This is a genomic window from Streptomyces sp. NPDC028419 (assembly GCF_055565515.1).
In genome coordinates this window covers 1-113,417 of the sequence record NZ_JBVHUE010000015.1, presented here as the reverse complement: position 1 = coordinate 113,417, position 113,417 = coordinate 1, and the positions used below count along the sequence as shown (strand labels likewise).

The 113,417-nt window shown below is 72.8% G+C and carries 97 protein-coding genes and 1 tRNA gene (1 of these 98 running past the window's edge); 55 read left to right on the top strand and 43 right to left on the bottom strand.

Annotation, left to right across the window (positions count from 1 at the left end; genetic code table 11):
* The 5 genes from topA to ACZ4UB_RS19155 all read left to right on the top strand — a co-directional run.
* Positions 1-2,479, top strand: partial view of a type I DNA topoisomerase gene (gene topA / locus ACZ4UB_RS19175; protein WP_468071547.1) — the 3' portion only. The gene continues 311 nt to the left of window position 1, outside the view; the window shows 2,479 of its 2,790 coding nt (coding positions 312-2,790); the start codon falls outside the window, past its left edge; its stop codon occupies positions 2,477-2,479.
* Between the two features lie 421 nt (positions 2,480-2,900).
* The gene (tmk, locus tag ACZ4UB_RS19170) at positions 2,901-6,194 is read left to right on the top strand and encodes a dTMP kinase (protein ID WP_468071545.1); all 3,294 of its coding nucleotides are present in this window, start codon (positions 2,901-2,903) and stop codon (positions 6,192-6,194) included.
* 91 nt (positions 6,195-6,285) lie between these two features.
* Positions 6,286-7,497: a DNA polymerase III subunit delta' gene (locus ACZ4UB_RS19165; RefSeq protein ID WP_468071543.1), complete on the top strand. Its 1,212-nt coding sequence runs from the start codon at positions 6,286-6,288 to the stop codon at positions 7,495-7,497.
* Between the two features lie 157 nt (positions 7,498-7,654).
* Positions 7,655-9,265 (top strand): alpha/beta hydrolase, encoded by a 1,611-nt coding sequence (locus tag ACZ4UB_RS19160; RefSeq protein WP_468071541.1) that lies wholly within the window; start codon positions 7,655-7,657, stop codon positions 9,263-9,265.
* Positions 9,266-9,382: 117 nt separating this feature from the next.
* A tRNA-Thr gene (locus ACZ4UB_RS19155) sits at positions 9,383-9,456 on the top strand.
* Between the two features lie 59 nt (positions 9,457-9,515).
* Here the strand turns inward: ACZ4UB_RS19155 and ACZ4UB_RS19150 are convergent.
* Positions 9,516-14,363, bottom strand: coding sequence for a P-loop NTPase (locus ACZ4UB_RS19150; protein WP_468071539.1), 4,848 nt, complete (start codon positions 14,361-14,363; stop codon positions 9,516-9,518).
* 155 nt (positions 14,364-14,518) lie between these two features.
* On the opposite strand from ACZ4UB_RS19150, the gene ACZ4UB_RS19145 reads away from it, so the two are divergent.
* On the top strand, positions 14,519-14,989 hold the full coding sequence (locus tag ACZ4UB_RS19145) for a GNAT family N-acetyltransferase (RefSeq protein WP_468071537.1): 471 nt from the start codon (positions 14,519-14,521) through the stop codon (positions 14,987-14,989).
* A 67-nt stretch (positions 14,990-15,056) separates the two neighbouring features.
* Here the strand turns inward: ACZ4UB_RS19145 and ACZ4UB_RS19140 are convergent, their stop codons facing one another.
* The 6 genes from ACZ4UB_RS19140 to ACZ4UB_RS19115 form a co-directional block, all read right to left on the bottom strand.
* The gene (locus tag ACZ4UB_RS19140; RefSeq protein ID WP_468071535.1) at positions 15,057-15,695 is read right to left on the bottom strand and encodes a hypothetical protein; all 639 of its coding nucleotides are present in this window, start codon (positions 15,693-15,695) and stop codon (positions 15,057-15,059) included.
* Positions 15,696-15,715: 20 nt separating this feature from the next.
* Complete coding sequence (locus ACZ4UB_RS19135; RefSeq protein ID WP_468071533.1) at positions 15,716-17,737, bottom strand: HesA/MoeB/ThiF family protein; 2,022 nt, start codon at positions 17,735-17,737, stop codon at positions 15,716-15,718.
* An 11-nt stretch (positions 17,738-17,748) separates the two neighbouring features.
* Positions 17,749-18,303, bottom strand: a complete 555-nt coding sequence (locus ACZ4UB_RS19130) for a hypothetical protein (protein ID WP_468071531.1) — start codon at positions 18,301-18,303, stop codon at positions 17,749-17,751.
* A 122-nt stretch (positions 18,304-18,425) separates the two neighbouring features.
* Positions 18,426-19,880, bottom strand: a complete 1,455-nt coding sequence (locus ACZ4UB_RS19125; RefSeq protein ID WP_354380631.1) for a serine/threonine-protein kinase — start codon at positions 19,878-19,880, stop codon at positions 18,426-18,428.
* A gap of 169 nt (positions 19,881-20,049) precedes the next feature.
* Positions 20,050-21,783 (bottom strand): bifunctional 3'-5' exonuclease/DNA polymerase, encoded by a 1,734-nt coding sequence (locus ACZ4UB_RS19120; RefSeq protein ID WP_468071529.1) that lies wholly within the window; start codon positions 21,781-21,783, stop codon positions 20,050-20,052.
* Between the two features lie 471 nt (positions 21,784-22,254).
* Entirely contained in the window at positions 22,255-23,049 is a 795-nt protein-coding gene (locus ACZ4UB_RS19115) for an NAD(P)H-binding protein (protein ID WP_468071527.1), read from the bottom strand.
* A gap of 61 nt (positions 23,050-23,110) precedes the next feature.
* On the opposite strand from ACZ4UB_RS19115, the gene ACZ4UB_RS19110 reads away from it, so the two are divergent.
* Complete coding sequence (locus tag ACZ4UB_RS19110) at positions 23,111-24,286, top strand: DUF2786 domain-containing protein (protein WP_468071525.1); 1,176 nt, start codon at positions 23,111-23,113, stop codon at positions 24,284-24,286.
* 23 nt (positions 24,287-24,309) lie between these two features.
* Here ACZ4UB_RS19110 and tatA read toward each other — a convergent pair whose 3' ends face one another.
* Positions 24,310-24,525 carry a Sec-independent protein translocase subunit TatA gene (gene tatA / locus ACZ4UB_RS19105; RefSeq protein ID WP_468071522.1) on the bottom strand — a complete coding sequence of 72 codons (216 nt, stop codon included), beginning with the start codon at positions 24,523-24,525 and terminating at the stop codon, positions 24,310-24,312.
* A 124-nt stretch (positions 24,526-24,649) separates the two neighbouring features.
* On the opposite strand from tatA, the gene ACZ4UB_RS19100 reads away from it, so the two are divergent.
* Both ACZ4UB_RS19100 and ACZ4UB_RS19095 read left to right on the top strand, forming a co-directional pair.
* Positions 24,650-26,713 carry an FUSC family protein gene (locus tag ACZ4UB_RS19100; protein ID WP_468071520.1) on the top strand — a complete coding sequence of 688 codons (2,064 nt, stop codon included), beginning with the start codon at positions 24,650-24,652 and terminating at the stop codon, positions 26,711-26,713.
* A gap of 101 nt (positions 26,714-26,814) precedes the next feature.
* On the top strand, positions 26,815-27,051 hold the full coding sequence (locus tag ACZ4UB_RS19095; protein WP_283461268.1) for a DUF397 domain-containing protein: 237 nt from the start codon (positions 26,815-26,817) through the stop codon (positions 27,049-27,051).
* A 166-nt stretch (positions 27,052-27,217) separates the two neighbouring features.
* Here ACZ4UB_RS19095 and ACZ4UB_RS19090 read toward each other — a convergent pair whose 3' ends face one another.
* Positions 27,218-27,736, bottom strand: a complete 519-nt coding sequence (locus ACZ4UB_RS19090) for an ATP-binding protein (RefSeq protein WP_468071518.1) — start codon at positions 27,734-27,736, stop codon at positions 27,218-27,220.
* Between the two features lie 361 nt (positions 27,737-28,097).
* On the opposite strand from ACZ4UB_RS19090, the gene ACZ4UB_RS19085 reads away from it, so the two are divergent.
* The 3 genes from ACZ4UB_RS19085 (at position 28,098) to ACZ4UB_RS19075 (ending at position 31,075) form a co-directional block, all read left to right on the top strand.
* Entirely contained in the window at positions 28,098-28,934 is an 837-nt protein-coding gene (locus tag ACZ4UB_RS19085; RefSeq protein ID WP_354380780.1) for a helix-turn-helix domain-containing protein, read from the top strand.
* A gap of 71 nt (positions 28,935-29,005) precedes the next feature.
* On the top strand, positions 29,006-30,463 hold the full coding sequence (locus ACZ4UB_RS19080) for an aldehyde dehydrogenase family protein (RefSeq protein ID WP_354380623.1): 1,458 nt from the start codon (positions 29,006-29,008) through the stop codon (positions 30,461-30,463).
* A 75-nt stretch (positions 30,464-30,538) separates the two neighbouring features.
* Positions 30,539-31,075 (top strand): DinB family protein, encoded by a 537-nt coding sequence (locus ACZ4UB_RS19075; RefSeq protein WP_468071516.1) that lies wholly within the window; start codon positions 30,539-30,541, stop codon positions 31,073-31,075.
* A gap of 21 nt (positions 31,076-31,096) precedes the next feature.
* On the opposite strand, the gene ACZ4UB_RS19070 is transcribed toward ACZ4UB_RS19075, so the two are convergent.
* Complete coding sequence (locus ACZ4UB_RS19070) at positions 31,097-32,287, bottom strand: MFS transporter (protein ID WP_468071514.1); 1,191 nt, start codon at positions 32,285-32,287, stop codon at positions 31,097-31,099.
* Between the two features lie 121 nt (positions 32,288-32,408).
* Between ACZ4UB_RS19070 and ACZ4UB_RS19065 the strand changes: the two genes are divergently transcribed.
* The 4 genes from ACZ4UB_RS19065 to ACZ4UB_RS19050 all read left to right on the top strand — a co-directional run bounded on the left by ACZ4UB_RS19065 (position 32,409) and on the right by ACZ4UB_RS19050 (position 35,899).
* Positions 32,409-33,416: an ArsR/SmtB family transcription factor gene (locus ACZ4UB_RS19065; protein ID WP_468071512.1), complete on the top strand. Its 1,008-nt coding sequence runs from the start codon at positions 32,409-32,411 to the stop codon at positions 33,414-33,416.
* Between the two features lie 55 nt (positions 33,417-33,471).
* A complete protein-coding gene (locus ACZ4UB_RS19060; RefSeq protein ID WP_468071510.1) occupies positions 33,472-34,194 on the top strand; it encodes a flavodoxin family protein in 723 nt (240 codons plus the stop codon).
* Between the two features lie 95 nt (positions 34,195-34,289).
* Positions 34,290-35,048, top strand: coding sequence for a MerR family transcriptional regulator (locus ACZ4UB_RS19055; protein WP_468071508.1), 759 nt, complete (start codon positions 34,290-34,292; stop codon positions 35,046-35,048).
* A gap of 149 nt (positions 35,049-35,197) precedes the next feature.
* Complete coding sequence (locus ACZ4UB_RS19050) at positions 35,198-35,899, top strand: DedA family protein (protein WP_468071656.1); 702 nt, start codon at positions 35,198-35,200, stop codon at positions 35,897-35,899.
* A gap of 64 nt (positions 35,900-35,963) precedes the next feature.
* Here the strand turns inward: ACZ4UB_RS19050 and ACZ4UB_RS19045 are convergent, their stop codons facing one another.
* Together ACZ4UB_RS19045 and ACZ4UB_RS19040 are read right to left on the bottom strand one after the other, a co-directional pair.
* On the bottom strand, positions 35,964-37,619 hold the full coding sequence (locus tag ACZ4UB_RS19045) for a threonine/serine exporter family protein (RefSeq protein ID WP_468071506.1): 1,656 nt from the start codon (positions 37,617-37,619) through the stop codon (positions 35,964-35,966).
* A 149-nt stretch (positions 37,620-37,768) separates the two neighbouring features.
* On the bottom strand, positions 37,769-38,263 hold the full coding sequence (locus ACZ4UB_RS19040) for an inorganic diphosphatase (RefSeq protein WP_112453683.1): 495 nt from the start codon (positions 38,261-38,263) through the stop codon (positions 37,769-37,771).
* Positions 38,264-38,420: 157 nt separating this feature from the next.
* On the opposite strand from ACZ4UB_RS19040, the gene dacB reads away from it, so the two are divergent.
* The 6 genes from dacB (at position 38,421) to folE (ending at position 45,957) form a co-directional block, all read left to right on the top strand.
* The gene (gene dacB / locus ACZ4UB_RS19035) at positions 38,421-39,845 is read left to right on the top strand and encodes a D-alanyl-D-alanine carboxypeptidase/D-alanyl-D-alanine endopeptidase (protein WP_468071504.1); all 1,425 of its coding nucleotides are present in this window, start codon (positions 38,421-38,423) and stop codon (positions 39,843-39,845) included.
* 49 nt (positions 39,846-39,894) lie between these two features.
* Positions 39,895-41,022, top strand: coding sequence for a zinc-dependent metalloprotease (locus tag ACZ4UB_RS19030; RefSeq protein WP_354380615.1), 1,128 nt, complete (start codon positions 39,895-39,897; stop codon positions 41,020-41,022).
* A 256-nt stretch (positions 41,023-41,278) separates the two neighbouring features.
* The gene (gene tilS / locus ACZ4UB_RS19025) at positions 41,279-42,364 is read left to right on the top strand and encodes a tRNA lysidine(34) synthetase TilS (RefSeq protein WP_468071502.1); all 1,086 of its coding nucleotides are present in this window, start codon (positions 41,279-41,281) and stop codon (positions 42,362-42,364) included.
* Between the two features lie 77 nt (positions 42,365-42,441).
* A complete protein-coding gene (gene hpt, locus ACZ4UB_RS19020; protein ID WP_468071500.1) occupies positions 42,442-43,002 on the top strand; it encodes a hypoxanthine phosphoribosyltransferase in 561 nt (186 codons plus the stop codon).
* Between the two features lie 196 nt (positions 43,003-43,198).
* Entirely contained in the window at positions 43,199-45,232 is a 2,034-nt protein-coding gene (gene ftsH, locus ACZ4UB_RS19015; RefSeq protein ID WP_467962351.1) for an ATP-dependent zinc metalloprotease FtsH, read from the top strand.
* Positions 45,233-45,348: 116 nt separating this feature from the next.
* Positions 45,349-45,957 carry a GTP cyclohydrolase I FolE gene (gene folE / locus ACZ4UB_RS19010; RefSeq protein ID WP_354380779.1) on the top strand — a complete coding sequence of 203 codons (609 nt, stop codon included), beginning with the start codon at positions 45,349-45,351 and terminating at the stop codon, positions 45,955-45,957.
* Between the two features lie 130 nt (positions 45,958-46,087).
* Here the strand turns inward: folE and ACZ4UB_RS19005 are convergent, their stop codons facing one another.
* The 6 genes from ACZ4UB_RS19005 to ACZ4UB_RS18980 form a co-directional block, all read right to left on the bottom strand.
* The gene (locus tag ACZ4UB_RS19005) at positions 46,088-46,567 is read right to left on the bottom strand and encodes a DUF3180 domain-containing protein (protein WP_354380612.1); all 480 of its coding nucleotides are present in this window, start codon (positions 46,565-46,567) and stop codon (positions 46,088-46,090) included.
* A gap of 48 nt (positions 46,568-46,615) precedes the next feature.
* Entirely contained in the window at positions 46,616-47,224 is a 609-nt protein-coding gene (gene folK / locus ACZ4UB_RS19000) for a 2-amino-4-hydroxy-6-hydroxymethyldihydropteridine diphosphokinase (RefSeq protein ID WP_399264957.1), read from the bottom strand.
* Positions 47,221-47,580, bottom strand: coding sequence for a dihydroneopterin aldolase (gene folB, locus ACZ4UB_RS18995; RefSeq protein WP_354380610.1), 360 nt, complete (start codon positions 47,578-47,580; stop codon positions 47,221-47,223). Before folB ends, folK begins: the two co-directional genes overlap by 4 nt.
* A gap of 128 nt (positions 47,581-47,708) precedes the next feature.
* Positions 47,709-48,152 (bottom strand): nuclear transport factor 2 family protein, encoded by a 444-nt coding sequence (locus ACZ4UB_RS18990; RefSeq protein WP_467962347.1) that lies wholly within the window; start codon positions 48,150-48,152, stop codon positions 47,709-47,711.
* Between the two features lie 58 nt (positions 48,153-48,210).
* On the bottom strand, positions 48,211-49,080 hold the full coding sequence (gene folP / locus ACZ4UB_RS18985; protein ID WP_468071498.1) for a dihydropteroate synthase: 870 nt from the start codon (positions 49,078-49,080) through the stop codon (positions 48,211-48,213).
* Positions 49,081-49,172: 92 nt separating this feature from the next.
* Positions 49,173-51,023 (bottom strand): phosphatidylglycerol lysyltransferase domain-containing protein, encoded by a 1,851-nt coding sequence (locus ACZ4UB_RS18980; protein WP_468071496.1) that lies wholly within the window; start codon positions 51,021-51,023, stop codon positions 49,173-49,175.
* A gap of 151 nt (positions 51,024-51,174) precedes the next feature.
* Between ACZ4UB_RS18980 and ACZ4UB_RS18975 the strand changes: the two genes are divergently transcribed.
* On the top strand, positions 51,175-52,284 hold the full coding sequence (locus tag ACZ4UB_RS18975) for an alpha/beta hydrolase (RefSeq protein WP_468071494.1): 1,110 nt from the start codon (positions 51,175-51,177) through the stop codon (positions 52,282-52,284).
* 125 nt (positions 52,285-52,409) lie between these two features.
* Here the strand turns inward: ACZ4UB_RS18975 and ACZ4UB_RS18970 are convergent, their stop codons facing one another.
* Entirely contained in the window at positions 52,410-53,375 is a 966-nt protein-coding gene (locus tag ACZ4UB_RS18970) for an ABC transporter ATP-binding protein (protein WP_468071492.1), read from the bottom strand.
* Positions 53,376-53,518: 143 nt separating this feature from the next.
* Between ACZ4UB_RS18970 and ACZ4UB_RS18965 the strand changes: the two genes are divergently transcribed.
* From ACZ4UB_RS18965 to ACZ4UB_RS18950, 4 genes are all read left to right on the top strand, one after another.
* Complete coding sequence (locus ACZ4UB_RS18965) at positions 53,519-54,196, top strand: ABC transporter permease (protein ID WP_467962337.1); 678 nt, start codon at positions 53,519-53,521, stop codon at positions 54,194-54,196.
* A gap of 4 nt (positions 54,197-54,200) precedes the next feature.
* The gene (locus tag ACZ4UB_RS18960) at positions 54,201-54,872 is read left to right on the top strand and encodes an ABC transporter permease (RefSeq protein WP_354380603.1); all 672 of its coding nucleotides are present in this window, start codon (positions 54,201-54,203) and stop codon (positions 54,870-54,872) included.
* 82 nt (positions 54,873-54,954) lie between these two features.
* Positions 54,955-55,944: an ABC transporter substrate-binding protein gene (locus tag ACZ4UB_RS18955; RefSeq protein WP_354380602.1), complete on the top strand. Its 990-nt coding sequence runs from the start codon at positions 54,955-54,957 to the stop codon at positions 55,942-55,944.
* 131 nt (positions 55,945-56,075) lie between these two features.
* Entirely contained in the window at positions 56,076-57,239 is a 1,164-nt protein-coding gene (locus ACZ4UB_RS18950) for a hypothetical protein (RefSeq protein WP_468071489.1), read from the top strand.
* A gap of 32 nt (positions 57,240-57,271) precedes the next feature.
* Here the strand turns inward: ACZ4UB_RS18950 and ACZ4UB_RS18945 are convergent, their stop codons facing one another.
* The 4 genes from ACZ4UB_RS18945 to ACZ4UB_RS18930 all read right to left on the bottom strand — a co-directional run bounded on the left by ACZ4UB_RS18945 (position 57,272) and on the right by ACZ4UB_RS18930 (position 60,974).
* Entirely contained in the window at positions 57,272-58,555 is a 1,284-nt protein-coding gene (locus tag ACZ4UB_RS18945; protein ID WP_468071487.1) for an alpha/beta hydrolase, read from the bottom strand.
* An 87-nt stretch (positions 58,556-58,642) separates the two neighbouring features.
* Positions 58,643-58,852, bottom strand: coding sequence for a hypothetical protein (locus ACZ4UB_RS18940; RefSeq protein WP_354380599.1), 210 nt, complete (start codon positions 58,850-58,852; stop codon positions 58,643-58,645).
* A gap of 47 nt (positions 58,853-58,899) precedes the next feature.
* A complete protein-coding gene (locus ACZ4UB_RS18935) occupies positions 58,900-59,754 on the bottom strand; it encodes an arylamine N-acetyltransferase family protein (protein ID WP_468071485.1) in 855 nt (284 codons plus the stop codon).
* A 77-nt stretch (positions 59,755-59,831) separates the two neighbouring features.
* The gene (locus ACZ4UB_RS18930; RefSeq protein WP_354380597.1) at positions 59,832-60,974 is read right to left on the bottom strand and encodes an NADH-quinone oxidoreductase subunit D; all 1,143 of its coding nucleotides are present in this window, start codon (positions 60,972-60,974) and stop codon (positions 59,832-59,834) included.
* Between the two features lie 31 nt (positions 60,975-61,005).
* On the opposite strand from ACZ4UB_RS18930, the gene ACZ4UB_RS18925 reads away from it, so the two are divergent.
* Together ACZ4UB_RS18925 and ACZ4UB_RS18920 are read left to right on the top strand one after the other, a co-directional pair.
* Positions 61,006-61,497 carry a PH domain-containing protein gene (locus ACZ4UB_RS18925; protein ID WP_354380596.1) on the top strand — a complete coding sequence of 164 codons (492 nt, stop codon included), beginning with the start codon at positions 61,006-61,008 and terminating at the stop codon, positions 61,495-61,497.
* Positions 61,494-62,810, top strand: coding sequence for a PH domain-containing protein (locus tag ACZ4UB_RS18920; protein WP_468071481.1), 1,317 nt, complete (start codon positions 61,494-61,496; stop codon positions 62,808-62,810). The genes ACZ4UB_RS18925 and ACZ4UB_RS18920 overlap by 4 nt, the downstream gene beginning before the upstream one ends.
* A 117-nt stretch (positions 62,811-62,927) precedes the next feature.
* Here the strand turns inward: ACZ4UB_RS18920 and ACZ4UB_RS18915 are convergent, their stop codons facing one another.
* Positions 62,928-63,623, bottom strand: coding sequence for a response regulator (locus tag ACZ4UB_RS18915; protein WP_468071479.1), 696 nt, complete (start codon positions 63,621-63,623; stop codon positions 62,928-62,930).
* 296 nt (positions 63,624-63,919) lie between these two features.
* The gene (locus tag ACZ4UB_RS18910; RefSeq protein ID WP_468071477.1) at positions 63,920-65,113 is read right to left on the bottom strand and encodes a sensor histidine kinase; all 1,194 of its coding nucleotides are present in this window, start codon (positions 65,111-65,113) and stop codon (positions 63,920-63,922) included.
* A 172-nt stretch (positions 65,114-65,285) separates the two neighbouring features.
* On the opposite strand from ACZ4UB_RS18910, the gene ACZ4UB_RS18905 reads away from it, so the two are divergent.
* Complete coding sequence (locus tag ACZ4UB_RS18905; RefSeq protein ID WP_468071653.1) at positions 65,286-66,224, top strand: SAM-dependent methyltransferase; 939 nt, start codon at positions 65,286-65,288, stop codon at positions 66,222-66,224.
* 272 nt (positions 66,225-66,496) lie between these two features.
* Here the strand turns inward: ACZ4UB_RS18905 and ACZ4UB_RS18900 are convergent, their stop codons facing one another.
* Positions 66,497-68,044, bottom strand: coding sequence for a M28 family metallopeptidase (locus ACZ4UB_RS18900; protein ID WP_468071475.1), 1,548 nt, complete (start codon positions 68,042-68,044; stop codon positions 66,497-66,499).
* A gap of 229 nt (positions 68,045-68,273) precedes the next feature.
* On the bottom strand, positions 68,274-69,398 hold the full coding sequence (locus ACZ4UB_RS18895) for a DUF5937 family protein (RefSeq protein ID WP_468071473.1): 1,125 nt from the start codon (positions 69,396-69,398) through the stop codon (positions 68,274-68,276).
* Positions 69,399-69,518: 120 nt separating this feature from the next.
* On the opposite strand from ACZ4UB_RS18895, the gene ACZ4UB_RS18890 reads away from it, so the two are divergent.
* The gene (locus tag ACZ4UB_RS18890) at positions 69,519-69,764 is read left to right on the top strand and encodes a hypothetical protein (RefSeq protein WP_468071471.1); all 246 of its coding nucleotides are present in this window, start codon (positions 69,519-69,521) and stop codon (positions 69,762-69,764) included.
* A 60-nt stretch (positions 69,765-69,824) separates the two neighbouring features.
* On the opposite strand, the gene ACZ4UB_RS18885 is transcribed toward ACZ4UB_RS18890, so the two are convergent.
* Complete coding sequence (locus tag ACZ4UB_RS18885; RefSeq protein ID WP_468071469.1) at positions 69,825-70,988, bottom strand: threonine aldolase family protein; 1,164 nt, start codon at positions 70,986-70,988, stop codon at positions 69,825-69,827.
* A 137-nt stretch (positions 70,989-71,125) separates the two neighbouring features.
* On the opposite strand from ACZ4UB_RS18885, the gene ACZ4UB_RS18880 reads away from it, so the two are divergent.
* From ACZ4UB_RS18880 to ACZ4UB_RS18860, 5 genes are read left to right on the top strand one after another with little or no spacing between them, the layout of a single operon-like run.
* The gene (locus tag ACZ4UB_RS18880) at positions 71,126-72,091 is read left to right on the top strand and encodes a Rossmann-like and DUF2520 domain-containing protein (protein ID WP_468071467.1); all 966 of its coding nucleotides are present in this window, start codon (positions 71,126-71,128) and stop codon (positions 72,089-72,091) included.
* Positions 72,088-73,089: a pantoate--beta-alanine ligase gene (panC, locus tag ACZ4UB_RS18875; RefSeq protein ID WP_468071465.1), complete on the top strand. Its 1,002-nt coding sequence runs from the start codon at positions 72,088-72,090 to the stop codon at positions 73,087-73,089. Before ACZ4UB_RS18880 ends, panC begins: the two co-directional genes overlap by 4 nt.
* On the top strand, positions 73,086-74,840 hold the full coding sequence (locus tag ACZ4UB_RS18870; protein WP_468071463.1) for an L-aspartate oxidase: 1,755 nt from the start codon (positions 73,086-73,088) through the stop codon (positions 74,838-74,840). Before panC ends, ACZ4UB_RS18870 begins: the two co-directional genes overlap by 4 nt.
* Positions 74,837-75,829, top strand: a complete 993-nt coding sequence (gene nadC / locus ACZ4UB_RS18865) for a carboxylating nicotinate-nucleotide diphosphorylase (RefSeq protein WP_354380582.1) — start codon at positions 74,837-74,839, stop codon at positions 75,827-75,829. The genes ACZ4UB_RS18870 and nadC overlap by 4 nt, the downstream gene beginning before the upstream one ends.
* Complete coding sequence (locus tag ACZ4UB_RS18860; RefSeq protein WP_354380581.1) at positions 75,830-76,639, top strand: type III pantothenate kinase; 810 nt, start codon at positions 75,830-75,832, stop codon at positions 76,637-76,639. It begins immediately after the preceding gene.
* Positions 76,640-76,691: 52 nt separating this feature from the next.
* On the opposite strand, the gene ACZ4UB_RS18855 is transcribed toward ACZ4UB_RS18860, so the two are convergent.
* Positions 76,692-76,991, bottom strand: coding sequence for a winged helix-turn-helix domain-containing protein (locus ACZ4UB_RS18855; RefSeq protein WP_468071461.1), 300 nt, complete (start codon positions 76,989-76,991; stop codon positions 76,692-76,694).
* Positions 76,988-77,407, bottom strand: coding sequence for a hypothetical protein (locus tag ACZ4UB_RS18850; protein WP_468071459.1), 420 nt, complete (start codon positions 77,405-77,407; stop codon positions 76,988-76,990). The genes ACZ4UB_RS18855 and ACZ4UB_RS18850 overlap by 4 nt, the downstream gene beginning before the upstream one ends.
* Before the next feature lie 216 nt (positions 77,408-77,623).
* On the opposite strand from ACZ4UB_RS18850, the gene ACZ4UB_RS18845 reads away from it, so the two are divergent.
* From ACZ4UB_RS18845 to ACZ4UB_RS18825, 5 genes are all read left to right on the top strand, one after another.
* Positions 77,624-78,190: a hypothetical protein gene (locus tag ACZ4UB_RS18845; RefSeq protein WP_468071651.1), complete on the top strand. Its 567-nt coding sequence runs from the start codon at positions 77,624-77,626 to the stop codon at positions 78,188-78,190.
* Positions 78,191-78,203: 13 nt separating this feature from the next.
* Positions 78,204-78,368, top strand: a complete 165-nt coding sequence (locus ACZ4UB_RS18840; RefSeq protein WP_354380578.1) for a hypothetical protein — start codon at positions 78,204-78,206, stop codon at positions 78,366-78,368.
* A 131-nt stretch (positions 78,369-78,499) separates the two neighbouring features.
* Positions 78,500-78,955 (top strand): BlaI/MecI/CopY family transcriptional regulator, encoded by a 456-nt coding sequence (locus ACZ4UB_RS18835; RefSeq protein WP_468071457.1) that lies wholly within the window; start codon positions 78,500-78,502, stop codon positions 78,953-78,955.
* Positions 78,956-78,973: 18 nt separating this feature from the next.
* A complete protein-coding gene (locus ACZ4UB_RS18830; protein ID WP_468071649.1) occupies positions 78,974-79,525 on the top strand; it encodes an amino-acid N-acetyltransferase in 552 nt (183 codons plus the stop codon).
* A 198-nt stretch (positions 79,526-79,723) separates the two neighbouring features.
* Positions 79,724-80,065 carry a histone-like nucleoid-structuring protein Lsr2 gene (locus tag ACZ4UB_RS18825; protein ID WP_354380576.1) on the top strand — a complete coding sequence of 114 codons (342 nt, stop codon included), beginning with the start codon at positions 79,724-79,726 and terminating at the stop codon, positions 80,063-80,065.
* Here the strand turns inward: ACZ4UB_RS18825 and ACZ4UB_RS18820 are convergent.
* Entirely contained in the window at positions 80,044-80,619 is a 576-nt protein-coding gene (locus tag ACZ4UB_RS18820; protein ID WP_467962293.1) for an SCO3374 family protein, read from the bottom strand. The genes ACZ4UB_RS18825 and ACZ4UB_RS18820 overlap by 22 nt on opposite strands.
* 473 nt (positions 80,620-81,092) lie before the next feature.
* On the opposite strand from ACZ4UB_RS18820, the gene ACZ4UB_RS18815 reads away from it, so the two are divergent.
* Positions 81,093-83,618, top strand: coding sequence for an ATP-dependent Clp protease ATP-binding subunit (locus tag ACZ4UB_RS18815; protein WP_354380574.1), 2,526 nt, complete (start codon positions 81,093-81,095; stop codon positions 83,616-83,618).
* 84 nt (positions 83,619-83,702) lie between these two features.
* Here ACZ4UB_RS18815 and ACZ4UB_RS18810 read toward each other — a convergent pair whose 3' ends face one another.
* On the bottom strand, positions 83,703-86,759 hold the full coding sequence (locus ACZ4UB_RS18810) for an NACHT domain-containing protein (RefSeq protein ID WP_468071454.1): 3,057 nt from the start codon (positions 86,757-86,759) through the stop codon (positions 83,703-83,705).
* A gap of 335 nt (positions 86,760-87,094) precedes the next feature.
* Here ACZ4UB_RS18810 and ACZ4UB_RS18805 point away from each other — a divergent pair, with 335 nt between their 5' ends.
* Positions 87,095-87,697 (top strand): M23 family metallopeptidase, encoded by a 603-nt coding sequence (locus ACZ4UB_RS18805; protein WP_468071452.1) that lies wholly within the window; start codon positions 87,095-87,097, stop codon positions 87,695-87,697.
* A 27-nt stretch (positions 87,698-87,724) separates the two neighbouring features.
* Here ACZ4UB_RS18805 and ACZ4UB_RS18800 read toward each other — a convergent pair whose 3' ends face one another.
* The 7 genes from ACZ4UB_RS18800 to ACZ4UB_RS18770 all read right to left on the bottom strand — a co-directional run bounded on the left by ACZ4UB_RS18800 (position 87,725) and on the right by ACZ4UB_RS18770 (position 93,944).
* Positions 87,725-88,888, bottom strand: coding sequence for a LamG domain-containing protein (locus tag ACZ4UB_RS18800; protein WP_468071450.1), 1,164 nt, complete (start codon positions 88,886-88,888; stop codon positions 87,725-87,727).
* Positions 88,889-88,936: 48 nt separating this feature from the next.
* On the bottom strand, positions 88,937-90,250 hold the full coding sequence (cseC, locus tag ACZ4UB_RS18795; protein ID WP_354380570.1) for a two-component system sensor histidine kinase CseC: 1,314 nt from the start codon (positions 90,248-90,250) through the stop codon (positions 88,937-88,939).
* Positions 90,247-90,954 carry a two-component system response regulator CseB gene (gene cseB / locus ACZ4UB_RS18790; protein ID WP_354380569.1) on the bottom strand — a complete coding sequence of 236 codons (708 nt, stop codon included), beginning with the start codon at positions 90,952-90,954 and terminating at the stop codon, positions 90,247-90,249. The genes cseC and cseB overlap by 4 nt, the downstream gene beginning before the upstream one ends.
* 11 nt (positions 90,955-90,965) lie before the next feature.
* Positions 90,966-91,583 (bottom strand): hypothetical protein, encoded by a 618-nt coding sequence (locus ACZ4UB_RS18785; protein WP_468071448.1) that lies wholly within the window; start codon positions 91,581-91,583, stop codon positions 90,966-90,968.
* A gap of 32 nt (positions 91,584-91,615) precedes the next feature.
* Positions 91,616-92,179, bottom strand: a complete 564-nt coding sequence (locus ACZ4UB_RS18780; protein WP_354380567.1) for a SigE family RNA polymerase sigma factor — start codon at positions 92,177-92,179, stop codon at positions 91,616-91,618.
* A 174-nt stretch (positions 92,180-92,353) separates the two neighbouring features.
* Positions 92,354-93,310, bottom strand: a complete 957-nt coding sequence (locus ACZ4UB_RS18775; RefSeq protein WP_467962280.1) for an HhH-GPD family protein — start codon at positions 93,308-93,310, stop codon at positions 92,354-92,356.
* Positions 93,311-93,332: 22 nt separating this feature from the next.
* Positions 93,333-93,944 (bottom strand): phosphatase PAP2 family protein, encoded by a 612-nt coding sequence (locus ACZ4UB_RS18770; protein ID WP_468071446.1) that lies wholly within the window; start codon positions 93,942-93,944, stop codon positions 93,333-93,335.
* Positions 93,945-94,036: 92 nt separating this feature from the next.
* Between ACZ4UB_RS18770 and ACZ4UB_RS18765 the strand changes: the two genes are divergently transcribed.
* Complete coding sequence (locus ACZ4UB_RS18765) at positions 94,037-94,933, top strand: hypothetical protein (RefSeq protein WP_468071444.1); 897 nt, start codon at positions 94,037-94,039, stop codon at positions 94,931-94,933.
* Positions 94,934-95,346: 413 nt separating this feature from the next.
* Here ACZ4UB_RS18765 and disA read toward each other — a convergent pair whose 3' ends face one another.
* Positions 95,347-96,471 (bottom strand): DNA integrity scanning diadenylate cyclase DisA, encoded by a 1,125-nt coding sequence (gene disA / locus ACZ4UB_RS18760; RefSeq protein WP_354384609.1) that lies wholly within the window; start codon positions 96,469-96,471, stop codon positions 95,347-95,349.
* Positions 96,472-96,648: 177 nt separating this feature from the next.
* On the bottom strand, positions 96,649-98,058 hold the full coding sequence (gene radA, locus ACZ4UB_RS18755; protein ID WP_468071442.1) for a DNA repair protein RadA: 1,410 nt from the start codon (positions 98,056-98,058) through the stop codon (positions 96,649-96,651).
* A 158-nt stretch (positions 98,059-98,216) separates the two neighbouring features.
* On the opposite strand from radA, the gene ACZ4UB_RS18750 reads away from it, so the two are divergent.
* Positions 98,217-99,977: an RNA polymerase sigma factor gene (locus ACZ4UB_RS18750; RefSeq protein WP_468071440.1), complete on the top strand. Its 1,761-nt coding sequence runs from the start codon at positions 98,217-98,219 to the stop codon at positions 99,975-99,977.
* On the opposite strand, the gene ACZ4UB_RS18745 is transcribed toward ACZ4UB_RS18750, so the two are convergent.
* Positions 99,964-100,785 (bottom strand): DUF3109 family protein, encoded by an 822-nt coding sequence (locus tag ACZ4UB_RS18745; RefSeq protein ID WP_354384606.1) that lies wholly within the window; start codon positions 100,783-100,785, stop codon positions 99,964-99,966. The genes ACZ4UB_RS18750 and ACZ4UB_RS18745 overlap by 14 nt on opposite strands.
* 62 nt (positions 100,786-100,847) lie before the next feature.
* On the opposite strand from ACZ4UB_RS18745, the gene ACZ4UB_RS18740 reads away from it, so the two are divergent.
* The 4 genes from ACZ4UB_RS18740 to ilvD all read left to right on the top strand — a co-directional run bounded on the left by ACZ4UB_RS18740 (position 100,848) and on the right by ilvD (position 105,518).
* Positions 100,848-101,777 carry a Ppx/GppA family phosphatase gene (locus ACZ4UB_RS18740; RefSeq protein WP_467962266.1) on the top strand — a complete coding sequence of 310 codons (930 nt, stop codon included), beginning with the start codon at positions 100,848-100,850 and terminating at the stop codon, positions 101,775-101,777.
* A 326-nt stretch (positions 101,778-102,103) separates the two neighbouring features.
* A complete protein-coding gene (locus ACZ4UB_RS18735; RefSeq protein ID WP_468071437.1) occupies positions 102,104-102,946 on the top strand; it encodes a sugar phosphate isomerase/epimerase family protein in 843 nt (280 codons plus the stop codon).
* The gene (locus ACZ4UB_RS18730) at positions 102,943-103,566 is read left to right on the top strand and encodes a TetR/AcrR family transcriptional regulator (protein ID WP_468071435.1); all 624 of its coding nucleotides are present in this window, start codon (positions 102,943-102,945) and stop codon (positions 103,564-103,566) included. Before ACZ4UB_RS18735 ends, ACZ4UB_RS18730 begins: the two co-directional genes overlap by 4 nt.
* A 101-nt stretch (positions 103,567-103,667) precedes the next feature.
* A complete protein-coding gene (ilvD, locus tag ACZ4UB_RS18725; RefSeq protein WP_468071433.1) occupies positions 103,668-105,518 on the top strand; it encodes a dihydroxy-acid dehydratase in 1,851 nt (616 codons plus the stop codon).
* 524 nt (positions 105,519-106,042) lie between these two features.
* On the opposite strand, the gene ACZ4UB_RS18720 is transcribed toward ilvD, so the two are convergent.
* The gene (locus tag ACZ4UB_RS18720) at positions 106,043-108,211 is read right to left on the bottom strand and encodes a protein kinase domain-containing protein (protein ID WP_468071431.1); all 2,169 of its coding nucleotides are present in this window, start codon (positions 108,209-108,211) and stop codon (positions 106,043-106,045) included.
* Positions 108,212-108,383: 172 nt separating this feature from the next.
* Between ACZ4UB_RS18720 and ACZ4UB_RS18715 the strand changes: the two genes are divergently transcribed.
* The 6 genes from ACZ4UB_RS18715 (at position 108,384) to proC (ending at position 113,022) form a co-directional block, all read left to right on the top strand.
* Complete coding sequence (locus ACZ4UB_RS18715; protein ID WP_468071647.1) at positions 108,384-108,650, top strand: peptidase; 267 nt, start codon at positions 108,384-108,386, stop codon at positions 108,648-108,650.
* A gap of 85 nt (positions 108,651-108,735) precedes the next feature.
* Positions 108,736-109,281 (top strand): hypothetical protein, encoded by a 546-nt coding sequence (locus ACZ4UB_RS18710; RefSeq protein WP_468071429.1) that lies wholly within the window; start codon positions 108,736-108,738, stop codon positions 109,279-109,281.
* A 5-nt stretch (positions 109,282-109,286) separates the two neighbouring features.
* The gene (locus ACZ4UB_RS18705) at positions 109,287-110,351 is read left to right on the top strand and encodes a CPBP family glutamic-type intramembrane protease (protein WP_468071427.1); all 1,065 of its coding nucleotides are present in this window, start codon (positions 109,287-109,289) and stop codon (positions 110,349-110,351) included.
* Positions 110,352-110,447: 96 nt separating this feature from the next.
* Positions 110,448-111,287 (top strand): ABC transporter ATP-binding protein, encoded by an 840-nt coding sequence (locus tag ACZ4UB_RS18700; protein WP_468071425.1) that lies wholly within the window; start codon positions 110,448-110,450, stop codon positions 111,285-111,287.
* Positions 111,284-112,021 carry an ABC transporter permease gene (locus tag ACZ4UB_RS18695; protein ID WP_468071423.1) on the top strand — a complete coding sequence of 246 codons (738 nt, stop codon included), beginning with the start codon at positions 111,284-111,286 and terminating at the stop codon, positions 112,019-112,021. Before ACZ4UB_RS18700 ends, ACZ4UB_RS18695 begins: the two co-directional genes overlap by 4 nt.
* A gap of 191 nt (positions 112,022-112,212) precedes the next feature.
* Complete coding sequence (proC, locus tag ACZ4UB_RS18690; protein ID WP_354384596.1) at positions 112,213-113,022, top strand: pyrroline-5-carboxylate reductase; 810 nt, start codon at positions 112,213-112,215, stop codon at positions 113,020-113,022.
* The last annotated feature ends 395 nt before the right edge of the window (positions 113,023-113,417 follow it).

The following is a 113,417-nucleotide window of genomic DNA, read 5'->3' as shown; positions in this document are numbered from 1 at the left end:
TGAGGACCGCGAGGGCGAAGCCATCGCGTGGCACCTGCAGGAAGTCCTCAAGCCCAAGGTCCCCGTCCACCGGATGGTCTTCCACGAGATCACCAAGGACGCGATCCGCGACGCCGTCGCCAACCCGCGCGAGCTCAACCAGCGCATGGTCGACGCCCAGGAGACCCGCCGCATCCTCGACCGCCTCTACGGCTACGAGGTCTCGCCGGTCCTGTGGAAGAAGGTCATGCCGAAGCTGTCGGCGGGCCGCGTCCAGTCGGTGGCCACCCGCATGGTCGTCGAGAAGGAGCGCGAGCGCATCGCCTTCCGCTCGGCCGAGTACTGGGACCTGACCGGCACCTTCGCCACCGGCCGCGCCGGTGACGCCTCCGACCCGTCCTCGCTGGTCGCCCGGCTGAACACGGTCGACGGAAAGCGCGTGGCCCAGGGTCGCGACTTCGGTTCCACCGGCCAGCTCAAGAGCGAGGTGCTGCACCTCGACGAGGCGAACGCGCGCTCGCTGGCCGCCGCCCTCGCCGAGACGGCCTTCGCGGTCCGCTCGGTCGAGTCGAAGCCCTACCGCCGTTCCCCGTACGCGCCCTTCCGCACGACCACGCTCCAGCAGGAGGCCTCGCGCAAGCTCGGCTTCGGTGCGAAGGCGACCATGCAGGTGGCGCAGAAGCTGTACGAGAACGGCTTCATCACCTACATGCGTACGGACTCCACGACACTGTCCGACACCGCCGTCACGGCGGCCCGGGCGCAGGTCACGCAGCTCTACGGGGCCGAGTACCTGCCGGAGAAGCCCCGCGTCTACGCGGGCAAGGTCAAGAACGCGCAGGAGGCGCACGAGGCGATCCGTCCCTCGGGTGATCGTTTCCGCACGCCCGCCGAGACGGGTCTGACCGGCGACCAGTTCCGCCTGTACGAGCTGATCTGGAAGCGGACCGTCGCCTCCCAGATGAAGGACGCGGTCGGCAACTCGGTCACCGTCAAGATCGGCGGCCGGGCGAGCGACGGCCGCGACGCCGAATTCTCCGCCTCCGGCAAGACGATCACCTTCCACGGCTTCATGAAGGCCTACGTCGAAGGCGCCGACGACCCGAACGCCGAGCTGGACGACCGCGAGAAGCGGCTGCCGCAGGTCGCCGAGGGCGACGCGCTGACCGGCGAGGACATCACGGCCGACGGTCACTCGACCAAGCCCCCGGCCCGTTACACCGAGGCCTCGCTGGTCAAGGAGCTGGAAGAGCGCGAGATCGGCCGTCCGTCGACCTACGCGTCGATCATCGGCACGATCCTCGACCGCGGCTACGTCTTCAAGAAGGGCACGGCCCTCGTGCCGTCCTTCCTGTCCTTCGCCGTGGTGAACCTGCTGGAGACGCACTTCGGGCGGCTCGTCGACTACGACTTCACCGCCAAGATGGAGGACGACCTCGACCGCATCGCGCGGGGCGAGGCCCAGTCCGTGCCGTGGCTCAAGCGGTTCTACTTCGGCTCCGAGGACGCCTCCGAGGTGGTCCCGGCCAACGGCGACCACCTGGGCGGCCTGAAGGAACTGGTCACGGACCTGGGCGCGATCGACGCCCGGGAGATCTCCTCCTTCCCGGTCGGCGAGGGCATCGTGCTGCGCGTGGGCCGCTACGGTCCCTACGTCGAGCGCGGCGAGAAGGACTCCGAGGGCCACCAGCGGGCCGACGTACCGGACGACATGGCTCCGGACGAGCTGACGATCGAGTACGCGGAGGAGCTCTTCGCGAAGCCGAGCGGCGAGTTCGCCCTGGGCAAGGACCCGATCAGCGGGAACGAGATCGTCGCGAAGGACGGCCGCTACGGGCCGTACGTGACGGAGATCCTTCCCGAGGGCACGCCGAAGACGGGCAAGAACGCGGTCAAGCCGCGGACGGCCTCGCTCTTCCAGTCGATGAGCCTCGACACGGTGACGCTGGAGGAAGCGCTCAAGCTGATGTCGCTGCCGCGCGTCGTCGGCGTGGACGCCGAAGGCGTCGAGATCACCGCGCAGAACGGCAGGTACGGCCCGTACCTGAAGAAGGGGACGGACTCGCGCTCCCTGGAGACCGAGGACCAGCTCTTCTCGATCACGCTGGAAGCGGCGCTGGCGATCTACGCCCAGCCGAAGCAGCGCGGCCGGGCCGCGGCCAAGCCGCCGCTGAAGGAGCTGGGCACCGACCCGGTCAGCGAGAAGCCGGTGGTGGTCAAGGACGGCCGCTTCGGTCCGTACGTGACGGACGGCGAGACGAACGCGACGCTGCGGCGGGACGACGACGTCGAGACGATCACGCCGGAGCGGGGCTACGAACTGCTCGCGGAGAAGCGCGCGAAGGGCCCGGCGAAGAAGACCGCCAAGAAGGCCCCGGCCAAGAAGGCGACCGCGGCGAAGAAGACGACGACGGCCAAGAAGACGGCCGCCAAGAAGACGACGGCGAAGAAGACGACGGCGAAGAAGACCGCCGCCGCCACCCCGTCGACGGACGAGTAACCCGCCCCCGACACCCGAAGGGCCCCGCACACCGCGGGGCCCTTCGGTCGTCCAGGCCCCGGGCCGGACGGGCCGCTGTCCCCCCACTCCCACGGACGGGACGAACTCCGACGGGGCCGGGGCGGGGCCGGGCAGGAGGGTCCCCGCAGGCCGAGCGAGCCACCCCCGCCGCACCCTCCGACCCCCCGAGCGCTCGCGAGCCGAGGAGACCCTCCTGCACGGCCCCGCCCCGAGGTGACACCCCCGCGGTCCCGGCCCGCCGGTGTCCCGCGCCGCGCGCGTCCCCCGCCCCGCGGTGCCGGCCCGGCCCCGCCCCGCGGAACTGGGTCCGGCCCCGCCCCGCGGAAGTGGGTCCGGGCTCACAGCCCGAGCCCGTCCACAGCCCTCCGCACCCGCCAAGCGCAGCGGATAGGCTGGGCGGATGACGCGAGCCGAGCAGCCGACGGTCGTCACGGCCCCCGAGACCTCCCCTTCCGCCCCCACCTACGACGAAGCCCTCGCGGCCGACTCCCGCGAACGCGCGGTGCGCGCCCTGCTGCGCACCCCCAGGCTCCGCCGCCTGTGGAGCGCCCAGCTGGTGAGCGGCATCGGCGACATGCTCGCGCTGCTGGTCCTGGTGCTACTGGCGCTCCAGGCCGCCGTGTCGGAGGGCTCCTTCGGCGGCGGCCCGCGCGGCCCCGCGCTCGCCGTCGCGGCCGTCCTCGGCGTGCGCGTCCTGGCCACCGTGCTGTGCGGCGCGGTGCTGCTCGGCCCGCTGACCAAGCTCACCGCGCCGGGCGGCAAGCTCGACCGCCGCTGGACCATGCTCGGCGCCGACGGCGTCCGCATCGCGCTGTTCGTCGTGGCCCCGCTCTGGCTCGACTGGATCCCGGAGCACGCGCTGACCGTGCTGCTCGCGACCGTCTTCGTCTCCGGCGCAGCCGAGCGCCTGTGGACGCTGGCCAAGGAGAGTGCCGCCCCGGCCCTGTTGCCCGGGCCGCCGCCGGAGGGCGCGACCGTGCGCCCGCTGCCGGACCACCTCGACACCCTGCGGCGCCTGACCCTGCGCACGGCGTTCGCCGCGCTGCCGCTCGCCGCCACCGCGCTGCTCGCGGCCACCCTGGTCGGCCGCGCGATCGGCCTCGGCGTGGACTGGTTCGCGCAGAACCAGGCCGCGCTCGGCTCGTACGTCGCCGCGGGGCTCTTCGCCGCCTCCGTGTCGCTCCTGTTCCCGCTGGTGCTCCCCGAGTCGAAGACCCCGCGTCCGCGCTCCCCGCTGGAGGGGCTGCGCGCCCCGAAGGCCGGTGACCGTCCGGAGCAGGGGCGCACGGGCGCCATCCGGCTGCTCGTGCTCGCCTGCGCCGCGGTCGCCGGAGCCGTGGCCTGCGCCGTCGGCGTGGCCGCTCTGCACGCGTACGACCTGGCCGGCGGCCCCGCCACCTTCGCGCTGCTGGTGCTCGCGCTGGCCGGTGGCACCGCGGCCGGGATCCGGCTCACCCAGGCGGGCAAGGTGCTGCCGGCGCTCTCGCGGCGCCGCCTGCTGGCCCTGGCGGTGGCCGTCACGGGCCTCGCGCTGCTGCTGACCGGCCTGGTCGCGGACACCGCGACCGTGCTCTTCCTGACCCTGCTCGCCGGGACCGCCGCGGGCGTCGCGGCCAACACCGGGCACACCCTGCTCGACCAGGAGACCGAGGAGTTCCGCCGGGTCCGGGTCACCGAGCACCTGCACGCGGCCGTCCGGGTCGCGGTCGGCCTCGGCGCCGTCGGCGCCCCGGCGCTGGCCGCCCTGATCGGTGCGCACCGGCTGGTGGCGGGCCGGGTCGTCTTCGAGCACGGCGGTGCGGCCTTCGTCCTCATGCTGGTCGGCGCGCTGCTGCTGCCGGTGGCCGTCGTCGTGCTGATCAAGGCGGACGACCGCCGGGGCGTTCCGCTCCGCCGTGACCTGCGCGAGGCGCTGCGCGGCGGCGAGCCGGTGCAGGCCGCTTCCGGCACCGGGTTCTTCATCGCCCTGGAGGGCGGCGACGGCGCCGGCAAGTCCACCCAGGTGCAGAAGCTCGCCGACTGGATACGGAGCAAGGGCCACGAGGTCGTCGTCACGCGCGAACCGGGGGCGACCCCGGTCGGCAAGCGACTGCGCTCGATCCTGCTGGACGTCTCCTCGGCCGGGCTCTCGAACCGCGCCGAGGCACTGCTGTACGCCGCCGACCGGGCGGAGCACGTGGACACGGTGGTCCGGCCGGCGCTGGAGCGCGGTGCGGTCGTGATCTCCGACCGGTACATCGACTCCTCCGTCGCCTACCAGGGGGCGGGCCGCGACCTGTCGCCGACCGAGATCGCCCGGATCTCGCGCTGGGCCACCGACGGGCTGGTCCCGAACCTGACGATCCTGCTGGACGTCTCCCCGGAGACGGCCCGGGAGCGCTTCACGGAGGCGCCGGACCGGCTGGAGTCGGAGCCCCAGGAGTTCCACCAGCGGGTGCGGTCCGGGTTCCTGACGCTGGCCGCGGCCGACCCCGGCCGCTACCTGGTGGTGGACGCGGGCCAGGACCCGGAGTCGGTGGCCACCGTCGTCCGGCACCGGATGGACCGGATGCTCCCGCTGTCCGAGGCCGAGGTGGCGGCGCAGATCGAGGCGCGCCGGCTGGCCCAGGAAGAGGCGCGGCGGGCCGCCGAGGCGGAGGCCGCGCGCAAGGCGGAAGAGGCCCGGCTGCGGGCCGAGGAAGAGGCGCGCAAGGCCCGTGAGGCGGAGGCGGCCCGGCTCGAAGCCGAGGCGGAGGCCGCCCGCAAGGCGCAGGAGGAGCGGCTGCGCGCCGAGGAGGAGGCCCGGGCCCGGGCCGAGGCCGAGCGGCTGCGCGCGGAGGCCGAGGAGAAGGCCCGCGCGCTGGAGCAGGAGCGGTTGCGGGCGCAGGCGCAGGAGGAGGCCCGGCTGCGGGCCGAGGCCGAGGAGCGGCGCCTGGAGAAGCAGCGGCGTGCCGAGGAGGCCCTGCTGAAGGCGGAGGAGGCGCGCCGGCTGGCCGAGGCCTCGGCCGCGGCCGTCGCCGCCGAAACCGCGAAGGCCGCGGCGGCCAAGGCCGCCGCGGATGCCGCTGCCAAGGCCTCGGCCGAAGCCGCCGCCAAGGCCTCGGCCGAAGCCGCCGCCAAGGCCGCGACCGAAGCCGCGGCCAAGGCCTCGGCCGAAGCCGCTGCGAAGAAGTCGGCCGAGGCGGTCACGGCGCCCGTGCCGCGGGTCGACATGGCCAAGGAGCCGCTGCCGGACCGGCCCTCGGCCGCCCATCCGGCGGAGGGCGCCCATCCGGCGGACGCGATCACGGTGGTCACGCCGGTCGTGAAGCCGGACGACATCACCCAGACGGTCCCGGTTCCGAAGTTCTCGCCGCCGCAGGCCTCCACGCCGCCGGCCTCCCCGAACGAGGAGACGGCCGTGCTGCCGCCGGTCCGCGCCTCCGACCCGACGGCCCGGGTGCCGCAGCGGATCTTCCGGGATTCAGCGGGCGGCCAGGGCGGCGGATCCGACCGCCCCGGCGACGACCACGCCGGCAACGGCAACGACGTCACCCGGGAGCTGCCGGTCCTCGACGAGTCGGGGCGCCCGCGCCACCGGCCCGCGTGGGCGCAGGAGACCCCGATGGACGACCAGCCGACCCTCGCGGACGAACTGCTCGGCCCGCGCGGGCGCTACGAGGACGGCGACGAGGGCGACGGCGACGGCGCCGGGGGCCGGCCGCGCCGCCGCTGACGGCGGCCGGCCGGGATTGTCAGTGCACCCCGCCACACTGGGGGCACGTAGGGACACGTAGAGACACGTAGCGAGAGAGGTGGTGGGCGGCATGCCCGTATGGGACGACCTGGTGGGCCAGGAGCGCGTTCAGGCACAGCTGGCCGCCGCCGCCCGCGACGCCGACGCGCTGGTCACGGCCGATGCCGAGGGCATCGAATCGGCGACCGCGTCGAAGATGACCCACGCCTGGCTCTTCACGGGCCCGCCCGGATCCGGCCGGTCCACCGCGGCCCGCGCCTTCGCCGCGGCCCTGCAGTGCACGAGCCCGGACCGGGCGCTCGGCGGTGAACCGGGCTGCGGGTTCTGCGACGGCTGCCACACGACCGTGGTCGGCACCCACGCCGACGTCGAGATCGTCCGCACAGACCTGCTGTCCATCGGCGTGAAGGACACCCGGGACCTGGTCCGCCGGGCCCAGCTCTCCCCGGCCGTGGGCCGCTGGCAGGTCATCGTCCTGGAGGACGCCGACCGGCTCACCGAGGGCGCGGGGAACGTCCTGCTGAAGGCCGTCGAGGAGCCCGCCCCGCGCACGGTGTGGCTGCTGTGCGCGCCCTCGCTGGAGGACGTGCTGCCCACCATCCGCTCCCGCTGCCGCCACCTGACGCTGCGCACCCCGTCGGTCGCCGCCGTCGCCGACGTACTGGTCCGGCGGGACGGCATCGAGCCGGGGGCCGCCGCCGCGGCCGCCCGGGCCACCCAGGGACACATCGGCCGGGCCCGCCGGCTGGCCACGGACGAGCGGGCCCGTAGCCGCCGGGCCGCCGTGCTGAAGCTGCCGCTGCGGGTGGACGACGTGGGGGCGTGCCTGAAGGCCGCCCAGGAGCTGGTGGACGCCGCCGCCGAGGACGCCAAGCAGGTGGCCGAGGAGGTGGACGTCAAGGAGACCGAGGAGCTGCGCGCCGCGATGGGCGCCGGCGCGGGCACCGGCGGCCGGATGCCCCGCGGTACCGCCGGGGTGATGAAGGACCTGGAGGACCGGCAGAAGCGCCGCCGCACCAGGACCCAGCGCGACACCCTCGACCTGGCGCTCACCGACCTGATCGGCTTCTACCGGGACGTGCTCGCGCTCCAGCTCGGCTCCGGACTGGCCATCGCCAATGAGGAAGTGCGTCCGGACCTCGACCGGGTCGCCCGCGCCTCGGGCCCGGAGCGGACCCTGCGCCGCATCGAGGGCATCATCGCCTGCCGGGAGGCGCTGGACCGCAACGTGTCCCCGCTCCTCGCGGTGGAGGCGATGACGATGGCCCTGCGCGCCGGCTGAGGGGCGCGGCGGGACGCCGGTTGACCGGCTCACCCGTACGGGCAGGGCGCGGCCCGGCCGCGGCGGGCCCCGGTGCGCCGCGCGTCCCCCGGTGTCACCCCGCGGACCGGGCGCGGCCTCCACCTCGGGGGCGCCGGGCAGGCCGTACGCTCCGGAGATGGACACGAGTCGCCTGCTGCGCACCACCGGAACCGTGATCGCCGCCGCCGGGCTCCTGCTCTCCGGATGCACGTCGGGCAGCTCGGCCCCCCGAGCGGCCGCGTCACCCTCCGGAGCGGCCTCCCCGGCCGGGACCGGGGCGAGCGCCGGGGCGAGCCGGGGCGCGAGCGTGCAGGCACCCGAGCCCACGGCGATCCCGGCCGCCCTGGCCCCGTACTACGCCCAGAAGCTGAAGTGGCGCGACTGCGGCGCGCCCGGCTTCCAGTGCTCGACCATGAAGGCCCCGCTGGACTACGCGCACCCCGGCAACGGCCAGGACATCGACATCGCCGTCTCCCGCAAGGTGGCCACCGGTCCCGGCAAGCGGCTCGGTTCGCTGCTGGTCAATCCGGGCGGCCCGGGCGGCTCCGGCATCGGGTACCTCCAGGCGTACGCGGGCATCGGCTACCCGGCGCCCGTGCGCGCCCAGTACGACATGGTGTCCTTCGACCCGCGCGGCGTGGCCCGCAGCGCCCCGGTGGACTGTTTGAGCGGCCCCCGGATGGACGCCTTCACCCAGGTGGACCAGACCCCGGACGACCCGGCCGAGCGGGCCAAGCTGGTCACGGCCTTCAAGGAGTTCGCCGCGGGCTGCGCCGAGAAGTCCAGCCGGATGCTGCCGCACGTCTCCACGGTCGAGGCGGCCCGGGACATGGACGTGCTGCGCGCGGTCCTCGGGGACGCGAAGCTGACGTACGTCGGGGCCTCGTACGGGACCTTCCTCGGGGCGACGTACGCGGACCTCTTCCCGAGCCGGGTGGGCCGGCTGGTCCTGGACGGCGCGATGGACCCCGCGCGCCCGGCGCTGGAGCTGAACCGGGATCAGACGGAGGGCTTCGAGACGGCGTTCCGTTCCTTCGCCCAGGACTGCGCGAAGCAGCCCGACTGCCCGCTCGGCCAGGGCGGTCCGCAGGAGGTGGCGGCGCAGCTGAAGGAGTTCTTCCGCAAGGTCGACGCCCAGCCGGTGCCCAGCGGGGACGCGGCGCGCCCGCTGGGCGAGTCGCTCGCGACGACCGGGGTGATCGCGGCGCTGTACGACCAGGCGGCCTGGCCCCAGCTGCGCGAGGCGATCAAGGACGCCAAGAACGGCGAGGGACAGGGGCTGCTCGGGCTCGCGGACAGCTATTACGAGCGGGACGCCAAGGGCACGTACGCCAATCTGATGTTCGCCAACGCCGCGGTGAACTGCCTGGACCAGCCCGCCGCCTTCACCACCCCGGAGGACGTCGACAAGGCCCTGCCGTCCTTCGAGAAGGCCTCCCCGGTCTTCGGCGCGGGCCTCGCCTGGGCCTCGCTGAACTGCGCGTACTGGCCGGTCAAGGCTTCCGGCACGGCGCACCGCGCGGAGGCGAAGGGCGCGGCCCCGATCGTCGTCGTCGGCACCGTCCGGGACCCGGCGACCCCGTACAAGTGGGCCCAGGCCCTCGCGGAGCAGCTCGACTCCGGCGTCCTGCTCACCTACGACGGCGACGGCCACACGGCCTACGGCCGCGGCAGCGACTGCATCGACACGGCGATCAACCAGTACCTCCTGGAGGGCACCCCTCCGCAGGCCGGCAAGAAGTGCTGACCCCCCTCCCGACAGCCCCCCGCCGACCTGGTGCGGGGCACCCGGTTTAACCCTGTAGACTTGGCGCCGCTGCTGATGAGAGCCTCCCTCCAGGGAAATTCTCGTCATCCCAGCGGTGCCGCCTTAGCTCAGTTGGCCAGAGCAACGCACTCGTAATGCGTAGGTCTCGGGTTCGAATCCCGAAGGCGGCTCTGTAGAACCCCCAGGACTCACTCGCCGTGACCTGGGGGTTTTGCTGTTTTTCAGGGCGTTACGGCAGGTCGATGTCGAAGCCCTGGGGGGTCGGGGTGGTTTTGAAGCCCAGGGACTCCACGGCCGGGCGGAGTTTGCCCTGGCCGTGGTTCTTGCGGAACGTGCGGTAGGGCTCCATGCCGAACAGCTTCTGGAGGGCGCCGCCGAGTTCCAGGGAGGTCAGTTGTCGGTCGGCGGCGCGGGCCTGTTGGAGCAGGGTGAGGACGGCTTGGGTGAAGGCCTCCGGGCCGTCGGGGTGGGGCGGGGTGCCGGGAGCGGTGCGCGGGGCGGTGGCCCGTAGGCGGGCGGAGAGGGCTTGGATCACCGCCGGTTCGACCCGGTAGGGCTGCGGGGCCGCGGGGACCGGGACGGCTGCCTCCGGTTCCGGCTCCGGCGTCGGCTCCGGTGCGGGGTCGGGGGGCTGCGGGGCCGTCCGGGGGGTCGGGAAGGGCGTCGGGAGGGCGACCGGCTGGAGCGGTTCCGCGTAGGCCAGGGCGTCGGGGGTCTCGCCCGGGTACGTGGGCTCCCAGGCGCGCAGGCCCTCGTAGCTGAAGCCGAGGTAGAACTCGACGGAGGCGTTGACGTCGCGGGTCTGCCAGAACTGGTTGCGCGGGGTGAAGAAGGCCGGCATCTGGCCGTTCGTGATCCGCAGGCGGCCCGACTGGGGGCTCTTGATCTCCTCGATGATCCCGCTCACGCGCTTGAGCTGTTGCGGCCGGCTCCAGAAGCCGGCCGGGCCGTAGCGCTGCCGCCCCATCTCGCTGAAGTGCACCAGGGGGTGCGGGCGCGGCCCGTGGCCCAGCCACTCGAAGCTCCACTGCCGCCGGTGCTGACGGCTCAGGCGCCGCGTCTCCTCCAGGTAGTAGCGGGTGCGGTCCTGGTCGCGGGCGTCCCCCCGGTACCAGATCAGGAAGTGCAGGATGTAGAGGTAGTAGTTCGCGTCCAGGCTGCTCTTCTCCGAGGCGAACCAGGCCAGTCGCTCCAGGGCGTTGGTCTCGGTGTACTCGGGGAGCCTGCGGTAGGACTGGAACCACAGGCGCAGGTCGGCGTCGGTGGCCCGGCCGCTGTTGACCGATCCCTCGGCCATCTCGGCTATGAGGCGCGCGTTGTCCTCGGACAGGCTCGACCAGTCCCGCCCGGCCTTGGCGTACAGGGTGCGGGCGATCGCGAGGTTCACCTCCGGGTTGTCGTTGCCGCGGCGCCGCAGTTCCTGCCACTGCTCGACCAGCCGCTCGACGTCGCCGTACAGGCCGGTGAGCCGGTTGTTGAGCTTCTGGTAGTACGTGCCCTCGGCGTTGAGGTTGCGGAGGTTGTCCAGGAGTTCCTCGGCGCGGCCGATCTGCTCGGTCACCCACATCGCGGACGGGTCGTTGCCCTCCATGAACTCGACGAGGCTGCCGACCCCGGAGGCCTTCCACAGGCGTTCCACCACGGTCGCGATGAGTTGGATCGGGGTGGACCAGGTGTAGTCGGTGTTGGTGTACTTCCCGGCGTTGGTGAACGCCTCCATCGCGCCGTCGAACAGTTCCTGGATCGCGGCGAGGAGTTGTTCAGGGGTGTGTTCCTCGCCGCCCCGGGTCAGGCTGGCCAGCTCGTTCTCGATCCAGAAGCGACGGACCAGGCCGAGGGTGTGCAGGTGCGTCGCGTCGTGGCCGTGGGACTTCTCCACGGCCTTGAGCACGAAGGACTCGGCCTGGCGGAAGTCCGCCTTGACCTTGTAGATGTCGTAGCGGCCGCGGTGGTTCCAGAAATGCGCGTTGTCCGGGCAGCGGACGGTGAGTTGCTCGAAGACGCGGGCGCCGGCCTCGACCGACATGCTCTCGATGAGTTCCGCGAAGTTGTCCGGCTTCTGCCCGTTCGGGGACCAGCTGGTGCGCCGGATGAACAGCTCGTTGAGGAGGCGGGCGGTGGTGCTGTTCTCGGGGCCGAGGTACTCGGTGGTCTTCTTGATGAACTCGACCGAGATCTGGGCGAGTCCGTACTGCTCGCCGTCGGCCTCGCCCTTCAGGACGTGTTCCGCGATCAGCGGGTGCAGCAGCCGCAGCGCGCCCCGCTCGGCCACCACCAGGTGGCGCAGGTCCGGGCCGAGCAGCTCACTGAGGTCGCTGTCGCTCAGGGCGCTGGCGCGGGTGCGCTCGCGGCCCATCCAGGACTCGACCATGTTGACCGGGAGGCCCAGTTCCTGGCCGTAGCGGGTGATGAGGGCGAGGTGGCGGGCCAGTTCCTTCTGGCTGCGGCTCAGCCCGGCGAGGTGGTTGCGCACGTAGGAGGCGACCCCCTCGAACTGCTCCTCGTAGACGCACAGGCCGAAGAAGAAGGGGGAGAGCTTCTGCGCGGCCACCACGTCGGTGACGCCCTCGGCCAGCGCGTCGAGGAGCCGGTGGGCGCGGGGGGTCCGCGCGCGGTTGCGGTACTCCCGCAGGAACAGGTCGCGCTCGTCGCCCTGGAGCGGGTCGACCAGCTTGTGCTTGATCCGGGGGCGTTTGACGTTGGTGCGGTTCACCCACAGCAGGACGGCCCGGGTGTTGCGCTGGGCGAGGGAGTGGATCAGTTCGTCGCGGTCGTACTCCGGCAGGATCGCGGATTCGCAGATGACCAGGGCGGGGTGGCCGGTCTGCTGGTAGATCTCGTCGATGCGGTCGGCCGTCTTGTCCGAGAAGTGGCGCAGGAGCACCGTCGGATAGCTGCGGTGCATGTTCCAGGCGACGCGGCGGGCGAGCGTGGTGCCCCCGGCGCCCGGCGAGTGGTCGAGGCGGACCATGTCGAGCTTGTGGTCGCCGAGGCGCTGTTGGACCTCCTTCATCAGCTCCGGGCAGGCGTCGCGTTGTACGTCGACCCACGCCTCCAGCTCCTGCCAGGTGGGCGGGCGGCCGCGCCAGAAGGCGTCCGTCGTCGGCTGGGGCGCGGCCTGGCCGTGGGAGAGGATCTCGGAGTGCAGCACCTCCAGGTCGACCGAGAGCCGGTGCAGGTCGGCCCGCTTGAGCTCCCAGGGGCGGCCGCCCAGGCCGGGCAGTGCGGGCGCGGCCTTGCTGCCCGCCGGGGGCAGCGACTCGGCCACCACGGTGAGGAAGGCGTCGATGTCTATGCCGTCGACGGCCGGGGCCTGGGCGAGGTCGAGGCTCTCGGTGATCCCGTCGTACTTCTCGTCGATGTAGTCGATGACGTCGTCGATCTCGCGGCCGCGCCGTCCGGAGCGCAGGCACAGCACCGCCGCCGCCTGGTGCGGGGTGCCCTCGTGCGTCTCGTCGATCAGTTGTCGCACCCGCTGGAGGTAGCCCCGCCGGCGCCATTCGGCGGCGGCCGCGGCCGACGGTTCGTCGTGGGTGCTCCAGCCGTTCGCCATCAGCCAGCTCGTCGCACCGGTGGGCGGGACCGGCGTGCGGATTCCGCCGAAGACGCTCACGTGCCGGTGCTCTTCGAGCTCGGGGACGACGACGCTGGACAGCCCGTTCTGGTCGCTCGCGGGGTCGAGGTCGATGACGGTCGCCCAGCCGCAGTGCGCGAGCGCGGCCAACTCGGGCCGTGCGCGGACCTCGTCGGCGACGAGGAACAGGTCCATCCCGCCGCCCACCCGCTGGAAGGGCTGCCAGCGGCGCAGCGCCTCCTGCGCCGTGACCGGGGTGGCGCTCGTGCTCGTGGCGATGCCGGTCGTGCCGATCCGGTCCTGCGCCGCGACGTCGACCCAGACCTTCGGGTGGTGTTCGCGCAGCAGCAGCCGGGCCGCCCAGCCCGCGCTGACCAGGGCCGCGCGGCGCAGGGAGAGGTCGTCGAGCGGCTTCGCGGCCCAGTTGAGGCCGGCGGCGATCCGGGCGAAGAGCAGCTGGCGCTGCCAGACGTCGACGCGGTTGGACTCGGCGTCCATGAGGACGTCCCGCACCTCTTTGCGGATGCCGCGGAGCAGGTTGACGAGCCCGGCGTCATTGATGTCCAACTCGACGGGGACCGTCAGCTTCTCGTCGTCGAGCCGGGCGAGCAGGGGCAGCACCCGGCCGCTCGTGGAATTGCCGAGGCCGAAGAGGAGCGCCGAGAGTTCCAGGTAGGCGTGGTCGTACAGCAGGGGGCGGGACACTCCCCAGTTGACGTCGATCAGCCAGTACGCGAGGTCCCGGGTGGGCAGCGAGCCGCGCACCAGGACGTTGCGCAGGTGCAGGTCGCCGTGGGTGGGGCCGCGGAAGTGGGACAGCTCCCCGTCGACCAGGCCGAGTTCGTGGTCGAGCAGGACGAGCGGGTCCGGGAGCAACTCGCCCTCGTGGCGCAACGCGCGCCCGCTGCCGGTGCCGCGCAGCTGGGCCGTCACCTCGCGCACGCGGGCCCCGCGCTGGTCCTGCGGGAAGCCCGGCCCCAGCCAGGAGCGGATCACGGATCCCACCGTGCCCCGGTAGTCCGGTGGCCCCGCGGCGGCGAGCTGCGCGGCGAGCAGGTCCCGGGAGGCGCGCGCCAGGACCTCCTGGCGGTCCTCGGCGTCGACGTGTTCGGCCGAGCGGACCCGGTCGAGGCTGGATCCGGCGATGTCGTAGAGGTCGACGCTGGTGCCCGCGTCCTGTGACGCGTGCAGCAGCCGCGGGACGTGGCCCGTGCCGAAGTGCGGGAGGCCCTCGATGAAGGCGTTGTGGGCGGCGGACTGCGGGCGTCCGCTGGCGATGCCGGCCTTCAGCACGTACTGGCCGTTCAGGGAGCCGTCCGCGGGGTGGCCGGGGGTCCGGCCGATGTCGCACAGGACGACGCGGGCGTCCGTATAACCGCCCGCGAGCGACTTCACGTACTGGACGCTACTGGCGCGCGGCAGCTGGCTGCGCAGCAGGTTCAAGCCGGATTCCAACAGGTCACGGCCGGGTTCACCGTCGCTCTTCGTCGAGTCGCGGGTCATCCCAGCAGGCTACCGATCGGGGCGCCCGCGCTGGCCGGAAGTGCGGAGATTGGCGGCCGAATCCGTGGGGTTCTTCCCGCCGACGGCGAAGCGTTGTGACGTGGGGGGAACGCGATAATGGGAGTGGCACGAGGGGCGGACGAGAAGGAGTGCACATGGACCAGCAGGTAGTGGTGCGGGAGGCCGGCGACGGCGACGTCGAGGTGGCCGCCGGGCTGTTCCGGGGGTACCTCGACTTCTACCGGGTGGAGGTCGAGGACCCGGGGGCGCCGCGGGAGTTCCTCGCGGAGCGGATCCGCAAGGGGGAGTCGCTCGTGCTGCTCGCGGACGTCGACGCGGACGCCGGCGGGGCGGTGACCGTGGGGCTCGCGCAGGTGTACCGGACCTTCTCGTCGCTGGCACTGCGCCCCGCCTGGGTGCTGAGCGACCTCTACGTCGCCCCGGACGGGCGGCGGACCGGGGCGGGCCGGGCCCTGCTGCGGGAGGTCCTGCGGAGGGCGCGGGAGGCGGGGGTGTCCGGGGTGCAGCTGGAGACGGCGTACGACAACCACGTCGCCCAGGGGCTGTACGAGGCCGAGGGCTTCGTGCGCGACGAGTTCCACGTCTACGTCCACGACCTGGGCTGACCCGGAGCGGCGCGCGCCAGCGGGTCGGCCCGGGTCCCGGTCGGGACCCGGTGGGGTCCCGAAGGGCTCACTCCCTGACGTAGAGGCGGTACATCACGGCCCAGGCGGCGGCCGCGAGGACCAGGCCGAGGGGCCACTGGCCGAGCAGGGGCGGGGCGCTCGCGAGGAGGGCCGCCAGGCCGTAGGCACTGACCAGCGTGCCCAGCGTGGCCTGGAGGCCCTCCGGCAGGCGGCCCACCCGGACCAGCAGGTAGAGGACCACCGCGCAGGCCGGGAAGAGCCACGGGTACTCCCGCCCCGGCCCCTGGAAGAGCACCAGCTCGCGCAGGTCGGGGTACCAGCTGGCGCCGATCTCCTTCAGCGCCAGCTGGTGCGGTTCGGTCCAGCGCGGGGCGTACCGCGCCGACAGCGTCAGCGGCGCCGTCCAGTCGCTGAGGAGCAGCAGCCGCCACATGAGCAGGACGAGCGCCGCTCCCTGGCCGAAGGCCGCGAGCCCGCCCAGACCCGCGACCGGGCGCTGCGGCACGGCCACCGGCCGGGGCCGCGGCGTGGGCGTGGGTGTCGGCCTCGGTGTCGGTGCCGGGGTCGGGGTGGGCTTCGGGGCGGGTTTCGGGGTCGGCGGCGGGGTCGGCGCCGCCGTGCCCTCGGCGAACTTACGACGGGCCTCGTGGGCTTCGCGCATCCGCTTGGTGGTCTCGTCCACCATGGATCTCCCTCCCTCCTCTTTCAGTGCCGGTGGTGCTGCTGGCGTCTGCGTTCCTGGTAGGCACGCTTTTGGACGCGGGTGAGTTCGGCGTCGTCCTTCGACCGGCCGGTGTACTCGCCGGGGTCGCTGCGCAGCGACAGCTCGCCGCAGACCGGGCAGTCGGGCCGCCGCCCGGTGCGCAGCCAGATGCTCTGGAACGCGTGCTGGCCCGGTGCCTCGCCGAGCACGCGCGGGAAGAACCAGTGGTCGGGCTCCATCGCGAACAGGGCCATGGACAGGTCCTTGCGGAGCGGTGTGGTCAGGAACCCGCCGACCCGGTCCGGTCCGTCGCTCGGGTGCAGCAGGGCCAGGACGACCTTCGCGGCGGCCGAGGTCAGGTAGTGGATGTCCGTGAGCAGCCCGGGTACGGCGAACAGGCGGCCGGTGCCGTAGTCGGTGCGCGGCTGGTGGCCCAGCTCGCCCAGGGACTCGCGGACCCCGCCGGTCGCGCACGACCAGCAGGGCGAGCCGGGGGTGGTGAAGACGATCTCGCCGCCCGCGGCGCCGTCGTAGAGGCCGATGAAGACGGCCGGGCGGCGCAGGTAGTAGGCGAGGTGGTTGAGGCGTTGCTGCGCGTGGTTGTCGTCGGTGGCGGCGACGACGAGCTGGGCGTCGGAGATCCGCTGGTACCACTGGTGGTAGTCGAGGGCGGAGACGTCGCGCTTGAGCACGGTGACCTTGAGCCGCGGGTTCACCTTGCGCAGCCGCCGGGCGGTGGCCTTGGCCTTGTTGCGGCCGATGTCGCGCACCCCGAACAAGGAGCGGCCCAGGTTGGCGGGTTCGACCCGGTCGGGGTCGACCAGGGTGAGGTGGCCGACCCCGGAGCGGACCAGCACCTCGGCGAGGTAGCTGCCGACCGAGCCGACCCCGACCAGCAGGACGTGGGCGTCCTTGAGGGCGGGGGAGAGCAAACCCTGGGTCCGGGCGAAGAGACCGGCGCGCGCGGCCCGCCGCCTGCCGATCCCGACCCGGTAGACGAGCCGCCGCAGCCTGCCCGGCGGCGGTGCGGAGGGGGTCGGGGGTGCGTCCGGGGCGGGCGGGGCGAGCGGCCCGGGTGCGGGGGAGTCCGCGGTCCGGGTGTCTTGGATCCGGGTGTCCCCGGGCCGGGTGTCGGGCGTTAGGTAGCTCGGGGCGCGGGTGTCCGGCACGGGGAGTTCCCGGGTGGCGGACAGTGGTTCCGGACCGGGCGCGGGCGTGTGTCGTACGGGCTGCCCCGCGCCGCCCTTGCCGCGGGGTCCGGGCGCGGACGTACGGGCCTCCAGGGCCTCGCGCAGTCGGTCCAGCTCCGGGATCCGCGGGTCCCAGCCCAGCTCCCGCACGATCAGCTCGGGGTGCGGCCCGTCCGCCCCGGCCTCCTCCAGCAGCAGCGGTGGCGCCACCGGGAAGTCGGCGGTGGCGAAGAGGTAGCGCCGGGCGCCGGAGCGGCCCGGGGACAGGGGGACCCGTACCCCGGGCACCGAGCCCACCCGGGTGGTGAGCGGGAAGGAGTCGGACCAGGGCAGCCCGGCGTGGCGGAGCGCGGCGGCCAGCGGCACGACCACCGGACGCATCGCCTCCAGCCGGACCCCGCGCTCGGTCCACATCGCACCGAAGAACGAGATCCGGGCGGCGTCGGTGAACAGCTCGTGGCGCTCGCCCGGGGTGGTGACGTCGTGCGTGACGATCGGCGCGATGTAGCGCCCGAGGTCGGGCACGGCCTCCAGGGCGCGCCCGTACTCCCGGTGGTCCTGCTGGGAGGGTCGGGGCATGCGCGCCGGGTGCGAGTGGACGATGCCCTTGAACCGGATCGGGCCGGCCTCCTCCATCCGGCCTATCTCGGCCAGCAGCCACGGGGTGTTGTTGTACTCCACCCGGGTCACCTGGGCGCGCGCGTCGTGCACGAAGGCGGTGAGCACGTCGCGTCCGTGCAGCCCGAGCAGGGCGCCGCCCTGCTCGGGCCGGGTGCGCCCGATGTCCCGCCCCACCTGGTCGATCACATAGTCGAAGACATGTACGGGCAGCACGGCATCGGTCCCTACTGCTTGCGGTTGAACGGGAACGGGCGTCCCATGCGGACGAAGTCGACGCCGAGCGCCCAGGTCGCCGAGCGGGCGTACGCCTCCTCCAGGGTGGGCTGGCCCGAGCCGGAGCGCTCGGACAGGCAGATCAGTCCGCTGTGGTAGAGGTGGAAGCCGTGCTGGTCGTGGCTGGGCAGCGACTCCAACTCCGGTTCGATCAGGCGGACCTGGTACTCGACCCCGTCGAAGCGCGCGCACATCACGTAGCGGTGCTCGAACATCGTGCTGATCTCGTAGACCCAGCCCTCGGCGCCGGGGGCGTCCTCGTAGTAGGTGTTGGCGGGCATCTTGGCCGCCGCCACGCGGCGTTCGCGCTCCAGGCGGGCCGCGTCGACGCCCGCGGCGAAGGTGCTCTGCGGGACTCTGGAGAGCGGCGCGTCGTCCTGGCCGCCGGTGCCGAGGCGGACCTTGCCCTCGCGGTCGACGTACACCTCCGACTGGGCCGTGCCCTTCTTGGACTGGCTGGCGAAGAAGCTGTCGCGGATCGCGTTCAGGTCGTACATGTCTGCCATGGTCCCCATCCCCTCCCTGATGATTCGGTCGTGCGTCGTGCGTCGTGCGTCGTGCGTCGTGCGTGATGTGGTGTGCGGCGTGCGTCGTGCCGCGCGAGGACCCGCGCGGCACGGCCCACGGGTCAGGCCCGGGTGCGGGCTATCAGCTCGCGCAGCCGGACGGTCTGCGGGTGGTCCGGGCCGTACGCCGTCCAGTGGTCGGCGTACAGGGCCTCGAACTCGGCCGCCGCGCGCCGGGTCTCGCCGGCGGCGGCCAGCCAGTGGGCCTGGTCGTAGCGGATCTCCGAGAGCTTGGGGTCGGTGGCGGACAGGACCCCGGAGACGGCGGCGCGCAGTTCGAGCAGGTGTTGGGCGGCCGGGCGCGGATGGCCGGACTCGCCGATGTAGCGGGCGAGGTTGAGCGCGCACACGACGGCCAACTGGTCGTCGGCGCCCAGCACCTGGCGGGCCCGGGCGGCCACCGGCGCGAGCAGCTCGGCGGCGGCCGCGGGGCGCCCGGCCCGGGCCGTGGCCTGGGCGAGGTGCAGGACGACCAGCCAGCTGCCCCGGTGGTCGGCGGGGAGCGTGGCGTGCGCGAAGTCCAGTACGTCGCGCAGCAGCCGCACCCGCTCGCCCACCGCGCCCTCCGGATCCCGCTCGGTGGCCTCCAGCACGGCGTTGCAGCGGGCCTCGACCTCCCGGGCGGGGTCGGCCGGGGGTCCGGGCGGCGGGCCGGGCGGCGGCGGGGTGGGCGGGGTGACGACGAGGGTGGGGCGCGGTACGACCGCGAGGGCGAGCCCGCGCAGCAGCCCGGCGACCTCGCGGGCGTCGGCGGGGCGCTCGCCGGGGTTCTTGGTGAGCAGCCGGGTGACCAGGTGGTCCACGGCGGGCGGCACCTCCGGGCGCAGGGAGCGGACGGAGGGGATCGGGGCCCGGCAGTGGAGGTTGACCAGTGCGCCGTAGTCGTCGGGGGCGGAGTAGGGCTGGCGGCCGGTGAGCATCTCGAAGAGGACGCAGCCGACGGCGTAGAGGTCGGTGGCCGGTCCGATGGGGTCCTGGAAGAAGCACTCGGGGGCCATGTACTCCGGCGTGCCCACGAGTTGGGCGTCGCCGGTGACCCCGGCCGCGAAACCGAGGGCGCCGTAGGCCGTGTAGGTGCGGGCGATGCCGAAGTCCAGCAGGACCAGGCTGCCCGAGGCGTCCGGATCGGCCGTCCGGGCCCCGCGGACCATGACGTTGGTCGGCTTGATGTCCCGGTGGACCAGGTCCCGCGCGTGCACCGGGACGAGCGCCTCGCACAGTTCGGCCGCCCAGCGCAGGGCGTGGTCCACCGCGAGCCGGCGGCCCTTGGGGAGGACGACGCGCAGGGTCTGGCCGTCGATGTACTGGGTGATCAGGTAGAGGTGCCAGAAACCGTCGATCCGGGCCTCGTCCACGTCGTGCACCCGGACGATCCGGGGGTCGTCGATGGCCGCGAGGATCTTCGCCTCGCGCAGGAAGCGGAGGGCCGGATGGGTGCCCCGGTCATTGACCCGGAGGAATTTGGCCACGACCGTTCGGTCGAGCCGCTGGTCGTGCGCTTTCCAGACTTCCGCCATGCCTCCTTGGAAACGCTCAAGCAGTGCGTACCGGTCCAGCACAAGGCGCCGCACGGGCGATGGGCCCGCCCCCCGAATACCCGACATGGGACAAGGGTGGCACTCACCCGGTCATCGGTTCAGCGTATTTCTGAAACATCTCTGAACCTCGTATGGCTCTTTTGCGTCGCTACTTTGCATCGGCATAACACTCCACCACGGCTGTGGTGAAGGGGAAGCGAACCGGAGTCTCGCCGAAGGCGATCCGGCCGGCCCGGTCGCCCGCCGCGCGGATCGCCTCGGCCACGGTCTCGGCCTCCTCGGCCGGGCAGTGCACGATCACCTCGTCGTGCTGGAAGAACACCAGCTCGGCGCGGAGGTGGGCGGTGGCCTGGCGCAGCGCGGCCAACATCAGCAGGGCCCAGTCGGCGGCGCTGCCCTGGACCACGAAGTTGCGCGTGAAGCGGCCGCGGGCCCGGGAGTTGGACGAGGCGTAGCCGGGGGTGAAGCCGTACGTGCCGCCGGCGCCGGTGTCGGGATCCGGGGCGCCGTCGTCGGAGTGCGCGGGCGCGCCGTCCTCCTGGGGGAGGCCCGCCTCCTCCTGGGCGCCGGATCCCGCCGCGGGCGGGCAGGTGCGGCCCAGCCAGGTGCGGACCAGACGGCCCTCCTCACCGGCGCGGGCGGCGTCGTCGACGTACGCCACGGCGCGGGGGAAGCGGCGGCGCAGTGCGGCGAGGTTCTTCAGGCCGTCGCCGGAGGTCTGACCGTATACGGCTCCCAGGACGGCGATCTTGGCCATGTCGCGGTCGCCGGAGAAGCCCTGGCGGGAGATCGAGGTGTAGAGGTCCTCGGGGCGGCCGGCCACCTCCATCAGGCCCGGGTCGCGGGAGATCGCGGCCAGCACGCGGGGTTCCATCTGGTCGGCGTCCGCCACGACGAGCCGCCAGCCGGGGTCGGCGACGACCGCCCGGCGGATCACCTTGGGGATCTGCAGGGCGCCGCCGCCGTTGGTGACCCAGCGGCCGGTGACGGTGCCGCCGGGGACGTACTCGGGGCGGAAGCGGCCGTCGTGCACCCAGTCCTGGAGCCAGCCCCAGCCGTGGGCGGTGTAGATGCGGTACAGCTTCTTGTACTCCAGCAGCGGGGCGATGGCGGGGTGGTCGATCTCCTGGATCTCCCAGCGGCGGGTGGACTTCAGCTTGATCCCGGCGCGGGCGAAGGCCCTGATGACCTCGGCGGGCAGGTCGGGGCGGACCGGGTGGCCGAAGGCGGCGGAGATCTGCTCGGCCAGCTCGGCGAGGCGGCGCGGGGCCCCGCCGCCGGCGTAGCGCTCGCCGAGGAGGTCGGTGAGGAGCGCGCGGTGCACGTCCGCCCGCCAGGGCAGGCCCGCCCGGTTCATCTCGGCGGCGACGAGGAACCCGGCGGACTCGGCGGTGGTGAGCAGGTGCATGCGGTCGGGGTGGGCGGTGGCGCCGTGGCGGCGCATCTGGTCGGCGTAGACCGCGAGCAGGGCGTCGAGGGGGAGCGGGGCCGGGCGGGGGTCGAAGAGGGACGACTGGGTGCCGGGTTCGGCGGCGCGCTGCGGGGGGTCGGGCGGGACGGGGGCGTTCGTGAGGCGGGCCCATGCGGCGGCGGCGGAGCGGGGTTCGCCGAGGCGGCCCTCGTGGCCGAGGAGCAGCAGTTCGGCGTCCTCGACGTCGTAGCAGCGCTCCACGGTGACGCCCTCGGCGAGGAGGCGGGGGTAGACGGCCTGGGTGGAGCGCCAGATCCAGCGGGTGCCGGGTGGGGCGGAGCGGATCGCTTCCGCGGGGGTGGGGGTGGTGGTGCGGGGGCCTTGGCCTTGGCCGTGGCCGTCGGCCGGGGTGGCCTGCCAGTGGCCGTCCGGGGTTTCGGTCAACGCCCACCGGGCGGGGTGGTCGCTCATCGTTCGAGTGTTCCACCGGGGTCTGACATCGGGGTGCGGCGGCGCGTGGTGTCGGCGGGTCGGGGTGGGTCAGGGCGGCGGCGCGGCGCCGGGGTGGGTCAGGGCGGCGGCGCGGCGCCGGGGTGGGTCAGGGCGGCGGCGCGGCGCCGGGGTGGGGTGTCTCCTCGGCTCGCGGGCTCGGCCCGGTCGGAGTCCGTGCCCGGTGGTGACCGCTCGTCCTTGCGGGGACACCCCACCCCGTCGCCACGCCACCGCCCTGACGCGGAACCACCGTGCGGGGACACCCCGCCCTGACGCGGGACCACCGTGCGGGTCGCGGCCGGGACGGGGGCGCGCAGGAGTGTCCCCGCAAGGACGAGCGGTCACCACCGGGCGCAGTGTCCGACGGGGCCGCTGCCGCGAGCCGAGGAGACACTCGTGCGGGTCACCGGCCCGGCCGCGGCCCGCCCGCGCCGACCGGTTCCGCTCGGGTCAGGTGGTGGCCGCGTAGGTCTTCAAGGCGTCGCGGGGTGGGGTGGGGAGGAGGGTGTGGAGGGGGCCCTGGTCGGGGGTGGAGAGGAAGTCCGCCGCGATGGCGGAGTACGTGCCGATCAGCATCGGGACCTGGAAGGGGACCGAGCCGGGGCCCGAGAGGGCGGTGCGGGCGGCGGCCAGGGTGGAGGGGGCGTACGTCGTGCCCGTCGCGGCGGCCAGGTCGGCGCCGCCGATCGAGCGGGCGCCGACGAGCTCGTAGGTCCGGCCCGCGTGCGCCCCGGGGTCGAGGGCGACCCGTACGGCCACGTCGGCCAGGTCCTCGCGGGCCACGGCGGCGACGGTGCCGGTGCCCAGCGGGGCGGTGATCCGGCCGTCGGGTCCGGGGGCGGCGAGGGCGGCCAGGAGTTCGGCGTACAGGCCGTTGCGCAGGACGGTCACGTCGAGGGGGGAGTCGCGCAGGCGGCGTTCGGTCCAGCGGTGGGCGAGGGCGTAGGGGAGGTGGTCGCCCTGCGCCGTCAGGCTCGTGTAGACGATGTGGCGCACCCCCGCGCGTTCGGCCGCGCCGATCGCCGCCTCGTGGCGGGCGATGACCGTGTCGTCCTCGCCGTAGCCCGCCGAGATCAGCAGGAGGGTCTCGACCGAGGTGAAGTCGAGGGTGCGGGGGACGTCGAGGTCGATCTCGCGCTGGTTCGCGGTCGGGGTCCGGGTGCCGATCAGGGTCCGGGGGTGGTGCGCCAGCTTCTGGGCGATGAGGGAGCCCAGGGCGCCCGAGGCGCCGGTGATTAACAGCATGGACTGGTCAACGAAGGGACGGGTCCGGGGGCACTCGGCAGGGGCGTGCCAAGCTGTTGGTGTGAAACATGTTGTCGACCGTGCCTTCGCCGCCGCCCTCTACGCCCAGGACGACACCGGGCTCGACACCGGCGCGTCGGTGCTGGCCGCCGCCGCGTGGGGCGAGGTGGGGCGGGAGCTGCTGGCGCGCGGCGAGGGGTTCGTGCGCCAGGCCTGGGAGCGTGGTTGGCAGCCCGCCGACGTGGTGCGGCTGGTGCGCCGGGACCTGGACGAGCGGCACGTGCGGCTCGTCGGGGACCTGATCGCCGCGGAGGCGCGGCGCTACGCCCGGCTGCCCGTGCGGTGGGGCGCCGCCGAGGCGTGGTGGGGCGCGGACTCCGGGTACGCGGAGCGGGTGGTCGCGCGGGAGAAGTGCGACCGGTTCTCGCTGGCCACCGCGGTGCTGGAAGTGCTGCGGGTGCTGGTCCGGCTGCCGTCGATCGAGCCGGTCGGGCCGCTGCCCGGGGATCCCGCCGGGGAGCTGGAGGCGGCCGGGCACATAGAGCCGCGGATGCTCGGGCGGATCCGGGCGCTGTTGGCGAAGGCCGAGGCCACGACCTTCCCCGAGGAGGCGGAGGCGCTGAGCGCGAAGGCGCAGGAGCTGATGGCCCGGCACACCGTCGACGAGGCGTTGCTGGCCGTGCGCGGTGGCGGGTCCGGGCAGCTGCCGGGGGCCTGCCGGATCGGGGTGGAGCCGCCGTACGAGGAGGCCAAGGCGGTGCTGTTGGACGCGGTCGCGCGGGCGAACCGGTGCCAGGCCGTGTGGAACGCGTCCTTCGAGTTCTCGACGGTGGTGGGGTTCGAGGGTGATCTGGAGTCGGTGGAGCTGCTCTACACCTCGCTGCTCGTGCAGGGGACGGCGGCGATGACGCGCGCCGAGGCCGGCCAGCGGGCCGGCGGGCGCAAGCGGACCAAGACCTTCCGGCAGTCGTTCCTGCTGGCCTACGCGAGCCGGTTGGGCCAGCGGCTCGCGGAGACCGCCGAGCACACGGCGGCCGAGGTGCCGGACAACCTGCCCGCCCTGGTGGCCCGTGACGTGGCCGTCAGCTCCCGGGCCGAGGAGATGTTCCCGAAGACGACCACGACCCGGCTGCGCGGGGCCACCGACCTCGCCGGCTGGACCGACGGCACCGAGGCGGCCGACCGCGCCCACGTGGGCAACGCGGGGCGACCGGACCGGCAGGCGCTGCGGCGGTAACAGGTCCTGCCGGTCGGCGGCCGTCAGCGGGGCGTGACCTCGCCCGGGGCGACCGGGTGGGCCGGCGCTCCCGGGGCGACCTGGTCGTCGGCCCGCATGGCCTTGGCCTCGCTCTTGAGGATGCGGGCGGACTTGCCCAGCGAGCGGGCCATGTCGGGGAGCTTCTTCGAACCGAACACGAGGAGACAGACGACCAGGAGGACGACGAGGTGCCAGGGTTCCATGGCGTTCCTGAGCATGCGCGTACCCATCTTTCGGACGTGCGGTGACCGGTGGTGGACGGCCTTGGACCGCCTCATGGAAGCGCCACCGATCGGGTCCGTACAAATCTGAAGAAGTCCTGAAAGCGGCTACGCTCGCGGCATGAGCTGGCTCCGGGCCCTGAAGGACACCGCGCGCGCGGGACTGACGGTCGAGCGGACCCGGCTGGAGCCGCTCATCGCCATCCGTGCGGGCGTCGGTCTGGCCCTCGTCGTCGGGCTGAGCCTGGCCTTCCTGGGGCCCGGTTCGGCCGCGAGTTCCGCCTTCGGCGCCTTCATGGCCGCCGTCGCCTCCTTCCAGCGCAGCTGGCGCCCGCGTCCGGTGCTCGCGCTCGCCTCCGGGCTCACCCTCGCCGTCAGCACCTTCGTCGGCTACCTCGTCGGTTCCTCCCACACCCCGGCCTTCCTCGCCCTGCTGGCGGTGTGGACCTTCGCCTCCGGGATGCTCTGGGCGGCCGGGCCGACCGCCGGGGTGATCGCCTCCGGGAACGTGGCGATCATGCTGGTGACGGTCACCCTGCCGACCTCCGTGGCCCAGGCCGCCGGGCACGCCGCGCTGATCGCCGCGGGCGGGGTGGTGCAGGCGCTGCTGATCGTGCTGTTCCCGGTGCGTCGCTGGGGGGCCCAGCGCGACGCCCTCGCGGACGCGCTCGCCGCCGAGGGCGACTACGCGCGGCGGCTGCGCCAGGACCCGGCCGCGCCCTTCGACCCCGAACCGCTGATGACGGCCCGGTCCGCCGCCATCGTCACCCGGCGCCAGGCCCGCAACCGCCCCGCCGAACTGCACGGGGCGCGGGGGCTCGCCGAGCGGATCCGGCCCGTGCTGGCCTCGCTCGCCGACCCCGCGGTGGGGGCTCCGGCCGAGGGGCCCGCCCGGGACCGGGTGCGGGAACTGTTGGCCGCCGCCGGGTCCGTACTGGACGCCGCCGCGCGCGCCATCCGGCTCGGGGAGCCCGTCCGGCTGCCCGCGCCCGACCTGGCCGTCCTCAACTCGCCCGACACGCCCGATCTGCTCGAGGGGGCGGCGCTGCGGGCCGCGCGCCGGCTCGCGGCCCTGCTGGCGGACGTACTGGAGACCGCCGAGCCGGGATCCGGGCGGACGGCGGACCCCGCGGAATCGATGCTGCGCCCCACCCTGCCGGGGCTGGTCCCGCTGGTGGCGAAGGCGGTGCGTGCGGAGCTTCGGCCCGGATCGCCGATCCTGCGCCACGCGCTGCGCGTCACCGCGGTGACCTCGGCGGGCTACCTGATCGGGCACGCGCTGCCCCTGGGGCACGCCTACTGGGCGCCGATGGCCGCCGTCATGGTGATGCGGCCCGATTTCAGCCAGACCTACTCGCGCGCCGTCGCCCGCTTCGGCGGCACCCTCGTCGGGGTCGCGGTCGCCACCGGCATCGTCCAGCTCGCCCACCCCGGCATGTACCTCTCCGGGCTGCTGGCGGTGGTCAGCGCCTGCCTGATGTACGTCCTGATGCGCACGGGGTACGCCGTCTCCCAGGTCTTCGTATCGGCGTACGTCGTCTTCCTGCTCGGCATGGGCGGGGTGCGCTGGGACCAGACCGTCCGCGACCGGGTCTCCCTCACCCTCGTCGGCGGGCTCCTCGCGATGGTGGCCTACGCGCTCTACCCGGCGTGGGAGACCCCGCGGCTGCGCACCCGGCTCGCCGACTGGGTCGCGGCCGGCGGGCGGTACGCGGCGGCCGTGCTCGGGCAGTACGCCGACCCGGCCGGCGCCCGGCGTGCGGACGTGCGCGAGGCGGTGCTGGCCGCCCGGGACGCCCGGATCGCCTGGCAGGAGGCCCTTTCGCGGGCCGCCGGGGAGCCGGTGCGGCACCGGGGGATCTCCCGGTCGGCCGCCGACGACGCGGCCGAGGCGCTGGCGGCGCTGGGGCGGCGGGCGATGCTCCTGGAGGCGCACCTCCCCGACCGCGACGGGGACCCGGTACCGGGTGCGGCGGCGCTCGCGCACGCCCTGCGGACGGCGACCGAGGAGGGCGCCCGGGCGGTGCGGGAGCGGCGGGTCCCGCGGTGGGAGGCGGTCCGGGGCGTCCTGGACGGGCCGGACGGACCGCCGCCGGGGGTGCTGCGCGATGCCGCCGAGCTGCTGTGGGAGTCGTTGGAGGAGGTCTCGGCGGCGCTCGGGGCGAAACCGGCCGCCCGGCTGTGATCAAAGGACCACGCCCCGTGCACGTGCATCTGCCCATGCAGCTGTTTCTGAACACAGCTATGATCCGGTGCAGTTGACATCTGCACTATCGGGGGCTTCCTGTGGACCACGCGTACAACGGGATGGCGGCCGCGGCACTCGTCGGGGTGATGTGGCAGAAGAGCAGGCACAGCAACTCGCAGGGGTCTTGCGTGGAGTTCGCCAAGCTGCCGGGAGGCAACGTGGCGGTACGGAACTCACGTCACCCGGACGGACCGGCGCTGGTCTACACGCCGGCCGAGATAGAGGCGCTGTTGCTGGGCGTCAAGGACGGGGAATTCGACCACCTCATCGCCTGACGGCATGGGGCCGCGGGCAGCAGGCACAGGGCAGTGGAACGAGCCATGCACGTGCACTGGCCGGGAACGATCGCAGTGATCGTTCCCGGCCAGTGTCGTGTGGATCGGCCGATCGGCGACGGGCGCGCGCCCACCGTCGAGGTGGCGCCGCGGCCCTGTCGCCGCGTCAGTCCTGGAGCATGAACAGGGCCCAGACCACCTTGCCGGTGAGCCGTCCCGCGAGCGGGTGCCAGCCCCAGCTGTCGCTGTAGGAGTCCACGAGGAACAGCCCGCGCCCCGACTCGGCGTCGAAGTTCTCCGCCGTCCGCTCCGGCGAGAAGCAGCCCCCGGGCCGGTCCTCGCTCGGATCGCGCACCGCGCACACCAGCCGGGTGCTCCACCGCATCAAGTGCAGGCGGACCGGCGGGTCCTGCTCCCCGCGCGACCCCGTACAGCCGTGGGAATCCTCGGGAAGCGCGTGCCGCAGCGCGTTGGTGACGAGTTCGGAGACGACCAGGGAGACGTCGTCGAATCGGGCGTCCAGTCCCCACCCCGCCAGTGTCGAGCGGGTGAACGAACGGGCGCCGCGCACCGCCTCGTAGCGGGCGGGCAGAGCGCAGGAGGCGGACCCCGAGACAGCCGTGGGGTCGACCGGGGGTAGCCCCTGCCGTAACGGCTCTAGCACGGTCGATCCATTCGTCCCCATGCGAGGCACTCCCGGGATTCGCGGCCGGGCGGTGGCCCTGACCAGAAAGAACTGCGGGGTGGGTCTCGCGCCGGCGCGAAGAGCACGCAGGTGCGCGGGGACCATGCTTCCGAATGCGGATGTCAGATGCAAGGGCAGATGCACGTGCACGCGCCGGACCTGTCCGATCCCGTCATGGTTCTTGCTCATTTCTTCCTACGCATACTTACGGACTTCTTTTCCGGGACGCAGGATTCCGTTACAGAACGAGTACGGGCCGATGCGTTTTGGTGGCAGACTGCGGCCCCTGGGGTACGGGGGCCCCGCGCAGGCCAAGGCGAAGGGGAGGGCAGGACAAGTGACCGCAGAAGCCAGCGGTTCTGTGGTGCGCCGTATTCTCCTGGGCTCGCAGCTCAGGCGGCTCCGTGAATCCCGTGGGATCACCCGTGAGGCGGCCGGCTACTCGATCCGCGCGTCCGAGTCGAAGATCAGCCGCTTGGAGTTGGGAAGGGTGAGCTTCAAGGCAAGAGACGTCGAGGACCTCCTCACGCTCTACGGAGTCATGGACGGCACCGAGCGGGAGTCGCTCCTCGGGCTCGTCCGCGAGGCCAACGCGGCCGGCTGGTGGCACAGTTACGGCGACGTCCTGCCCGGGTGGTTCCAGACCTACATCGGGCTGGAGGGTGCCGCTTCCCTCATCCGTATCTACGAGGTCCAGTTCGTCCACGGCCTGCTCCAGACCGAGGCGTACGCCCACGCCGTCGTCAGCCGCGGCATGCCCACGGCCACCGCGGCCGAGATCGACCGACGGGTCGCGCTGCGCCTGGAGCGGCAGAAGGTCCTGGTCTCCGAGAACGCCCCCGTCTTCCACGCCGTCCTCGACGAGGCGGCCCTGCGCCGGCCGTACGGCGACCGGGACGTGATGCGGGGTCAGCTGGAGCACCTCATCGAGATCTCCCAGCGCCCGAACGTGCAGCTCCAGGTCATGCCCTTCTCCTTCGGCGGGCACGCGGGCGAGAGCGGCGCGTTCACGCTGCTCCGCTTCCCCGAGTCCGACCTCCAGGACATCGTCTATCTGGAACAGCTCACCAGTGCCCTCTACCTGGACAAGGAAGAGGAAGTGGGTCAGTACAGCCGGGCCATGGAACGGCTCCAGGGCGACTGCCCGGACCCGCGCCAGACTCGGGATCTTCTCCGGGGTCTGCTCCAACTGTCTTGATTCGCACGTACTATGACGACTGATCAGTCTCCGGTGCAGCGCAAGGGTGCGCGCTCGCAGTAAGGGATGGCATGTCCATATTCAGCGACTTGGCCCATCAGTACATCGACGGCGAGTGGCTGGCCGGTATGGGCTCGTGGGACATCATCGACGTGAACCCCTACAACGGGGAGAAGCTCGCGGCCATCACCGTGGCCACCGTCGAGCAGGTCGACCGTGCCTACCGGGCTGCCGAGCGCGCGCAGGCCGAGTGGGCCGCGACCAGCCCGTACTCCAGACGTGCCGTCCTGGAACGCGCCCTGCGGATCACCGAGGAGCGCGAGCCGGAGATCGTCGAGGCGATGATCGACGAGCTGGGCGGCACCCGGCCCAAGGCCGAGTACGAGATCCACTTGGCCAAGGAGTTCATCCGGGAGGCCATCCAGCTCTCCGTCCGCCCCGAGGGCCGCATCCTGCCCTCGCCGGTGGCGGGCAAGGAGAACAGGGTCCAGCGGCTGCCCGTCGGCGTCATAGCCGTCATCAGCCCCTTCAACTTCCCCTTCCTGGTCACCATGAAGTCGGTCGCGCCCGCGCTGGCGCTCGGCAACGCCGTGGTGATCAAGCCGAACCAGAACGCCCCGGTCGTCGGCGGCGGCGTGATCGCGAAGATCTTCGAGGAGGCGGGCCTGCCCGCCGGGCTGCTGAACGTCCTCGTCACCGACATCGCCGAAATAGGGGACGCGATCCTCACCCACCCGGTGCCCAAGGTGATCTCCTTCGCGGGTTCCGACCGGGTCGGCCGGCACGTCGGCGCCGTCGCCGCCCGCCACTTCAAGCGGACCGTCCTGGAACTGAGCGGCAACAGCGCGCTGGTCGTCCTCGACGACGCCGACCTCGACTACGCGGTGGACGCGGCCGTCTTCAGCCGCTTCGTCTACCAGGGCCAGGTCTGCATGGCCGCGAACCGGATCCTGGTGGACCGCTCGATCGCCCCCGAGTTCACCGAGAAGTTCGTCGCGAAGGTGCGCTCCCTGAACACGGGCGACCCGCACGACCCCGAGACCCACATCGGTCCCCTGATCAACTCCTTCCAGGCGGACGCGCTCACCGCGCTCGTGGACCGGGCCGTCGCTTCGGGGGCGCGGGCGCTGGTGCGCGGTTCTACGCGCGGCAACCTGGTCGAACCGACCGTCCTGGCGGACCTGCCCGAGGACTCCCCGCTGCTGGGCCAGGAGATCTTCGGTCCGGTGGCCCTGCTGGTCGTCTTCGACGGCGAGGAGGAGGGCGTACGGCTGGCCAACGCGACCCCGTACGGCCTCAGCGGCGCGGTCCACACGCGGGACGTGGAGCGCGGCGTGCGCTTCGCCCAGCGGATCGAGACGGGCATGATCCACGTGAACGACTCCACCATCGGGGACGAGCCGCTGGCCGCCTTCGGCGGCGAGAAGGCCTCGGGTCTGGGCCGGCTGAACGGCGAGGCGACGGTGGAGGCCTTCACCACGCAGAAGTGGATCTCGGTCCAACACGGTCGGACCCACTTCCCCTTCTAGGACAGCAACTGACCTAGTTGGTCCGTAGATTGTTCCTTGTCGAAGAGCCCCCCAGACAAGAGGCGGTCGTCCACCATGGTCACCCACGTTCCCGCGGAAGCGCACGGCGACGAGCGCGGCGCGCTCCTGACCTTCATCGAGGCCCAGCGCGGCGGGCTGCGGCGCTCGGTCCTCGGTCTCACGGACGAGCAGGCCGCGAGCCGCCCCAGCGCGAGCGAGCTCTCCCTGTCCGGGCTGCTCAAGCACGTGTCCGAGACCGAGCTGGGCTGGCTGCGGATGGCCCAGCAGCAGCCGAACGAGAAGCAGCGCACCCAGGAGACCTGGGCGGACAGCTTCCGGCTGGTCGGCGACGAATCGGTGGCCGCCGTCCTGGAGTTCTGGGACGGGGTGGTGGTCGAGCTGGAGAAGTTCGTCCGCGACCTGCCGAGCCTGGACGACACCTTCCCGCTGCCGGACCAGCCCTGGTTCCCCAAGGAGGGCCGGGTCTCGATGCGCTGGCTGCTCCTGCACCTGATCGAGGAGCACGCCCGGCACGCGGGGCACGCCGACGTCATCCGCGAGTCCCTCGACGGCAAGACCGCCTTCGAGCTGGTGGCCCAGTCCCAGGCGTAGGCCGTTCCCGCCGTACGGGCCCTACGCCGCCAGGGCGTGGGTCAGGCGGGCCGTGACGCGGCGGTGCAGGGCCAGGGTGGTCGCCGCGGTGAGCAGCCCGGCCGTGAGGGCGAGCAGCCACAGGGCGGCCGGCCCGGCGCCCTCGTAGAGGGTGACGCCCAGGGTGAGGGCGGCGAAGCGGGCGACGCCCCAGGTCCAACCGAAGGCGCCCTGGTAGCGGCCGCGGGCGTCCGCCGGGGCGAGGTTGGCGACGACGGAGGCCGCGATGCCGGCCACGACCACCTCGCCCAGCGACCAGACGGCCACCGACACCGTGTAGCCCACGATGCCGTCGGCGAGCCCGGTCAGCGCCACGCCCACGGCGATCAGCGCGCTGCCCGCCGCCTGCACGGGCAACTGGGGCAGCCGGGAGAGCAGGCCGGAGGCGAAGGGCTGCAGGGCGACCACCAGGACCGCGTTGACGGCCGCCGTCGCCCCGTAGGCGGCGGGGGAGAGCCCGCTGTCGCGCATGGCCAGCGGCAGCGCCACCTCGGTCAGCGAGTAGACGAAGAGCTGCACCCCGAAGAGCGGGAGCAGGGCGAGCAGCAGCCGGTCGCGCAGCACCACCCCGTAGCCGAGCCCGGCCCCGGCGTCCGCGGCCTTCGGCGCGTGCCGCGGCTCGCGCAGCCGGGTCGCCACCACCGCGGCGTAGACCAGCAGGGTCCCGGCGTCGACCGCGAAGAGCAGCCAGTAGCCGTGGGCGGCGAGGAACCCGCCCAGCACCCCGGCGACCGCGGTGCCGATGTTGACCCCCCAGCCGAAGAGGGCGTACGCACGCTGCCGGCGCTCCGCGTCCACGGTGTCGGCCAGCAGCGCGTAGGCGGCGGGACTGACGGTGGCCGAGGCGGCGCTCAGCAGCAGGGCCGCCGCGGCCATGGTCAGGGCGCCCGGGGCCAGGAACAGCGCGCCCTGCGCGGCCGCGGCGCCGAGCAGCCCGGTCAGCATGGTGGGCTGGCGGCCGATCCGGTCGGCGAGGAAGCCGCCGAGGACCGGGCCGAGCAGGTTGCCGGCGCCGAGCGCGCCGAGGACGTAGGCGGCCTCGGACCCCGTCACCCCGCGGTCGGCCAGCAGGAACACGAGGAAGGGCGTGACCAGGTGACCGAGCCGGTTGACGATCGTTCCGGCGAAGACGGTCCAGACGGTGGGCGGCAGGCCGCGGAAGGAGGAGGGCATGCGAGGAGCCTGCGCCCCTGCCCCCGCCCGCCGTATTGATTAAGCTCAGGCCGAATCCACCGGGCGCCTGTCCCGGTAGCCCCGGACGACCGGGGACGACGGTGGACACGGAGGCGGGGCTGTGGACTCGGAACTGAGCTTCTCGACGGCGGACCTGGCGCAGACCCGCTTCGCGGTCTCCCCGATGTGGGAGGTCGTCACCAGCTTCCGGCTGCTGGCCGGCGCGGCCGATCCCGTGCCGCACCGCCGCTGGGCCGAGCAGGTGCGCCCCCGGCTGGAGTGCGCGGGCCTGGACCGCGGTTGGCTGGCCGCGCTGGTCCCGGCCGGCGGCTACCTCGCGGACTTCCTCAACCCGACCCCGGCCGGTCCCTTCCCGGAGCTGGCCGCGGAGCTGGCGATGATCCGGGACACCGCTCCCGAGCGGGTACGGGCGGACCTCGCCCGGCTGCGGGCCGAGCGGCCCGGGCCCGCGGGCGCGGGGCCGGCCCGGCTGCGGCTGCTGGAGGAGGCGCCCGGGGCCGCGCTGGAGAAGGTCGCGGCCGAGATCGAGACCTACTGGGAGCTGGCGATCGCGCCCTACTGGGCCAGGATCCGCCAGGTGCTGGAGGCCGACGTCTTCCACCGGGCGCGCCAGGTGGCCGAGTACGGCTCCGCCCACGTGCTGAACGAGCTGCACGAGTCGGTGCGGTGGGACGAGGGCACGCTGCGCCTGGTGCGCAGGCACTGCTCGGTGACCCGGGACCACGCGGGTGCGGGGATGCTGCTGGTGCCCTCGGCCTTCGCCTGGTCGCGGGTGCTGACCCGCTCGGTGGTGCCGGAGCCGCCCCAACTGGCCTACCCCGCGCGCGGGATCGGCACGCTGTGGGAACCCCGTACCCCGGGGGCCGCCGGGGAGGCCGTCGCCGCGGTGCTGGGCCGCTCCCGGGCGCTGCTGCTCGCCGAACTCGACACCCCGGCCTCCACGACCGACCTGGCCGCCCGGTGCGGGCTGTCCGCGCCCGCGGTCTCGCAGCACCTGACGGCCCTGCGGGGCGCCGGGCTGGTCACCGCCCACCGGGCCGGCCGCTCGGTGCTGTACGCCCGTACCGCGGTCGCGGACGCGCTGCTCGCACCGGTGGGGGCGGCCTGAGCCCGGACGGGCCACCGCGCTCGCGCGGGCGGGGGCGCGCGGTCAGGCTGGACGCGTGCCGACGAACGCTCACGATTACCGCGACCTGAACCTGCGCGCCGTCTACGTCAACTGCACGCTCAAACGCTCGCCCGAGCCCAGCAACACCGACGGGCTGATCGACAAGAGCCGGGCCGTGATGGAGGCGAACGGCGTCACCACCGAGCTGATCCGCGCGGTCGACCGGGACATCGCCACCGGGGTCTGGCCCGACATGACCGAGCACGGCTGGGAGAGCGACGACTGGCCGGTCCTCTACTCGCAGATCATGGCGGCGGACATCCTCGTCCTGGCGGGCCCGATCTGGCTCGGCGACAACAGCTCCGTGACGAAGCGGGTCATCGAGCGGCTCTACGCCTGCTCCTCGGTCCTGAACGAGGAGGGCCAGTACGCCTACTACGGGCGGGTCGGCGGCTGTCTGATCACCGGCAACGAGGACGGGGTCAAGCACTGCGCGATGAACGTCCTCTACAGCCTCCAGCACCTGGGCTACACGGTCCCGCCGCAGGCGGACGCCGGCTGGATCGGCGAGGCCGGTCCCGGGCCCTCCTACATGGACCCGGGCTCCGGCGGCCCCGAGAACGACTTCACCAACCGCAACACCGCCTTCATGTCCTGGAACCTGATGCACCTGGCCGCCCTGCTCCGGCGCTCGGGCGGGATCCCGGCGCACGGCAACCAGCGTTCGCAGTGGGACGCGGGCTGCCGCTTCGACTTCCCGAACCCCGAGCACCGCTGAGCACCCCTTGCGGCCCCTCCGGCCCGCGCTTGCACCTCACGCGACGTGAGGCAGCACAGTGGGGCGCGTACCCGAGCAGAGGAGGGGCGGAGGCCATGGGCTACTCCGTGGGACAGGTCGCCGGTTTCGCGAGGACCACGGTGCGCACGCTGCACCACTACGACGAGATCGGGCTGCTCTCCCCGAGCGGCCGCAGCGGTGCGGGGCACCGGCGCTACGACGACGGCGACCTCGACCGCTTGCAGCGGATCCTGTTCTACCGGGAGCTCGGCTTTCCGCTCGACGAGGTGGCGGCCCTGCTGGACGACCCGCGGACCGATCCCCAGGAGCACCTGCGCAGGCAGCACGCGCTCCTGTCGGACCGGATCGGGACCCTCCAGCGGATGGCGGCGGCCGTGGAGCGCGCGATGGAGGCACGCACGATGAGCATCAACCTGACGCCCGAGGAGAAGTTCGAGGTCTTCGGGGACCACGATCCCGACCAGTACGCGGCGGAGGCCGAGCGACGCTGGGGCGCGACCGACGCCTACGCCGAGTCGCGGCGCAGGGCCGCGGCGGCCACGAAGGAGGACTGGCAGCGGATCATGGGCGAGGCCGACGACATCAACCGGCGGCTGGCCGCGCTGATGGACACGGGCGCGTCCGCGGAGTCGGTCGGCGCCATGGACCTGGCCGAGGAGCACCACGCCTGGATCGACGGGAACTGCTACGCCTGCTCGTACGAGATGCACACCTCGCTGGGCGAGATGTACGTCGCGGACGAGCGGTTCACGGCGTACTACGACAAGGTCCGCCCGGGCCTGGCGCTGTACCTGCGCGACGCGATCATGGCGAACGCGGTGCGCCGGGCGTAGGCGGGCGAGCGCACCCGTGAGCCCCCGCCGGGGTCTGGAACCCGGTGGGGGCCGTGTGCGTTCATACTTGAAACCACCGCCATGTGTTCCCACCCGGCGCAGGTCCTGCCCGCATCCCCCCGATCCAGGAGACTCCGGAACTCGTGAACATGCTCGCACTCGGCCCTGAGTGGATCTCTCCGGAGTACCTGATCGGGCAATTCGGCCTGATCGGCATCTTGGTCATCGTCTTCGCGGAATCGGGTCTCTTCGCGTTCCTGCCCGGCGACTCGCTGCTCTTCACGGCCGGCCTGTTCGTCGCGGCCGGCACGATCGAGGAGCCGCTGTGGGTGGTCTGCGCCCTGATCGTGGGCGCCGCGATCCTCGGTGACCAGGTCGGTTACATGATCGGCAAGGTCTTCGGGCCGAAGCTCTTCAACAAGCCCAATTCGAGGCTCTTCAAGCGCGAGAACCTCGACTCGGCGCAGGATTTCATGGTCAAGCACGGCCCCAAGGCCATCGTGCTCGCCCGCTTCGTGCCGATCATCCGCACCTTCGCGCCGATGGTCGCGGGCGCGACCGCGATGAAGTACCGCACCTTCCTCGCCTTCAACGTCATCGGTGGCGTGCTGTGGGGCGCGGGGGTCACGATCCTGGGCTACCAGCTCGGCCAGTTCGAGTTCATCAAGAACAACGTCGAGCCGATCTTCATCGGCATCGTCCTGATCTCCGTCATCCCGGTGATCTTCGAGGTCATGAAGTCCCGCAAGGAGAAGAAGGCGAACCCCGGCGCCACGGCCGAGCCCGGCACCGGCGGCCAGGAGGGCTTCCCGCCCGCCCCGGGGCAGCGCGGGCGGCACGCCAAGCGCTGACGGCCCCGCGCGCAGGCACCGACGCCCCGGGAGCACCTCGTGCCCCGGGGCGTCGGCGTACGGGTCAGAATCCTCGGGTCCGCTTGGCCGCGCGGCGCTTGGCGGCGCTCGCGGAGCCGGGGATCCGCATGAAGAGCCGCGAGGCCTCCGAGCCCAGGTTGACCCCGATGGCGATGGCGAAGGCGATCGCCGCGGCGTTGGTCAGCGAGGCGAAGCCCATGCTCAGCCGGTTCTCGGCGATCAGCAGCAGCCCGTAGTACGTCGCCGAGCCCGGCAGCAGCGGCCCGATGGCCGCGGTCACGAAGGGCAGGGCGGAGGCGAAGCGGTAGCGGGAGAAGAGCTGCCCGAACAGGCCCACCAGGCCGGCCGCGATCGCGGTGGAGGGCACGGGGGGCAGGTGGGCCGCGTAGTGCAGGGCGCCGTAGGTCACCCAGGCGACCCCGCCGTTGAGGGTCACGATCAGCACGGTGGAGCGTTCCTGTTGCAGCAGGATCGCGAAGGTGAAGACCAGCACCATCGAGGCCAGGATCTGCGTGACCGGCTGCGAGGTGATCTGGAGCGCCTCCTCCGGATTGGGCTCGGCATGCAGCTGGAGGCCGATGTAGATGACCACCAGCACGCCCATGATGATCCCGATGAAGAGGTACATGACCTCCAGCAGCCGGGCCGAGGCGGTGATGTAGTAGCCGGTCAGACCGTCCTGCACGGCTGCCACCAGGGCCCGCCCGGGCAGCAGCGCGAAGAGCCCGCCGGTGATCACGGCCGAGGCCCGCACGTCGATCTGCGCGAGTTTGAGGGCCACCCCGAGTGCGGCGGGCGGCATTCCGGCCACCACGAACTGGTAGAACTCCGGCAGCCCGCGCCCCGCGCACAGCCAGGCGAGGCGGTCGCCGAGCACGGCCCCGATCGCGGCCGCGAAGAAGACCAGGACGCCACCGCCGACGAGGGTGGAGGCGGCCCCGGCGAGCACCCCGGCGGCCAGGGTGAGCACCCAGCCGGGGTACGGGTGGCGGTTGCGGCGGATCTCGGCGAGGCGGCGGTAGGCCTCCTCCAGGGAGATCTCCCCTTCGTGCTCGTTGATGTCGTCGACGAGCCGGAAGACGGCGGCCAGCCGGGTGTAGTCGGTGCCCCGGCGGCGTACGGTCCGGCTCGCCGAGACGGGATCGTCCACCAGCGAGGGCTGGTGGGTGATCGAGAGCATGGTGAAGGTGACCGTGGGCTCGCAGCGGTCGAGCCCGTAGGCGCGGGCCACGGCGAACATGGCGGCCTCGACGTCCTCGGCGCCCTCGCCGCCCGCGAGCAGCAGCTCGCCGATGCGCAGGGTGAGGTCGAGGACGCGGCCGACGGCGGGCCCGGAGTCCTCGCTCACGCGCTGCACGGCCTCGGGGACCGGGCGGTCGCCCACGGGCATGCGCAGCATGGTGCGCATCCGGTCCTGCCAGGGGGATTCCTTCATCCGGGAGACCGGATACCCCTGGCCGGGGGTGTAGGCGGGCGGGGAGTGCCGGCCGCTGTAGGTGGCGGGCAGGGCGAAGGCGGAGCCCTCGGGTTCGATCGGTACGGCCGCGGTGCCCGCGGGGGCGGCGAACTCGGAGGTGGGCTGCTCGTCCTCGAAGACCGCCGCGTCGGCCACCCCGACGGGCTGGCTGAAGGCGCTGTGCGCCTCGTCCGAGGCGGGCTTGCGCCGGTCGCGGTCCTCTGAATCGGCCTCTGCAGCCACGCGCGCTCCTGTGTCCCTGGGCCGGATCCCCAACCGGTGATCCAATTATGCGGAATCGTTTCGTCCGTGGCGGCCCGGGATACGCCGACGGGCGGCGCCCCCGGTGACCGGGGGCGCCGCCCGTCGGGCGGAGATCAGCGGGGATCCACTCAGTGGTGGTCGCCCTGCGCCTCCAGGCGCTTGTACGAGGCCTCGATCTCGGCCTCGGCCTCGGTGCGGCCGACCCAGTTCGCGCCCTCGACGGACTTGCCGGGCTCCAGGTCCTTGTAGACCTCGAAGAAGTGCTGGATCTCCAGGCGGTCGAACTCGGAGACGTGGTGGATGTCGCGCAGGTGCTCCACGCGCGGGTCCGACGCCGGGACGCACAGCAGCTTGGCGTCGCCGCCCGCCTCGTCCGTCATGTTGAACATGCCGATCGCGCGGCACTTGATCAGGCAGCCCGGGAAGGTCGGCTCGTCGAGGATGACGAGCGCGTCCAGCGGGTCGCCGTCCTCGCCGAGGGTGTTCTCGACGAAGCCGTAGTCGGCCGGGTAGCTGGTGGACGTGAAGAGGCGACGGTCCAGGCGGATCCGGCCGGTCTCGTGGTCCACTTCGTACTTGTTCCGCGAACCCTTGGGGATCTCGATGGTGACGTCGAACTCCACGTCCTGCTCCTCCATGATCAGCTGCATTGCTTCGAGACTGCTGTGATCCGCGTGCGCGTCCGGCCCATCCCTGCGGGTGGGGTGCCATGCTCGCGGCAAGACTCAGTGGTTAAGTGTCCCTCACGCATACGTGTGATCGCGAAAGGGGCTGGTCGAGGTGCCATTGATCAAGACATGGCAGCTCATCGCCGGTTCGGCCGTTGCGGGCCTGGCCCTGTCGGCCACCGCGGTGGTCGCGGCCGGTCCGTGGGACTCCGGCCAGCGTAAGGCCGAGCGGGCCGCAGCCGCCTCTTGGGGCCGTACGGGTGGCGGAGATCACGGGGAATATGTCACTCCGCTCGCCGCCCCGAGCGCCCCGGGCGTCCTGGCGCCGTTGAACGCCCCCGGATCCGCCCCGGCCGCCCCGGCCGGGAACCACCAGGACCTCGCCGCCGCGCTGCGGCCGCTGCTGTCCGATTCCGCGCTCGGCACGGTCCGCGGCGCCTCGGTCGTCGAGGCGGCCACCGGCCGGGTGCTCTTCGACAGCGGCTCGCGCGAGGCGCTGACCCCCGCCTCCACGATCAAGATCGCCACCGCCACGGCCGCGCTCGCCGCCCTCGGCCCCGAGTACCGCATCCGCACCACCGTCGTCCCCGACCAGGGCGGCCGGATCGTCCTCGTCGGCGGTGGCGACCCCTCGCTCAGCGCCCGCAAGAAGAATCCGGCGGGCCCCGGCGGCAGCCTCGTCGCCCTCGCCGCCGACACCGCCCAGGCGCTGCGCTCCGCCAACACCGACACGGTCACCCTCGGGTACGACGCCACGCTCTTCAGCGGCCCCGCCCGTCACCCGATCGGCGCCAACGACAACATCGCGCCCGTCAGCGCCCTGATGGCCGACGAGGGCCGCTCCGACGAATCCTTCTTCGGCCCGGTGGGGCGCACCGACGACCCCGCCAAGGACGCCGCCGCCGCCTTCGCCGACCTGCTGCGCGAGCGGGGGATCAAGGTCACCGGCGACGTCGCCCCGGCCAAGGCCCCGGCCGGCGCCGCGCCGCTGGCCTTCACCCTCTCCACCCCGCTGGGCGGGCTCGTCGAGCGGATGCTGACCAACAGCGACAACGACATCGCCGAGGCGCTGGCCCGCCAGACCGCGCTCGCGGCCTCGAAGCCCGCGAGCTTCGAGGGCGGGGAACAGGCCGTCACCGAGCGGCTCGCCGGCCTCGGGGTCGACCTGAGCGGTGCCCGCTTCGCCGACGGCAGCGGGCTGAACCGGGCCGACAAGGTCAGCGCCGGGCTGCTCACCGCCCTGCTGACCAAGGCCGCGGACCCGGCCCGCCCCGCCCTGCGGCCCGTCCTCACCGGGCTGCCGGTGGCCGGGTTCAGCGGCACCCTGCGGGCCCGCAACGCCGGCGCCTCACCGGCGGCGGGGCTGCTGCGGGCCAAGACCGGCACGCTCACCGGGGTGAACTCGCTGGCCGGTACGGTCGTCGACCCCTCCGGGCGGCTGCTCGTCTTCGCGTTCCTGACGGCGAACACCCCGGCCCCGGACGCCGCCGAGAAGGCCCTGGACAAGCTCGCGGCCACCATCGCCACCACGCCGTAGCCCCGTCCGGGGGGATCCGCCCGGCGGCCCGTCCACGTACCGTTGACGCATGACGAGCATCGGTGGTGTGGAGATGGTCGACTGGAATCTCGCGGTGACGACCGCGACCCGGCTCGTACGGCCCGGCCCGGAGATCACCCGGGACGAGGCGCGGGCCGTGGTGGCGGAACTGCGCGAGCACGCCAGGACCTCGGAACGGCACGTGCGCGAGTTCACCAGGATGATGCCCGAGGGGTCGGTCGTCGAGGACACGCCGGTCCTGGTCGTCGACAGGGCCGGATGGGTCAAGGCCAATGTGGCGGGGTTCCGGGAGCTGCTGGGACCCCTGCTCGGCAAGATGCAGGAGCGGCGCGGCAACATGCCCGGAGGGGCCGTCCTCGGCGCGGTCGGCGGCAAGGTGACCGGGGTCGAGCTGGGGATGCTGCTGAGCTTCCTGTCCTCGCGCGTGCTCGGTCAGTACGAGACCTTCGCGCCGGTCTCCCGGGACCTGCCCGGTTCCGCGACGGGGGGCGGGCGGCTGCTGCTGGTGGCGCCCAACATCGTGCACGTCGAGCGCGAGCTGGAGGTCAACCCGCACGACTTCCGGCTGTGGGTGTGCCTGCACGAGGAGACGCACCGTACCCAGTTCACCGCCGTGCCGTGGCTGCGGGAACACCTGGAGGGCGAGATCCAGACGTTCCTCGGCGCCACCGAGATGGACCCGATGACCGTGCTGGAGCGGCTGCGCGAAGCCGCGCAGTCCCTGGTCGGGGCCCGTCCGGACGGCGAGCGCGGGGAAGAGGGGCGCTCCTTGGTGGAGCTCGTCCAGACCCCCGAGCAGCGGGAGGTGCTGGGGCGGCTGACGGCGGTGATGTCCCTGCTGGAGGGCCACGCGGACTTCGTCATGGACGGGGTCGGCCCCGAGGTGGTGCCCTCGGTCGCGGAGATCCGGGAGAAGTTCCAGACCCGCCGGGCCAGCGGCGCCGGACGGCTCGACGCGGCCCTGCGCAAGCTGCTGGGCCTGGACGCGAAGCTGCGTCAGTACCGGGACGGCGAGCGCTTCGTCCGCGCGGTCGTCGGGGAGGTCGGAATGGACGGCTTCAACCGGGTATGGACTTCCCCGAACACATTGCCGACCAAAGCGGAGATCGCCAAGCCCGCGGACTGGGTGGCCCGCGTCCACCGGCGGGGGGAGTGAAAAGGGGTGAACGAGGGGGCGTAAAGCTGTCTCGTTGGGGGAAGCAGCATCACCCGTCCGAGGGACCGTGAGCCGATGAAGGGCGTGCGATGCTCAGGGAACGGCTCGGTTCTGTCACCATCGACGCACTCTGAGTGACAGTCCGTCCTCTCGCGGAACCTTTCGCGGGGCCGGCGGGCGCAGCCGAGCAGCACCCCGAGCGCGCACCACCCCCAACGCCTTCGAGGCATCCGAACTCCACCGAAGGGCACCGGACATGGGTCCCCATCCTGCGGTCGCGGCGATACGCCTGGCGGTCCGCCGCGTACTCCACGACGTCCTCACCGACCTGACCGACCCCACCGAACGCCGCACCGCCCCCGCTGCCCGCCGCGCCGACCGCGCCGACAGCAGGGCCCGCACCGACCGCGCCGGCGGCCCGCAGCCGCTCGTGCTCGTCGCCTGCTCCGGTGGCGCCGACTCCATGGCGCTCGCCTCCGCCCTCGCCTTCGAGGCCCCCAAACTCGGCATCCGGGCCGGCGGCATCACCGTCGACCACGGCCTCCAGGACGGCTCCGACCTGCGCGCCGCCGAGGTCGTCAGCCGGATGACCGCACTCCACCTGGAACCGGCGGAAGCCATCGCCGTGCGCGTCGGCCGCGAGGGTGGACCCGAGGCCGCCGCCCGTGACGCCCGCTACGCCGCCCTCGACGAGGCCGCCGACCGGCTCGGCGCCGCCGCCGTCCTGCTCGGCCACACCCGGGACGACCAGGCGGAAACCGTCCTGCTGGGGCTGGCCCGCGGTTCCGGCATCCGGTCCCTGTCCGGGATGGCCGAGATCTCCGGAGGCCCCGGCCGCACCGGCCGCTACCGCCGCCCCTTCCTGCACATCGACCGGCAGACCGCCCGCAAGGCCTGCATGGTCCAGTCCCTGGCCGTCTGGGACGACCCGCACAACATCGACCCCGCCTACACCCGCTCCCGGCTGCGCCACGAAGGGCTGCCCGCCCTGGAGAAGGCGCTCGGCAAGGGAGTGGTCGAGGCCCTCGCCCGGACCGCCCAGCTCTCCCGGGACGACGCCGACGCCCTCGACGCCTGGGCCGCCGACGCGGAGTCCGCCGTACGGGACGAGCTCGGCCAGCTGGAGTGCGCCAAGCTCTTCGCCCTGCCCCCGGCCGTTCGCCGCCGCGTGCTGCGCAGGGCCGTCCTGTCGGCCGGTTCCCCCGCCGGTTCGCTCTTCGCCCGCCACATCGAGGAAGTGGACCGCCTGATCACGGGTTGGCGCGGTCAGGGCGCCATCAACCTGCCCGGCCGGGTCGAGGCCCAGCGCCAGGGTGGCAGACTGGTCATCCGGCAGGGCTGACGGCGATGACTGAGCCGTCGCCCCGGGCGGCTGAGTCCTCCGGGGAACCCCCGGAGCCACGGCGGACTACGAAAGTGATGCGGGTGGACGAGAAGGACATGGGCGACGACCTCCAGTCGGTGCTCATCACCAAGGAAGAGATCGACGCGAAGCTGGCCGAGCTGGCCGCGTCGATCGACGAGCAGTACGCGGGCAAGGACCTGCTCATCGTCGGCGTCCTCAAGGGCGCGGTGATGGTGATGGCGGACCTGGCACGCGCCTTGTCCACCCCGCTCACCATGGACTGGATGGCGGTGTCCTCCTACGGCGCCGGGACCCAGTCCTCCGGCGTGGTCCGCATCCTCAAGGACCTGGACACCGACATCAAGGGCAAGCACGTCCTGATCGTCGAGGACATCATCGACTCCGGTCTGACGCTGTCCTGGCTGCTGTCGAACCTGGGCTCCCGCGAGCCGGCCTCCCTGGAGGTCTGCACGCTGCTGCGCAAGCCCGACGCCGCGAAGGTCGCCATCGACGTCCGCTGGGTCGGCTTCGACATCCCCAACGAGTTCGTCGTCGGTTACGGCCTCGACTACGCGGAGAAGTACCGCAACCTGCCGTTCGTGGGCACGCTCGCCCCGCACGTCTACGGCGGCTGATCCCACCGCCGCCCCCGGGGTCCCCGATGGGGAACCTGGGGGCGATTCCCGCCGTTGGAGCATGCGAAGGCGGGTCTGTCAGCCGTCCCACGAGGCCGCGGGTGACAATTCAGGGGTACATTCCGAAGAACAGTCTTTACTCACAGCAGCATTTACCTACGGGCAGGAGGGACGGGGTGCTCTGCGCCCCGTATGGATGGACGTGAAGCGATACTTCCGTGGGCCGGTCATGTGGATCGTGCTGGCCGTCCTCGCCGTGGTCGTGTTGATGAACGTCGTCGGCTCCGGCGGCGGCTACAAGTCGGTGGAGACCAGCGAGGTCATCAAGGCGATCAACCAGGACCAGGTGTCGAGCGCCAAGCTCACCACCGGTGACAGCCAGATGATCAAGATCGAGCTGAAGAGTGGCGAGAAGCTCGGCAAGAACGACGGCACCAAGTTCCAGGCCAACTACATCGGGGACCAGGGCGTCGCGCTCGCCAAGGACCTCCAGACCAAGTACGACGCGGGCAAGATCGCGGACGGGTACACCGTCTCGCCGGACAAGACCAGCCCGTTCCTCAGCGTCCTGCTGAGCCTGCTGCCCTTCGTCCTGATCGTCGTGGTCTTCCTGTTCCTGATGAATCAGATGCAGGGCGGCGGCTCCCGCGTCATGAACTTCGGGAAGTCCAAGGCCAAGCTGATCACCAAGGACACCCCGAAGACGACGTTCGCCGACGTGGCGGGCTCGGACGAGGCGGTGGAGGAGCTCCACGAGATCAAGGAGTTCCTGCAGGAGCCGGCCAAGTTCCAGGCCGTCGGCGCGAAGATCCCCAAGGGCGTGCTGCTCTACGGCCCGCCCGGCACCGGCAAGACCCTGCTCGCGCGCGCTGTCGCGGGCGAAGCCGGTGTTCCCTTCTACTCGATCTCCGGTTCCGACTTCGTCGAGATGTTCGTCGGTGTCGGTGCCTCGCGTGTCCGTGACCTGTTCGAACAGGCCAAGGCCAACGCTCCGGCGATCGTCTTCGTCGACGAGATCGACGCCGTCGGCCGGCACCGTGGTGCGGGTCTCGGTGGCGGTCACGACGAGCGCGAGCAGACCCTCAACCAGCTGCTGGTCGAGATGGACGGCTTCGACGTGAAGGGCGGGGTCATCCTGATCGCCGCCACGAACCGTCCGGACATCCTCGACCCGGCGCTCCTGCGCCCCGGCCGTTTCGACCGCCAGATCGCGGTCGACCGTCCGGACATGCAGGGCCGCCTGGAGATCCTCAAGGTCCACCAGAAGGGCAAGCCGGTCGCTCCGGACGTCGACCTGGGCGCTGTTGCCCGTCGTACGCCCGGCTTCACCGGTGCGGACCTGGCGAACGTGCTGAACGAAGCCGCGCTGCTCACCGCGCGCGGGGACCGGAAGCTGATCGACAACCACGCCCTGGACGAGGCGATCGACCGTGTCGTGGCGGGCCCGCAGAAGCGGACCCGGATCATGTCGGACCGGGAAAAGAAGATCACCGCGTACCACGAGGGCGGCCACGCCCTGGTCGCGGCGGCTTCCCCGAACTCCGACCCGGTCCACAAGATCACGATCCTGTCCCGTGGCCGTGCCCTGGGTTACACCATGGTGCTGCCGGACGAGGACAAGTACTCCACCACGCGCAACGAGATGCTCGACCAGCTCGCGTACATGCTGGGCGGTCGCGCGGCCGAGGAACTGGTCTTCCACGACCCGACCACGGGCGCCGCGAACGACATCGAGAAGGCCACCGCCACGGCCCGCGCGATGGTCACCCAGTACGGCATGACGGAGCGCCTGGGCGCGATCAAGTTCGGTGGCGACAACACCGAACCGTTCCTGGGCCGCGACATGACGCACCAGCGCGACTACTCGGAAGAGGTCGCCGCGCTGGTCGACGAAGAGGTCAAGAAGCTCATCGAGACGGCGCACAACGAGGCCTGGGAAATCCTGGTCGAGAACCGCGACGTGCTCGACAACCTCGTCCTCGCGCTGCTGGAGAAGGAAACGCTCAACAAGGAGCAGATCGCCGAGGTCTTCTCGACGATCGTGAAGCGTCCGGCCCGCCCCGCGTGGACCGGATCCTCCCGCCGTACCCCGTCGACCCGTCCGCCGGTGCTCTCCCCCCGGGAGCTGTCCCTGACGAACGCGGCGAACGGAAGCTCGGCCCCCGGCACGACTCCGGTCTCCACGGAGAAGAGCCCCGAGGCGGTCCCGGAGGACCGTCCCGAGAGCTGACAGGGCGAGCACTCCGGAATGGATGCCGCGGTCCCCAGGTTCTAGCCTGGGGACCGCGGCACTTTTACATGTCCAGCACTGCTGTCCAGCACTGCAATGGCAGGAACGAGGAAGAGATGACCGATCCGGTGACCCTGGATGGCGAGGGCACGGCGACCCGCGAGTTCGATGAGAAGCGTGCCGAAGCGGCGGTGCGCGAGCTCCTCCTCGCGGTCGGCGAGAACCCGGACCGCGAGGGCCTCCTGGAGACCCCGGCGCGCGTGGCGCGGGCCTACCGGGAGATCCTGGCCGGCCTGTGGCAGGAGCCGGAGGACGTGCTCACCACGACCTTCGACCTCGGGCACGACGAGATGGTCCTGGTGAAGGACATCGAGATCGTCAGCCTCTGCGAGCACCACCTGCTGCCCTTCCACGGCGTGGCCCACGTCGGCTACATCCCGGCCGAGTCCGGCAAGATCACCGGCCTGTCGAAGCTGGCCCGGCTGGTCGAGGTCTACGCCCGCCGCCCGCAGGTGCAGGAACGACTCACCACCCAGATAGCCGACTCGCTCATGCGCATCCTGGAAGCCCGCGGAGCGATCGTCGTCATCGAGGCCGAGCACATGTGCATGTCGGTCCGCGGCATCCGCAAGCCGGGCGCCAAGACGCTCACCTCGGCGGTCCGCGGCCAGCTCCGCGACCCCGCGACCCGCGCCGAGGCCATGAGCCTCATCGTGGCCCGCTGAGGCCGCTCGGCCGTCTCTTCCGGATCGTGCCGGCGGCCGGTACCGGCAGGGCCGGGCGGCCCCGCCGCCGCACACGAAAGGGCGGCCGTCGCGCGTGCGACGGCCGCCCTTTCGTGTGCGCGTACCCGGGTCAGGCGCGGGCGGTCGCGTCGTCCTCGTCGTCCGGGAGGCGCAGGACGCGCTCCAGGAAGAGGGCCGCGGCGACCACCGCGACGCCGGCCAGGACCGAGAAGCCCGCGTAGTAGGCCTGCTCGCGGCGAGCGGGCACGTCCAGCCCGTCCGCCAGGAGGAAGACCCCCACACCGCCGTACATGCCCGCCACGAGGGCCGCCACCAGCGCGCTGGCCTGCCCGAAGACGACCGCGCGGGCCGCCATCAGCGGATCCACGCCCTTGGCGCCCGGTCGGCGCTCGCGCTGGGCCTTGAGGCGGCCGCGCAGCGAGAGGGCCGTGGCGCACAGCACGGCGGCGATCACCGCGAGGACGACCGGGGCGGCCAGCGGCACCCCCGGCAGGGTCCCGTAGGCGTTCCACAGCCTGGCGCCGGCCCAGGACAGCACCCCGGCGACGGCGAAGATGCCCGCCAGGACGGCCGGCCTCAATTGCTTCACGTGCCCGTTCCCCGCTTTCTCAGCCAACAGCAGTGAACAGGCTAACGACTACTCCGGCAGGTGGAGTTCCAGGTCGGGGCGCGCCGTGACGCCGTCCAGACCGATTCCCGCCAGCAGCCCGGCGACCGGACCGTGGCCCGCGATCTCGGCCTCGGGGTCGACGTCCTGCCAAGGGGCCAGGACGAAGGCCCGCAGGTGCGCCCGCGGGTGGGGGAGGGTGAGCGTCGGGTCGTCGGAGACCACGTCGGCGTACGCGACGATGTCGACGTCGATCGTGCGGGGCCCCCAGCGCTCCTCGCGGACGCGGTCGAAGGCCTCTTCGATGGCGTGTCCGCGCTCCAGCAGGGAGGACGGCGGCAGCGTGGTCTTCACGCGGACCACGGCGTTGAAGTAGGACGGCTGGGAGCCGGGCTCGACGCCCCAGGGCTCCGTCTCGTACACGGTGGAGACGCCCTTGACCCGCAGGCCCGGGGTGTCGCCGAGGGCGTCGATGGCGCCCTGGAGGGTCTCCAGGCGGTTGCCGAGGTTCGCGCCGAGCGCGATGACGGCCCAGCGGGGGTTGGAGAGCGTGACGTCCGCCGCGTCCACCGTCTCGACGACGGAGGCGGGGACCGGCTGTACGGTCGGGTCGCTCTGTGCGTTCAGTCCGTTGTTCATGCGCGGCTCCGGGTGATCGTGATGGTCACGTCGTCGAAGGGGACGGTGATCGGTGCGTCGGGTTTGTGCACGACGACCTCCACCTGCGCGACGGCGTCGTGCTTGAGGCAGCGCTGGGCGATCCGCTCGGCGAGGGTCTCGATCAGGTCGACCGGCTCGCCCTGGACGACCTCCACGACCTCTTCGGCCACCACGCCGTAGTGCACGGTCTTGGCCAGGTCGTCGTCCGATGCGGCCGGCCGGGTGTCGATGTGGAGCACCAGGTCGACGATGAAGGTCTGGCCTTCCTCGCGTTCCCGGGGGAAGACGCCGTGGTGTCCGCGAGCCTTGAGGCCGCGCAGCGCGATGCGATCCACGCGAATCACTCCTGCTTTCGTAGGTGCTGCCGTCCGGGACTCCCCGGGGCATGGGCCTGAGCCGAGTGCGGTCGGCGTCGTCCGTCTTCGAATTTACCTGCGATAAAAGGCAAACCGTGCCGACGGGGTCAGGAAGGGTCCTCGTCCTCGTCCTCGTCGGAGTCCGTGAGCACCGGAGAACCGTGGTGGGACCACAGCCGCCAGCCCTGCGATGTGCGACGGAACACATTCGTCGCGACGACCAGCTGTCCCACGAGGGGGCCCAGCTCGCCGCCGTCCTCGGCGGGCCCGCCGCTGAGGATGTTCTCGGTGCAGGTGACCACGGCCGTATCGGCTATCACGGCCACCTTGGTGTCGGTCAGGAAGAACTGGATGTACTCGGTGTGGCTCATGATCAGGGCGTACGAGCGCAGCACCTCGCCGCGGCCCGCCAGTACCGGCCAGCCCGGGTGGACGCAGGAGATCTCGTCCTCCAGCCACAGGGCCGAGAGCGCGTCGAAGTCCCCCTGCTCCATCGCCTCGTAGAAGGCCGTGTTGACCTCTTCGACCGCTTCGATGTCGGTACGGCTCACCGTGCCCCTTCCCCTGCGCGTCCGCCCGCCGTGCTGATCACTTCGATCACTGTGCGGATCACAGTGCCCCTTCCACGGCGCGGGCCACCCGAACCGCGTCCGCCGTCGCCCGTACCTCGTGGACCCGGACCGCCCAGGCGCCCTCGTGCGCCGCGATGGCGGAGACGGCCGCGGTGGCCGCGTCGCGCTCGCGGGCGGGCGGGGGAGCGGAGCGCCCGCCCGCCAGCACCCGGCCGAGGAACCGCTTGCGGGAGGCCGCGACCAGCAGCGGGAAGCCCAGCGCGCGCAGCTCGGGGAGGTGCGCGACGAGCGCCAGGTCGTGCTCGGCGTTCTTGGCGAAGCCCAGACCGGGGTCGACGAGGAGCCGCCCGGGGGCGATCCCGCCCTCGATGACGGCGTCGATCCGCACCTGCAGCTCGGCGGTGACCTCGGCGACGACGTCGTCGTAGACGGCGAGGCCGTTCATGCCGTCGCTGAAGCCGCGCCAGTGCATAACCACGAAGGGCACCTCGGCGGCCGCGACGGCCGCGATCATGCCGGGGTCGGCCAGGCCGCCGCTCACGTCGTTGACCAGCACCGCGCCCGCCTCGACGGCCCGAGCGGCCACGGTGGCGCGCATGGTGTCGACGGACACGGCGACGCCCTCGGAGGCCAGGCCGCGCACCACGGGGACGACCCGGCGCAGCTCCTCCTCCTCGTCGACCCGGCTCGCACCGGGCCGGGTGGACTCGCCCCCGACGTCCACGAGGTCGGCGCCCTGGGCCACCAGGTCCAGCCCGCGCTTGACGGCCGCGGTGGTGTCGAACCAGCGTCCGCCGTCGGAGAAGGAGTCGGGGGTGACGTTGACGACGCCCATGACCCCGCAGCGGTCCCACTCGGGCAGACCCGTGACCGAGCCCCGGGCGACGGTCCCGCGCTTGTTGTTCATAGGTCCAGGGTAGAGCTGCCCTGCGGATGACAGGGCCCCGGTGCCTGTCGGCTGCCGGGGCCCTGGTGTTCGTACGCGCGTGCGCACCGCTGTCAGGCGGCCTGGACCTTGCGGTCGGCCTGGGACGGCACGGTGGCGTCGTGGTCGTGCGCGCAGGTGCGGACCGGCTTCGGGCGCCGGCGGGCGGCGAAGAGGCGCGGCAGCGCCACCGTCACGAAGCCCTCCGCCTGCATCACGGCGAAGCCGATGCGGGGCAGGTCGCGGCTGCTGCGGTAGACCATGAAGCGCGGCTCCCAGCGGGGCCGGAACTTCTCGTTGAACTTGTACAGCGACTCGATCTGGAACCAGCGCGAGAGGAAGACCAGCAGCCCGCGCCACATGCGCAGGACCGGGCCGGCGCCGATCTTCTCGCCGCGGGCGAGCGCCGCGCGGAACATCGCGAAGTTCAGCGAGACCTTCTCGATGCCCAGGCCGGGTGAGGCCTCCAGGGAGGCCACGATCAGCAGCTCGTTCATGCCGGGGTCGGCGGCGCGGTCGCGGCGCATCATCTCCAGCGACATGCCGTCCTTGCCCCACGGGACGAAGTGCAGGACGGCCTTCAGGTCGCCGTACGGGCTGGTGTCGCCCTCCTGGACGCGGTGCGCGGTGGCGATGAAGCAGTCACCGTCGCCCGGGTCGCCGACCCGGCCCAGGGCCATGGAGAAGCCGCGCTCGGTGTCGGTGCCGCGCCAGGCCTCCGCCGCGCCGCGCACCCGCTCCAGCTCCTCCTCGGTCAGCTCGCTGACGCGCCGGACCTGGGTCGTGTAGCCGTTGCGCTCGATGCGCTTGACCATCTGGCGGACATTGCGCATCGCGCGCCCGGAGAGGGAGAAGTCTTTGACGTCGACGATCGCCTCGTCGCCCAGCTCCAGGGCGTCCAGACCGGTCTCGCGGGTCCACACCTCGCCGCCGGTCTCGGAGCAGCCGACGACGGCCGGGGTCCAGGAGTGGGCCTTGGCCTCCTCCATGAAGCGCTCGATCGCGCCGGGCCAGGCCTCGACGTCTCCTATGGGGTCGCCGGAGGCGAGCATCACGCTGGAGACGACGCGGTAGGTGACGGCGGCCTTGCCGCTGGGGGAGAAGACGACGGCCTTGTCGCGGCGGAGCGCGAAGTGGCCGAGCGAGTCGCGGCCGCCGTGCTTGGTGAGCAGCTCGCGCAGCTTGGTCTCGTCGTCCTCGGTGAGCCGCGCGGCCGGGTGCTCGGGGCGGAAGGCGAGGTACATGGTGGTCAGCGCGGTCAGCATGCCGAGCGCGCCGAGGGAGTAGCCGACGGTCCAGGACACCCGGCCGGCGTAGTCGACGGGACCCTCGAAGCCGAAGATGCCGTAGACGACGTGGGTGATCTGCTCGTACAGGCTCGGGTCGCCGACGACCTTGCCCGGGTGCGAGTTCACGATGACCAGGCCGAGGCCGATCGAGCCCGCGCTCATCAGGACGAAGTTGGCGAGGGCCTTCCAGCGGCTGCGGGGGTCCGGCAGCGCCTTGAATTCACTCTGGTGGCGCAGCAGCAGCGCGAGGAGCGCCGCCGCGAGCAGCACGCCGACGATCGAGTGCCGGTAGGTGAACTGCGCGACCGCGCCCGCGGGCAGCAGGACGACCGCGGCCCGCCAGGCCCGGCGCTTGCGGCGCTTGAGGCCGTGCGCGAGCAGGAGGAGCAGCACGCCCGCGCTGATGGCGAGGGCGGCGGCGAAGGGGCCGAGCGATCCGGGGATCACCTCGGTGAAGGCATGGATCCTGCTGTGCCGAAAGCGCGGGAAGACACCGGCGATGATGTCGAGGAAACCGACGATCATGACGGCCGTGCCTACCAGCCCGGGTACGGCCTCCGGTCGTGGTCCGCCAAGGATTCGGCGGACCCGACTCGGAACCTGTCCCGACTTATCGCCATCTATCCTGCTAGACATCGCTTCCCGTTGCTCCGCGAGAGATCATTGACCGAAGGCCCTGACAGCCTTCGGAGTGTGGTGCGTCCAGTAGGACGACGCGAAGGGGGAGCGGGTTCACTCCTCCTTCGGAAAAACTCGTCCTGCCACTCAGAAAGACGGCTTACTGCTCATGGGTCTCACCAGCAATCTGGTTCTGGCGCTGGCCATCATCGCCGGTGTGCTGCTGTTCGCGGCAACGGTCTGGTTCTGGCCGCGGCTCTCGGGCCGCACGTTCCGTGCGTACGCCGGTCGCATCGCGCTCCTGCTCGCGACGCAGCTGGCACTCTTCTCCGCAGTCGGCCTCGCGGCCAACAAGTCCTTCCTCTTCTACGGATCCTGGGCCGACCTCTTCGGCCAGGAGACCACGATGGGCAAGGTCGTCGACCACTCGATGAGCAGCAAGGACATCAAGGTCGTCGACAAGCAGAAGCTCGACGTCCCCGGGGGTGGCCGCCCGGCCGTCGGCGGACAGATCCTGAAGGTCTCGATAGCGGGTGAGAAGTCGAAGATAACGAGCCCGGGCTACGTCTGGCTGCCGCCGGAGTACTTCCAGCCGCAGCACGCGAAGGCCAACTTTCCGGCCGGGATCGTCCTGACCGGCTACCCGGGCACGGCGGAGAACCTGATCAAAGGGCTGAACTACCCGATGACGGCCTTCAAGCAGGCCAAGGCGGGCAAGATGAAGCCGATGATCCTGGTCATGCTCCGCCCGACCGTCGCCCCGCCGCGCGACACCGAGTGCGTGGACATCCCGGGCGGCCCGCAGACCGAGACCTTCTTCGCGCAGGACCTGCCGCAGGCGATCCAGTCGACCTTCCGGGTCGGCAAGAAGGCCGAGAACATGGCCTTCATCGGCAACTCGACGGGCGGCTACTGCGCCCTGAAGATCGCCGCGCACCACCCGAAGACCTTCGGTACGGCCGTGGGCCTGTCCGCCTACTACGAGGCCCCGAACGACCCGACCACCGGTGACCTCTTCCACGGCGACGCCAAGCTCAAGGACCGCGCCGACGTGCTGAAGAGCCTGCATGCCAAGACCCCGACGGGCACGTCGTTCCTGGTCACCAGCAGCGAGAAGGGCGAGCCGAACCTCGGCGACACCCGCAAGTTCATCAAGGGCGTCAAGGGACCGGACCGGGTCTCCTCGATCATCCTCGACAGCGGCGGCCACAACTTCAACACCTGGCGCCGCGAGATCCCGCCGATGATGGTGTGGTTGAGCAGCCGGGTGCAGGCCTGACCCCCTGCCGCGCGCGAGCGGTGAGCAGCGGTGAGCACGACCCGTGACCGGCCCGATGTGGCCGGTCACACGTCTGTGCGGGTCCGTTCGCCGGCCGTGCGGGTCCGTTCCGTGGCCCGCCGGGCTCAGGCCTCCTGGAACTCCGCCCGGCGCAGTGCCCGGTGCACGCCCTCCGGAGTGAGTACGCCGACCAGCGCGCCGGACGCCGGATCCGTGACCCCGATCCGGCCCGAGTCCTCCTGGAGCAGCGCCGCCAGCGCCTCGCGCAGCGTCGCCCCCAGCGCCACCGAGGCGGCGGGCTCGCCGTGCCCGTCCGACGGGGCCAGGTCGGCCGTCGCCACCGCGGTCACCGCGAGCCGCTTGAGCCCCCGGTCGCTGCCCACGAAGCGGGCGACGTACTCCGTGGCCGGCGCGCCCAGCACGGCGGCCGGGCTCGCGAACTGCTCGATGGTGCCCTGGCCGTAGACGGCGATGCGGTCGCCGAGCCGGATCGCCTCCTCCAGGTCGTGCGTGACCAGCAGGATCGTCTTGTGCACGGACTTCTGGAGGGCCAGCAGGTCGTTCTGCAGTCGCTCGCGGACCACCGGGTCCACGGCGCCGAACGGCTCGTCCATCAGCAGGACGGGCGGATCGGCGGCGAGCGCCCGGGCCACGCCCACGCGCTGGCGCTGACCGCCCGACAGCTGCTGGGGGTAGCGGCCCCCGTAGGTGGCCGGATCCAGTCCCACCAGTTCGAGCAGCTCGGCCGCCCGGGCGCGGGCCTTCGCCTTCGGTGTGCCCACCAGTTGGGGGACGGTCGCGGTGTTCTCCAGCACCGTCTTGTGCGGGAAGAGGCCCACCTGCTGGATGACGTAGCCGATCCGGCGGCGCAGTTCGACGGGGTCGGCGGCCGCGATGTCCTCGCCCTTCAGCAGGATCCGGCCGCCGGTCGGCTCGATCAGCCGGTTGACCATCTTCATCGTGGTCGTCTTGCCGCAGCCGGACGGGCCGACGAGGGTGACCAGCTCGCCCTCGGCCACCTCGAAGGACAGGTCCTCCACCGCGGTCGTTCCGTCGGGGTAACGCTTGGTCACATGCTCGAATCGGATCACCGCTCCATCCTTCCCTAAGCGGGGTCGGGTTTTGTAAAGGGAGTGTTGCCCCGTTGCGAATGATTCCGGCCGTTGTCGGTGGCTGGGGTTATGGTCGCTGTACACGCGTTCGGCGAGGGGATCGGTGACGGGGGGTGAGCGCCATGGCCGGGCAGAACTGCCTGGTGGCGAACGACTGGATCTGTTGGGACTACGTCACGTCCCGCAGCCAGGAGCTGACCGACGCCACCCTGGAGCACGTCTGGATCACCGCGGTCTCCGTCCTCATCGGCGTCGCCGTCTCCGTACCGCTGGCCCTGCTGGCCCGTCGGGGCCGGCGCTGGGCCGCGCCCGTGCTGGGCCTGACCACCCTGCTCTACACGATCCCCTCGCTCGCCATGTTCTCGCTGCTGCTGCCCTTCTTCGGGCTGTCGGCCTCCCTCGTGGTGACCGGCCTGGTGCTCTACTCGCTGACGATCCTCGTCCGCAATGTCCTGGCCGGGCTGGAAGGCGTGCCGGAGGAGGTCCGCGAGGCGGCGCGCGGCATGGGGTACGGGCCGACCCGGCTGCTGTGGCAGGTCGAACTGCCGCTCGCGCTCCCGGCCCTGCTCGCGGGGGTCCGTATCGCCACGGTCTCGACGGTCGCGCTCACGACGGTCGGTTCGATCGTCGGCAAGGGCGGCCTCGGCAATCTGATCGCGCCCGCGGTCAACAGCTCCTTCAAGGCCCAGGTGCTCACCGCCTCCGTGCTGTGCGTGCTGCTCGCCCTGGTGGCCGACCTGGTGCTGCTCGGCGTGCAGCGGCTGGTCACCCCGTGGACCCGCGCCGTGCAGGAGGGCTGAGTCGATGGGAGTGCTGGCGGACGCCTGGGACTGGCTGGCGGACGGCGCCAACTGGTCCGGTGAGAGCGGGGTCTGGCACCGGCTCGCGGAGCACGCCTTCGTGAGCGGGGTGGCGCTCGCCCTCGCCTGCGCGGTGGCCCTGCCGATCGGGCTGTGGCTCGGTCACCTCGGCAAGGGCGGCGCACTCGCCGTCAACGTGTCCAACGTCGGGCGGGCCGTCCCGGTCTTCGCCGTCCTCGCGCTGTTCATGGTCTCGCCGCTGCGCAGCGCGGGGTACGTGCCCACGATCATCGCGCTGGTGCTGTTCGCCGTACCGCCCCTGCTCACCAATGCCTACGTCGGCATGCGGGAGGTGGACCGCTCGGTGGTGGAGGCGGCCCGGGGCATGGGGATGTCGGGCGGTCAGCTCTTCCTGCGGGTGGAACTGCCGCTCGCCCGACCCCTGGTGATGACCGGTCTGCGCTCGGCGGCCGTCCAGGTCATCGCGACCGCGACGATCGCGGCCATGGTCGGCCAGGGGGGTCTCGGCCGCATCATCACGGCCGGGTTCAACACCTTCAACACCCCGCAGGTCATCGCGGGGGCCCTGCTGGTGGCGGCGCTCGCCCTGGTGGTGGAGGGGGTGCTGGTGGCCGTGGACCGGCTGTTGTTGCGTTCCGGCGCACCGGCCCGCTGACTCCCGTCCCCCGTCCCCCGTCCCTTCCTCGTTCGTCCCGCTTCTCCACATCCCTGCTTCTCGACTCCTGAACGGAGCAACCATGGGCAAGACCACGCGCATCCTCGGCGCGACACTGGGTGCGGTGGCCCTCACCGCTTCGCTCTCCGCGTGCGGCGGTGACAGCCTGGAGAAGACGAAGGACGGCGACTCGTCGTCCTCTTCCTCCTCCTCGTCCTCCGGGGGCAAGGGCAAGCTGGTCATCGGCGCGGCCGGCTTCACCGAGTCGAACGTGCTGGCCGAGCTGTACGCGCAGGTCCTGCGGGACGCGGGCTACGGCACCTCGATCACCACGGTCAACAACCGCGAGCTGTACGAGCCGTCGTTGGAGAAGGGCGAGATCGACGTCGTCCCGGAGTACGCGGCCACCCTCGCGGAGTTCCTCAACGCCAAGGTGAACGGCTCCAAGGCGCCCGAGGACAAGCCGGTCGCCTCCAGCGACGTGACGGCGACGGTCGCCGCCCTGGAGAAGCTCGCGGGCCCGCTCGGACTCAAGGTGCTCCCGGCCGGCGCCGCGGTCGACCAGAACGCCTTCGCGGTGACCAAGGAATTCGCGCAGAAGAACAACCTCAAGTCCCTTTCCGACCTGGGTAAGTCCGGACTGAAGGTGAAGATCGCGGCGAGCGACGAATGCACCGTCCGCCCGTTCTGCGCCGTGGGATTGAAGAAGACATACGGAATCGACATTTCCGGTATTGACCCCAAGGGCGTCGGCACCCCGCAGTCCAAGCAGGCCGTCAAGGACGGCGTCGACCAGCTCGTGCTCACCACGACCACCGACGCCACCCTCGACAGCTACGGCCTGGTGCTGCTGGAGGACGACAAGAAGCTCCAGAACGCGGACAACGTCCTGCCCGTGGTCAATGCCAAGGACGCCGGCACGCCGGAGGTCGCGGCCGCCCTCGACAAGCTCACCAAGGCGCTCACGACGGCCGATCTGGTCGATCTGAACCGCAAGGTGGACGCCGAGCGGGCCAAGCCCGCGGACGTCGCGAAGGCCTATCTGGAGTCGAAGGGACTGCTGAAGAAGTAACGCGGGAGCGGCCAAGGGGACGCGGGTCGCCAGCAGTTACACGGTTGATGGGCAAATGACGGGTAACTGCCCGGGAACAGATTGCCGGGCGGTTACCCCATGAGCCCCCTACGCCCTGTAAATTTCAGGCCATGCCCCGTGGACGCCACCGCAATCCCGAACCCCTGCACCGGTTGCTCACGCCGACGACCCTCGCAGGTGCCTCGATCACCAGCGCGGGCGTGGCCTGGCTGCTCGCGGAACCCGTGGCGCTACGGCTGCTCGTGGCCTTCGCGGGCGCGGCCGGAGTCACCGCCGCCGTCGTCATGCGCGCCTGGGACCGGGCGGCCGGGCGCCGGGTCGCGGAGTTGACCCGCGACCGGGTCAAGGACGAGTGGCGCACCGACGAGCGGATAGCCGAGCTGGAGTCCGACCTGGAGGAATCGCGCGCGCTGCGCACCAGGCTGGACGCCAAGCTGCGGTCCAAGCGGGTCGAACTGGCGGGCCTGCGGGGCGAGCACGCGGCGCTCCTGCGCCGGTACGCGACGGCCGAGACCGAGCGCGCGAGCGCGCTGGAAGGCCGGCGACTGCTGGCCATCGAGGCCGCCGCGGCCCCGGCGGTCGCACCGAAGGTGCTCCCGGCGGTCTCCGAGGAGCGCACCGCGAGCGGCGCGCCCACCCCGGTCGGTTACGCCCGCGCCAACGCGGCCCTGGGCGCCCTCGCCCGCAAGGCGGAGGCCGAGGAAGCCGACCGGCCCGAGGTGCCCAAGCCCGGGGCGCGGACCACCGCTCCGACCGGCCCCGGCGAACAGGGCGCGGTGGCGCCCGACACACAAGCGGAAGCCGCACGGGGGGTGCAAACGGAATCCGGCGCTGGCGGAGCCTCCCAGCTCGCCGCTGCCCCCGTCCCGCAGCAGTCCGTCGCGCGCCAGGCCGCCCCGCAGCAGGCCGTCGCGCACACCCGGTCCGGTGCGAGCGCCGCGGTCCCGGCCCGGCGGCTCGCCGCCACCGTGGCGCCCTACGCCGCGCAGCGCCGTACGGTCTCCCGCGTCGAGGGCGGCTTCGACTTCTTCGGCACCAAGACCGCGGCCCAGGCCCGCGCCGTGATCGAGGCGGTGCAGAACGAGGACCTCGCCGACGTCGTGGGAGCCGAGGTGCTGGCCGCGCACAAGGCCGAGGCGGTGGCGGACGCGGGCCAGGCGGAGTTCAAGCCCTCCACGCCCGAACTGCGCGCCGTGGGCCAGGTCATCGACCTGACCGCGCACGACGAGACCGAGCCGATCGACGTCGCGCAGCTGCGCACCGCGATCTCCTAGGCCGCCGACCCCGACCCCGACCCCGGCCGGGGTCAGCGGCTGAGCGCGTCGAACCAGCGGACCACCTGCGGGGCGGAGCGCACCGCCGTGCCCCGGTGGTCCGTCCCCGCGCCCTGGTCCACCACCGGGGCGCGGACCCCGTGGCGCGCGAGGTCCGCGGCGCAGGAGCGGGCGTTGGCGATCGGCACGTCCCGGTCGCCGGCCGCGGCGTAGAGCCGTACGGGCGCGGCGGGCTTCCAGTCGCAGGCGTCGTCGTTCGCCGCGATCGCCGCCGCGAAGGCGCCGCTCGGGTGTCTGACCTGCTCGGCCCAGGCCGGGGTGAGCAGCCCGTCCAGGGTGGCCGGGAGCCCGGCGACCACCTCCTCCTCGGTGTGGCTGCCGTCGAACAGGCCCTCCAGCGTGCTCGCGTACGGGGCCTTGAACACCTCGGCGGGGTCCGCGTACAGCCGGTGCAGCTTGTTCTGCGCGGTCAGGTAGTAGGACAGGTAGAAGACGCCGGTCAGCGGGTCGATGCGGCCGTCGGTGAGCCCGGGCAGCTCCGCGCCGGCGATGTCGTACGGGCCGGCCATCGGCGCCAGGGCGCGCAGCCGGAACCCGGTCCGGACCGAGGACAGCTCCCGGCCCAGGGCCATCGCGACCTGACCGCCCTGGGAGAAGCCGGTCGCGTACACGTCGCCGGTCAGCGGGCGCCCCAGCCGGTCGCTGGCCGTGCGGGCCGCCCGGAGCATGTCGAGGCCGGCGCTGACGGCGGACTTCTCGTCCATGTAGGGGTGGCTGCCGCTCCCGCCGCCCAGGCCCAGGTAGTCGGGCGCGGCGACCGCCCGCCCGGCGGCGGCGTGCAGGTAGGGGGTGATCCGGCCGAAGTCGCCGGCGCCGGAGGGGGCGTCGCCCCGGAAGACCGTGGTGCCGTGCGTGTCGGAGACCAGGTCGAGGCGGTGCGGGCCGCCGCGCGGCAGGACCAGGAGCCCGGTGGCGGTGGTCGGCCGGCCCTGCGGCGTGATCGTCGCGTAGGTCAGGCGGTAGGCGCTGACCCCGTGGCGGACGGTGTCGGAGCCGATCCCGATGGCCCCGACGTACGCGCCGACCTGATCGCGGGTCAGGTCGGCGAGCGGGGTGACGGAGATCAGGGTGCCGCGCGCGCCGGGGGCCGCGGCCGTCGTGACGGAGTGCGTAGCGGCGGGGGTCGCGGCGAGGGCGGCCGGGGCCGCGACGCCTCCCAGCACGGCGGCCAGGGCCACGGCGGCGGCGCCGCGGCGCAGCCACGGGTTCGGCGTTCTCGGCGTGTTCTTCGCTCTCTGGATCCTCTGCGTCGTCATGGACCGAAGCTATTTCCGCCGCCCGCGCGTCGACATCCGGGCGGCCCCCGGTCACGGGCGGGGGCTGTCCCCCCTCCCCGGTGGCCCTCAGAACAGGGGGAGTTGCCCCGGATGCTCCGCGAGCACGAACCCGTCGAGGGTCGGCGCCGACGCGCCCAGCACCACGCGCGCCCGCGAGCCCGGGCAGGAGACCAGCTCGCCGCGGCCGCCCGGGGGATCGTGGCGGGCGATCCGACCGGCGGTCACGGCGCAGTCGCGTCCGCAGGTGGGGCAGGCACGGCGGGGGGAGTGGGACATGACCCAAGTCTGCCCCCTCGCACCGACATCGCCGCCCGCTACGGCCGCTACGCCTGCTGCTGTTGCTTCTCCCCGCGGTCCACCGGGGCGGTCGCCCGCGCCCACAGCGCGGCCCGGTCCGCCGCGTCCAGGTCGTCCAGCTCCCGCCCGAAGACGCCGGCCAGCACCTCGAAGAACTCCTCGGGGGTGGCCAGCTCCCGCTTGACCGGGTCCGTGTGCGCCTCGACCCGGCTCAGGGTGCGTCCGCGCAGCACGTCCATCCCGGTCGCGTCCCGGCGCAGCGCGGCCAGCGTCCGCACGAAGCCGGAGTCGGCGGCCGTGGTGAGCCGGACGTGCTCGGCCGCGAAGTCCGCCATGGTCGCCGTGGCCGAGCGGAAGTTCATCACGGGGAAGGGCCCGCCCACGTTCTCGAAGCTCCAGCCCGTGCCGTTCGCCAAGGGGGTGAGGGAGTACGTGAAGCCGCCCTGCGTCCAGCGGCCCTCGCGCAGCGGGAGCGGCTCGTACGGCCCGTCGCCGAGCCCGGTGTCCACGAAGTACGCCCCGCCCCCCACCCGGACGCTCAACGCGAGGTGGTTGCCGCTGACCTTCCGGGCGGCGCGGTCGTCGTACACACCACCGACGTGCCGGGCGACCTCGTAGCCGAGCGCCTCAAGGAGCAGGGCGAAGGCGCCGTTGAGGTGGAAGCAGTAGCCGCCGCGCCCGGCGGCCAGCCGGCGCGCGGAGCCCTCGGGGTCGATGCCGGGCGGCCGGCCGAGCTGGATGTCCAGGTTCTCGTACGGGACGCGCTCGACGTGGGCGCGGTGCAGCGCGAAGAGCGCGTCGGCGCGGGGTGGCCCCGGCTCGTCGATGCCGAGCCGCCGCAGGTACGCGCCCACCACTGCTGGGCTCAGGCCGGAGGTCATGGCCCCCAGCCTGCTGGCTCGCCCTCCGCTTGTCGATCAGACTTTCGGACCAGGACCGCGGCCGACGGGACCGGCGGCTACTTGTCGATGTCACCGACGACGAAGAAGAGCGAGCCGAGGATGGCCACCATGTCCGCGACCAACTGCCCGGGCAGCAGGACGGCCAGGGCCTGGATGTTGTTGAAGGACGCGGACCGCAGCTTCAGCCGGTACGGGGTCTTCTCGCCCTTGGAGACGAGGTAGTAGCCGTTGATCCCGAGCGGGTTCTCGGTCCAGGCGTACGTCTCGCCCTCCGGTGCCTTCAACACCTTCGGCAGGCGCTGGTTGACCGGGCCGGGCGGCAGCTCCTCCATCCGGTCCAGGCAGGCCACCGCGAGGTCCAGCGCGTTGTGGGTCTGGTCCAGCAGGCACTCGAAGCGGGCCAGGCAGTCGCCCTCGGTCCGGGTGATCACCTTGAGGACGTCCTGGAGCTCGCCGTAGGCGAGGTAGGGCTCGTCGCGGCGCAGGTCGAAGTCCACGCCCGAGGCGCGGGCGATCGGCCCGGAGACGCCGTACGCGTGCACCGCCTCCGCCGACAGGACGCCGACCCCGCGGGTCCGGCCGCGGAAGATCTCGTTCCCGTGGACCAGGTCGTCGTACACGTGCATCCGCGACCGGACGTCCGCGACCGCGGCCCGGGCCCGGCCGAGCCAGCCCGCCGGGAGGTCCTCCTTGAGGCCGCCGACCCGGTTGAACATGTAGTGCATCCGGCCGCCGGAGATCTCCTCCATGACCGCCTGGAGCTCCTCGCGCTCGCGGAAGGCGTGGAAGATCGGAGTGATCCCGCCCAGCTCCAGGGGGTAGGACCCGAGGAACATCAGGTGGTTCAGCACCCGGTTCAGCTCGGCGAGCAGCGTGCGCATCCACACCGCGCGCTCGGGCACCTCCATGCCGAGCATCCGCTCGACGCCCATGACCACGCCCAGCTCGTTCGAGAACGCGGACAGCCAGTCGTGGCGGTTCGCGAGCATCACGATCTGGCGGTAGTCCCGCGCCTCGAAGAGCTTCTCGGCGCCGCGGTGCATGTAGCCGACCACGGGCTCGGCGGAGATGATCCGCTCGCCGTCCAGGACGATGCGCAGGCGCAGCACGCCGTGCGTGGAAGGGTGCTGGGGGCCGATGTTGAGCACCATGTCGGTGCTCTCCGCCGCTCCGCCGATGCCGACCGTGGTCTCCGTCATGCGCGCATTCTCGCAGCCCTAGGGTGGGGGGATGGAAACGGGGACGGAGCGGGGAACGGGTGGGCCCGTGTGGGTGGGGCTGCCGCGAGGGCTGCTGTCCCTGCGGCGACTGCTGCTGGTGATCTGGCTCGGGCTGCTCGCCCTCGCCACGGGCGTGCTGCTCGGGCTGCTGGTCGGGCCCGTGTGGGCGGCGTTCGCGCTGGTCTGGGTCGCGGCGGCGGGCTGGTGCTGGGTGCTGCTCGGGCGGAACTGGCGGTCCTGGAAGTACGCCGAGCGCGCCGACGACCTGCTGATCAGCCGCGGTGTGATGTGGCGGCAGGAGACGGTGGTCCCCTACGGCCGGATGCAGCTGGTCGAGGTGACGTCGGGGCCGCTGGAACGCCGCTTCGGGCTGGCGACCGTACAGCTGCACACGGCGGCCGCGACCACCGACGCGACCATCCCCGGGCTGGACCCGCGGGAGGCGGAACGGCTGCGCGACCGGCTGACCGAGCTGGGCGAGGCAAGGTCGGCGGGCCTGTGACGCCGCCCGCGGGCGCGGTCGAGCGCCGGCTGCACCCCTTCACCCCGCTGCGCCGCGCCTGGGTGCCGCTCGGCGGCATCGGGGGCGTGATCGTCCAGCAGGGCGAGCGCGCGCAGGAGTGGGCCACGGACGCCGCCCACGGCCTCGGCAGCGGTCTCGGGGCGCTCGTGGTGCTGGCCGTGGTCGCCTCGGCGGGCCTCTACGGCTTCCTGAGCTGGCGCTTCACCTATTACGCCGTCACGCCGACCGAGCTGCGCATCCGCACCGGGCTCTTCTTCCGGCGCACCGCGCACATCCGGCTCGACCGCTTGCAGGCCGTCGACGTCACCCGGCCCTTGCTGGCCCGGATCGCCGGGGTCGCGAAGCTCAAGCTCGACGTCATCGGCACGGACGACAAGGACGAGCTGGCCTTCCTGTCCGAGAAGGAGGCCGTCGCGCTGCGTGCCGAGCTGCTGGCGCGGGCCGCCGGCTTCGCACCGGAGGAGGCGGCGGAGGTCGGCGAGGCGCCGGTCCGCGAACTGCTGCGGCTGCCGACCCGGCAGCTGGTGGAGTCCCTGCTGCTGAGCATGGGCGTGTGGGCCGCGATCGTGGGCGGGCTGGCGGCGCCGGCCGTGGTGTTCTGGCTCAGCTCCAACCTGTGGGCGGCGGTCGTCACCCTGGTGCCGCTGCTGGGCGCGGTGTGGGGGCGCAGCCTCGGCCGGTTCCTGGCCGAGTACGACTGGACGGTGGCCGAATCGCCCGACGGGCTGCGCCTCGACCACGGGCTCGCGGACCGGGCGCACGAGACGGTGCCGCCGGGGCGGGTACAGACCGTGCGCATCGTGGAACCGTTGCTGTGGCGGCGGCGGGACTGGGTGCGGGTGGAGCTGGCGGTGGCCGGGTCGAAGAACGACGTCCTGGTGCCGGTGGCTCCGCGGGCGGCGGCGTACGCGGTGGTCGCGCGGGTGCTGCCGGGGGTGGACCTGAACGGGCTGGAGTTCGCGCCCTCTCCGCGCACGGCCCGGTGGATGGTGCCGGTGTGGTGGAAGGGGTACGGGCTGGCGGTCACCCCGGAGGTCTTCGTGGCCCGGCACGGGAGGGTGTGCCGGCGTACGGAGATCGTGCCGCACGCGAAGGTGCAGAGCGTGCGCCTGACCCAGGGGCCGTGGTCCCGGGCGTGCGGGGTGGCCGACGTGCACGTGGACACGGGGGCGAACGCGATGGTGACGGCGCGGCTGCGGGGGGCCGGGGACGCGGGTGCGCTGCTCGCCGCCCAAGCGACCCGCTCCCGCACCTCCCGCGCCACGTCCCGCCCGGACCGCTGGATGACCTGACCCCGGCCCGCGCCCTCCGCCCGTCGCCGCCCGGTCACCTCCGGCGGCGCCTCAATCGCTGGCCGTTCGGGCCCACCTCCAGCCCCGCCGGCGTTTGAGGCGCCCCCGGAGGGTGGGTCAGGAGGTCGGGCCGCCGCCGGCGCGGACCAGGCCCGATTCGTAGGCCAGGACGACGACCTGGACCCGGTCGCGGAGGTTCAGCTTCGTCAGGATGCGGCCCACGTGGGTCTTGACCGTGGCCTCCGACAGGACCAGTCGCGCAGCGATCTCCCCGTTCGACAACCCCTGCGCCACCAGCAGCATGACCTCCCGCTCCCGCTCCGTCAGCCGCTCGACGTCCTTGTTCTGCGGCTCGGCCGAGGTGGTCGGCAGCATCGGCGCGAAGCGGTCCAGCAGCCGCCGCGTGGTCGACGGCGCGACCACCGCGTCACCGGAGTGCACGGAACGGATCGCGGCCAGCAGCTCCGCCGGCGGCACGTCCTTCAACATGAAGCCGCTCGCGCCGGCCTTCAGACCCGAGAAGGCGTACTCGTCCAGGTCGAAGGTGGTCAGGATGATCACCTTGGGGTGCTCGTCCGGCTCGCAGATCCGACGGGTCGCCTCGACCCCGTCGAGCTTGGGCATGCGGACGTCCATGAGGACCACGTCCACCTTCGTGGCCCGCAGCACCTCCAGCGCCTCCAGCCCGTTCCCGGCCTCGGCCACCACTTCCATGTCCGGCTGGGCGGCGAGCACCATCCGGAAACCGGTGCGCAGCAGCACCTGGTCGTCGACGAGCATCACTCGGATGGAACGCGCATCAAAGGCAGTCATGCCGCCAGGGTACGCAGACGAGAGCCCCGCCCGGGGTTGTGCGGGGCTCGCCCCCACTCAGTGGGAGGACCGCAGCCGAAGGGCCTCGGCCACCCAGGCTTCCCGAGCATCATCGGCCCGCGCGTGGGAGTCCCGCCAGGTCTGCACGTCCCTTACGCGACCACGACCCCACCGGGGCATTCCGCGACATGCCGGTAGATCACGACCGGCGGCCCGGACGTGCGCTCCGTATGCCCTCGAGCGTCCAGCCCAGCACCGCTCGGGGCCCTACCTGGGGTAGGGCCCCGCCGTCGCCGTCACTTCTTGAGCGGGAGCAGCGCGCTGATCCGGAAGCCGCCGCCGGGGCGCGGGCCCGCGTCCAGGGTTCCGCCGACCATGCCGACCCGCTCGCGCATGCCGATCAGGCCGTGGCCGGCGCCGTCCGCGCCGCCGTCCTCGTACAGCTCGTGGGCCGCCCCGCGGCCGGTGTCCTCGACGAGCAGGCCGAGCCCGTCGTCGAAGTAGACCAGCCGGACGCTCGCGCTGGCATCGGGGCCGCCGTGCTTGCGGGTGTTGGTGAGGGCTTCCTGGACGATCCGGTACGCCGTCAGCTCGACGCCGGTCGGCAGCGGGCGCGGGGAGCCCTCGACCTTGAAGTCGACGGTGAGTCCGGCCGTACGGACCTGCTCGACCAGGACCTCGATCTGCTCGACGTCGGGTTGGGGGACGTAGTCCTCGGACTCCTGCGGTTCGCCGGTGCGCAGGACGCCGAGCAGGCGGCGCATCTCGGCGAGCGCCTGGCGGCCGGTGCCGGAGATCGTCTGGAGGGCTTCCTTGGCCTGTTCGGGGGCGACGTCCATGACGTAGGCGGCGCCGTCCGCCTGGACGACCATCACCGACACGTTGTGGGCGACGACGTCGTGGAGCTCGCGGGCGATCCGGGCGCGCTCGGCGGCCACGGCGATCTTGGCCTGGGCGGCGCGTTCGCCCTCCAGGCGCTGGTTGCGCTCGATCAGCTGGGCGTAGTAGGCCCGCCGGGTGCGCAGGGAGTCGCCGAGCACCCAGGCCAGCGCGAAGGGCACGATCAGCATGAGGACGAAGAAGACGTCGGCGTAGACGTCGTTCTTGTCCACGCCCCAGCGCAGCCCGGTGACGGGGGAGGCGAGCAGGCCGAGGCCGAGCGCGGTCCGGGAGATCCAGCGCGGTACGTCCCCGGCGGCCACGGTGTAGACGATCACCAGCATGGCCAGGTTGGCCAGGTTGGGCGAGGAGCCGGTGGCCAGCTGGTAGGCGCCCGTGCCGACGGTGAGCCACAGCATGGGGACGGTCCACCTGCGGCGCAGGGACACGACCCCGCACAGCGCGAACACGGTCGGGGCGGCGATCAGCCGCTCGCGCGTCGTGTTGTAGCTCCCGGCGACCTGCAGCATGGCCATCCCGAAGAGGAGGACAGCCCAGAAGCTGTCGACGCCCGTCGGGTGTCTGCGGAGGAAATCGTAGAGGCGCTGCACGTAACCCAGAGTAGGGACAGTGGATAGGTGCTGGAGTCAACCACAGGTGCGATCCGTGCGTGGGAGGTGTACTCCCGAAGGTGGAGGCGGCCTTAGCCTTTGCGTCGTGGGAACTCAGGGTGAAGGCATCGGTACGCGGACGGGTGCGGGGCCGGTGCGGTGGCGGGTCGCGATGGAGGCCGCGCTGTACGGCCCGGGCGGCTTCTACGTCCGTCCGGGCGGCCCGGGTCCCGCCGGGCACTTCCGCACCTCGGTGCACGCCTCCCCGCTGTACGCGGCCGCCGTGGCCCGGCTGCTGTCGTGGGTGGACGCGGAGCTGGGGCGTCCGGCGCGGCTGGACCTGGTCGACGTGGGCGCCGGGCGCGGGGAACTGCTGACGGGGGTGCTGCGGGCGCTGGAGCCGTCGGTGGCGGCGCGGGTGCGGGCGTACGCGGTGGAGCGGGCCGCCGAGCCGGAGGGGCTCGACCCGCGGATCCGCTGGGTGGCCGAGCCGCCCGCCGGGGTGACGGGGCTGCTCTTCGCCAACGAGTGGCTCGACAACGTCCCGCTGGACGTGGCGCAGGACGGCCGGTACGTGCTGGTCGCCCCCGACGGTACGGAGTCCCCCGGCGGCCCGCTGGAGCCGGCGGACCGGGAGTGGCTGGAGCGGTGGTGGCCCGCGGAGCCGGGGGCGGGCGGCCGGGCCGAGATCGGCCGGCCCCGGGACGAGGCCTGGGCGGCGGCGGTGGCGGGGCTGGAGCGGGGGCTGGCGGTGGCGGTGGACTACGCGCACGCCCGGGAGGCGCGGCCGCCGTTCGGCACCCTGACCGGTTTCCGGGCGGGGCGGGAGGTGCCGCCGGTCCCGGACGGCTCCGTCGACGTCACCGCGCATGTGGCCCTCGACGCCTGTGCGGGGCCGGGTGCGGTGCTGTTGACCCAGCGCGCGGCCCTGGTCGCCCTCGGGGTGTCGGGGGCCCGGCCGCCGTTGTCGCTGGCCTCGACGGATCCGGCGGGCTACGTCCGCGGGCTCGCGGTGGCGGGGGAGGCGGCGGAGCTGACGGCCCGCGGGGGGCTGGGGGACTTCGGGTGGCTGGTCCAGCCGGTGGGCCTTGCGGCCGCCTGGCCGGGGTGAACCCGCCCGAGCCCTGGGCGGTCCGGCCGGGGTGGCCGCTGCGCGGGGCGTTCCCCTACCCGCCCCTTCCCGAAACCGGGCTCCGCCCGGACCCGGTCCTCAAACGCCGGACGGGCTAAAAGCCCCGGGCTCCGCCCGGACCCTGTCCTCAAACGCCGGACGGGCTAAAAGCCCCGGGCTCCGCCCGGACCCGGTCCTCGAACTCCGACGGGCCGGAAATCCAGCCTCGCCGGCGTTTGAGGCGCGGGGTCCGGGGCGGAGCCCCGGGAGGGTTACTGCGTCACGCCGTCGTGGCCCGCGTGCAGGCCGCCGCCGCTGCCCTGGCCGTTGGTGGGGTGGGACGCGACCGGCTGGGCCAGGGGCGCCAGGTCGTAGGCGTAGTGGCCGACGGCGTTGGCGATGACGTCGACGTTGATGTCGAGCGCCTTCTGGTCGATGTTGGTGATGTCGTCACCCTTGCCGTGGTAGTTCACGTCGTAGGCGACCCCGGCCGTCCCGCCGAACTTCGCGGCCTGCTCCGGCGTCTTGATGCCCTCGGCGCCGGTGAAGGTGCCGCCGGAGGGGATGCCGACCGCGATGAAGGGGCCGTAGTCCGAGCGGCCGGAGAAGTCCGTGCCCTCGTGCGGGACCTTCTTGGAGTCGAGGAAGTCGGTGATCCCCTTCTCCAGCTGGGCCGAGCCCGCCGGGCCGGGGCCCGCGCCGGTGGCGTCCGAGTCGTCGCCGTCGTAGACGAAGTACGCGGAGTTCGGCGAGGCGATCATGTCGAAGTTCAGGTAGAGCTTGATCTGCTTCTGCTGCTCGGGGGTGAGCGAGGCGACGTAGGCCTCGGAGCCGAGGAGGCCGTACTCCTCCGCCGACCACCAGGCGAACTTCACCTTGTTCTTGATCTTCGACTGGCTGCTCGCGAGCCGCTGCGCGACCTGGAGGATGCCGGCCGAGCCGGAGCCGTTGTCGTTGATGCCGGGGCCCGCCGCGACCGAGTCGAGGTGCGCGCCGAGGAACACGGTGTTGTTCGCGTCGCCGCCCTTGGTCTCCGCGACGACGTTGTAGGTCTTGCGGTTCTCGCGCAGCTCGCGCACGTCCAGGGTGACCTCGACCGGAGCGGTCGTCAGGTCGGCGACGAGCTTCTCGCCGTCCGCCTGGGTGATGCCGCCGGTGGGGATCTTGCCCACGTTCGGGTCGCCCAGGGTGCCGTTCAGGCCGCCCTCGGTGTTGTTGTAGATGATCGCGCCGACCGCGCCGGCCGCGGCCGCGTTGGTCTGCTTGACGGCGAAGGTGCAGCCGCCGCGCTTGACCAGCGCGATCTTGCCCGTGAAGGCGCCCGCGGCGAAGTCGCCGGGCTCGCAGCCGTTGGTGCCGTCCGCGTCCACCGGAGCGGCGGCCAGCTGGGCGGTCACGCCGCCCTCCGGGCTGTTGCCCGTGTAGGTCATCAGGTGGATCGGGACGTCGCGGGGCGCGGTCCCGTTCACCTTCAGGCTCTGGGCGATGGCCTCGACGTACACGAAGTCGAACTCGTTCTTCGTGACCGTGTAGCCGGCGGCCTTGAGGACCTGGCTGATGTAGGTGGCCGACTGCTCGTGCCCCTTCGAACCGGCCACCCGGGTGCCGTTGTTGTAGTCCGCGATGGACTGCAGCACCTTCAGGTGGTTGTAGGCCCCCTTGCCCGTCGCCTCGGCGACCAACTTCCTGGCCAGTGCGTCACCCTGCGCGGCGTCGCTGACCGGGTTGGAGGCGGTGGCCGGTCCCGCGAGGAGCAGCGGCGAGACGAGTGCTGCGGCCGCCAGGGCGGCGGTGGCTGCGGCTATACGGCGTGAGGGCATGCAGAAGTCCTTTCACGACAAGCAGGGCAGACGGGTAATCAGGCAGGCAGGAGCCTCTGGTGGAGCTGTGAAGAAGCTGTGTGGCTGATGCGACGCACGTTAGGCAGCAAAGAGCCGCTATGGCCAGAGTTTTCGCCGATTCCGGTTTATGAATTCCGTATATCGGTACGTCGATACGGGCCCGGCCGACGAATTTCAGCCAGTCCCGGACACCTCGTCCGACCAGGTGTTACCGCAGGATCCCCTCGATGAAATCCGCACCGATACGGGACACCGTGGCCAGATCCAACTCATGTTGTACGTAGCGCCCTTGACGCCGCGTCCGCAGGAGCCCGGCCTTCTTCAGCACGGACAGATGGCGCGACACCTCGGGCGCGGATATCCCGTACACGGTGGCCAGTTCGCTCGTCGTATACGAGGCCCGCGCCAGGCTCCGGCACAGCTGCATCCGCATCGGATGGGCCAGTGCCTCCATCCGCCGCTGGAGCAGTTCCACCGATCCCGGGGCAGAGGTGAGTTCGGCCGAACCGATCGGATAGTGGACCACCGGACGCCAGCCCGGCGCGTGCAGCACCAACAGGTGCGGCCAGCCGAAGTTGGTCGGGACGAAGACCAGCCCGGTCCCGGCCCGCGCGTCGGTCGCCGTCGCCGAACCGTGGACCATCTTGTCCACGGTGATCTTCGTCCCGGCCGGGTCCAGGCTCAGCGCCGCCGAGACCTCCTTGAGCGCGACGGCCAGCCCCTTGTGCCGCAACACCTCCGCCTTGTGCCGGGCGTCCGCGCTCTGGCGCGGCTCGATCCGCCGCCAGGTGTCGGCGAAGAACGCCTCGTCACAGTCCTCCAGCAGCCGCCGCAGCCACACCCGGACCCCCGTCGGGTCGTCCAGCAGCCGCAGCGAGAACTCCAGCTGGCGCGGGCCGCGCGCGGCGGCCGTCTCCAGCGCCTTCGCCCGGGCCGCCGGGTCGGTCAGCGGCGACACCGCGGTGCCCTCGTTGTAGAGCGACAGCCAGCAGTGCTCCAGGGCGGCCAGCACGAACCGCTCGTCGTCCATCCGGTCGAGCACGTCCAGCTCCTCGGCGAGCGTCGCCGCCGGCAGCCCGGTGCCCCCGGGCACCCCCGCGAAGGGCATGAAGATGTCCGCGAAGGAGCTGCGCCACATGAAGTCGCCCTCCAGCAGCCGGTCGGCCAGGCACGGGTCCAGCGCGGCGGTGGTGGCGGTGGTCCAGGAGTGCAGCCCCGGGTGGTGGGCGGGTTGCGAGAGCGCGTGCAGCGCCATGCACAGCTCGGCCAGCGGCGAGGGCGCGAAGGTGATGCGCTCGGTGGGCAGGTCGGCGATGTCGATGGTGACGCTCATGCGTACATTCTGGCCGGTCAGCGGAGGGACCGGCCGCCGTGCGCACGCCGGCCGTGGGCCGATTGACGGTACGCGTCAATCGTCGGGCGCGATGCGGCCGATCGGGTGAGGGTGAAGGACATGACCGCCATTGAGCAGTACCTCCTCGACACCTACCGGGCCACCCAGCACCACACCCCGATGCCGCCCGAGCCCGGCCGCCACGACCTCGCCGAGCTGCGCGCCGTCCGGGACCGCGCCCGCTTCCAGGCCGTAGTCGACGGCAGGGCCGGGCGCCACCCGTGGCGCGCGGCCCTGCACCGCACGACGGACCGGCTGCTGGACCGCCTCGCGCCGGGCCGCCCGCACCGCAGGACGACCTGCTGAGCCCGGGCGGCCCGGGGCCCGCCGACGGCCCCGGCACCCGGTGCCCGGCGGGGAGGGGGATCAGCCCTTGCCGAGCCCCTCGATCCGCTCCACGAAACCGCGCACCGCGTCCCGGACGTCCTGCTCCGTCCAGGACAGCCCGTCCTGGGCGACCGTCAGCTCCGCCAGCGCCATCCCGGGCGGGCCCTCCGCCCACCAGCGGCCGAAGAGCTGGGTCCCGGTCTCCTCCGCCAGCCGCACCGACGCCTCCGTCAGCGCGTCCGCGTCGTACGCCGCCCACACGTGGAACTGGTGCGTCACCGGCACCTGCGGCTGGATCCGGACCCACGGCAGCCCCGAGGCGTCGAAGCCCTCCCGCAGCGCCCGCGCGACCACCTTGGCGTGCGCCACGTACGACGGCAGCTTCGGCAGCTCCCGCTCCAGCCCGGCCAGCGCGCTCAGCACCTGCGGGTACTGCCGGTAGACCTGGCCGCCGTAGCGGTGGCGCCAGACCCGCGCCTCCTCGATCAGCGTGCGCGGCCCGGCCAGCACCGCCCCGCTCAGCCCGCCCAGCGACTTGTAGAAGGAGACGTACACGCTGTCGGCGAGCGCCGCGATCTCCGGCAGCGTCCGGCCGAAGTGGACGGTGGTCTCCCACAGCCGCGCCCCGTCGAAGTGGATGACCGCGTCCCGCTCCCGGCCCGCCGCGACCAGCTCCTCCAGCTCCTCCCACGTGGGCAGCAGGAAGCCCGGATCGCGCAACGGCAGCTCCACCATCAGCGTGCCGAAGGGCTCCGGGTGCTCGCGCACCTCCGCGGCCGTCATCTGGCGCAGCTCGGTCGTCGGGTACACCGTGCGCAGCCCCGATACGACGGGCAGCGCGGCGTCCTCGTGCTGCTCGGGGTGGCTGCGCGGGTGCAGGGCCACCACCGGATCGCCCGTCCGGCCCGCCCAGCAGCGCAGCGCGATCTGCTGGGCCATGGTCCCGGACGGGAAGTACGCCGCGTCCTCCAGGCCCAGCAGCTCCGCGACCCGCCGCTCCAGCTCCGCGACCACCCCGTTGCCGTAGGTGTCGGGCTCCTCATCGAGGTCCCGGCCCAGCAGCGCGGGCAGTGCGGCGAGCTCCGCCAGCTGCTCCGCGACGGTCTGCTCCGCGCCGCCGCGCGAGAGCCTGCGCTCCGCGCCCCGCCAGGCGTCCCGCCGGCGCTTGTGCTGCGCCGCGTCCTCGTCCGTGTCGTATGCCATGGCCCGATCCTGCCCGATCCCCTCCGGCGGGCGGCGGGCCGGGCGGCGGGCCGGACGGCCTCCGGCGGCAGGGCCTACGATGGCGGCGTATCGTCCGGTACCCCCCGCGGACTGGAACGGAAGAAGGCTCGCCCCGCGTGAACACACCCCATCAGACGGAGTTCCGGGATCCGTCCGAGCGCCCCGCCCGGCTCAGCGTCGGTGTCGTCGGCGCCGGCCGCGTAGGCCCCGCCCTGGCCCGCGCGCTCCAGCAGGCCGGACACCGGCCCGTGGCGGTCTCCGGCGTCTCCGACGCCTCCCGCCGGCGCGCGGCGGAGCTGCTGCCCGACGTGCCGCTCGTACCGCCCGGCGAGGTCCTCGCCCGGGCGGACCTGGTCCTGCTGACCGTTCCCGACGACACGCTGCCCGCGCTCGTCGAGGGCCTCGCCGAGACCGGCGCGATCCGCCCCGGACAGCTGCTCGTGCACACCTCCGGGCGCTACGGGACGGCCGTACTGGACCCCGCGCGCCGCGCCGGGGCCCTGCCGCTCGCCCTGCACCCCGCGATGACCTTCACCGGGACCATGGTCGACGTCCAACGGCTGGCCGGCTGCTCCTTCGGGGTGACCGCGCCCGGCGAGCTGCGCCTGGCCGCCGAGGCCCTGGTCATCGAGATGGGCGGCGAGCCCGAGTGGATCGCGGAGGAGTCCCGTCCGCTCTACCACGCGGCCCTCGCCCTCGGTGCGAACCACCTGGTCACCCTGGTGGCCCAGGCCATGGAACTGCTGCGCACCGCCGGGGTCGAGCACCCCGACCGGATGCTCGGCCCGCTGCTCGGCGCGGCCCTGGACAACGCCCTGCGCTCCGGTGACGCGGCGCTGACCGGCCCGGTCGCCCGCGGTGACGCCGGTACGGTCGCCGCCCACGTCGCCGAGCTGCGCAAGCACGCGCCCGGCACCGTCGCGGGCTACCTCGCCATGGCACGCACCACCGCCGACCGGGCCCTCGCCCACGGCCTGCTCAAGCCGGAACTGGCCGAGGACCTGCTCGGCGTGCTCGGCCAGGACGCCGAGCAGCCGCTCGGCCCGGACGCCCCGGACGACCTGGGAGGGGACCCCCGATGACGGACCTGCTGTCCACCGCCGGGGAGCTGTACGCGCTGCCCCGCGTCCAGGACGCCCCGCGCGTCGTGGTCATGACCATGGGCGCCCTGCACGAGGGCCACGCCACCTTGATCCGCACCGCGCGCGAGCGCGCCGGAGCGGCCGGTCAGGTCGTCGTCACCGTCTTCGTCAACCCGCTCCAGTTCGGGGCGAACGAGGACCTCGACCGCTACCCCCGCACCCTCGACGCCGACCTGGAGATCGCCGCGGCGGCGGGCGCCGACGCGGTCTTCGCCCCGGCCGTCGACGAGGTCTACCCGGGCGGCGCGCCGCAGGTGCGGATCAGCGCGGGCCCCATGGGCACCCTGCTGGAGGGCGCCACCCGCCCCGGCCACTTCGACGGGATGCTGACCGTCGTCGCGAAGCTGCTCCACCTCACCCGCCCCGACGCCGCGCTCTTCGGGCAGAAGGACGCGCAGCAACTCGCGCTGATCCGGCGCATGGTGACGGACCTGAACTTCCCCGTCGACGTGGTCGGCGTGCCGACCGTCCGCGAGGACGACGGACTCGCCCTCTCCAGCCGCAACCGCTACCTCTCGGGCCCCGAGCGCCGCACCGCCCTCGCGCTGTCCCGCGCGCTGGCCGCGGGGCGCGACCGGCTCGCCGCCCAGGCCGCGCTCCGCGAGCGCGCCGAGGCCGGAGCCGCCCCGGCGGGCGACGGCCGGGCCGGCGCGCTGGCCCGGCTCGGCGAGGCCCGCGCCTCCGCCGACGCCCACGCGGTGGCCGCCGCGCGCGGCGGGCTGCCCGACGCCGTGCGGAGCGCCGCGCGCCAGGTCCTGGAGGAGGCGGGACGTGACACACCACCGCTGGTCCTGGACTACCTGGCCCTGGTGGACCCCGCGGACTTCACCGAGGTCGGCCCCGGTCACTCCGGGCCGGCCGTACTGGCCGTCGCCGCGAAAGTCGGCACGACCAGGCTGATCGACAACCTTCCATTGGAGTTCGGAGCACACTCGTGAGCACAGGCAGTGGTGGCGCAGGTACCCCGGCGGGCGGTACCGGCATACGGCTGCACGCCCCCGCCCCCGGCTGGTCCGTCGAGGCGGACGTGGTCGTCGTCGGCTCCGGAGTGGCGGGGCTGACGGCCGCGCTGCGCTGCGCGGCCGCGGGCCGCCGTACCGTCGTCGTCACCAAGGCGCGCCTGGACGACGGGTCCACGCGCTGGGCCCAGGGCGGCATCGCCGCCGCCCTCGGCGACGGCGACACCCCCGAACAGCACCTGGACGACACCCTGGTGGCGGGCGCGGGCCTGTGCGACGAGGGCGCCGTGCGGCTGCTCGTCACCGACGGGCCCGGCGCGGTGCGCCGGCTCATCGAGACCGGCGCCGTCTTCGACACCTCCGCCGAGACCGGTGAGATAGAGCTGACCCGCGAGGGCGGCCACCACCGCCGCCGGATCGCGCACGCCGGCGGCGACGCCACCGGGGCCGAGATCTCCCGGGCCCTGGTCGAGGCCGTCCAGGACGCCTGCATCGAGACCGTCGAGAACGCGCTCGTACTGGACCTGCTGACCGACGCCGAGGGCCGCACGGCCGGGGTCACCCTGCACGTCATGGGCGAGGGCCAGCACGACGGCGTCGGAGCCGTCCACGCGCCCGCCGTGATCCTGGCGACCGGCGGCATGGGCCAGGTCTTCTCCGCGACCACCAACCCGTCGGTGTCCACCGGCGACGGCGTGGCCCTCGCGCTGCGCGCCGGCGCCGAGGTCTCCGACCTCGAATTCGTCCAGTTCCACCCGACGGTGCTCTTCCTCGGCGCCGGCGCCGAGGGCCAGCAACCGCTGGTGTCCGAGGCGGTGCGAGGCGAGGGCGCCCACCTCGTCGACGCGGACGGGGTCCGCTTCATGGTGGGCCAGCACGAGCTGGCGGAGCTGGCCCCGCGCGACATCGTCGCCAAGGGCATCACGCGGCGCATGCTGGAGCAGGGCGTCGACCACATGTACCTGGACGGCCGGCACTTCGGCGCCGCCATGTGGGAGCAGCGCTTCCCCACGATCCTGGCCGCCTGCCGCGCCCACGGCATCGACCCGGTGACCGAGCCGATCCCGGTCGCGCCCGCCGCGCACTACGCGAGCGGCGGCGTGCGCACCGACCTCGACGGGCGCACCACCGTCCCGGGCCTCTACGCCTGCGGCGAGGTCGCCTGCACCGGGGTGCACGGCGCGAACCGGCTCGCCTCCAACTCGCTGCTGGAGGGCCTGGTCTTCGCCGAGCGGATCGCCGCGGACATCGTGTCCCACCGGCCCGCCTCCCACGGCCCGGGCATCCCCGTCCCCTCCACCGGACCGCTGCTGCCCGGCGAGGCCCGCCTGGAGATCCAGCGGATCATGACCGCGGGCGCGGGCGTGCTGCGCTCCGCGGACTCCCTGCGCGGCGCGGCCACCGCCCTGCAGGCCCTGTACACGGCGGCGCTGCACGACCTCGACGCCCACGGCAAGACGGCCGAGCCCGGCACCGACACCTGGGAGGCCACCAACCTCCTGTGCGTGGCCCGGGTCCTGGTCGCCGCCGCCCTGCGCCGCGAGGAGACCCGCGGCTGCCACTGGCGCGAGGACCACCCCGACCGCGACGACGCGGCCTGGCGCCACCACCTGGTCGTACGGCTGTCCCGCGCGCGGACGCGCGCCCTGGTCGTGACCCCCACCGACTCCGCGGACTTCCCGTCCGTACGCCACCTTCTGGGCACCGAAATGATGGAGCAGCGACCGTGAGCACCCCCGAACAGCACGAGCACACCGAACTTCCCTTGATCGACGGCGGTGACGGCGCGGGCGGCTGCGGCGACGACTGCGGCTGCGGCGGCGGCGAGGAGTCGGGCCTGGACCCGGCGCTCGCCGAGCTGCTCGCCGACGCCGGCCTGGACCCCATCGAGGTCGAGGACATCGCCCACATGGCGCTCTCCGAGGACCTCGACGGCGGGGTCGACGTCACCAGCGTCGCCACCGTCCCCGAGGACGCCGTCGCCACCGCCGACTTCACGGCGCGCGAGGCGGGCGTCGTCGCGGGCCTGCGGATCGCGGAGGCCGTCCTGTCGGTGGTCTGCACCGAGTCCTTCGAGGTCGAGCGGCACGCGGAGGACGGCGACCGGGTCGAAGCCGGCCAGGTGCTGCTCTCCGTCCGCGCCCACACCCGTGACCTGCTGACCGGCGAGCGCAGCGCGCTGAACCTGCTCTGCCGCCTCTCCGGCATCGCGACGGCGACCCGCCGCTGGGCCGACGTCCTGGAGGGCACGGGCGCCAAGGTCCGCGACACCCGCAAGACCACGCCGGGCCTGCGCGCGCTGGAGAAGTACGCGGTCCGCTGCGGCGGCGGCGTCAACCACCGCATGTCCCTCTCGGACGCGGCGCTGGTCAAGGACAACCACGTGGTGGCCGCGGGCGGCGTCGCCCAGGCATTCAAGGCCGTGCGGGAGGCCTTCCCCGAGGTCCCGATCGAGGTCGAGGTGGACACCCTGGACCAGGTCGGCGAGGCGCTGGAAGCCGGCGCGGACCTGATCCTGCTGGACAACTTCACCCCGGAGGAGACCGCGACGGCCGTCGCCGCGGTGGCCGGCCGGGCGACGCTGGAGTCCTCGGGCCGCCTCACGCTGGAGACGGCCCGCGCGTACGCCGAGACGGGCGTGGACTACCTGGCCGTCGGCGGTCTCACCCACTCCTCGCCGATCCTGGACATCGGCCTGGACCTGCGCGAGGAGCGGTAGATGCTCCTCACCATCGACGTCGGCAACTCCCAGACGGTCCTGGGCCTGTTCGACGGTGACGAGATCGTCGAGCACTGGCGGGTCTCCACCGACCCGCGGCGCACCGCCGACGAGCTGGCCGTCCTGATGCAGGGCCTGATGGGCATGCACCCCATGCTCGGCAACGAGCTGGGCGACGGCATCCACGGCATCGCGATCTGCTCGACGGTCCCCTCCGTGCTGCACGAGCTGCGCGAGGTCACCCGGCGCTACTACGGGGACGTCCCGGCGGTCCTGGTGGAGCCCGGCATCAAGACCGGCGTGCCGATCCTGACGGACAACCCGAAGGAGGTCGGCGCGGACCGCATCATCAACGCGTGCGCCGCCGTCGAGCTCTACGGCGGTCCCGCGATCGTCGTCGACTTCGGCACCGCGACCACCTTCGACGCGGTGTCCGTGAAGGGCGAGTACGTGGGCGGGGTGATCGCTCCGGGCATCGAGATCTCCATGGACGCGCTGGGCGTGCGCGGCGCGATGCTCCGCAAGATCGAGCTGGCCCGCCCGCGCAACGTCATCGGCAAGTCCACGGTCGAGGCGATGCAGTCGGGCGTGGTCTACGGCTTCGCGGGTCAGGTCGACGGCGTGGTCGCCCGGATGGCCAAGGAGCTGGTGGGCCCGAACGGCGACCCGGACGACGTCCGCGTCATCGCCACGGGCGGCCTGGCCCCGATGGTCCTGGCCGACTCCGTGGTGATCGACGAGCACGAGCCCTGGCTGACCCTGATCGGCCTGCGGCTCGTGTACGAGCGCAACGCGCCGAACTTCGAGTAGCGGCGGCGCCGTTCGCCCGTACCGGACCCGCTCGACGGGGTCCGGTGCGGGCTCAGCCCGTGGCGATCGCGCGCAGGGCGTCCAGGTGGCGGGCGTAGACCGTGCGGCCCTCGGCGGTCAGGGAGAGCCAGGTGCGCGGGCGGCGGGCCACGCGGCCCTTCACGACCGCGACCCAGCCCGCCGTCTCCAGCGCGGCGACCTGCTTCGACAGGACCGAGTCGCTGACCTCGACCAGGTCCCGGACGAAGGCGAACTCCGCCCGGTCCACCGGTGCCAGCGCGGCCACCACCGACAGCCGGACGGGGGCGTTGAGCAGCGGCGCCAGTGCGTGCCGCGGATGGGTGGCGCTCACACCGGCCGCCGCGGTTCGAGCAGCGCGCCGACCGCCAGGGGCAGCGCGCAGGCCACCGCGGCCGCCGCCGCGAAGCCGGGGGAGGCGCCGAAGGCGGCCACGCCCAGGGACACCGTCAGGGTGAAGACCACCGCCCAGGTCCCGATGATCACCCCGTGCCGCAGTCCGAACCCGCGCCGCACCACGCGCTGGTGGGCGGCGTACACGCTCAGCCCGGTCACCAGCAGCGCGTTGGCGAGCCCGAAGACCACGGCCGAGGCGACGCCCCGCCACAGCACGGTCATCGGTACGAGCACCAGCTGCCCGGCGGCGAAGGCCCACAGGTAGCGGGCGTACCAGCCGCTGCCCCCGCGGGCCGCCGCCTCGATCTCGACGGCGCGCCCCAACGTGCTTCCGGCGTCCGCGGATTCGCGCATGGTCCCCCCTGGTGACGGCTGCCGGACCGCTCGGAGTCGTCCGGACGCTTGCCACAATGGCGTCAACTTTCCACTCTGGCAAGTAAATCCGGCGAGGTTGGCTCGGAAGGGCCGGTCGGGGGCCTTCCGCCGCGCCGGAAAGGGGATTTCGAGGAATTTTGTCCGATTAGCGCGTATCTTCGGGCCATGCCCACGCCCTACGGACCCCGCGGCGGCATGGCGTTCAGTGCTGCCGAACTGCACGTGCTCCGGCGCTCGCTCGCCCACGCCCTCCGATCCCCCACGGCCCCGCTGTCGGCCACCGAGGTTCAGGACTGCCTGCGTCTGGCGCAGTCCGTGGACGAGGCGGTCGCGGAAGCGGGGAGACTCAGAGACTTCCTCGTCGCGGACCTGTCCCGGTACCGCCAGGCCCTGCCCGGCTCGCTCCCCGGCTACCTGGAGCTGCTCCGGGACGCCCTGGCCGCCGGCTACGAGCCCGTCCCCGACGACCTGGCCGCCCTGCGCGCCCTGCGCGGCAACCCCGCCGCCGCCGCGCTGCTGGACCGGGCCCGCGCGGTCGCCGAGGGGTCCGTGCGCCGCCGCCTGGCCGCCCCCCGGACCCGGCTGCGCGCCCTGGCCGGCGGCAAGGAGGACGAGCCCCCGCGCCGCCCCGCGCCCCCGGCCCGCCCCGGGGAGCACGACGGGCCCGGCGAGGCGGAGCGCCCCGTACCCAAGCCCAGCGAGGTCTTCCCGCCCCGCCGCGCCCCCGGCCCGCCCCCGACGTCCCGGCGCGCGGTGGGCTAGCTAGGCTGGGCGCATGGACTACGTTTCCGCGCTCGTGCCCCCCTTCGTCATGGCCGTGCTGTTCGTCCTGCTCGTCCGGACGATCGTCAAGAGCCAGGGCGGCGCCAACAAGGCCAAGGAGGACGCCGCGGTCGACGCGGTGCTCGCCCGGGCCGAAGGCGCACGCCAGCAGAACTGACACCACAGGGCCGGCCGGAGCCTCCTTCGGCCGGGCCCCGGGCGTACGGCGCGAAGCCGTACGCCCGATTTTGTTGCGCGCCCCGGCCGGATCACCAGGCAATTGCGGACATCCCGCACTATCGTGCTGATGTGCCTCGCCCCTTGGGAGATCTCGAAGACGCCGTCATGACACGGGTGTGGCAGTGGAACCGCCCGGTCACTGTCCGGGAAGTGCTGGAGGACCTCCAGCAGGAACGGTCCATCGCGTACACGACGGTCATGACCGTTATGGACAATCTCCATCAGAAGGGCTGGGTCCGGCGGGAAGCCGAAGGCCGCGCCTATCGATATACGGCGGTCTCCACCCGCGCCGCCTACTCGGCCGCACTGATGAACGAAGCCTGGTCCACCAGTGACAACCCCGCCGCGGCCCTGGTCGCCTTCTTCGGGATGATGTCGCCGGAACAGCGCGAGGCCCTGCGGGCCGCCGTACAGCTCGTCCAGGGCGACGCCCCGCCGCCCGCGCCGCCCCCGGCCGCCGAAAGCCGCGGCGCCGAAAGCCGCGCCGCCGATACCGATGAGCGCCCCGCCGACCCGGGGCGATAGCGTCCGGGCATGGAAGGCATGGAAGACGATTCGCGTCGGGACCCGGTCCAGGACGCTGCAAATGCAAAAGCAGTGACGATCCGCCGTGCCCGCACCGGTGACGTTCCCGCACTGCGCCGCCTGCTGGACCAGTACGTACAGCAGCGGATCCTGCTCGACAAAGCCCCCGTCACCCTTTACGAGGACATCCAGGAGTTCTGGGTCGCGGAACGCGAAGCCGACGGGCGCGTGGTGGGCTGTGGCGCCCTTCACGTCATGTGGGAAGACCTGGCGGAAGTCCGCACTCTCGCCGTCGACCGTGATCTCAAGGGCGGCGGCGTCGGCCATCGGGTGCTCGACCAGTTGTTGCGCACGGCCCGCGCGCTAGGGGTCCACCGGGTTTTCTGCCTGACCTTCGAAGTGGACTTCTTCGCCAAGCACGGCTTCGTCGAGATCGGCGAGACGCCGGTGGAGACGGATGTCTACACCGAGCTGCTGCGTTCCTATGACGAGGGCGTCGCCGAGTTCCTGGGTCTCGAACGAGTGAAGCCGAACACCTTGGGCAACAGTCGGATGCTTCTGCACCTCTGATCGGATCCGATGCACGAACCGATCCGAACCGATCGATCACAGCGGCTTTTGAGGTCCTCCGCCCGCCTGTGGCCTATGTCCGAATCGCGCACGTTTCCCGTCATGTTGTGTCCCTGAACCTTGACCCGGGGGTTTGTGTTTTTCCGGGAAAAGCGGTTTCCTTTCCGCGTACTGCATTTTCGATGAAAGGAAATCCCGGTGGCACAGAAGGTTCAGGTCCTTCTTGTCGACGACCTCGACGGCGGCGAGGCGGACGAGACCGTGACGTTCGCGCTGGACGGCAAGACCTTTGAGATCGACCTCACCACCGCCAACGCTGAAAAGCTCCGCGGTCTGCTGGAGCCGTACCTCAAGGGCGGACGCCGCACCGGTGGCCGCGCCGCCGCGGCGGGTCGTACCAAGGGCCGCGCGGCCGCAACCGCCGGTCACCCCGACACCGCGGAGATCCGCGCCTGGGCGAAGGCCAAGGGCCTCAGCGTGAACGACCGCGGTCGCGTCCCGTCCGAGATCCGCGAGGCCTACGAGAACGCCAAGGGCTGATTCGGCGCGCCTCGCAGGGGCACGCCGGAGCCGTAAGGCCGCCTGATGCGGGCACGGTGGCATTCCGTCGCCGCCGCGCCGACCAGGCGGACGAGATCGGGCCCCGCGCCCTGCCCCGGACCGGGCAGGGCCGGCAGCAGTACGTCACACCCCTGCTCGGGGGGCCGCAGCCACACGGCGGCCCCCCGAGGACTTTCCCCGGCGCTGCCGGGGGGAGCAGGCGCAGTCATCCGGCCACCCGCACCCAGGGCGGTCAGATCCAGGGCGACCCCGCCCCACTCCAGCCAGTCGAGCAGCCCCTCCAGCTCGTCCGCGCTGCCCGCGGCCACCAGGAACCGCATCCTGCGCCCCATGAGGGCCACCGGGCCCGTGGCCAGGGGCCTGCGCAGCAGCTCCGCCCCGGCGTCGGCGGGCATCTCCAGCACGTCGAAACGCGTGCCGGTGACCAGCTGTGCGGGCGACCCGCCCGCGACCGTCCAGCCGAGCACCCGCTCGTACCAGAGGGCGTGCGCCCCGTCGGGCGCGACGCGGGGCAACGGGACGGTGAGGGTCATGCCCGGAGCAACTCCCGAAACGCCGAGGAGTTACGGCCGGAGTCACGCAGTGCACCCGGATCAATGCGGAACGTAAACATCCGTCAGCTCGACATCCCAAATTCGTGACGTAAGTCTGTTCGCCCTTAGCGGAGGAGTCGGGTGGCCCCGGCATGGAGTGTCCGTCGCAACGGGTAAGACATCCCTAGTGGAACGGGGCGAGATCGGGGTGACACCCCGATTGGACCGGTCTCCGTTCGCCATCGGCGTACACGTGTGACGGGTATCTGCCTGGCCTGCGGGAACATCGTCTCGCACCATCGGGTTGGAGCAGTTGTCGGCTGTGTATGGCGGAGATTCCCCACCGAGTGGGGTGAGCCGCGGACGGATGTCGGCAGTTGGAATGAGCTGTCCCGCCCCGCGGGACTAGCATGCGGAAGGACAGGGCGGGGACCGACCCCGAACTGCCCGACCGCTCTGAGGAGCGATAAACGATGTTCGAGAGGTTCACCGACCGCGCGCGGCGGGTTGTCGTCCTGGCTCAGGAAGAAGCCCGGATGCTCAACCACAACTACATCGGCACTGAGCACATCCTCCTGGGCTTGATCCACGAGGGTGAGGGTGTCGCCGCTAAGGCCCTGGAGAGCCTCGGGATTTCGCTCGAGGCTGTTCGTCAGCAGGTCGAGGAGATCATCGGGCAGGGCCAGCAGGCCCCGTCCGGGCACATCCCCTTCACCCCGCGGGCGAAGAAGGTCCTGGAGCTTTCGCTCCGCGAGGCCCTCCAGCTCGGCCACAACTACATCGGCACCGAGCACATCCTGCTCGGCCTGATCCGCGAGGGCGAGGGCGTCGCCGCCCAGGTCCTGGTGAAGCTGGGCGCCGATCTGAACAGGGTCCGGCAGCAGGTCATCCAGCTGCTCTCCGGTTACTCCGGGGGCGGCAAGGAAGCGGCCACGGCCGGCGGCCCGGCCGAGGGCAGCCCCTCGACCTCGCTGGTCCTCGACCAGTTCGGCCGCAACCTCACCCAGGCGGCCCGCGAATCCAAGCTCGACCCGGTCATCGGGCGCGAGAAGGAGATCGAGCGGGTCATGCAGGTGCTGTCCCGCCGGACCAAGAACAACCCGGTCCTCATCGGCGAGCCCGGCGTCGGCAAGACCGCCGTCGTCGAGGGCCTGGCCCAGGCGATCGTCAAGGGCGAGGTGCCCGAGACCCTCAAGGACAAGCACCTCTACACCCTGGACCTCGGCGCGCTCGTCGCCGGTTCCCGCTACCGCGGTGACTTCGAGGAGCGCCTGAAGAAGGTCCTCAAGGAGATCCGCACCCGCGGCGACATCATCCTGTTCATCGACGAGCTGCACACGCTCGTCGGTGCGGGTGCCGCCGAGGGCGCCATCGACGCGGCTTCGATCCTGAAGCCCATGCTGGCCCGTGGTGAGCTGCAGACCATCGGTGCCACCACGCTGGACGAGTACCGCAAGCACCTTGAGAAGGACGCGGCGCTGGAGCGCCGTTTCCAGCCGATCCAGGTGGCGGAGCCTTCCCTCCCCCACACGATCGAGATCCTCAAGGGCCTGCGCGACCGCTACGAGGCCCACCACCGCGTCTCCATCACGGACGAGGCCCTCGTGCAGGCGGCCACCCTGGCCGACCGGTACATCTCGGACCGCTTCCTCCCGGACAAGGCGATCGACCTGATCGACGAGGCCGGCTCCCGGATGCGCATCCGCCGGATGACCGCGCCGCCGGACCTCCGCGAATTCGACGAGAAGATCGCGAACGTCCGTCGCGACAAGGAGTCGGCCATCGACTCCCAGGACTTCGAGAAGGCGGCTTCCCTCCGTGATTCGGAGAAGCAGCTGCTGGCGGCGAAGGCCAAGCGCGAGAAGGAGTGGAAGGCCGGCGACATGGACGTCGTGGCCGAGGTCGACGGCGAGCTCATCGCCGAAGTCCTCGCGACCGCGACCGGCATTCCGGTGTTCAAGCTGACCGAGGAGGAGTCCTCGCGACTCCTGCGCATGGAGGACGAACTCCACCGTCGCGTCATCGGTCAGAAGGACGCCATCAAGGCCCTTTCGCAGGCGATCCGACGGACCCGTGCGGGTCTGAAGGACCCGAAGCGTCCCGGTGGCTCGTTCATCTTCGCCGGTCCGTCCGGTGTCGGTAAGACCGAGCTGTCCAAGACGCTCGCCGAATTCCTCTTCGGCGACGAGGACGCGCTGATCTCCCTCGACATGTCGGAGTTCAGCGAGAAGCACACGGTTTCCCGCCTCTTCGGTTCGCCCCCCGGCTACGTGGGCTACGAAGAGGGCGGCCAGCTGACCGAGAAGGTCCGCCGGAAGCCGTTCTCCGTCGTCCTCTTCGACGAGGTCGAGAAGGCGCACCCGGATATCTTCAATTCCCTTCTCCAGATCCTGGAGGACGGTCGCCTGACCGACTCCCAGGGCCGGGTCGTGGACTTCAAGAACACGGTCATCATCATGACGACCAACCTGGGTACGCGGGACATCTCCAAGGGCTTCAACCTGGGCTTCGCGGCCCAGGGCGACACCAAGACCGGTTACGAGCGGATGAAGGCGAAGGTCAACGAAGAGCTCAAGCAGCACTTCCGGCCCGAGTTCCTCAACCGTGTCGACGACACGGTGGTCTTCCACCAGCTCACGCAGGAAGACATCATCCAGATCGTCGACCTGATGATCGCCAAGGTGGACGAGCGGCTCAAGGACCGCGACATGGGCATCGAGCTCAGCGGTGACGCGAAGCAGCTCCTGGCCAAGCGCGGCTACGACCCGATCATGGGTGCGCGTCCGCTGCGCCGCACGATCCAGCGCGAGATCGAGGACATCCTCTCCGAGAAGATCCTCTTCGGTGAGCTGCGCCCCGGTCACATCGTGGTCGTCGGCGTGGAGGGCGAGGGCGAGAACGCCAAGTTCACCTTCCGCGGCGAGGAGAAGTCCCCGCTGCCGGACGTCCCCCCGATCGAGGCCACGGGCTCCGGCCCGGACCTGAGCAAGGGCGCGTGAACGCTCTCGCTTGAGTGAGCGCTGAAGGGGCGGGCCCGGAACCTACAGGTTCCGGGCCCGCCCCTTCGTCGTGGGGCCGCCGGATCAGGTCGAGGCCCAGAGGTCCGGCGGGACGTCCCGTAGCCCCGGGAAGAGGCGGGCGACCAACGCCTCCGCCTCGGCGGTGCGGCGCAGGCCGAGCCCGGACTGCATCCACAGCGTGTGGACGGAGGGCAGCGACAGGCCCGCGGGGGCCAGCGACAGCGAGGGCGCCGGGACGACCAGCTCGTTGAGGTTGGCCAGGGCGGCGATCTCCTCCCAGGCCGCGGGCCCGCCGATCCAGCGGGGCCCCAGGCTGAGCTTGCGCAGCTCCTGGTGCCGGCGCAGGCCGCTGAGCCGCGAGTTCGTGCCCGACTCCAGGGACCGCATCTGGCGCAGTTCGAGCGAGAGCAGCTCCGCCTGGGGCGCGATCCGGTCGAGCGACCAGTCGCCCTGGACCCCGCGCAGTTCGAGCGAGGTCAGCTCCGTCCAGCTCTCGGTCACCTCTCCCACGGGCAGGTCCGTGTCGAGGTCCAGGGTGACGCTCTGGAGCGGGAGGCCGGTCAGCGCGCTCAGGTCGGCCAGGTTGACGCAGTTGGCGAGGTAGAGCGAGCGCAGCGAGCGGTACCGCAGGAACTCCAGGTTGGCCACCAGGCTGTCGTGGATGATCAGGCTGTCCACCGGGTGACGGCGCAGGTACGAGCCGATGGCCCGGCCGGAGAGGTCGCCGGCCACGTGCAGGGTCGGGCCCGGCTCGATCGAGCTGAGGGCCTCCAGCTCCCGCTCGTTGCGCACCGTGATGTGCACGGTGTCCGGATCGATCCGGGCCAGGACCTCCCGCGCGTAGGCCGCGGGATCGAAGCCGTGCCACAGCACGGTCAGCTCGCGGCGGACGTCCCTGGAGGGCCGCGCGGCGTACCGGGCCAGGAAGGGGATCGCGAGGTCCGAGCCGGTGGCGCCGGCCGCGACGACCGTGAACAGGGCGGTGTCCTCGGAGTCCACCGCCTCCGGGCCCGGCAGCAGGTCGAGCACGAGCGGGCCGATCCGGCCCAGGGCCCTGGCGGCCGCGGTGTCGCGCGGGGGCACCAGCTCCGCCGCCGCCGCGATCACGCGGCCGCGCAGCTGCGGGTCCAGCTCCGCCGCGTGCTCCAGGGCGGCGAAGGCGAGCAGCACCGCGCGCTGCGAGCGGGTCCGGTCCAGCAGGGCCCGGATGATCTCGGCGCGCTCCCGGGGCCGGGCCTGGGCCACGGCCATCCGGATGACGTCCTCCCACTGGTCGTCGTGCGCGTGCCCGGCGAGCTCCCCGAGGCCGCCCTCGTCCAGGGCCGCCCGCGCGCCCAGGAAGTCCTGGAAGGTGCGGTGCACGAACTCCACGGTGGTCGCCGAGGGCGCCCGCAGCAGGCCCGTGCGGTCCAGGAAGTGCTGGAGCACCGCCCCGGCGTTCCCCAGGACCCGGGCCACCTCCGGTACGGCCGGCAGCGCGTCCGCGAGCAGGGCCTCGGCACGTTCCCGGTCCAGTTCGGTGCGGCCGTTGCGGATCAGCCAGTGCGCGAGCCGCTGGAGCAGCTGGAGCTGCGGTTCCTCGCCCAGCTCCGGCACGCGCAGCTGGCGCTCCCGGTCGCGCCGGTGCAGCAGCATCGAGAGCGCCGCCGCGTACAGCTCCTTGCGGCCGGAGGGCAGGAATCCGCGCCGCTCCCGGTGCAGGGCGCAGATCAGCCCGCACAGCAGCGGGTTGGTCGCGAGCCGGGCCAGGTCGCGCGTGGTGCGCAGGGACTCCAGGAGCTGGTCCCGGTAGCCCTCCAGGGCGGCGTCGGCCTCCGCGTGCTCCGGGTCCCCGGAGGCGGCGGCGGTGTGCCAGCGCCGGACGAACTCGGCGACGCTGTGCGGGGACATGGGTGCGAGGGACAGCTCGCTGAACTCCGCCTCGGCGAGCCAGTCCTCCTGGACGGCGGAGGGCCGTGAGGTGACCAGCCAGCGGTTGCCCGGGTAGGCGTCTATCAGGTCGGTGAGCCAGGCGCGGGCCCCGGCCCGCTCGGCCTCGGGGATCTCGTCGATCCCGTCGACCAGCACCAGGGCCCGCCCGGCGTCCAGCACCCGCCCCTCCCAGCCGTCCGGCTGGTCGCCGGCGAGCGGGGAGCCGACGGCGGCCAGGAAGTCCCGGGGCGAGGGCAGCGCCCTGCCGTGCCGGGTCAGGGTGCGCAGGGGCAGGACGTAGGGGACCAGGCCGTGCAGGGGGCTGTCGGCGGGGCCCGTGGCGGCGGTGACGGTCAGCCACTGGATCAGGGTGGTCTTGCCCGAGCCCGCCTCGCCGCGCAGCAGGATCCGTTGTTGGGGCTTCGATTCCCAGCGGGGGAGGACGCGCAGGTGTGTCCTCGCGTCGTTCCAGAAGGGCTTCGGCCCGTCGAGCGGGTCGGCCGACCAGCGCCCGTCCGTCTCCAGGCGCAGGTACGCCGTGCTCAGCGGCCATTTCGCGGTGCCGGGCGCGAGGTCGATCCCGTAGATGGTCAGGGTCCCGTGCTTGCGGGCGACCTGGGCGAGGTAGCGGGTCTCGAAGGCGGTGTCGCGGGCGAGCTGGTGGGGGACCAGGGCGAGTAACCGGTCCATCTTCTCGATCAGATCGCCGAGCGTGCGCGACTGGTCGACCAGGGTGGCGGCGACGAAGCTGGAGCGCCGGGTGAAGAAGTCCAGGACGTGCACGCAGAGGAGCACGAGCAGGCGCTCGTAGAAGAGCGCGGCGTCGGCGCCGAGCCCGAGGTAGGGGGCTCGGGCGCGCAGCGTGGCGGCGAAGGCCTCCGGGCCGAGCCGGACCGCCTCCAGGTCCGTCAGGGTCACTTCGCCGAGCGTGTCCAGCGTCGCCACCAGGGCGGCGGCCACGCCGGCCTCCTCGCCGGGCGGCAGCGGCCGCTCGCCGGGGGAGCGCAGGGCCTCCGCGACGATCCGTTCGGCGATCTTCAGCAGGTCCGCCGGGACGAGCGTGCGTTTCTCCCTTAGGGCGACGTAGGAGGAGACGTGCACGGGCCGGTCCACCAGGCCGGCGCCCGCCCCCTCCGCACGGAAGAACTTCTTCAGCAGCGGCGCCACCACGCTCGACGCCAGCCGCATCCCCACCACCGATGCGTCCACGAGGCGAGAGCGTAGTGCGGGTCGGCGGTCCTTGGTCCCGGAACGGCCGGGACGGAGGTCCTGAACCGGTGACAAGCGGCACAGGGCAAATCGGACGTACTACGCGGATTCGTAGACCGCGGGGGTCCTCCAGGGGGTCCCCCGGCCCAGTAAGGACCCGGTCAACAGGCCCGAGAGCCCCCTCGGTCACTACGAGGCGCGGTAGTAATCGGGTGGTTTGGGATGTCCGCGGGGTGCGGGTTACCAAGGATGCGCACCCGGCACCCCGCTCAACGTGCCGGGTCGTCCCATGCCCCGCCAGCCCGTGCTCCACCCGCCCCCGGAGGTCCCGTCTCATGTCGAAGAGCGCCAGTACCCACCGCATCCGCACCGCCGTCCTCGCGACCGGGCTGGGGGCTGCCATGGTGTTCGGGGCGGGTACCGCGTTCGCCGACGAGACGCCGACCGCGCTGAGCGGCACCGCGGCCCTGATCGAGGCCCAGGCCGACGCGCAGGCCGCCGCCGTCGCCGGCAAGGCGACCGCGTGGGAGGCGCCCGTGGCCTCGTACACGCTGTCCGCGACCTTCGGCAAGGGCGGCAGCCTGTGGTCGCACAAGCACTCCGGCCAGGACTTCGCGGTGCCGATCGGCACCAAGGTGCACGCCGTGCACTCCGGCGTCGTCGTCAAGGCGGGCCCGAACGGCGCCGGTGACGGCCCCGCCTACGGCAACGCCATCGTGATCAAGCACGCCGACAAGACCTACTCGCAGTACGCCCACCTGTCGAAGGTCCAGGTGAAGGTCGGCCAGCAGGTCGCCGCCGACCAGCTGATCGCCCTGTCCGGCAACACCGGCAACTCCACGGGCCCGCACCTGCACTTCGAGATCCGCACCACGCCGAACTACGGCTCCGCGGTGAACCCGGTGACCTTCCTGCGCCAGGCCGGCGTCACCCTCTAGCGGGACCTGCGGACCTGCGGGTCCCCGTCAGCTGATCAGCCACGAGTGGGTCGGCTTGACCTCGCTCTTGCCGCCCTTGACGCTCGCCACCTGCGCGGGCGTCAAGGCGCTGTCCCAGACCCGTACGTTGTCCATGGCCCCGGCCCACTGGCCGGCCCAGATGTCGTGGTGGCGGGCCCGGCCCAGCTGGATCGGGCCGGGGGCCGCCCAGATCCCGGCCGCCACCGGCACCTCGCCCGCCTGCTTGCCGTCGACGTACAGCTTGATCGTCTTGGTGGTGGCGTCGTAGGTGCCGGTCAGCATCGCCCAGGCGCTCGCGGTCTTCAGCCCGTCGGAGGCGACCTGCGAGGTGGTGGCCTCGGCCCCGTCGTTGCCGCTCTGGACGCGGAAGATCCACGAGTTCTTGCCGTTCACGGCCTCGTGGCCCAGCTCGAACGCGTACGAGACCCCGTCGCCCTGGCTCATCGCGATCCGGGTGCCGCTCTTGGCCGAGCTGTACACGCGCGCCGAGACGGTGAAGCTCTTGGTGGTGTCCACGGCCTGCCCGGCGCCCTGGGCGTAGGAGTTCGGGTTGTCCTTGAAGCGGATCTCCCCGCGCTTGGTGCCCGGGCCCTGTTCGGCCTGCGGGCCGAGCGCGATGTTCGTGGAGCCGGTGCGGTCGCGCAGCAGGTTGGCCTGGCCCGGCACCGTGTGCGGGTCGTCCCAGGCGGGCTCGCTGGGGGAGGCCGAGGGGCTCTGCGAGCCCTCGGCCACCGGCCCGGGCTTCGGGTCGGCGCCGCCGGAGTCGTCGTTCATGAACCAGAGGGTGGCCGCGGCGGCCACGGCGCAGGCGGCGACCGCCGCGCCTATGACGATCAGGCGGCGCTTGGTGCGCCGGCCGGCGTCGGACCGGTCCGCCATCGCCTGCCAGTCGGGCTGGGGCGCGGGGGTGAAGGCCGGGCCGGGCAGGGGGTCCCGCGCCGGCTCCTGCTGGTAGGCGTCCTGCGGGTCCTGCTGGTACGGGTTCGGCTGTCCGGGCTGCGGGAAGCCGTAGCCCCCCGCCGCGGGTGCCTGGGGGTAGCCGTAGCCGCCCGCGGCGCCCGGGCCGCCCGCCCCGGGTGCCTGCGGATAGCCGTAGCCGCCGCTCCCGCCGCCGTTTTCCCGCGCGGGACCGGGCTGGGGGCTGTTCGGGCGATCCGTACCGTCAGTCATGGCACGGATGTTAAAACATCGCCCCCGCCACCAGACAGGCCGGAGGCGTCAGCCGGGCAGCTGGACGATCGGGAAGCTGCCCGTCGCCGTCGGCGCGTGTTCGGGCAGCCACAGCACCGCCACCGCCCCGGCCGCCTCGCCCTCGCGGTCAACTCCGCCCGGCGCCGCGACGTTTCGGAAGGTGAGCCGGGCGCCCAGCACCCGCGCCTGACCCGCCGCGATGGTCAGGCCCAGCCCGTGGCCCACGCCCGCGCGGTCCGTGGAGCCGGTCCGAAAGCGGCTCGGCCCCTCGCGCAGCAGCGCCTCGGGAAAGCCGGGCCCGTGGTCCCGGACGCGCACGACCCGACCCTCGACGTCCACCTGGATCGGGGCCCGCCCGTAGCGCGCCGCGTTGGCGAGCAGGTTGCCCAGGATCCGCTCCAGGCGCCGCGGGTCGGTGTTCACGATCTCGTCCGCCACGATCCGTACGGTCGCCTCCGGCATCAGCGAGGCCACCCGGCGCCCCACGAACTCGCCCAGGGCCACGTCCTGGAGCTCCGCCCGCTCGGACGCGCTGTCCAGCCGGGCCACCTCCAACACGTCCTCGACCAGCACCCGCATCGCCTGCGCCCGGTCCCGCACCAGCTCGGTCGGCCGCCCCGGGGGCAGTAGTTCCGCCGCGGTGAGCAGGCCCGTGACCGGGGTGCGCAGCTCGTGCGCGATGTCGGCGGTGACCCGGCGCTCGGCCTCCAACCGCTGCTGGAGCGTGTCCGCCATGGCGTCGACGGCCCGTGCGAGGTCGTCGGTCTCGTCCCGGACCACCCCGCCGACCGCGTCGCGCACCCGCACCTGGGGGTCGCCGAGCGCGACCCGTCCGGCGGCCGCGGCCGCCTTGCGCAGCCGCCGCGAGATCTGGCCGCCGATCAGGACGCCGAGGGCCGAGCTGCCGATGACGACGGCGAGCGACCCGACGACCAGGGCCCGGTCCAGGTCGCGGACCATGTTGGCGCTCTGCTGGAAGCCGGAGTGCATCGAGAGCACCTGCCCGTTGCCGAGCGGCACGGCGGCCCACACCTCGGGGTTGGCCTTCGGCCGCTCCTGGACGTAGGTGCCGCGCCGCCCCGAGCGGGCCTTCTCGCGCAGCTCGGCGGGCAGGTCCGGGTCGTTGAGCTTGGCGCCCATGAAGGGCTTGCGCCCCGATTCGGCGTTGCGCGAGATGAACTGCACGCGCTCCAGCTGCGCCTCGCGCGCGCTCTCCAGCATCGACACCCGGGCAGCGCTGTGCACCACCAGGCTCAGCGCGAGCGCGGTGAGCGCCCCCACGGCCGTGATGGCGAGGGTGATCTTCCAGCGGATGCCGGTGCGGAAGGTGAAGCTCCTCATGCCTTCAGCTTGTATCCGAAGCCCCGGACCGTCTCGATCCGGTCCTGTCCGATCTTGGTCCGCAGCCGCTGGACGTGCACGTCGACGACCCGGGTGTCGCCGCCCCAGTCGTAGTCCCACACCCGCTCCAGCAGCCGGTCGCGGGAGAGGACGGTGCCGGGCGCGGAGGAGAACTCCAGCAGCAGCCGCATCTCGGTCGGGGTCAGCGCCACCGCGACCCCGGCCCGGCGGACGTCCATGCCCTCGGTGTCGACCTCGAGGTCGCCGAAGGACAGCACGCCGCGCTCCCCGGCCGGGTCGCCGTCGGAGCCGGCGCCGCCGCCCGGGCCCCCGGCGTGACCGAAGCGGCGCAGGACGGCGCGGATCCGGGCGACCAGGACCGAGCCGTCGAAGGGCTTGGTGACGTAGTCGTCGGCACCCGCCTCCAGGCCGAGCACCACGTCGATCGAGTCGGCGCGCGCCGACAGCATGATCACGGGCACGGTGGACTCGTCGCGGATCCGGCGGCACAGGCTGACGCCGTCCATGCCGGGCACCATCACGTCGAGCAGGGCGATGTCGGGCCGGTTCGCCCGGAAGGACTCCAGGCCGGACAGGCCGTCGGGCATGGCGGTGACCACGAACCCGTCGCGCTCCAGCGCCAGGGTCGTGGCCTCACGGATGACGTCGTCGTCCTCCACGAACAGCACGTGGGTCTCGGCCATGACCGGTCGCCTCAGTTCTTCTGTGGTGTCACGGCGGGGGCGGGCTGGGTCCCACCACCGCCTACGTTGCTGTACTCCGAGTGCACGCGGTCGTGCTCGGCGAACTTCTCGCCGTTCCAGCGGTAGGTGATCACGTCCTCGCCGGAGGCGTAGGCCTCCGTCTTGACGTAGATCGGCTTGCTCACCACCAGGTCGCCCCGGTCGATCTCCGCGTAGACGGGCGGCGCCTCGTCCGAGAACACATTCTCGTACTTCGCGCCGTCCCGCTTGTACACGTAGGTGCCCACGCCGATCGCGTCCGAGCAGGACAGGATGTTGACGACCAGGTCCGGCTCGGCGCTCCCGGTGACCTTCCCGTAGCTGACGTCGACCGGGTACTCCTTGCCGGAGCACGGCCGCAGGTCCTTCTTGACCGCGTCGCTGACCTTCGGGTCTGCCTTCACCAGGGCGACCACGTCCTGGACCTTCTTGAAGGGCGAGGCGGACGGCAGCCCCGCCGCGGAGGGCGGGGCCGTCTTCGACACGGACTCGGTGCGCGCCGGCCCGCCGTCCCGCAGCCCGGTACCGCCGGTGGAGCAGCCGACCGCGAACAGCACAGTGCCGACGAGGATGACCATCCCCGCCGACATCAGTACCAGGGGGCTCCTGCCCCGGAGGCCTGTTAGGCCGCGCACCGCTCCCGCCCCTCGTACTGCGTGGTGTGGTCACCGCGCTCCAGCGCGCGCATGTCCAGGTCGCGGCTCTCCAGCTCCTGGCGCAGGCGCGCCAGGGCACGGTGCAGCGTGCTCTTCACGGTACCGGCCGACATGCCGAGCGCCGCGGCCGTCTCCTCGGTGCTCATCTGCTCCCAGTGTCGCAGCACGACCACGCTGCGCTGCTTGGGCGCGAGCACCTTGAGGATGTCCATCAAGAGCGCGCGGTCGGCGCGCTGTTCGGCGCCGTCCTCGACGCGGGCGTCCGGCAGCTGCTCGGTGGGGACCTCTTCGAGCTTGCGGGCGCGCCACCACTCGGTCCGCGTGTTGATCATGACACGGCGCAGGTAGGCATCGGCGAGGGACTTGTCGGCGATGCCGTCCCACCGACCGTAGGTGCGCACGAGGGCGGTCTGCAGGAGGTCCTGCGCGTCGGTGGGGTCCGGGACCAGGCGACGGGCACTGCGCAGCAGCGCGTCCTGCCGAGTGCGTACGTACTCTTCGAACTCGAGTACCTCGCCGCCGTGCGCCATCTCAGACCGCCTCCGCCCGTTTACCGCTCTTCGTCCTGTGCTTCTGGACCCGAAGGTACGGAGCGGTTGTCACGGCACTGTGCGGGTGAGCCTTCGGTGGGAACACGGCTGTCCATAGGTTGTGTAACAGCGCCCGTGAGCTGCGGTTTCGGTCGCTCAAGCGGAATGCGACAGTCAGCCGAGCGGGAGCCGGTACGCCGTCGCGAGGGCCCCGTCGCCGTCCGCGCCGAGCGGCTCCACCAGCCCGTCGGCGACCAGTCCGTCCAGCGCGCGGGCCCGCTGCACGGGCTCGTCCCACACGGCGTCCAGCGCCGCCGACGGCACCGGCCCGACCGCCTCGCGCAGCACGGCCAGCAGCCGGCCGCGCACCTGCCGGTCGGTGCCGGCGTAGGTCTGCCCGCGCCGCGGCGGACCCGCGTGCGCGGGCTTGCCCGCCAGCCGCCAGGCGCACAGCCCTGCCACCGGGCAGCGCGCGCAGTCCGGGTTCTTCGCGGTGCACACCAGCGCGCCCAGCTCCATGGAGGCCGCGGCCCACCCGGCCGCCGTCTCCTCGTCCTCGGGCAGCAGTGCGCGGGCGAGGCGCCGCTCGGCGGCGGTGGTGGCGTTCGGCGGGTACTCGACGCCGGTCGCGGTCCGGGCGAAGACCCGGCGCACGTTCGTGTCCAGCACCGCGTGCCGTTGCCCGTAGGCGAAGGAGGCCACGGCCGCGGCGGTGTACTCGCCGATGCCGGGCAGGGACAACAGCCGGTCGTGCTCCCGCGGTACGTCGCCCCCGTGCCGTTCCGTTATGGCGACGGCCGCGCCGTGCAGCCGTAGCGCCCGGCGCGGATAGCCGAGGCGGCCCCAGGCCCGTACGGCCTCCCCGGGCGCCTCGGCGGCCAGGTCGGCGGGGCGGGGCCAGCGGGCCAGCCACTGCTCGTACACCGGCAGCACCCGGGCGACCGGGGTCTGCTGGAGCATGAACTCGCTGACCATGACGCCCCAGGGACCGGCTTCGGGGCGACGCCAGGGCAGGTCGCGGGCGTTCTCGCGGAACCAGGCGATGACGGGGGAGTGCAGCGCGCGGGCGGCTTCGGCGCCGGGCACGGCCGGCGCCTCGGACGGGGCGGGGGTTTCGGGGGATGCAGTCATGGCAGGGGCATCCTGGCACGATTCACCCCTCGGGCGCGGGCCCCGGACCGGTGAAGAGGGCGGCGGGACGGACCCCGCTCGTACGCATCGAGCCGATGATCCGACGGACGGGGCCCGTCAGCGCGATCGCCACCAGGGCGCCGATCGAGGCGCCCAGCAGCAGGCCCATCGCCACGTCGTGCGGGTAGTGCACCCCGACGAAGACCCGGGAGAAGGCCATCAGCAGGGCGAGCGGCACGGTGAGCAGGCCGAGCCGGCGCACGGCCAGTGCCAGGGCGACGGCGGCGGCGCCCGCGATCACGGAGTGGTTGCTCGGGAAGGACCAGTCGCCCGGCACCGGGCAGGTGATCAAGGGGGCGTGCGCGCCCGGGACGGCCCGACAGGGCCGGTCCTCGTGCACGGTGGACTTCACGACCTCGGAGACGACGTACGCGACGGCCGTGGCCAGCGGGGCGAGGACGGCCAGGGCCATCGCCGTGTCGCCGCGGGTCCGGGCGCGCCACCACACGAGGAGGAAGAGCAGGCCGAAGAGCAGCAGCCCGTTCTTCGTCCAGATCTCGGCGAGGGACTGAACCCAGCCGGGCGTGGTGTGCGCGAAGTCGGTGACGTCTCGGTAGAGGTCGGATGTGTCCATCCGGCCGACAGTACGCAAACCGGACTAACGCCCGCATCAGCCTCTCGGCCCCGATCTTGGTCCTGACGGCCCTCCGAAGGTGGCGCAGCGGGATGATCATCGCCAAAACGCGCCGGATGTACGGCATGTGGGGCACGGATCGCGTCCTGGACTCTCGTAAAGTTCCCTCCGTGGGATCACTGCGCAATCCGGTCGGGCCGCTTCCCTCCTCCATCTACTGGCGACGGAGGGCAGTTCTGGCGTCCGTCGCCGCACTCCTGGCGCTCCTCGCCGTATGGACCGTCAGTTCCGGCGGGGGCAGGACCAGTCAGAACGGCAAGGGTGGCGGCTCCGGGCCGCACCCGGCCGCCTCCATCACGCCCGGCGCGCCGGGATCGGGGCCGGCCATCGGTACGGCCCCGGGCGGCCGCGACGAGTCGGGCGCCGGCGGCGCCACCGGCGGCGACCACGGCGGTGCGGCGGCGGGTGCGGGTGCGGGCGGCGGCGCCGGCGCCGGCAAGAACGGCGAGCCGGGCGGCTCCGGTTCGGGCGCGGGCGGCGGGTCTGCCGCCGGGCCCGGTCAGATCCCGGCCGACTCCCCGCTCCCCACGTGTGCGCCCGGCGCGCTCCAGTGGGAGGTCAAGAGCACCAAGAACGAGTACGAGCCGAACGAGCGCCCCCGCCTCGAACTCCTCGCACGCAACGTCTCCGGCACCACCTGCAAGGTCGACCTCGGCCCCAAGCAGGCGATCCTGAGCATCACTCAGGCGTCCACGGGCAAGGCCGTCTGGTCCTCGGCGGACTGCCCCGCGGGAGCGGGCAACGTCTTCTACCGGCTGCCGGCGAACAGCGAGACGACGCAGTCGCTGGAGTGGGACCGGAAGTTCAGCTCGGCGTCCCAGTGCCAGTCGCCTCCGGCGGGGAGCGCGGTGGCCGACACCTACGTGGTAGAGGTCAAGTCCCCCGGCATGCCCGTAGCCCGAACCTCCTTCGTCCTGAAGCAGGACTGACCCCAACCCGCCACCCGAGCCGCCCCATCCCAGCCCCGCCGGCATTCGAGGCGCCCCCGGAGGGCAGCGGCCCGGCGGTGTGGCCTCAATCGCCGGCCGGGCTGGAGTGGGCTGAGGTTGGCCGTCAGGTCTGGGCAATTCCAGCCCGGCCGGGCTGGGTAATTCCAGCCTCGCCGGCGTTTGAGGCGCCCCCGGTGGGCGGCGAGCCGGCGGTGTGGCCTCAATCGCCGGCCGGGCTGGTTAATTCCAGCCCCGCCGGCGTTTGAGGCGCCCCCGGTGGGCAACGAGCCGGTGGTGTGGCCTTAATCGCCGGCCGGGCTGGAGTGGGCTGAGGTTGGCCGTCGGGTCTGGGCAATTCCAGCCTCGCCGGCGTTTGAGGCGGCCCCCCGGAGGGGCTGCGTCAGGGGTGGGGGCTAGACGTAGCGCTCCAGGATCGAGGACTCGGCCAGCCGCGAGAGCCCCTCGCGGACGGACCGCGCCCGCGCCTCCCCGACCCCGTCGACGGTCTGCAGATCGTCCACGCTGGCAGCGAGCAGCTTCTGCAGCCCCCCGAAGTGCTCCACGAGCCGCTCGATGATGGCCCCCGGCAGCCGCGGCACCTTCGCCAGCAGCCGATACCCACGCGGCGACACCGCCGAGTCGAGCGTCTCGGGCGACCCCGTGTACCCCAGCCCCCGCGCCACCGTCGCCAGCTCCAGCAGCTCCGCGTGCGTGAAGGAATCCAGCTCGGCCAGCGCCTCGTCCACCGTGCGGGAACGCTTCGCCGTCGGCTCCGGCACGTAGTCCCGGATCACCAGCTCGCGCTCCTGCTCGATCCCGACCGTCAGCTCGTCCAGCTGGAGCGACAGCAGCCGCCCGTCGGTGCCGAGCTCGACGACGTACTCGGCGATCTCGGTCGCGATCCGGCGGACCATCTCCAGCCGCTGCGCGACCGCCGTCACGTCGCGGACCGTCACGAGGTCCTCGATCTCCAGCGCCGACAGCGTGCCCGCGACCTCGTCGAGCCGCAGCTTGTACCGCTCCAGCGTGGCCAGCGCCTGGTTCGCCCGGGACAGGATCGCCCCGGACTCCTCCAGCACGCGCCGCTCGCCGTCGACGTACAGCGCGATCAGCCGCATCGACTGCGAGACCGAGACGACCGGGAAGTTGCACTGCTTGGATACGCGGTCCGCCGTGCGGTGCCGGGTGCCCGTCTCCTCCGTCGGGATCGAGGCGTCCGGCACCAGCTGGACGCCCGCCCGCAGGATCTTGGTGATGTCCTTGTCCACGATGAGCGCCCCGTCGAGCTTGCACAGCTCGCGCAGCCGGGTCGCGGTGAACTCCACGTCCAGGACGAAGCCGCCGGTGCACATGGCCTCGACGCTCTTGTCCATGCCGAGCACGATCAGACCGCCGGTGTTGCCGCGCAGGATCCGCTCCAGGCCGTCACGCAGCTGCTGACCAGGTGCGACCGCGCTCAGCGAAGCCCGCATCAGGGCCTCCTGCTTGCTGCCTGCGCCGGACTTCCCGGATGCTGCTGCCCCGTCCTTGGCTGCCACTGCACTCCTCCGGTCGCGGGTCGTACCGCCCCGCACCACGGGCACAGGGGAGTGCGTACGGCCGGGCGGACCAGCACAAAGTCTACCGGCGCGCGCCACACCCCCGCCGTGGCTTGGCCACTGTGCCCGTCAGAGGGCCCCGGACGGGCCCCCTGACCTGCACCTCACGCGTCCACCTCACGCGTCGGACTTGGCCGAGCTCCGGCTCCGGCCGCGCGGCAGCACCCGCAGCGCGTCCCCCATGTCGGCCACCTCGATGACCTTCATGCCCGCGGGCACCTTGCCCGGGTCCACCGGCACCAGCGCGTGCGTGAACCCGAGCCGGTGCGCCTCGGCGAGCCGGCGCTGCACGCCCGTCACCCGCCGCACCTCGCCCGCCAGCCCGACCTCGCCGATCGCGACGAGGTTCTTCGGCAGCGGTACGTCGCTCGCGGCCGAGGCCAGCGCCAGCGCCACGGCCAGGTCGGCGGCGGGCTCCGTCAGCTTCACCCCGCCCACCGTCGCGGTGTAGATGTCCCGCTTGCCGAGCGCGCTGATGCGACCGCGCTGCTCCAGCACCGCCAGCATCATCGAGACGCGGGAGGTCTCCAGCCCGGAGGTGGTCCGTCGGGGCGAGGGGATCTGCGAGTCCACGGTCAGCGCCTGCACCTCGGCGACCAGCGGCCGCTTGCCCTCCAGCGTCACCGTCAGGCAGGTGCCGGGCACCGCCTCCGCGCGCCGGGTCAGGAACAGCCCGCTCGGGTCGGCGAGGCCGGTGATCCCCTCGTCGTGCAGCTCGAAGCAGCCGACCTCGTCGGTGGCGCCGTAGCGGTTCTTGATGCCGCGGACCAGGCGCAGCCGCGCGTGCCGGTCGCCCTCGAAGCTGAGGACCACGTCGACGAGGTGTTCCAGCAGCCGGGGACCGGCGATGGCCCCGTCCTTGGTGACGTGGCCGACGAGCAGCGTGGACATCCCGCGCTCCTTGGAGGCGCGGATCAGGGCCCCGGCGACCTCGCGGACCTGGGCCATGCCGCCGGGCGCCCCGTCGATCTCGGGGGAGGCGACGGTCTGTACGGAGTCCAGGATCAGCAGCGAGGGCTTCACCGCGTCCAGGTGCCCGAGCACCGCCGACAGGTCCGTCTCGGCCGCGAGGTAGAGGTGGTCGCTGAGCGCGTTGATCCGGTCGGCGCGCAGCCGCACCTGGCTCGCCGATTCCTCGCCCGTCACGTACAGGGTGCGGTGCTCGTCGCTCGCCGCCTTCGCGGCGACGTCCAGGAGCAGGGTGGACTTGCCGACGCCGGGCTCGCCGGCGAGCAGCACCACGGCGCCGGGCACGAGACCCCCGCCGAGCACCCGGTCCAGCTCGTCGACCCCGGTGGAGCGGGCCGTCGCCTGGCGCCCGTCGACCTGGGCGATGGGCACGGCGGCGGTGGACACGCGGCCGGCCGCGGTGGTCCGCACGGCGGGGGCGCCCATCTCCTCGACGGTCCCCCAGGCCTGGCACTCGGGGCACCGGCCGAGCCACTTCGCGGTGGTCCAGCCGCACTCGGTACAGCGGTAGGACGGCCGGTCCTTGGCGGATGAACGGGATGTACGGGCTGCTGCCATGCCGCCAACGGTAACGGCCGCCGCCGACACCCCCGCCGGGGCCGATCGGGTACGGACGTCAGGGCGGCTGTCAGCAACGACACGATCTGTTCACCCGTAAGGACTAAAAGTGCTGAAGGCTTCCGGGCCGTCACCGGCCGGCCGCCTACCTTCACGAGGTGAACAGCAGCAACCACGGCAACCCCACGACTCGCACCGGCGCACACCGGGCGCACGGGCGCACGCTCCCCGAGGGGGAGCAGGCGCCCCCCTTCCGCCACGAGCCGTACCTGGACGGCCTGTTCACGTACTGCCTGTCGGTCCTGTGCGACCACGACAGCGCCACCGAGGTGCTCGGCGAGGTCCTGGCCGTGGCCGAGCGGCACCCGGGGCGCTGCCCCGACGAGAGCGACCGCCGGGCCTGGCTCTACGCCCTCGCCCGCTGGGCCTGTCTGCGCAGGCTCGCCGAGACGAGACGCGCCCGGCACACTCCGTCGGGCGCGCACACCACCCGGCGTGCGCCGGGGCGCACCGAATCCGACCGCGCGCCCTCTCCGGACCACACCGCCCTGGGGGCGGGCACGGGGGCGGGGGCCGCGCCCGCCGACCCGATCGACGTCAGCGCGTACCGCCGGACCGAGCTGGCCCGGCTCGCCTGGCCCGAGGCCGCCGGGACCACCCCCGAGCAGCGCGAGGCCCTCGAACTCGCCGTCCGCCACCGGCTGACCGTGACCGAACTCGCCTCCGTCCTCGGCACCCCGGCCCCCGCCGCCCGCGACCTGCTCACCGGAGCCGCCTGCGAGGTCGAGCGCACCCGCGCCGCGCTCGCCGTGGTCGAGACCGGCAACTGTCCCGCCGTCTCCCGGCTCACCGGCGACAGCCAGGTGCTGCTCTCCACCACCCTGCGCGCCGAACTCGTCCGCCACGTCGACGACTGCCCGCTCTGCCGCCGCGTCGCCGAACGCGTCGGCGCCGGCGCCCCGTGGCCCGGCTCCGGCGGCGTGGGCACCGGCGCCCTGCCGCTCGTACCGGCGCCGCGCACCGGCGTGCGCACCGCGATGCTGCGCTCCGCCCGGGTCCGCGGTCGCGCCGGGGCCCCGCGGTTCGCCCGGACCGGATTCCCCCTCGACCCGAAGGACCGCGCCGCCCGCCGCGACCGGATCCGGGCCCGCGCGGTCACCACCACGGTCGTCGCCACCGTGGTCGCGGCGCCGGTCCTGGCCCTCTGGGCCGCGTACCGCGGCGCCCCCAGCACCGGCGAGCCGAGCGGCGCCGCCAACACCCGCATCTCCGCGAGCGAGCTACAGATCCCGCCCTACCTGAACGGCTACGAGGGCCGGTCCGGCCCGGGCGCAGCCGCCTACGAGAACGCGGGCAACACCCGCACCACCGGCGCCGAGCCCCGGTTCACCGAAGGCAGCCCCGTCCCCGACGTGTCCGTCGAGGTGATCAGCTCGGGCGCCCCGCCCAGCCCCGCCCAGCCCGGCTCGGCGGGACCGGGCCGGCTCACCGTCACCGCCACCTCCCGCGGCGGAGTCACCCTGCTCGCCCTCAGCGCGTCCGGCGGCGCCCCCGTCGACTGGCGGCTGTGGACGGACGCCCCCTGGCTGCGCGCGAGCGCCACGGCGGGCACCCTGGCCCCAGGAGAATCGGTCACCCTACGGATCACCGTGGACCCCGACGCCCAGCCCGTGGGCGCCTGGACCGCCCGGGTCGGGGTGGACCCGAGCGGCGCGATGGTCTCGATCTCGGGCCGCGGCCGCCCGGCGCCGCAGCCCAGCCGGACGCCGCCGACGGATCCCACGCCGACCCCCACGCCCACCCCGACCCCGACGCCGACCGAGACGCCGAGCCCGACGCCCACGCCGACCCCCACCCCGACGCCGACCGCGTCCGAGGGAACGCTCACCCCGAGCCCGGCGCCCCCTACTTCTTCTTGACCGGGCCCGTCGGGTCCGCCGGGTGCGGGGCCATCGGCAGCGCCGACGCCAGGCGCGCCTCGCACAGCGCGACCAGCGCGTCGTAGCCCTCCTTGCCCATCAGCTCGGTCAGCTCGGGCCGGTAGGTCACGTAGACCGGGTCGCCCGCGCCGTGCGCGGAGGTCGCCGAGGTGCACCACCAGTGCAGGTCGTGGCCGCCCGGGCCCCAGCCGCGCCGGTCGTACTCGCCGATCGACACCTGGAGCACCCGGGTGTCGTCCGGCCGGTCGATCCACTCGTACGTCCGCCGCACCGGCAGCTGCCAACAGACGTCCGGCTTCGTCTCCAGCGGCTCCCGGCCCTCCCGCAGCGCCAGGATGTGCAGCGAACAACCGGCGCCCGCCGCGAAACCGGGCCGGTTCTGGAAGATGCACGACCCCTCCCACCGCCGGGTCTGCCGCTCGCCGTCCTCGTCCTTCTGCACCCAGCCCGACTCGGCGCCGACGTCGTGGAACTGCCACAGCTCCGGCGTCAGGCGCGCCACGTTCTCGGCGACCCGCTTCTCGTCGTCCTCGTCGGAGAAGTGCGCGCCGAGCGTGCAGCAGCCGTCGTCCGCGCGGCCCGCCTGGATGCCCTGGCAGCCGCTGCCGAAGATGCAGGTCCAGCGGGAGGTGAGCCAGGTCAGGTCACAGCGGAAGATCTGCTCGTCGTCGGCCGGATCGGGGAACTCCACCCAGGCCCGGGCGAAGTCGAGCCCCTTCTCGTCCGCGGTGGCCGACTTCTTGGTCTTGCTCGGCTTGGTCTTGCTGGCCTTCTTCGTATTGGGCACGAACCCAAGCCTAAAGGCCCCTTACGCCGCCCCTACGCGTTCGGCCCAGTAGCGTTTCGCGTATGAGACTCGGTGTCCTTGACGTGGGTTCGAACACGATCCACCTGCTGGTGGTGGACGCGCACCCCGGCGCGCGCCCCCAGCCGGCGCACTCCCACAAGGTGGAGCTGCGCCTGGCGGAGCTGCTCGACGAGCGCGGCGCGGTCACCCCCGACGGCGTCGAGCGGCTCGTCTCGGTGATCGCGGGCGCCGCCCAGGCCGCCGAGGACAAGGGGTGCCAGGACGTCCTGCCCTTCGCGACCAGTGCGGTGCGCGAGGCGACGAACGCCGACGAGGTGCTGACCCGGGTCCGCGAGGAGACGGGCGTCGACCTCCAGGTCCTCAGCGGCGCGGACGAGGCCCGCCTGACGTTCCTGGCGGTGCGCCGCTGGTTCGGTTGGTCGGCGGGCAAGCTGATGGTGCTCGACATCGGCGGCGGCTCCCTGGAGATCGCCTCCGGCATCGACGAGGACCCCGACACCGCCGTGTCCCTGCCGCTCGGCGCGGGCCGGCTCACCGCGGGCTGGCTCCCGGGCGACCCGCCTGATCCGGCGGACATCAAGGCCCTGCGTCGGCACGTACGGGCCCAGATCGCGCGGACGGTCGGTGAGTTCAGCCGGTCGGGCGCGCCGGACCACGTGGTGGCCACCTCCAAGACCTTCAAGCAGCTGGCCCGGATCGCGGGCGCGGCCCGCTCGGCGGAGGGCCTCTTCGTCCAGCGCGGGCTGACCCGCAAGTCCCTGGAGGAGTGGGTCCCGCGCCTCGCGGAGATGACCACGCTCCGGCGGGCGGCCCTCCCCGGCGTCTCGGAGGGGCGGGCCGGGCAGCTGCTGGCCGGTGCGATGGTCGCCGAGGCCGCCATGGATCTCTTCGGCGTGGAAGAACTCGAAATCTGCCCCTGGGCCCTCCGAGAAGGCATCATCCTCCGCCGCCTGGACCACCTCCCCACCTAACCCCCTCCGGGGACGCCTCAATCGCCGGCGGGGCTGGGCTGCGGGGCTGGGCGGCCCCGGCCACATCCAGCCCGCCCGGCGTTTGAGGGCCCGCCGGAGGCGTAGTGGGCCGGCTGGGCGTCTGGGTGCGGGTGGTGTGCCCTCCGGGGGCGCCTCAATCGCCGGCGGGGCTGGGCTGCGGGGCTGGGCGGCCCCGGCCAAGTTCAGCCTGCCCGGCGTTTGAGGGCCCGCCGGAGGCGTGGTGGGCTGGCCGGGCGTCCGGCGGGACTGGGTGGGCGGGCGGCCCGGTGCGGGGGTGCGGGCCCGCGCCCCCGTACCCTGTCCCCGTGGCAGAACCAGTGCGCATCCCGGACGCGAAAGTCGCCCTCTCCACCGCCTCCGTCTACCCGGAGTCCACGGCGACCGCCTTCGAGATCGCCGCGCGCCTCGGCTATGACGGCGTAGAGGTGATGGTCTGGACGGACCCCGTCAGCCAGGACATCGAGGCCCTGCGCCGGCTCTCCGACCACCACCAGGTCCCGATCCTCGCGATCCACGCCCCCTGCCTCCTGATCACCCAGCGCGTCTGGTCCACCGACCCGTGGACCAAGCTCCAGCGCGCCCAGGCCGCCGCCGAGAAGCTCGGCGCGAGCACGGTCGTCGTCCACCCGCCGTTCCGCTGGCAGCGCCAGTACTCCCGCGAGTTCGTCTCCGGCATCTGGCGGATGGTCGACGAGACCGACGTCCGCTTCGCCGTCGAGAACATGTACCCCTGGCGCTACCGCGACCGCGAGATGCTCGCGTACGCGCCCGAGTGGGACGTCACCAAGGACGACTACCGGCACTTCACCGTCGACCTGTCCCACACCGCGACCGCCCGTACGGACGCCACCGCGATGATCGACCGGATGGGCGACCGGCTCGCCCACGTCCACCTCGCCGACGGAAACGGTTCCGCCAAGGACGAGCACCTCGTCCCCGGCCGCGGCACCCAGCCCTGCGCGGAGCTGCTGGACCGGCTCGCCCGCACCGGATTCGACGGCCACGTCGTCATCGAGGTCAACACCCGCCGCGCGATGTCCGCCGCCGAGCGCGAGGCCGACCTCGCCGAGGCCCTCGCCTTCACCCGGCTGCACCTCGCCAGCGCGGGCACGGGCACCGGCCCCGGCACCAAGGTCCCGCGCCGATGACGGACGCCCCCGAGGGGCGCCGCCGCCGCGGCCCCGGCCGCCCCCGTCAGGACGAGGCCGGCGACGGCCCCGGCACCCAGGAGCGGATCCGCCTCGCGGCCCGCGCGGAGTTCGCCGACCGCGGCTACGACAAGACGTCCGTGCGCGGGATCGCCAAGGCCGCCGGCGTGGACCCGGCGCTGGTCCACCACTACTTCGGCACCAAGGACGACCTCTTCGCGGCCACCATCGAGATGAGCGTGGACCCCGCCGTCGTGGTCCCGGCCGTCATCGGGGCCGGCCCCGACGGCATCGGCGAACGCCTGGCCCGCTACTTCCTGGGCATCTGGGAGAACCCGGCCACCCGCGCGCCGCTGCTCGCCGTGATCCGTTCGGCACTGACCCACGAGGCGGCGGCCAAGGTGCTGCGCCAGCTGATCCTGCGCCGGGTCCTGGAACGCGTGGCGGCCGACCTCAACGTCCCCGACCCCACCTTCCGCGCCGAGCTGGCCGCCTCGCACATGGTCGGCATCGCCATCCTGCGGTACGTCGTCCAGGTCGAGCCGCTCGCCTCCGCCGACCCGGAGGACATCGTGGCGCTCGTGGCCCCCACCCTCCAGCGGTACCTGACCGAGGAATGAGCCTCCCGTCCCGACATGCGGACACCCTGTCCGGATCCCGGGCGGCAGGCGTAGCCTCGTAATCTGAGCCAACCACGTGTCATCTATGGGGAGTGAACCCGATGCCCGAGCTGAGGTCCCGCACCGTCACCCACGGCCGCAACATGGCGGGCGCCCGCGCCCTTATGCGGGCGTCGGGCGTAGCGAGCGCCGACATCGGCAAGCCGATCATCGCGGTCGCCAACTCCTTCACCGAATTCGTCCCCGGGCACACCCACCTCGCCCCGGTCGGCCGGATCGTCTCCGACGCGATCCTGGCCGCGGGCGCCGTCCCGCGCGAGTTCAACACGATCGCGGTGGACGACGGCATCGCGATGGGCCACGGCGGCATGCTGTACTCCCTGCCCTCCCGCGACCTCATCGCGGACTCGGTCGAGTACATGGTGGAAGCGCACTGCGCCGACGCCCTGATCTGCATCTCGAACTGCGACAAGATCACCCCCGGCATGCTGATGGCCGCCATGCGCCTCAACATCCCGGTCGTCTTCGTCTCCGGCGGCCCGATGGAGGCCGGTCAGGCCACCCTCGTCGACGGCACCGTCCGCAAGCTGGACCTCATCGACGCGATGGTCGACGCCTCGAACGAGAACGTCTCCGACGAGGACGTCCTGCGCATCGAAGAGAACGCCTGCCCCACCTGCGGCTCCTGTAGCGGCATGTTCACGGCCAACTCGATGAACTGCCTCGCCGAGGCCATCGGCCTCGCGCTCCCCGGCAACGGCTCGGTCCTCGCCACGCACACCGCCCGCAAGGCGCTGTACGAGAACGCGGGCCGCACGATCGTCGAGATCACCAAGCGCCACTACGAGCAGGACGACTACTCGGTCCTGCCCCGCTCCATCGCCACGCGCGAGGCCTTCGAGAACGCCATGGCGCTCGACATCGCCATGGGCGGCTCCACCAACACGATCCTGCACCTGCTGGCCGCGGCGCAGGAAGCGGGCCTGGACTACGACCTCAAGGACATCAACGAGGTCTCGCTCCGCGTCCCGTGCCTCTCCAAGGTCGCGCCGAACGTGGCGCCGGGCGGCACGTACTACATGGAGGACATCCACCGGGCCGGCGGCATCCCCGCCATCCTCGGCGAGCTGTACCGCGGCGGCCTGCTCAACAAGGACGTCCACACCGTGCACTCGGCCAGCATCGAGGAGTGGCTCGGCACCTGGGACGTGCGCAGCGGCACCGCCTCCGAGGAGTCGATCGAGCTGTGGCACGCGGCCCCCGGCTGCGTCCGTTCCGCGACCGCCTTCTCGCAGTCCGAGCGCTGGGACACCCTCGACCTCGACGCCGAGGGCGGCTGCATCCGCTCCGTCGAGCACGCCTACTCCAAGGACGGCGGTCTCGCGGTCCTGCACGGCAACATCGCGGTCGACGGCTGCGTGGTCAAGACGGCGGGCGTCGACGAGTCGATCTGGACCTTCGAAGGGCCGGCCGTGGTCTGCGAATCGCAGGACGAGGCCGTGGACAAGATCCTCCGCAAGGAGGTCAAGCCGGGTGACGTCGTCGTCATCCGCTACGAGGGCCCGCGCGGCGGTCCCGGCATGCAGGAGATGCTCTACCCGACGTCCTTCCTCAAGGGCCGCGGGCTCGGCAAGTCCTGCGCGCTGATCACCGACGGGCGGTTCTCCGGCGGTACGTCGGGGCTGTCCATCGGGCACGCCTCCCCGGAGGCGGCGGCGGGCGGGGCGATCGCCCTCATCGAGGACGGTGACCGCATCCGCATCGACATCCCGAACCGCTCGATCGAACTCCTCGTCCCGGACGAGACGCTGGCGGCCCGCCGCGAAGCCCTGGGTGGCGTCTACGCCCCCAAGAACCGTGAGCGCAAGGTCTCCGCGGCCCTGCGTGCCTACGCCGCCATGGCCACCAGCGCCGACAAGGGCGCCGTCCGAGACGTCTCCCTCCTGGGCTGACCCCGGCCCAGCCCCGCCGGCGTTCGCGCCCGCCCCCGTGCAGCCTCGCCGGCGTTCGAGGCGCAGTCGACCGGTAGCCGGGCGCTGACGGCCGTGGCCTCAATCGCCGGCCGGGCCGGATGCGCCTCCGGCGGGCCCTCAATCGCCGGGCAGGCTCAAACGGGCTCCTTCGGCCGCCCCCCTCCAGCCTCGCCGGCGTTTGAGGCGCCCCCGGAGGGCACACGACCGGTGGTCGGGCGCTGACGGTCGTGGCCTCAATCGCCGGCCGGGCTGGGTGTGCCTCCGGCGGGCCCTCAATCGCCGGGCAGGCTCAAACCGGCGCCGTCGGCCGTGCGCCGTCCAGCCTCGCCGGCGTTAGCGCCCGCCCCCTCCAGCCTCGCCGGCGTTTGAGGCGCCCCCGGAGGGCACACGACCGGCGGTCGGGCGCTGGCGGTCGTGGCCTCGATCGTCGGGCGGGCTGAAGGGGTCCGCCCCCTGCAGCCCCGCCGGCGTTTGAGGCGCCCCCCGGAGGGAGGACGGCGGGGTCAGTGCCAGCCGCCGGGGTCGAGGGCGAAGACCGAGCCGTCTGGGGCGGAGCCGAAGACGCGCCCGTCGGCCACCACCGGCGCAGGCCGCACCGGCACAAAGGTGTTCGCCCCCGTAGCCATCCGCGGAGCACTCGCCCCGACCAACCTCCCCCGCACCGCGTCCACCGCCAGCAGCCGCCCGTCCGCCGCCATGAGATGGACCCGCCCGTCCGCCACCACCGGCCGCGACCCCTGGCTGGCCGCCGTCTCCAGCCGCCACAACTCCCGCTCCGCGCCCACGGCCGCCAACGCACCCCCGCTCCCGAACGCGTACACCGTCCCGTCCGCCCCCACCCCGGCCTGCGCCTGCGACAGGCTCGTCGGCAGCAGCGTGCGCCGCTCGCCCCGGGTCCGCAGGTCGAGCCGTACCACCGAGTCCGTCACCATCCCGTCGCCCGCCAGAAGGTGCAGCGTCCCGTCCACCACCCCCACCGGCTCCAGCAGCCCCACCACCCGGTGCTGCCAGCGGGTGGCGCCGTCGGCCGCCGCGAGGGCCAGCACCTGGGTCGACGTACCGTCCCCCGCGGGCGTGACGGCGTACACCTCCGAGCCGTCCGCCGCCGCCACGAACTGCGCACCGGTGCCCGCCGTACGCTTCGTCCAGCGCACGGCACCGGTCGCCGCGTCGCGCGCCGTCACCTGCCCGTCGGCGGCGGCGACCAGCACCAGCGCACCCGCCGGCACGACGTCCGCGCCGCGCGGAGTGTCGGCCTTCCAGCGCTGCGCCCCCGTCGCCGGGTCGAGCGCCTGCAACAGGTGGCTGCCGGAGAGGTACACGAGGACGGACCCGCCCCCGGGGAACGGCGCCGGGTCCGCCGGACCCGTGACCCCCGCCGCCGACCACCGCACCGCACCCGTCGCCGGGTCCAGCCGGACCGCCGCGAGACCGGGCGCCGAGCAGTAGAGGGCGTCCGTCATCCAGCCGCAGGCCGGGATCCGCCGCGCGGCCCCGGCCGCGGCGGGGGTCACCGACCACGGCGCGATCCTGGCCGGCGCGGCCCCGCCCGGCGCGCCGTCCAGGTGATCGGCGACCGTCCTGGCCGGCGTCTCCCGGAACTGCACGTACCCGCCGACCGCCCCGCCCGTGACCAGCAGCCCGGTCCCCACCACGGCGGCCACCCGCCACCGAGAGCGCCGCCGCCGCCCCGCGCGCGGCCCCGCCCCGGCATCCGCCCCGGCATCCGGTCCGCCCGGCGCGTCCCCGGACAGCAGCCCGTCCCGCCGGTGCGTGACCGGCTCGGCCGCCGGGTCCGCCGGACCCACCAGGGGGAGCCGCGGACGCGGTATGAACGCCCGCGTGTCCTCGTTCGTCGGATAGGCGGCCGAGCGCAGTACGGCGATCAGCTCGTCGGCGGTGGGCCGCGCGGCCGGGTCCTTCGCCAGGCACCGCGCGATCAGCGGCGCCAGCTCCTGCGGCACCCCCGTGAGGTCGGGCTCGTTGTGCACCACCTGGTACGCCACGATGTACGGGCTCTCGGAGTCGAACGGCCCGTGCCCGGTGGCCGCGTGGACCAGCAGCGCTCCCATCGCGAAGACGTCCGCGGCGGGCCCGACGTCCCGCGGCCGCTGGAACTGCTCGGGCGCCATGAAGGGCGGGGTCCCGATCAGCTTCCCGGTCTCGGTCCGCAGGTCGCTGTCGTAGGGGCGCGAGATCCCGAAGTCGATGACTTTCGGCCCGTCGGGCGCCATCAGCACGTTGCTCGGCTTCAGGTCCCGGTGGACCACTCCGGCCCGGTGGATGTCGCGCAGCGCCTCCGCCAGCCCGGCGCCGAGCCGGCCGACCTCGGCCGGATCCAACACCCGCTCGCGCACCCGCTCCGCGAGCGTCGGGGCGTCGATGAACAAGGTGGCCATCCAGGGCCGTTCGGCGTCGGTGTCGGCGTCGACGACGGGTGCGGTGAAGGCGCCGCTCACCCGCCGCGCGGCCGCGACCTCCTGCTGGAAGCGGGCGCGGAACTCGGGATCCACCGCGTGCTGCGCGTGCACGATCTTCACGGCGAGCTTCAAACCGGACGCGGAAGTGGCCAGGTGGACGACGCCCATGCCGCCGGAACCGAGGACGGATTCCAGCCGGTACAGCCCGGCGTACTCCGGAAACCCGGACTGCTCAGCGCGCGCCGATCTCATCGCCCATCACCCCTGGGGGAGCCTAGTCGACGGTGCGTGCGATTCCGTAAGGGGCTGCTATCCTCCGCGAGTTGCCGGGCACTACCGTCCGGTCGTGGTCGATATCCGGTCAATGGGGGAGATCAGCATGGCGGTTGACGAGACGGCGGGCGCGGTGGAATCCCTGTCCGCGATGTCCGGTGACGCCGGTTACATGACGTTCCCGGTCGCGCCCGACTCGCGGGTGAACGTCCGCAGCGGCCCCGGCACCGGCTACCCGATCAAGAAGGTCCTCCCGTACGACGCCTGGGTGAAGATCGACTGCCAGACCCCGGGCACGACGGTCTCCGGCCCCTACGGCACGTCGGACATCTGGGACTGCATCGGCAACGGCCTGTACGTCGCCGACGCCTACGTCAAGACGGGCAGCGACGGCTACGTCGCCACCCGCTGCGGCTAGTGCTGTGACCGGGGTGTGTGCGGCGCCCCGACTGCCACGTGAGACACAGCCGGCCCGTGCCGCCCGTCGGGGGATAATCGCCGGTGTGAGCGACGAACGAGACGACGAGCGAGACGCCGGACGAGACGCCGGAGCCGCGGCGACCCCGGCTGCCGCCGAGGGCCCCCAGCCGCAGCCGATCCGGTTCTTCGGCACCACCTGGGTCGCGCACGACGGCGGGTACGGCCTGCGCCGCGCCGGCATGGCGGTGGCCTCGCTGCTGGCCGCCGTCATCGCCGCCTACCTGCTCCGCTTCGCGTACGAGGGCCTGGAGATCGGCAACGTCGGTCCCTTCCTCAGCATCTCCGTCGTCGTCCTCTTCGCGATCGCGAGCTCCATCGCCTTCGCGAAGGCGTGGGAGTCCTTCACCCGCCGCCCGGCGCCGTCCTCGGACGAGGCCTCGCTCAAGGGCCTCAAGGCCATCGGTTTCATCGGCGGGCTGATCGCGTACTTCCTGCGCTGCCTGATCGAGGCACCCGGCGAGGGGCTGGCCCGCGCCGAGTACGAGCGCGCCCGCACCGAACACGCTCGCCGCCGGGGCACCCGCACCGGGAACCCCGCGGCCCGCCGTCCCAAGCGCAAGAAGAAGTAGCCGGGATGAGCGGTACGCCCCCGCACCCCGACGCCCACGAGTACCCCCAGCATCCCCAACAGCCCCCGCACCCCCAACAGCCCCACCACACCCAGTACGCGCCGTACCCGCCGCACTGGACCTACCCGTACGGACCCCCGCCCCCGCCGTCCACCGGACCGTTCGCGGCCCCCGGCGGCTCGTCGTACGCCGCCCTGGCCCGCAACGGCGGCCAGCGCATCTGGCGTGAGCTGGGCGGAACCGCCCTGCTCGGCGCCGCCGGCGTGGTCTGCATGATCGCGCTGTTCGTCGCGGCCATGCTGCTCGCCGATGTCTTCGGCATCGCCACCGCCGACCCGGACGGGGAGGCGGTCTTCGCCGACCCGATCGCCGAGGTGGCACTCGGCCTCGTCAGCCTCGGCCTCGCGATACCCGCGGTCCTGCTCGTGGTCCGCTGGATCCAGCGCCGTCCGGCCGGCACGATCTCCTCGGTCACCGGCCGGCTGCGGCTCGGCTGGCTGGCCCTCTGCTCCGGCCTCGCCCTGCCCGTGCTGGGCACCCAGATCGGCCTGCTCGTGTGGTTGCTGCCGGGGGAGGGGCCCGACGGTACGGCGGCCGAGCTGTTCGCCCCGCAGGCCCTGGGGACGCTGCTGCTCTCCCTCGCCGTGGTGTGGCTGCTGGTCCCCTTCCAGGCGGCCGCGGAGGAGTACCTCTTCCGGGGCTGGATCCTGCAGGCCTTCGGCGCGCACCTGCGCACCCCGTGGGTGGGCATCGCCGTCGGCTCGGTCCTCTTCGCCCTGGCCCACGGCTTCGGCCAGTGGTCGGGCTTCGCACTGCTCCTCTACTCCGCCGCCTGGTACGCCTGGCTCACCCTGCGCACCGGTGGCCTGGAGGCCGCCATCGCGCACCACATGGTGAACAACCTGCTGGCCTTCACGCTCGCCGCCCTGGCCGACGACCTCGCCAACGACGAGACGGCCGCCGACGCGCCCTGGCAGGCGCTGGTCCTGGAACTCGTCGCGACCCCCCTCTACTGCCTGCTCGTCGTCAAGCTGGCCGAGCGCCGCAAAATCCGCACCGTCTCCTCCTGACCGCACCGCTCCTTCGTCCACTCCTTCCGGTCCTTCCCCTCCTGCCGCCCTCCCGGGTGGTTGACGGCCGGCACCCCCAGGAGCATTATTCATCACATGATGAATAACCGGGCCGACGGAACCGCGGCCACCCCTCCCGCCGTGCACGCCCGCGGCCTGACCGTCCGCCGCGGCGCCGGCCGCAGCCCCCGCACCGTCCTCCACGGCATCGACTTCACCGTCCCCCGCGGCCGCATCACCGGCCTCCTCGGCCCCTCCGGCTGCGGGAAGTCCACCCTCATGCGCGCCGTGGTCGGCACCCAGGCCCAGGTCACCGGCACCCTCGACGTCCTCGGCCGCCCCGCCGGACATCCCGAACTGCGCTCGCGCATCGGCTACGTCACCCAGGCGCCCTCCGTCTACGACGACCTCACCGTCCGGCAGAACCTCGACTACTTCGCCGCCGTCCTCGACCCCGGCCGGGCCGCCGCCGACCGCCGCCGCGCCGACGTCGGCCGCGCCATCGCCGACGTGGACCTGACCTCCCGCGCCGACGCCCTCGCCGGGAACCTCTCCGGCGGCCAGCGCAGCCGCGTCTCCCTCGCCGTCGCCCTGCTCGGCACCCCCGAACTGCTCGTCCTCGACGAACCCACCGTCGGCCTCGACCCCGTCCTGCGCCGCGACCTGTGGAACCTCTTCCACACCCTCGCCGACAGCCGCGGCGCCACGATCCTCGTCTCCTCGCACGTCATGGACGAGGCCGAGCGCTGCCACGACCTGCTCCTCATGCGCGAGGGCCGGATCCTCGCCGAGGACACCCCGGACGCGCTGCGCGCCCGTACCCGCTCCGAGACCGTCGAAGAGGGCTTCCTGCACCTCGTGGACGAGGCCAACGCCGAGGCCCGAGCCCGGGGCGCCGCCCCGGCCACCGCCGTAGGGGAGAACGAGACCCGATGAACGTCGCCCGCACCACCGCCACCGCCCTGCGCGTCCTGCGCCAGCTCCGCCACGACCCGCGCTCCATCGCCCTGATGCTGCTCGTGCCGGTCCTGATGCTGACCCTGCTGCGCTACGTCTTCGACGGCAGCCCGCGCACCTTCGACAGCATCGGCGCCAGCCTCCTCGGCATCTTCCCGCTGATCACGATGTTCCTGGTGACCTCCATCGCGACCCTGCGCGAGCGCACCTCCGGCACCCTCGAACGCCTCCTCGCGATGCCCCTGGGCAAGGGCGACCTGATCGGCGGCTACGCCCTCGCCTTCGGCGCCGTGGCCGTCGTCCAGTCGCTGCTCGCCACCGGCCTCGCCCTCTGGGTCCTCGGCCTCGACGTCGTCGGCTCGCCCTGGCTGCTCCTCCTGGTCGCGCTGCTCGACGCGCTCCTCGGCACCGCGCTCGGCCTGTTCGTCTCCGCCTTCGCGGCCTCCGAGTTCCAGGCCGTCCAGTTCATGCCGGCCGTGATCTTCCCCCAACTGCTCCTGTGCGGACTCTTCGCGCCCCGCGACACCATGCAGCCGGTCCTCGAAGCCGTGTCCGACGTCCTGCCCATGTCCTACGCCGTCGACGGCATGACCCAGGTCCTCACCCACACCGACATGACCACCGACTTCGTCCGCGACGCGATCGTCGTGGCCGCCTGCGCCCTGCTGGTCCTCGTCCTCGGCGCGGCCACCCTGCGCCGCCGCACTCCCTAGGTCCTGTCGTCAAAGTGCCGTCTGCCCCGCGACGCCTGGCACGCACTCTCGCCGCACCGGGCGTCCAGTACGCGGGCTTCCGCCCGGCACGGCGAGAGCACGCACCAGACGCCGCGGGGCCGCCCTTCGGGCGACGACGGCACTTTGACGACAGGACCTAGACCGTCGAGCCCGGGTGCAAAGATGAGGCCATGACCCAGACTGTCGCCGTTCTCGGCACCGGCAAGATCGGTGAGGCCCTGCTCAGCGGGATGATCCGAGGCGGCTGGCCCGCCTCGAAGCTCCTCGTCACGGCCCGCCGCCCGGAACGAGCCGAGGAGCTCCGGACCCGCTACGGCGTCGAAGCCGTCACCAACGCAGAGGCCGCCAAGCGCGCCGACACCCTGATCCTCACGGTCAAGCCGCAGGACATGGGCAAGCTCCTCGAAGAACTGGCCCCGCACGTGCCGGCGGACCGCCTGGTCATCAGCGGCGCCGCGGGCATCCCGACCTCCTTCTTCGAGGACCGGCTCGCCGCGGGCACGCCCGTGGTCCGCGTCATGACGAACACCCCGGCCCTCGTGGACGAGGCCATGTCCGTCATCTCGGCAGGCAGCCACGCCACGGGCGCCCACCTCGCCCACACCGAGGAGATCTTCGGCGGCGTCGGCAAGACCCTGCGCGTTCCCGAGTCCCAGCAGGACGCCGCCACGGCCCTGTCCGGCTCCGGCCCCGCGTACTTCTACTTCCTCGTCGAAGCCATGACCGACGCGGGCATCCTCCTCGGCCTCCCGCGCGCCCAGGCCCACGACCTGATCGTGCAGGCCGCGGTCGGCGCCGCCGTCATGCTCCGCGACAGCGGCGAACACCCGGTCAAGCTCCGCGAGGCCGTCACCTCCCCGGCCGGTACGACGATCAACGCGATCGTGGAACTGGAGAAGCACGGCGTACGGGCGGCCCTCATCGCCGCCCTGGAAGCGGCCCGCGACCGCAGCCGCGAACTCGCCACCGGCAACAGCTGACGCGCGGGCCCGACCGGGGTTGACACTGGCGTTCGGGGTCCGTAAGGTTCTTCGAGTTGTCCGAAGTGAGCTGCCGACCCTGGTCGGTCCCCGGACAGCCATCCGCCACTACACATTCGAACGAAACGACGTACGTTGTCGTCTCTTTTTCATGCGTATTTGCGAATGAGGAATCCGTGCCCGAGCGGCACTCCCGCCGATTAGGTCGGGGACAAGGAATCCGCTAGTGTCACACCTCGTCGGAACGGCCCAACAGCCGCGAAGACAAAGCCCGCTGACTGGGAGTCAGGCCCGAAAGGTTCTGATAGAGTCGGACTCGCCGGAAAGGGAAACGCGAAAGCGAGAACCTGGAAAGCGAAAAGCAGGATCCCGCTTCGACCGGGAATCGGACACGA

Excerpts from the sequence above, each read along its gene's own strand:
- ACZ4UB_RS18925 (WP_354380596.1), top strand. The coding sequence starts at position 61,006 with ATGGAAACGGGGACGGAGCGGGGAACGGGTGGGCCCGTGTGGGTGGGG.
- ACZ4UB_RS18930 (WP_354380597.1), bottom strand. The coding sequence starts at position 60,974 with ATGACGGAGACCACGGTCGGCATCGGCGGAGCGGCGGAGAGCACCGAC.
- ACZ4UB_RS18830 (WP_468071649.1), top strand. The coding sequence starts at position 78,974 with ATGGAAGACGATTCGCGTCGGGACCCGGTCCAGGACGCTGCAAATGCA.
- ACZ4UB_RS18780 (WP_354380567.1), bottom strand. The coding sequence starts at position 92,179 with ATGGCGCACGGCGGCGAGGTACTCGAGTTCGAAGAGTACGTACGCACT.
- ACZ4UB_RS18695 (WP_468071423.1), top strand. The coding sequence starts at position 111,284 with ATGAACGTCGCCCGCACCACCGCCACCGCCCTGCGCGTCCTGCGCCAG.
- ACZ4UB_RS19150 (WP_468071539.1), bottom strand. The coding sequence starts at position 14,363 with ATGACCCGCGACTCGACGAAGAGCGACGGTGAACCCGGCCGTGACCTG.
- ACZ4UB_RS19160 (WP_468071541.1), top strand. The coding sequence starts at position 7,655 with ATGGACACGAGTCGCCTGCTGCGCACCACCGGAACCGTGATCGCCGCC.
- folK (WP_399264957.1), bottom strand. The coding sequence starts at position 47,224 with ATGAACAACGGACTGAACGCACAGAGCGACCCGACCGTACAGCCGGTC.
- ACZ4UB_RS18935 (WP_468071485.1), bottom strand. The coding sequence starts at position 59,754 with ATGACCTCCGGCCTGAGCCCAGCAGTGGTGGGCGCGTACCTGCGGCGG.
- ACZ4UB_RS18700 (WP_468071425.1), top strand. The coding sequence starts at position 110,448 with ATGATGAATAACCGGGCCGACGGAACCGCGGCCACCCCTCCCGCCGTG.
- ACZ4UB_RS18765 (WP_468071444.1), top strand. The coding sequence starts at position 94,037 with ATGATCATCGCCAAAACGCGCCGGATGTACGGCATGTGGGGCACGGAT.
- ACZ4UB_RS19115 (WP_468071527.1), bottom strand. The coding sequence starts at position 23,049 with ATGCTGTTAATCACCGGCGCCTCGGGCGCCCTGGGCTCCCTCATCGCC.
- ACZ4UB_RS19130 (WP_468071531.1), bottom strand. The coding sequence starts at position 18,303 with ATGGCAGACATGTACGACCTGAACGCGATCCGCGACAGCTTCTTCGCC.
- ACZ4UB_RS18960 (WP_354380603.1), top strand. The coding sequence starts at position 54,201 with ATGGGAGTGCTGGCGGACGCCTGGGACTGGCTGGCGGACGGCGCCAAC.
- ACZ4UB_RS18775 (WP_467962280.1), bottom strand. The coding sequence starts at position 93,310 with ATGACTGCATCCCCCGAAACCCCCGCCCCGTCCGAGGCGCCGGCCGTG.
- ACZ4UB_RS19030 (WP_354380615.1), top strand. The coding sequence starts at position 39,895 with ATGACGAGCATCGGTGGTGTGGAGATGGTCGACTGGAATCTCGCGGTG.
- ACZ4UB_RS18940 (WP_354380599.1), bottom strand. The coding sequence starts at position 58,852 with ATGTCCCACTCCCCCCGCCGTGCCTGCCCCACCTGCGGACGCGACTGC.
- ACZ4UB_RS18975 (WP_468071494.1), top strand. The coding sequence starts at position 51,175 with ATGGGTCTCACCAGCAATCTGGTTCTGGCGCTGGCCATCATCGCCGGT.
- ACZ4UB_RS18945 (WP_468071487.1), bottom strand. The coding sequence starts at position 58,555 with ATGACGACGCAGAGGATCCAGAGAGCGAAGAACACGCCGAGAACGCCG.
- ACZ4UB_RS19100 (WP_468071520.1), top strand. The coding sequence starts at position 24,650 with ATGAGCTGGCTCCGGGCCCTGAAGGACACCGCGCGCGCGGGACTGACG.
- proC (WP_354384596.1), top strand. The coding sequence starts at position 112,213 with ATGACCCAGACTGTCGCCGTTCTCGGCACCGGCAAGATCGGTGAGGCC.
- ACZ4UB_RS19090 (WP_468071518.1), bottom strand. The coding sequence starts at position 27,736 with ATGGGGACGAATGGATCGACCGTGCTAGAGCCGTTACGGCAGGGGCTA.
- ACZ4UB_RS18740 (WP_467962266.1), top strand. The coding sequence starts at position 100,848 with ATGAGACTCGGTGTCCTTGACGTGGGTTCGAACACGATCCACCTGCTG.
- cseC (WP_354380570.1), bottom strand. The coding sequence starts at position 90,250 with ATGAGGAGCTTCACCTTCCGCACCGGCATCCGCTGGAAGATCACCCTC.
- ACZ4UB_RS19080 (WP_354380623.1), top strand. The coding sequence starts at position 29,006 with ATGTCCATATTCAGCGACTTGGCCCATCAGTACATCGACGGCGAGTGG.
- ACZ4UB_RS18965 (WP_467962337.1), top strand. The coding sequence starts at position 53,519 with ATGGCCGGGCAGAACTGCCTGGTGGCGAACGACTGGATCTGTTGGGAC.
- ACZ4UB_RS18980 (WP_468071496.1), bottom strand. The coding sequence starts at position 51,023 with ATGTCTAGCAGGATAGATGGCGATAAGTCGGGACAGGTTCCGAGTCGG.
- ACZ4UB_RS18850 (WP_468071459.1), bottom strand. The coding sequence starts at position 77,407 with ATGCGCGAATCCGCGGACGCCGGAAGCACGTTGGGGCGCGCCGTCGAG.
- tmk (WP_468071545.1), top strand. The coding sequence starts at position 2,901 with ATGACGCGAGCCGAGCAGCCGACGGTCGTCACGGCCCCCGAGACCTCC.
- hpt (WP_468071500.1), top strand. The coding sequence starts at position 42,442 with ATGCGGGTGGACGAGAAGGACATGGGCGACGACCTCCAGTCGGTGCTC.
- tilS (WP_468071502.1), top strand. The coding sequence starts at position 41,279 with ATGGGTCCCCATCCTGCGGTCGCGGCGATACGCCTGGCGGTCCGCCGC.
- ACZ4UB_RS19050 (WP_468071656.1), top strand. The coding sequence starts at position 35,198 with ATGCTCGCACTCGGCCCTGAGTGGATCTCTCCGGAGTACCTGATCGGG.
- ACZ4UB_RS18845 (WP_468071651.1), top strand. The coding sequence starts at position 77,624 with ATGGCGTTCAGTGCTGCCGAACTGCACGTGCTCCGGCGCTCGCTCGCC.
- ACZ4UB_RS18770 (WP_468071446.1), bottom strand. The coding sequence starts at position 93,944 with ATGGACACATCCGACCTCTACCGAGACGTCACCGACTTCGCGCACACC.
- ACZ4UB_RS18860 (WP_354380581.1), top strand. The coding sequence starts at position 75,830 with ATGCTCCTCACCATCGACGTCGGCAACTCCCAGACGGTCCTGGGCCTG.
- ACZ4UB_RS18885 (WP_468071469.1), bottom strand. The coding sequence starts at position 70,988 with ATGGCATACGACACGGACGAGGACGCGGCGCAGCACAAGCGCCGGCGG.
- ACZ4UB_RS18800 (WP_468071450.1), bottom strand. The coding sequence starts at position 88,888 with ATGACTGACGGTACGGATCGCCCGAACAGCCCCCAGCCCGGTCCCGCG.
- ACZ4UB_RS19165 (WP_468071543.1), top strand. The coding sequence starts at position 6,286 with ATGCCCGTATGGGACGACCTGGTGGGCCAGGAGCGCGTTCAGGCACAG.
- ftsH (WP_467962351.1), top strand. The coding sequence starts at position 43,199 with ATGGACGTGAAGCGATACTTCCGTGGGCCGGTCATGTGGATCGTGCTG.
- ACZ4UB_RS18720 (WP_468071431.1), bottom strand. The coding sequence starts at position 108,211 with ATGAGATCGGCGCGCGCTGAGCAGTCCGGGTTTCCGGAGTACGCCGGG.
- ACZ4UB_RS18715 (WP_468071647.1), top strand. The coding sequence starts at position 108,384 with ATGTCCGGTGACGCCGGTTACATGACGTTCCCGGTCGCGCCCGACTCG.
- ACZ4UB_RS18915 (WP_468071479.1), bottom strand. The coding sequence starts at position 63,623 with ATGACTGCCTTTGATGCGCGTTCCATCCGAGTGATGCTCGTCGACGAC.
- ACZ4UB_RS18895 (WP_468071473.1), bottom strand. The coding sequence starts at position 69,398 with ATGAGCGTCACCATCGACATCGCCGACCTGCCCACCGAGCGCATCACC.
- ACZ4UB_RS18705 (WP_468071427.1), top strand. The coding sequence starts at position 109,287 with ATGAGCGGTACGCCCCCGCACCCCGACGCCCACGAGTACCCCCAGCAT.
- panC (WP_468071465.1), top strand. The coding sequence starts at position 72,088 with ATGACGGACCTGCTGTCCACCGCCGGGGAGCTGTACGCGCTGCCCCGC.
- ilvD (WP_468071433.1), top strand. The coding sequence starts at position 103,668 with ATGCCCGAGCTGAGGTCCCGCACCGTCACCCACGGCCGCAACATGGCG.
- ACZ4UB_RS18840 (WP_354380578.1), top strand. The coding sequence starts at position 78,204 with ATGGACTACGTTTCCGCGCTCGTGCCCCCCTTCGTCATGGCCGTGCTG.
- ACZ4UB_RS18815 (WP_354380574.1), top strand. The coding sequence starts at position 81,093 with ATGTTCGAGAGGTTCACCGACCGCGCGCGGCGGGTTGTCGTCCTGGCT.
- ACZ4UB_RS19145 (WP_468071537.1), top strand. The coding sequence starts at position 14,519 with ATGGACCAGCAGGTAGTGGTGCGGGAGGCCGGCGACGGCGACGTCGAG.
- radA (WP_468071442.1), bottom strand. The coding sequence starts at position 98,058 with ATGGCAGCAGCCCGTACATCCCGTTCATCCGCCAAGGACCGGCCGTCC.
- ACZ4UB_RS18950 (WP_468071489.1), top strand. The coding sequence starts at position 56,076 with ATGCCCCGTGGACGCCACCGCAATCCCGAACCCCTGCACCGGTTGCTC.
- ACZ4UB_RS18805 (WP_468071452.1), top strand. The coding sequence starts at position 87,095 with ATGTCGAAGAGCGCCAGTACCCACCGCATCCGCACCGCCGTCCTCGCG.
- ACZ4UB_RS19075 (WP_468071516.1), top strand. The coding sequence starts at position 30,539 with ATGGTCACCCACGTTCCCGCGGAAGCGCACGGCGACGAGCGCGGCGCG.
- ACZ4UB_RS18905 (WP_468071653.1), top strand. The coding sequence starts at position 65,286 with ATGGAGGCCGCGCTGTACGGCCCGGGCGGCTTCTACGTCCGTCCGGGC.
- tatA (WP_468071522.1), bottom strand. The coding sequence starts at position 24,525 with ATGCTCAGGAACGCCATGGAACCCTGGCACCTCGTCGTCCTCCTGGTC.
- ACZ4UB_RS18890 (WP_468071471.1), top strand. The coding sequence starts at position 69,519 with ATGACCGCCATTGAGCAGTACCTCCTCGACACCTACCGGGCCACCCAG.
- ACZ4UB_RS18955 (WP_354380602.1), top strand. The coding sequence starts at position 54,955 with ATGGGCAAGACCACGCGCATCCTCGGCGCGACACTGGGTGCGGTGGCC.
- folE (WP_354380779.1), top strand. The coding sequence starts at position 45,349 with ATGACCGATCCGGTGACCCTGGATGGCGAGGGCACGGCGACCCGCGAG.
- cseB (WP_354380569.1), bottom strand. The coding sequence starts at position 90,954 with ATGGCCGAGACCCACGTGCTGTTCGTGGAGGACGACGACGTCATCCGT.
- ACZ4UB_RS18820 (WP_467962293.1), bottom strand. The coding sequence starts at position 80,619 with ATGACCCTCACCGTCCCGTTGCCCCGCGTCGCGCCCGACGGGGCGCAC.
- ACZ4UB_RS19120 (WP_468071529.1), bottom strand. The coding sequence starts at position 21,783 with ATGAGCGACCACCCCGCCCGGTGGGCGTTGACCGAAACCCCGGACGGC.
- folP (WP_468071498.1), bottom strand. The coding sequence starts at position 49,080 with ATGAACAACAAGCGCGGGACCGTCGCCCGGGGCTCGGTCACGGGTCTG.
- ACZ4UB_RS19140 (WP_468071535.1), bottom strand. The coding sequence starts at position 15,695 with ATGGTGGACGAGACCACCAAGCGGATGCGCGAAGCCCACGAGGCCCGT.
- ACZ4UB_RS18900 (WP_468071475.1), bottom strand. The coding sequence starts at position 68,044 with ATGCCCTCACGCCGTATAGCCGCAGCCACCGCCGCCCTGGCGGCCGCA.
- ACZ4UB_RS19055 (WP_468071508.1), top strand. The coding sequence starts at position 34,290 with ATGGGCTACTCCGTGGGACAGGTCGCCGGTTTCGCGAGGACCACGGTG.
- ACZ4UB_RS18730 (WP_468071435.1), top strand. The coding sequence starts at position 102,943 with ATGACGGACGCCCCCGAGGGGCGCCGCCGCCGCGGCCCCGGCCGCCCC.
- ACZ4UB_RS19070 (WP_468071514.1), bottom strand. The coding sequence starts at position 32,287 with ATGCCCTCCTCCTTCCGCGGCCTGCCGCCCACCGTCTGGACCGTCTTC.
- ACZ4UB_RS18785 (WP_468071448.1), bottom strand. The coding sequence starts at position 91,583 with ATGTCGGCGGGGATGGTCATCCTCGTCGGCACTGTGCTGTTCGCGGTC.
- ACZ4UB_RS19125 (WP_354380631.1), bottom strand. The coding sequence starts at position 19,880 with ATGGCGGAAGTCTGGAAAGCGCACGACCAGCGGCTCGACCGAACGGTC.